Annotated in this window: 97 protein-coding genes and 1 other RNA gene (1 of these 98 cut by a window edge); 40 read left to right on the forward strand and 58 right to left on the reverse strand. The window is 67.6% G+C overall.

Annotated features, from left to right (window positions below):
• The 3 genes in view from QZ951_RS02845 to QZ951_RS02855 are tightly spaced (at most 6 nt apart) and all read right to left on the reverse strand, a layout consistent with a single transcriptional unit that may run on beyond the window.
• A protein-coding gene (locus QZ951_RS02845) for an Hpt domain-containing protein (protein ID WP_292998347.1) crosses the window boundary here: on the reverse strand, positions 1–4,776 show its 5' portion. It extends 1,989 nt beyond the left edge of the window; 4,776 of the gene's 6,765 nt are visible here — the first part of the coding sequence; it begins with the start codon at positions 4,774–4,776; its stop codon lies beyond the left edge, outside the window.
• A gap of 3 nt (positions 4,777–4,779) precedes the next feature.
• Positions 4,780–5,355 (reverse strand): chemotaxis protein CheW, encoded by a 576-nt coding sequence (locus QZ951_RS02850; RefSeq protein WP_292998349.1) that lies wholly within the window; start codon positions 5,353–5,355, stop codon positions 4,780–4,782.
• A gap of 6 nt (positions 5,356–5,361) precedes the next feature.
• Positions 5,362–5,724: a response regulator gene (locus tag QZ951_RS02855; RefSeq protein WP_292999043.1), complete on the reverse strand. Its 363-nt coding sequence runs from the start codon at positions 5,722–5,724 to the stop codon at positions 5,362–5,364.
• A gap of 396 nt (positions 5,725–6,120) precedes the next feature.
• Here QZ951_RS02855 and gshA point away from each other — a divergent pair, with 396 nt between their 5' ends.
• The 5 genes from gshA to QZ951_RS02880 all read left to right on the forward strand — a co-directional run bounded on the left by gshA (position 6,121) and on the right by QZ951_RS02880 (position 10,618).
• Positions 6,121–7,449 (forward strand): glutamate--cysteine ligase, encoded by a 1,329-nt coding sequence (gene gshA / locus QZ951_RS02860; protein WP_292998351.1) that lies wholly within the window; start codon positions 6,121–6,123, stop codon positions 7,447–7,449.
• A gap of 77 nt (positions 7,450–7,526) precedes the next feature.
• Positions 7,527–7,724, forward strand: coding sequence for a hypothetical protein (locus tag QZ951_RS02865; RefSeq protein WP_292998353.1), 198 nt, complete (start codon positions 7,527–7,529; stop codon positions 7,722–7,724).
• A gap of 31 nt (positions 7,725–7,755) precedes the next feature.
• Positions 7,756–8,448, forward strand: coding sequence for an acetoacetate decarboxylase family protein (locus QZ951_RS02870; protein ID WP_292998355.1), 693 nt, complete (start codon positions 7,756–7,758; stop codon positions 8,446–8,448).
• A gap of 83 nt (positions 8,449–8,531) precedes the next feature.
• Positions 8,532–9,422: a DMT family transporter gene (locus QZ951_RS02875; protein WP_292998357.1), complete on the forward strand. Its 891-nt coding sequence runs from the start codon at positions 8,532–8,534 to the stop codon at positions 9,420–9,422.
• Between the two features lie 161 nt (positions 9,423–9,583).
• A complete protein-coding gene (locus QZ951_RS02880; RefSeq protein ID WP_292998359.1) occupies positions 9,584–10,618 on the forward strand; it encodes a PHB depolymerase family esterase in 1,035 nt (344 codons plus the stop codon).
• Between the two features lie 82 nt (positions 10,619–10,700).
• On the opposite strand, the gene QZ951_RS02885 is transcribed toward QZ951_RS02880, so the two are convergent.
• The 6 genes from QZ951_RS02885 to QZ951_RS02910 all read right to left on the reverse strand — a co-directional run bounded on the left by QZ951_RS02885 (position 10,701) and on the right by QZ951_RS02910 (position 17,059).
• Positions 10,701–11,015 (reverse strand): chitin-binding domain-containing protein, encoded by a 315-nt coding sequence (locus QZ951_RS02885; RefSeq protein WP_292998361.1) that lies wholly within the window; start codon positions 11,013–11,015, stop codon positions 10,701–10,703.
• Between the two features lie 80 nt (positions 11,016–11,095).
• Positions 11,096–12,394, reverse strand: a complete 1,299-nt coding sequence (locus tag QZ951_RS02890) for an amidohydrolase family protein (RefSeq protein WP_292998363.1) — start codon at positions 12,392–12,394, stop codon at positions 11,096–11,098.
• Positions 12,395–12,408: 14 nt separating this feature from the next.
• Positions 12,409–13,827: an amidohydrolase gene (locus QZ951_RS02895; RefSeq protein WP_292998365.1), complete on the reverse strand. Its 1,419-nt coding sequence runs from the start codon at positions 13,825–13,827 to the stop codon at positions 12,409–12,411.
• 154 nt (positions 13,828–13,981) lie between these two features.
• The gene (locus tag QZ951_RS02900; RefSeq protein WP_292998367.1) at positions 13,982–14,398 is read right to left on the reverse strand and encodes a DUF1801 domain-containing protein; all 417 of its coding nucleotides are present in this window, start codon (positions 14,396–14,398) and stop codon (positions 13,982–13,984) included.
• Between the two features lie 126 nt (positions 14,399–14,524).
• The gene (locus QZ951_RS02905; RefSeq protein ID WP_292998369.1) at positions 14,525–15,529 is read right to left on the reverse strand and encodes a class 1 fructose-bisphosphatase; all 1,005 of its coding nucleotides are present in this window, start codon (positions 15,527–15,529) and stop codon (positions 14,525–14,527) included.
• Between the two features lie 210 nt (positions 15,530–15,739).
• Positions 15,740–17,059 carry a hypothetical protein gene (locus tag QZ951_RS02910; protein WP_292998371.1) on the reverse strand — a complete coding sequence of 440 codons (1,320 nt, stop codon included), beginning with the start codon at positions 17,057–17,059 and terminating at the stop codon, positions 15,740–15,742.
• 231 nt (positions 17,060–17,290) lie between these two features.
• Between QZ951_RS02910 and QZ951_RS02915 the strand changes: the two genes are divergently transcribed.
• Together QZ951_RS02915 and QZ951_RS02920 are read left to right on the forward strand one after the other, a co-directional pair.
• Positions 17,291–18,334: a hypothetical protein gene (locus QZ951_RS02915; protein ID WP_292998373.1), complete on the forward strand. Its 1,044-nt coding sequence runs from the start codon at positions 17,291–17,293 to the stop codon at positions 18,332–18,334.
• Positions 18,331–18,816 carry a hypothetical protein gene (locus QZ951_RS02920; protein ID WP_292998375.1) on the forward strand — a complete coding sequence of 162 codons (486 nt, stop codon included), beginning with the start codon at positions 18,331–18,333 and terminating at the stop codon, positions 18,814–18,816. Before QZ951_RS02915 ends, QZ951_RS02920 begins: the two co-directional genes overlap by 4 nt.
• 79 nt (positions 18,817–18,895) lie before the next feature.
• Here QZ951_RS02920 and QZ951_RS02925 read toward each other — a convergent pair whose 3' ends face one another.
• Complete coding sequence (locus QZ951_RS02925; RefSeq protein WP_292998377.1) at positions 18,896–19,594, reverse strand: SH3 domain-containing protein; 699 nt, start codon at positions 19,592–19,594, stop codon at positions 18,896–18,898.
• 430 nt (positions 19,595–20,024) lie between these two features.
• Here QZ951_RS02925 and QZ951_RS02930 point away from each other — a divergent pair, with 430 nt between their 5' ends.
• From QZ951_RS02930 to QZ951_RS02965, 8 genes are all read left to right on the forward strand, one after another.
• A complete protein-coding gene (locus tag QZ951_RS02930; protein ID WP_292998379.1) occupies positions 20,025–21,659 on the forward strand; it encodes a TldD/PmbA family protein in 1,635 nt (544 codons plus the stop codon).
• Positions 21,660–21,671: 12 nt separating this feature from the next.
• Positions 21,672–23,006, forward strand: a complete 1,335-nt coding sequence (locus tag QZ951_RS02935; RefSeq protein WP_292998381.1) for a TldD/PmbA family protein — start codon at positions 21,672–21,674, stop codon at positions 23,004–23,006.
• A gap of 18 nt (positions 23,007–23,024) precedes the next feature.
• Positions 23,025–23,696 carry a DUF4159 domain-containing protein gene (locus QZ951_RS02940; RefSeq protein WP_292998383.1) on the forward strand — a complete coding sequence of 224 codons (672 nt, stop codon included), beginning with the start codon at positions 23,025–23,027 and terminating at the stop codon, positions 23,694–23,696.
• Positions 23,697–23,845: 149 nt separating this feature from the next.
• Complete coding sequence (locus QZ951_RS02945; RefSeq protein ID WP_292998385.1) at positions 23,846–24,853, forward strand: MoxR family ATPase; 1,008 nt, start codon at positions 23,846–23,848, stop codon at positions 24,851–24,853.
• A gap of 38 nt (positions 24,854–24,891) precedes the next feature.
• Positions 24,892–25,767 (forward strand): DUF58 domain-containing protein, encoded by an 876-nt coding sequence (locus tag QZ951_RS02950; protein WP_292998387.1) that lies wholly within the window; start codon positions 24,892–24,894, stop codon positions 25,765–25,767.
• Positions 25,764–26,930: a BatA domain-containing protein gene (locus tag QZ951_RS02955; RefSeq protein WP_292998389.1), complete on the forward strand. Its 1,167-nt coding sequence runs from the start codon at positions 25,764–25,766 to the stop codon at positions 26,928–26,930. The genes QZ951_RS02950 and QZ951_RS02955 overlap by 4 nt, the downstream gene beginning before the upstream one ends.
• Positions 26,927–29,089 carry a DUF4175 family protein gene (locus tag QZ951_RS02960; protein ID WP_292998391.1) on the forward strand — a complete coding sequence of 721 codons (2,163 nt, stop codon included), beginning with the start codon at positions 26,927–26,929 and terminating at the stop codon, positions 29,087–29,089. The genes QZ951_RS02955 and QZ951_RS02960 overlap by 4 nt, the downstream gene beginning before the upstream one ends.
• Complete coding sequence (locus QZ951_RS02965; RefSeq protein WP_292998393.1) at positions 29,086–30,792, forward strand: hypothetical protein; 1,707 nt, start codon at positions 29,086–29,088, stop codon at positions 30,790–30,792. The genes QZ951_RS02960 and QZ951_RS02965 overlap by 4 nt, the downstream gene beginning before the upstream one ends.
• 3 nt (positions 30,793–30,795) lie before the next feature.
• On the opposite strand, the gene QZ951_RS02970 is transcribed toward QZ951_RS02965, so the two are convergent.
• The 4 genes from QZ951_RS02970 to QZ951_RS02985 form a co-directional block, all read right to left on the reverse strand.
• Entirely contained in the window at positions 30,796–32,439 is a 1,644-nt protein-coding gene (locus QZ951_RS02970; protein ID WP_292998395.1) for a SulP family inorganic anion transporter, read from the reverse strand.
• A 189-nt stretch (positions 32,440–32,628) separates the two neighbouring features.
• Complete coding sequence (locus QZ951_RS02975; protein WP_292998397.1) at positions 32,629–34,755, reverse strand: glycoside hydrolase family 9 protein; 2,127 nt, start codon at positions 34,753–34,755, stop codon at positions 32,629–32,631.
• 408 nt (positions 34,756–35,163) lie between these two features.
• Positions 35,164–36,495 carry a hypothetical protein gene (locus tag QZ951_RS02980; RefSeq protein WP_292998399.1) on the reverse strand — a complete coding sequence of 444 codons (1,332 nt, stop codon included), beginning with the start codon at positions 36,493–36,495 and terminating at the stop codon, positions 35,164–35,166.
• A gap of 193 nt (positions 36,496–36,688) precedes the next feature.
• Positions 36,689–38,536, reverse strand: a complete 1,848-nt coding sequence (locus QZ951_RS02985; protein ID WP_292998401.1) for a M14 family metallopeptidase — start codon at positions 38,534–38,536, stop codon at positions 36,689–36,691.
• A gap of 270 nt (positions 38,537–38,806) precedes the next feature.
• On the opposite strand from QZ951_RS02985, the gene QZ951_RS02990 reads away from it, so the two are divergent.
• Positions 38,807–39,469 (forward strand): hypothetical protein, encoded by a 663-nt coding sequence (locus QZ951_RS02990; protein ID WP_292998403.1) that lies wholly within the window; start codon positions 38,807–38,809, stop codon positions 39,467–39,469.
• 124 nt (positions 39,470–39,593) lie between these two features.
• Here QZ951_RS02990 and QZ951_RS02995 read toward each other — a convergent pair whose 3' ends face one another.
• Both QZ951_RS02995 and QZ951_RS03000 read right to left on the reverse strand, forming a co-directional pair.
• Complete coding sequence (locus tag QZ951_RS02995) at positions 39,594–41,738, reverse strand: 3-hydroxyacyl-CoA dehydrogenase NAD-binding domain-containing protein (protein ID WP_292998405.1); 2,145 nt, start codon at positions 41,736–41,738, stop codon at positions 39,594–39,596.
• Positions 41,739–41,857: 119 nt separating this feature from the next.
• Positions 41,858–43,063, reverse strand: a complete 1,206-nt coding sequence (locus QZ951_RS03000) for an acetyl-CoA C-acetyltransferase (protein WP_292998407.1) — start codon at positions 43,061–43,063, stop codon at positions 41,858–41,860.
• A 304-nt stretch (positions 43,064–43,367) separates the two neighbouring features.
• Between QZ951_RS03000 and QZ951_RS03005 the strand changes: the two genes are divergently transcribed.
• Positions 43,368–44,015, forward strand: a complete 648-nt coding sequence (locus QZ951_RS03005; RefSeq protein ID WP_292998409.1) for a TetR/AcrR family transcriptional regulator — start codon at positions 43,368–43,370, stop codon at positions 44,013–44,015.
• A 48-nt stretch (positions 44,016–44,063) separates the two neighbouring features.
• Here QZ951_RS03005 and QZ951_RS03010 read toward each other — a convergent pair whose 3' ends face one another.
• From QZ951_RS03010 to QZ951_RS03025, 4 genes are all read right to left on the reverse strand, one after another.
• A complete protein-coding gene (locus QZ951_RS03010) occupies positions 44,064–44,483 on the reverse strand; it encodes a VOC family protein (RefSeq protein WP_292998411.1) in 420 nt (139 codons plus the stop codon).
• A gap of 90 nt (positions 44,484–44,573) precedes the next feature.
• Positions 44,574–45,491 carry an alpha/beta fold hydrolase gene (locus QZ951_RS03015; RefSeq protein ID WP_292998413.1) on the reverse strand — a complete coding sequence of 306 codons (918 nt, stop codon included), beginning with the start codon at positions 45,489–45,491 and terminating at the stop codon, positions 44,574–44,576.
• Positions 45,492–45,531: 40 nt separating this feature from the next.
• Positions 45,532–46,191: a LysE family transporter gene (locus QZ951_RS03020; protein WP_292998415.1), complete on the reverse strand. Its 660-nt coding sequence runs from the start codon at positions 46,189–46,191 to the stop codon at positions 45,532–45,534.
• 34 nt (positions 46,192–46,225) lie between these two features.
• Positions 46,226–47,002: a glutathione S-transferase N-terminal domain-containing protein gene (locus tag QZ951_RS03025; protein WP_292998417.1), complete on the reverse strand. Its 777-nt coding sequence runs from the start codon at positions 47,000–47,002 to the stop codon at positions 46,226–46,228.
• Between the two features lie 180 nt (positions 47,003–47,182).
• Between QZ951_RS03025 and QZ951_RS03030 the strand changes: the two genes are divergently transcribed.
• The 4 genes from QZ951_RS03030 to QZ951_RS03045 all read left to right on the forward strand — a co-directional run bounded on the left by QZ951_RS03030 (position 47,183) and on the right by QZ951_RS03045 (position 50,865).
• Entirely contained in the window at positions 47,183–47,779 is a 597-nt protein-coding gene (locus QZ951_RS03030) for an RNA polymerase sigma factor (protein WP_366943789.1), read from the forward strand.
• Complete coding sequence (locus QZ951_RS03035; RefSeq protein WP_292998421.1) at positions 47,776–48,630, forward strand: hypothetical protein; 855 nt, start codon at positions 47,776–47,778, stop codon at positions 48,628–48,630. The genes QZ951_RS03030 and QZ951_RS03035 overlap by 4 nt, the downstream gene beginning before the upstream one ends.
• Before the next feature lie 22 nt (positions 48,631–48,652).
• Positions 48,653–49,873, forward strand: coding sequence for a DUF4097 family beta strand repeat-containing protein (locus tag QZ951_RS03040; RefSeq protein ID WP_292998423.1), 1,221 nt, complete (start codon positions 48,653–48,655; stop codon positions 49,871–49,873).
• A 62-nt stretch (positions 49,874–49,935) separates the two neighbouring features.
• On the forward strand, positions 49,936–50,865 hold the full coding sequence (locus QZ951_RS03045; protein WP_292998425.1) for a 5'-nucleotidase: 930 nt from the start codon (positions 49,936–49,938) through the stop codon (positions 50,863–50,865).
• A 16-nt stretch (positions 50,866–50,881) separates the two neighbouring features.
• On the opposite strand, the gene purH is transcribed toward QZ951_RS03045, so the two are convergent.
• The 9 genes from purH to cutA all read right to left on the reverse strand — a co-directional run bounded on the left by purH (position 50,882) and on the right by cutA (position 57,960).
• On the reverse strand, positions 50,882–52,444 hold the full coding sequence (purH, locus tag QZ951_RS03050) for a bifunctional phosphoribosylaminoimidazolecarboxamide formyltransferase/IMP cyclohydrolase (protein ID WP_292998427.1): 1,563 nt from the start codon (positions 52,442–52,444) through the stop codon (positions 50,882–50,884).
• Between the two features lie 64 nt (positions 52,445–52,508).
• The gene (locus QZ951_RS03055; protein WP_292998429.1) at positions 52,509–52,832 is read right to left on the reverse strand and encodes a helix-turn-helix domain-containing protein; all 324 of its coding nucleotides are present in this window, start codon (positions 52,830–52,832) and stop codon (positions 52,509–52,511) included.
• 143 nt (positions 52,833–52,975) lie between these two features.
• Complete coding sequence (prmA, locus tag QZ951_RS03060) at positions 52,976–53,854, reverse strand: 50S ribosomal protein L11 methyltransferase (protein WP_292998431.1); 879 nt, start codon at positions 53,852–53,854, stop codon at positions 52,976–52,978.
• Between the two features lie 13 nt (positions 53,855–53,867).
• The gene (gene accC, locus QZ951_RS03065) at positions 53,868–55,235 is read right to left on the reverse strand and encodes an acetyl-CoA carboxylase biotin carboxylase subunit (RefSeq protein ID WP_292998433.1); all 1,368 of its coding nucleotides are present in this window, start codon (positions 55,233–55,235) and stop codon (positions 53,868–53,870) included.
• Positions 55,236–55,327: 92 nt separating this feature from the next.
• Positions 55,328–55,822 (reverse strand): acetyl-CoA carboxylase biotin carboxyl carrier protein, encoded by a 495-nt coding sequence (accB, locus tag QZ951_RS03070; RefSeq protein ID WP_292998435.1) that lies wholly within the window; start codon positions 55,820–55,822, stop codon positions 55,328–55,330.
• Positions 55,823–55,842: 20 nt separating this feature from the next.
• Positions 55,843–56,298, reverse strand: coding sequence for a type II 3-dehydroquinate dehydratase (gene aroQ, locus QZ951_RS03075; RefSeq protein WP_292998437.1), 456 nt, complete (start codon positions 56,296–56,298; stop codon positions 55,843–55,845).
• A 208-nt stretch (positions 56,299–56,506) separates the two neighbouring features.
• The gene (locus tag QZ951_RS03080; protein ID WP_292998439.1) at positions 56,507–57,082 is read right to left on the reverse strand and encodes a TlpA disulfide reductase family protein; all 576 of its coding nucleotides are present in this window, start codon (positions 57,080–57,082) and stop codon (positions 56,507–56,509) included.
• A gap of 21 nt (positions 57,083–57,103) precedes the next feature.
• Entirely contained in the window at positions 57,104–57,586 is a 483-nt protein-coding gene (locus QZ951_RS03085) for a protein-disulfide reductase DsbD domain-containing protein (RefSeq protein ID WP_292998441.1), read from the reverse strand.
• Between the two features lie 32 nt (positions 57,587–57,618).
• On the reverse strand, positions 57,619–57,960 hold the full coding sequence (gene cutA / locus QZ951_RS03090) for a divalent-cation tolerance protein CutA (RefSeq protein WP_292998443.1): 342 nt from the start codon (positions 57,958–57,960) through the stop codon (positions 57,619–57,621).
• Between the two features lie 112 nt (positions 57,961–58,072).
• Between cutA and putA the strand changes: the two genes are divergently transcribed.
• The 3 genes from putA to QZ951_RS03105 all read left to right on the forward strand — a co-directional run bounded on the left by putA (position 58,073) and on the right by QZ951_RS03105 (position 62,756).
• Positions 58,073–61,246: a bifunctional proline dehydrogenase/L-glutamate gamma-semialdehyde dehydrogenase PutA gene (putA, locus tag QZ951_RS03095; RefSeq protein ID WP_292998445.1), complete on the forward strand. Its 3,174-nt coding sequence runs from the start codon at positions 58,073–58,075 to the stop codon at positions 61,244–61,246.
• A gap of 2 nt (positions 61,247–61,248) precedes the next feature.
• Positions 61,249–62,070: a fused MFS/spermidine synthase gene (locus QZ951_RS03100; RefSeq protein WP_292998447.1), complete on the forward strand. Its 822-nt coding sequence runs from the start codon at positions 61,249–61,251 to the stop codon at positions 62,068–62,070.
• 65 nt (positions 62,071–62,135) lie between these two features.
• On the forward strand, positions 62,136–62,756 hold the full coding sequence (locus tag QZ951_RS03105; RefSeq protein WP_292998449.1) for a glutathione S-transferase: 621 nt from the start codon (positions 62,136–62,138) through the stop codon (positions 62,754–62,756).
• Between the two features lie 55 nt (positions 62,757–62,811).
• On the opposite strand, the gene QZ951_RS03110 is transcribed toward QZ951_RS03105, so the two are convergent.
• Positions 62,812–64,263: an adenylate/guanylate cyclase domain-containing protein gene (locus QZ951_RS03110; RefSeq protein ID WP_292998451.1), complete on the reverse strand. Its 1,452-nt coding sequence runs from the start codon at positions 64,261–64,263 to the stop codon at positions 62,812–62,814.
• Positions 64,264–64,533: 270 nt separating this feature from the next.
• Between QZ951_RS03110 and QZ951_RS03115 the strand changes: the two genes are divergently transcribed.
• The 5 genes from QZ951_RS03115 (at position 64,534) to QZ951_RS03135 (ending at position 69,501) form a co-directional block, all read left to right on the forward strand.
• Positions 64,534–65,910: an MATE family efflux transporter gene (locus QZ951_RS03115; protein ID WP_292998453.1), complete on the forward strand. Its 1,377-nt coding sequence runs from the start codon at positions 64,534–64,536 to the stop codon at positions 65,908–65,910.
• A gap of 108 nt (positions 65,911–66,018) precedes the next feature.
• Positions 66,019–66,654 carry a peroxiredoxin gene (locus tag QZ951_RS03120; protein WP_292998455.1) on the forward strand — a complete coding sequence of 212 codons (636 nt, stop codon included), beginning with the start codon at positions 66,019–66,021 and terminating at the stop codon, positions 66,652–66,654.
• Positions 66,655–66,778: 124 nt separating this feature from the next.
• Positions 66,779–68,377, forward strand: a complete 1,599-nt coding sequence (locus QZ951_RS03125) for a tetratricopeptide repeat-containing sulfotransferase family protein (RefSeq protein WP_292998457.1) — start codon at positions 66,779–66,781, stop codon at positions 68,375–68,377.
• 108 nt (positions 68,378–68,485) lie between these two features.
• Positions 68,486–68,995 (forward strand): DUF4399 domain-containing protein, encoded by a 510-nt coding sequence (locus QZ951_RS03130; RefSeq protein WP_292998459.1) that lies wholly within the window; start codon positions 68,486–68,488, stop codon positions 68,993–68,995.
• Between the two features lie 158 nt (positions 68,996–69,153).
• A complete protein-coding gene (locus tag QZ951_RS03135; protein WP_366943790.1) occupies positions 69,154–69,501 on the forward strand; it encodes a hypothetical protein in 348 nt (115 codons plus the stop codon).
• A 61-nt stretch (positions 69,502–69,562) separates the two neighbouring features.
• Here the strand turns inward: QZ951_RS03135 and QZ951_RS03140 are convergent, their stop codons facing one another.
• On the reverse strand, positions 69,563–69,961 hold the full coding sequence (locus QZ951_RS03140) for a PIN domain-containing protein (RefSeq protein WP_292998463.1): 399 nt from the start codon (positions 69,959–69,961) through the stop codon (positions 69,563–69,565).
• 5 nt (positions 69,962–69,966) lie between these two features.
• The gene (locus tag QZ951_RS03145; protein WP_292998465.1) at positions 69,967–70,176 is read right to left on the reverse strand and encodes a type II toxin-antitoxin system VapB family antitoxin; all 210 of its coding nucleotides are present in this window, start codon (positions 70,174–70,176) and stop codon (positions 69,967–69,969) included.
• A gap of 95 nt (positions 70,177–70,271) precedes the next feature.
• Here QZ951_RS03145 and ilvD point away from each other — a divergent pair, with 95 nt between their 5' ends.
• Positions 70,272–71,954 (forward strand): dihydroxy-acid dehydratase, encoded by a 1,683-nt coding sequence (gene ilvD, locus QZ951_RS03150; RefSeq protein ID WP_292998467.1) that lies wholly within the window; start codon positions 70,272–70,274, stop codon positions 71,952–71,954.
• Positions 71,955–72,348: 394 nt separating this feature from the next.
• Here ilvD and QZ951_RS03155 read toward each other — a convergent pair whose 3' ends face one another.
• The 11 genes from QZ951_RS03155 to QZ951_RS03205 form a co-directional block, all read right to left on the reverse strand.
• Complete coding sequence (locus tag QZ951_RS03155; protein ID WP_292998469.1) at positions 72,349–72,783, reverse strand: response regulator; 435 nt, start codon at positions 72,781–72,783, stop codon at positions 72,349–72,351.
• On the reverse strand, positions 72,770–73,534 hold the full coding sequence (locus tag QZ951_RS03160) for a HAMP domain-containing sensor histidine kinase (RefSeq protein ID WP_292998471.1): 765 nt from the start codon (positions 73,532–73,534) through the stop codon (positions 72,770–72,772). Before QZ951_RS03160 ends, QZ951_RS03155 begins: the two co-directional genes overlap by 14 nt.
• Positions 73,525–74,445, reverse strand: coding sequence for a restriction endonuclease (locus QZ951_RS03165; protein ID WP_292998473.1), 921 nt, complete (start codon positions 74,443–74,445; stop codon positions 73,525–73,527). The genes QZ951_RS03160 and QZ951_RS03165 overlap by 10 nt, the downstream gene beginning before the upstream one ends.
• 451 nt (positions 74,446–74,896) lie before the next feature.
• The gene (locus tag QZ951_RS03170) at positions 74,897–76,279 is read right to left on the reverse strand and encodes a wax ester/triacylglycerol synthase family O-acyltransferase (protein WP_292998475.1); all 1,383 of its coding nucleotides are present in this window, start codon (positions 76,277–76,279) and stop codon (positions 74,897–74,899) included.
• Between the two features lie 221 nt (positions 76,280–76,500).
• Positions 76,501–77,406, reverse strand: coding sequence for a patatin-like phospholipase family protein (locus QZ951_RS03175; RefSeq protein WP_292998477.1), 906 nt, complete (start codon positions 77,404–77,406; stop codon positions 76,501–76,503).
• Positions 77,407–77,458: 52 nt separating this feature from the next.
• Entirely contained in the window at positions 77,459–78,196 is a 738-nt protein-coding gene (locus QZ951_RS03180) for a hypothetical protein (protein ID WP_292998479.1), read from the reverse strand.
• 62 nt (positions 78,197–78,258) lie between these two features.
• The gene (locus tag QZ951_RS03185; protein ID WP_292998481.1) at positions 78,259–79,503 is read right to left on the reverse strand and encodes an EAL domain-containing protein; all 1,245 of its coding nucleotides are present in this window, start codon (positions 79,501–79,503) and stop codon (positions 78,259–78,261) included.
• Positions 79,500–82,901, reverse strand: a complete 3,402-nt coding sequence (locus QZ951_RS03190; RefSeq protein WP_292998483.1) for a PAS domain-containing protein — start codon at positions 82,899–82,901, stop codon at positions 79,500–79,502. The genes QZ951_RS03185 and QZ951_RS03190 overlap by 4 nt, the downstream gene beginning before the upstream one ends.
• Before the next feature lie 270 nt (positions 82,902–83,171).
• Positions 83,172–83,981, reverse strand: a complete 810-nt coding sequence (locus QZ951_RS03195; RefSeq protein WP_292998485.1) for a TatD family hydrolase — start codon at positions 83,979–83,981, stop codon at positions 83,172–83,174.
• 369 nt (positions 83,982–84,350) lie between these two features.
• Entirely contained in the window at positions 84,351–86,162 is a 1,812-nt protein-coding gene (locus tag QZ951_RS03200; RefSeq protein ID WP_292998487.1) for an HTTM domain-containing protein, read from the reverse strand.
• 125 nt (positions 86,163–86,287) lie between these two features.
• The gene (locus QZ951_RS03205; RefSeq protein WP_292998489.1) at positions 86,288–87,004 is read right to left on the reverse strand and encodes a hypothetical protein; all 717 of its coding nucleotides are present in this window, start codon (positions 87,002–87,004) and stop codon (positions 86,288–86,290) included.
• 270 nt (positions 87,005–87,274) lie between these two features.
• Between QZ951_RS03205 and QZ951_RS03210 the strand changes: the two genes are divergently transcribed.
• From QZ951_RS03210 to QZ951_RS03235, 6 genes are all read left to right on the forward strand, one after another.
• Positions 87,275–87,940 (forward strand): alpha/beta fold hydrolase, encoded by a 666-nt coding sequence (locus QZ951_RS03210; protein WP_292998491.1) that lies wholly within the window; start codon positions 87,275–87,277, stop codon positions 87,938–87,940.
• 29 nt (positions 87,941–87,969) lie between these two features.
• On the forward strand, positions 87,970–88,413 hold the full coding sequence (locus QZ951_RS03215) for a TerB family tellurite resistance protein (RefSeq protein ID WP_292999045.1): 444 nt from the start codon (positions 87,970–87,972) through the stop codon (positions 88,411–88,413).
• A 12-nt stretch (positions 88,414–88,425) separates the two neighbouring features.
• Entirely contained in the window at positions 88,426–92,115 is a 3,690-nt protein-coding gene (locus QZ951_RS03220) for a response regulator (protein WP_292998493.1), read from the forward strand.
• Between the two features lie 186 nt (positions 92,116–92,301).
• Positions 92,302–93,135, forward strand: a complete 834-nt coding sequence (locus tag QZ951_RS03225) for a protein-glutamate O-methyltransferase CheR (RefSeq protein ID WP_292998495.1) — start codon at positions 92,302–92,304, stop codon at positions 93,133–93,135.
• A 31-nt stretch (positions 93,136–93,166) separates the two neighbouring features.
• A complete protein-coding gene (locus QZ951_RS03230; protein WP_292998497.1) occupies positions 93,167–93,745 on the forward strand; it encodes a chemotaxis protein CheB in 579 nt (192 codons plus the stop codon).
• Positions 93,742–94,785 (forward strand): diguanylate cyclase, encoded by a 1,044-nt coding sequence (locus QZ951_RS03235; protein WP_292998499.1) that lies wholly within the window; start codon positions 93,742–93,744, stop codon positions 94,783–94,785. The genes QZ951_RS03230 and QZ951_RS03235 overlap by 4 nt, the downstream gene beginning before the upstream one ends.
• Positions 94,786–94,795: 10 nt before the next feature.
• Here QZ951_RS03235 and metW read toward each other — a convergent pair whose 3' ends face one another.
• The 4 genes from metW to proC form a co-directional block, all read right to left on the reverse strand.
• The gene (gene metW, locus QZ951_RS03240) at positions 94,796–95,398 is read right to left on the reverse strand and encodes a methionine biosynthesis protein MetW (protein ID WP_292998501.1); all 603 of its coding nucleotides are present in this window, start codon (positions 95,396–95,398) and stop codon (positions 94,796–94,798) included.
• Between the two features lie 416 nt (positions 95,399–95,814).
• The gene (locus tag QZ951_RS03245; protein ID WP_292998503.1) at positions 95,815–96,993 is read right to left on the reverse strand and encodes a homoserine O-acetyltransferase; all 1,179 of its coding nucleotides are present in this window, start codon (positions 96,991–96,993) and stop codon (positions 95,815–95,817) included.
• A 1-nt stretch (position 96,994) separates the two neighbouring features.
• Positions 96,995–97,594 carry a YggT family protein gene (locus QZ951_RS03250; protein ID WP_292998505.1) on the reverse strand — a complete coding sequence of 200 codons (600 nt, stop codon included), beginning with the start codon at positions 97,592–97,594 and terminating at the stop codon, positions 96,995–96,997.
• A gap of 47 nt (positions 97,595–97,641) precedes the next feature.
• Positions 97,642–98,499: a pyrroline-5-carboxylate reductase gene (gene proC / locus QZ951_RS03255; protein ID WP_292998507.1), complete on the reverse strand. Its 858-nt coding sequence runs from the start codon at positions 98,497–98,499 to the stop codon at positions 97,642–97,644.
• Positions 98,500–98,794: 295 nt separating this feature from the next.
• Here proC and ilvA point away from each other — a divergent pair, with 295 nt between their 5' ends.
• On the forward strand, positions 98,795–100,315 hold the full coding sequence (ilvA, locus tag QZ951_RS03260) for a threonine ammonia-lyase, biosynthetic (RefSeq protein WP_292999047.1): 1,521 nt from the start codon (positions 98,795–98,797) through the stop codon (positions 100,313–100,315).
• A 24-nt stretch (positions 100,316–100,339) separates the two neighbouring features.
• On the opposite strand, the gene QZ951_RS03265 is transcribed toward ilvA, so the two are convergent.
• From QZ951_RS03265 to sohB, 8 genes are all read right to left on the reverse strand, one after another.
• Positions 100,340–100,858 (reverse strand): DUF6647 family protein, encoded by a 519-nt coding sequence (locus QZ951_RS03265; RefSeq protein WP_292998509.1) that lies wholly within the window; start codon positions 100,856–100,858, stop codon positions 100,340–100,342.
• An 87-nt stretch (positions 100,859–100,945) separates the two neighbouring features.
• Entirely contained in the window at positions 100,946–101,407 is a 462-nt protein-coding gene (locus QZ951_RS03270) for an EVE domain-containing protein (protein ID WP_292998511.1), read from the reverse strand.
• Positions 101,408–101,447: 40 nt separating this feature from the next.
• A complete protein-coding gene (locus QZ951_RS03275; RefSeq protein WP_292998513.1) occupies positions 101,448–102,047 on the reverse strand; it encodes a 5-formyltetrahydrofolate cyclo-ligase in 600 nt (199 codons plus the stop codon).
• A non-coding RNA gene (gene ssrS / locus QZ951_RS03280) (6S RNA) lies at positions 102,037–102,218 on the reverse strand. Before ssrS ends, QZ951_RS03275 begins: the two co-directional genes overlap by 11 nt.
• A gap of 109 nt (positions 102,219–102,327) precedes the next feature.
• On the reverse strand, positions 102,328–102,663 hold the full coding sequence (locus tag QZ951_RS03285) for a cell division protein ZapA (protein ID WP_292998515.1): 336 nt from the start codon (positions 102,661–102,663) through the stop codon (positions 102,328–102,330).
• Positions 102,664–102,670: 7 nt separating this feature from the next.
• Positions 102,671–102,865 carry a hypothetical protein gene (locus tag QZ951_RS03290; RefSeq protein WP_292998517.1) on the reverse strand — a complete coding sequence of 65 codons (195 nt, stop codon included), beginning with the start codon at positions 102,863–102,865 and terminating at the stop codon, positions 102,671–102,673.
• Between the two features lie 95 nt (positions 102,866–102,960).
• On the reverse strand, positions 102,961–104,418 hold the full coding sequence (locus QZ951_RS03295; protein WP_292998519.1) for a DegQ family serine endoprotease: 1,458 nt from the start codon (positions 104,416–104,418) through the stop codon (positions 102,961–102,963).
• Positions 104,419–104,535: 117 nt separating this feature from the next.
• Positions 104,536–105,612 carry a protease SohB gene (gene sohB / locus QZ951_RS03300; protein WP_292998521.1) on the reverse strand — a complete coding sequence of 359 codons (1,077 nt, stop codon included), beginning with the start codon at positions 105,610–105,612 and terminating at the stop codon, positions 104,536–104,538.
• A gap of 271 nt (positions 105,613–105,883) precedes the next feature.
• On the opposite strand from sohB, the gene QZ951_RS03305 reads away from it, so the two are divergent.
• Positions 105,884–106,897, forward strand: coding sequence for a thrombospondin type 3 repeat-containing protein (locus tag QZ951_RS03305; protein ID WP_292998523.1), 1,014 nt, complete (start codon positions 105,884–105,886; stop codon positions 106,895–106,897).
• 40 nt (positions 106,898–106,937) lie between these two features.
• On the opposite strand, the gene hemH is transcribed toward QZ951_RS03305, so the two are convergent.
• The 3 genes from hemH to QZ951_RS03320 form a co-directional block, all read right to left on the reverse strand.
• The gene (hemH, locus tag QZ951_RS03310) at positions 106,938–108,044 is read right to left on the reverse strand and encodes a ferrochelatase (protein WP_292998525.1); all 1,107 of its coding nucleotides are present in this window, start codon (positions 108,042–108,044) and stop codon (positions 106,938–106,940) included.
• 126 nt (positions 108,045–108,170) lie between these two features.
• Positions 108,171–109,844 (reverse strand): sodium:alanine symporter family protein, encoded by a 1,674-nt coding sequence (locus tag QZ951_RS03315; protein ID WP_292998527.1) that lies wholly within the window; start codon positions 109,842–109,844, stop codon positions 108,171–108,173.
• Positions 109,845–109,868: 24 nt separating this feature from the next.
• A complete protein-coding gene (locus tag QZ951_RS03320; protein WP_292998529.1) occupies positions 109,869–111,284 on the reverse strand; it encodes an amino acid permease in 1,416 nt (471 codons plus the stop codon).
• A gap of 310 nt (positions 111,285–111,594) precedes the next feature.
• Between QZ951_RS03320 and QZ951_RS03325 the strand changes: the two genes are divergently transcribed.
• Together QZ951_RS03325 and QZ951_RS03330 are read left to right on the forward strand one after the other, a co-directional pair.
• The gene (locus QZ951_RS03325) at positions 111,595–113,304 is read left to right on the forward strand and encodes a DUF1800 domain-containing protein (RefSeq protein ID WP_292998531.1); all 1,710 of its coding nucleotides are present in this window, start codon (positions 111,595–111,597) and stop codon (positions 113,302–113,304) included.
• Position 113,305: 1 nt separating this feature from the next.
• Positions 113,306–114,673, forward strand: coding sequence for a DUF1501 domain-containing protein (locus QZ951_RS03330; protein WP_292998533.1), 1,368 nt, complete (start codon positions 113,306–113,308; stop codon positions 114,671–114,673).
• Positions 114,674–115,092: the final 419 nt, after the last annotated feature.

Genomic DNA, 115,092 nt, shown 5'->3' on the forward strand with positions numbered 1-115,092 from the left:
TGCCGCGACGGCATCCGCGATCACCGCCGGCGGTGCTGCCGAGCTGGCGGCCAGCAGCTCCGCCTCGCCGCGCCGCAGCTGGTCCCCCATCTGCTGCAGGCTTTCAAGACCGCCGCGGAGCTGGGCGAACGTGTCGACATCCGGGAAATCGCCGGTGAGCGTCACCGCATTGACCCGCGATTCCAGCTCGTGCGCCCGGCTCGCCATCGATTCGATGCCGGCCATGCGCGCGCCGCCCTTCAGCGTGTGCAGTGCGCGCTGGAACACCCGCACCGATTCGCCGGCATCGCCGTTCTGCCAGCCCTCGAACGCGGCATCAAGCGTTTCGAGCAGTTCCGCCGCCTCTGCGGCAAAGATGTCGCCGATCTCCTCGTCGTAGGCGACCGCCGGGCTGGTTTCGAAATTGCGCGCCGCCGCTTCGAACGCGGGCTCGGGTGCCGCGGCGAGCGCGGCGATGTCCGGGCTGGTGAAGGCGGACGGTTCCGGCAGCGGCGCGGCTTCCGCGTCCGCGATCGGGGCATCCGCACCGATCGATTCGCGGGCCGGCTCGGCTTCCGGTGCTTCGACGGCTTCAAGCACCGGCTCGAATGCGGCCGGCGCGAGCGGTTCGCCGGCAACCTCGGCGACAGCTGCCGGCGGGTCCGCGGGCAGCGGCACCGGATCCGGCTCGATGAACGCCAGCGCCTCGACCAGCGACGGCGCGGCCATCGACAGATCGGTCGCCAGCAGGTCGATCGTCGGACGTTCGTCGAGCATTGCGTCCGGCAAGGCCTGCGGCAGCTGATCCGCGAACGCGAGCGGTTCGTCGATCACCGGATCGACGACCGGCTCGAGCACGGGCTCGATGACCGGCTCGATCAGGGGCTCAATCAGCGGCTCGATCAGCGGTTCGATCAGGGGTTCGATCAGGGCCGTCAGCGGCGCATCGGACGCGAACGGCGTGTCGGCAGCCGCAGGCGTCTCGAAGCTCGGCGGCAGCAGCGGTTCCAGGCTCAGGTCGAACACCGGCGGCGCGTCGCTTGCCGGCGCAATCGGTTCCAGCGGCGCGTCCTCTTGCAGAGCCGGTGCGGCCTCGGCGACCGTGGCCGCCGCATCGCTCGGCGCGGGCGACGGCTCGATCGCCGCGACGACGGCCGGCGGCGGCAGCAGCGCGGCGGCAATCGCGGCCAGGGTCGGAGCAGCCCATGGACGATCACCGGCGCGCAGCGCGTCGACCTGGTTCTGCAGGCCGTGGAGGCCGGCATCGAAGGCGCCGATCAGCTGCGCGGGCGTCAGCAGTTGCGGCTGTTCGATCAGCGATTCCAGCCGGTGCGCGACATCGCCGATGCCGGCGGCGCCGGCCATGCGGGCGCTGCCTTTCAAGGTGTGCAGGTCGCGGCGCAGCGCAGCCAGCCACGCGTCATCGAAGGCATCGCCAGCCCAGATCGGCACGCGCAGCGCCAGTTCGTCGAGCAGTTCCTGCGCTTCGCCAAGGAAGATGTCGGCCAGTTCGGCGTCGACCGGCTCCGCTGCCGCGGTTTCCCCGGTTTCGGGAACCGGCCGCGGCGCGTCCGCTTCGGGGACGGCCTCGGCCTCGGCATCCGGCTGGGCGTCCGGCTGGGCATCCGGCTGCAGGTCGTCGAAGTCGTCGAGCCGCAGATCGAAGGCGCTGTCCGGCGGCGTGTCGTGCAGCGGTGCCGGGGCGAGCGCTTCAGGACCCGCGAGGGCGGCGATCCGCGCCAGCGCGTCCGGCACCTGCGCCAGCGCGTCCGCGTGTTCGCCATCGCGGTATCGATCAAGCTGCTGGTACAGCGCTTCGACGATCTCCAGCAAGGCGCTGATGCCGACGCGGTCCGGCTGGGCCGGTGCCGCCTGATGCCAGGCTTCGAAATGACTGGCGAGTGCTGCGGCCAGCGGCTGCAGCGACGGGACGTTCGAGCGTTCGGCATCGGCGGCGAGGCGGGTGCAGCCCTCGAACAGCGCGAACGCGGTGTCGCGAGCGGCATCGGGCTCGGCCCAGACGCGCAGCCGGCCTTCGAGTGCCTGAAGCCGATCGAGCGCGGCCATCGCGAAGTCGCCGTCGACCACCGGCCATGCCGGTGCCGCAGGTGCGGTCGGCGCCGCCGCGTCGGCCCCGGACGCCGGATCAGACGCGGATCCAATCCGCGCCAGGCGCGCTTCCCAGGCATCGGCGGCATCGTCCGGCAGCAGTTCGTCGGCCGCGAAGCGGTCGACCCAGCCGAGCAGCGTCTGCACGACATCGGCCAGCAGCGGCAGGCCGGTCGCCGGCAGCGCGCGACCGTGCAGGCGCAGGTCGTTGCAGGCGTTCTCGACCAGCCCGGCGAGCCGGCTGATCGCCACCGCGTTGACCACGGCGGCACTGCCGCGCAGCGTGTGGAACGCGCGGATGACGTCGGCATCCAGTTCGAATTCGCCGTCGGCGAGATCGCGGCTTTCGAGCCACTGGCGCACTGCCGCCAGGCGTTCGCGCGCGTCGTCGCAGAACACCGCGCGCATGTCGACTTCCGGTGCCGGCTTGCCGCTGGCGAGCTGCCCGGCCAGCGCGATCAGCGAGGCCACGCCCGGATCTTCCGGCGCATCGGCGCCGGCCGCTTCGGCGCGGAAGCCGTCGATCAGGCCCGGCAGCAGCTTGATCGCGCGGGTGACGACGCCAACGATGTCGTCATCGGCGCTGCGTGCGCCTTCGAGGCAGCGGTTCAGCAGGTTCTCGATGGCCCAGCCGAAATCGCCGATGCGCAGCGCGCCGACCATGCGGCCGCTGCCCTTCAGGGTGTGGAAGGCGCGGCGCACGTGGCCCAGGGTGTCGCGGTTGCCCGGGTCGCGCCGGAACGATGGCAGCTGCCGTTCGAGTTCGGCCAGCACGTCCGCGGCTTCGTCGATGAAGATGTCGCGCATCTCCGGGTCAAGCCCGGCGCTGGCGCCTTCGTCGACGACCGCAGCGACCGGTTCGGCCACCGCCGGGATTTCAGCGGCGGCCGACGTTGCCGGATCAGCGCTTCCGGCGGCCTCGGCAGCCTCGGCAGCGCGGGTGAAATCGAGCCGCGCGATGTAGCGCGCCAGTTCGTCGACGATGCGGCCGGGGTTCGGCAAGCCGTCGCGCAGGGCTTCGAGATAGACCTCGACGCAGGACACGGCATCGGCGAAGCGATCCTGTTCGGCCGGATCGCCATGCGCTGCGCCGAGGCAGCCGCTGGCGACGTAGCGTTCGAGCCGGTCGATCTGCGCGCTGGCCGCCTCGTGGCCGAGCACGGCGAGTCCGGCGGCGACGGCGTGGAGATGGAGGGGCACGTCGGCCAGCGCGGCGCAGTCGTTGTCGCGCAGCCAGTGATCGACTTCGGTCTTGAGCTGCGCGAAGTCGATCAGCGATTCGCGCAGCAGCGCCTTGATGCTGTTGCGCAGGTCCTGCGCATGCGGCACTTCGGCTTCGATTTCGGCATAGGCCCGCGGCGGACCGCTGCTGCGGCCCAGCGTGCGGAACAGCGCTTCCTCGAGGCTGTGCTCGACTCTCAGGATGGCCGTGGCCACGTCCATCCAGGTGGCGGCGTTCAGCGGGTTCGCGGTGCCGCCGTCCTGCAGCACGCGGGCCTGATTCAGCAGCGCCTGCTGCGGCGCCGGCAGGCCGAGCGCGGACAGCGTGTTGGCGAGGCGGCGCAGACGGTCGGGCGTGGTCTCGAGGTGGCCGACGGCGCGGCCGCCGGTGCGGACGGCGAGATCGATGCTGTCCTTGATCTCGGCGAAATCGCGCCGGATCTCGGCATAGACGCGGTCGAGAATGCCGGAGCCGGGGCTGCGCAGCTTGCGCCGCAGTTCGTCCAGCCGCGACGGCGCCGGCAGGTGCTCGGCAAGGTCGAGCGCTTCGATCAGATCGCTGGCGCGGGCGATCGGGCGCGGCATCCGCGAGATCTGGAACAGCAGCAGCCAGGCGGTGTCGCCGGCCTGCGAGGCCGCCGCATGTTCGCCGGTGTCGGCCAGCAGCTTGAGCTGGCTGCCGGCGCGGCCGAGCAGGCGCTTGAGATCGAGCGAATCGCTGGCCGGAGCCGTGCTGCGCAGGCTGTCGGCGAGCACCGAGTAGCTGAGCCACAGGGTGCGCAGCTCGGGGTCATCGAGATGGCGGGCCACGCTGTCGGCGATGCGTGCCATGCGGTTCAGCGCCTCCGCCGGCGCGCTGCCGCGGAACCACTGCAGGAACGCCGACTGGAAGCCCGGCAGCTCGCGTCGTGCCAGGGCCTGCGCGGTGCCCAGATCGAACTCGCGCGGCGGAATCAGCGCGCTGCCGGTGGGCAGCCGCAGGCTCAGTCCTTCGCGCTGGGCCTGGCTCGCGAACAGCTCGGCTTCGGTGACCAGCGGCTGCTGGCGGGCGATGCGCAGCTCGTTCAGCGCCGGTTGCAGCAGCAGCGCGCGATCCTGCTCGCCGTGCGCCAGCAGGTCGATGTAGTCGGACAGCTGCAGCGTCGCGCCGGACAGCGCCGAGAACGCTTCGTCCTGCCGGCCGTCGAGACCGCGCAGCACCGCGAGCAGCGCCAGCATCTCGCGTGCGAACTGCTCGGCGCCGAAGCACTGCACCACGGCCAGCGTGCCGCGAACCTGGTTCAGTTCATGGGCGGCCGCATCGAGATGCGTGGCGCCATCCGCGCCTTCGCTTTCGAGATGGGCTTCGAGCGCCGCACGGGTCCGCACCAGGCTCAGTTCCAGCTCGCCACGCAGCCAGTGCAGGCCGTTCGCGAGCTGCGCGGCGCGCGGCGCGAACGTTGGCGGGGATTCACGCAGGCTGGCCATGGCTCAGGCTCCGGCCAGCACGAAGGCTTCGCTGCGCGACAGCTTGCGCAGCGAGATCGCCAGCCAGTCGCGGCCATCGCGCTGGAACGCGCCGATCCGCCATGGTTCCAGCGTCGGGTCGTCCGCGGCCATCGGGCTCTGGTCCTCCGGTGCGAACTGGCGATAGCCGGCCACTTCATCGACCAGAAAGCCGGCCGGCACGCCGTCGGCGTTCAGCACCAGCACGCGCTGGTTGCGGCTTTCGGTCACGGCGGGATGGCCGAGCCACTGGCCGAGGTCGGTCACCGGCAGCAGGCCGCCGCGAACGTTGGCGACGCCGAGCAGCCAGGGCTTCGCGCCGGGCACGCGCGTCAGGCGCGGGCGCGGGCTGATCTCGCGCACGTCCTCGCGCGGCGCCAGCAGCCAGCGATCGCGCAGGCGGAAGGCGAGGCCGGTCCAGGTGCCGCCGTCATCACGGGCGACGGCTTCGGTGCGGGTGCTGCGCAGGCTGCGTTCGATCGCCAGCAGCAGGTCGAACGGCTGCTCGCGCAGCGCCGACCATGCGGACGACAGATCGGAAGGGTCGACGCGGGCGTCCACGCGCGCTCAGCCGGCCTTGCGCGCCAGGTGGGCCTTCACCGCGCCGAGCAGTTCGTCCTTGGTGAACGGCTTGGTCAGGTATTCGTCGCTGCCGACGATGCGGCCGCGGGCGCGATCGAACAGGCCGTCCTTCGACGACAGCATGATCACCGGCGTGCCGGCATAGCGCGGATTGCTCTTGATCAGCGCGCAGGCCTGATAGCCGTCGAGGCGCGGCATCATGATGTCGATGAAGATCAGGTCCGGGTCCTGGTCGGCGACCTTGGCCAGCGCCTCGAAGCCGTCGGCAGCGGTGACCACGGTATAGCCTTCCTTCACCAGCAAGGCTTCGGCGGTGCGGCGGATGGTCTGGCTATCGTCGATCACCATGACCTTCACGGCTGCCAGCGTGTCTGTTGCCACCCTCGAACTCCCTGACTGGATCATCTGCGGATGCAACCGCCGGACCAGCACCGATCTGCCCCTTTCCAGGCAGACGGCACGCGGGCCGCGTCAACAAGACGCCACGTGTGGTCAAGCGGTACCGGCCCCGAGGCGCGGAAGCGCTGTCGATGGGCGCTGCCAACGGCCTTGAAAGCCCCGGAAAAGCGTTCGAACAGCGCCGATTTGTCGACGGTTTCGACGGACTGCAATGTCGGACTTGTAGCACACTCGTCCGGCCGTCCCCAATCCTGCCGACAACCGCGACAACAGGCCGGGCCGATCGGAGATTCGGTTACGCTACCGACCCCGCGCAGACCTCGCGCCCTGCTGGCAGATGCCGCCATGCCTAGTCTTTCCCATCACGCCGTTCCGAACCTGACCACGGCGCAGACGGCCCCGCTGCTGCGCTTCGAAAGCCTGCTGCTGGAACGCGCGGCGGAGATCGAGCGCTGGTTCCGCAGCCAGTGGCTGGTGACGCCGCCGCCGTTCTATTCGTCGGTGGACCTGCGCAACGCCGGCTTCAAGCTGGCCCCGGTCGATACCAACCTGTTCCCGGGCGGTTTCAACAACCTCAATCACGATTTCGACGCGCTGTGCGTGCAGGCGATCCAGTCCGCGCTCGATCGCGTCATGTCGAGCGCCTGCGACGTGCTGCTGGTGCCGGAAAACCACACCCGCAACCGCTTCTATCTGGAAAACGTCGCGACGCTGCAAGGACTGATCCAGAAGGCCGGCTACACCGTGCGCCTCGGCTCGCTGCGGGCCGACCTGCACGAGCCGGAGACGCTGACCCTGGATTCCGGCCGCACGCTGCATCTGGAGCCGATCCGGCGCGAGGGCGACAGCGTCTTCGTCGGCGATTTCCGGCCGTGCGTGGTGCTGCTGAACAACGACCTGTCGGCGGGCCGGCCGCCGGTGCTCGAACAGCTGGCGCAGCCGGTGATTCCGCCGCTCGGCGTCGGCTGGAGCACGCGCCTGAAGACGCAGCACTTCGCCATCTACCGCGAAGTGGCGGCCGAGTTCGGCAAGCTGCTCGGCATCGACCCGTGGTGGGTCGATCCGCTGTTCCGCAACTGCGGCCAGATCAACTTCAAGACCCGCGAAGGCGAGGACTGCCTCGCGTCGAACGTCGAACTGCTGCTGGAGGACATCGCCGAGAAGTACCGCGAGTACGGCGTGAAGGAAGAGCCGTTCGTGATCGTCAAGGCCGATGCCGGCACTTACGGCATGGGCGTGATGACGGTGAAGAGCGCGGACGAGATCCGCACGATGAACCGCGATGCCCGCAAGAAGATGGCCTCGGCCAAGGAAGGCAACGAGGTCACCGGCGCGATCATCCAGGAAGGCGTCTACACCTTCGAGCGCTGGGGCGACGCCCAGTCGACCGCCGAGCCGGTGGTCTACATGATCGACAAGCATGTCGTCGGCGGTTTCTATCGCGTGCACGGCGGCCGTTCGAACACCGAAAACCTGAACGCGCCGGGCGCGAGCTTCCAGCCGCTGGCGTTCGCCGACCCGTGCAACTGCCCGGATACCGCGCAGAACCCGGACGCCGTGCCGAACCGCTTCTACGCCTACGGCGTCGTCGCGCGCATGGCGATGGTGGCCGCGGCGCGCGAAACGGCGAATGCGCTGAAGCGCGAGAAGCAGCTGGCGGATGCCGAGGCCTGAGACCGGATTGACGCCGGCCTTGGGGTCGGCACCGGCGCGTCATTGAACGGTGCGCCGGTCATCCCCACGATTTCGGCATGATCAAGTTCGTGCTCTGGCTGCTGCTGTTCGTGCTGTGCTGGCCGCTCGCGCTGCTGGCGCTGATCCTGTACCCGCTGTTCTGGCTGATCAGCCTGCCGTTCCGGCTGGTCGGCATCGTGTTCGAAGGCCTGTTCGAATTCCTGCGCGCGATGCTGCTGCTGCCGTCGCGCCTGCTCGGCGGCCGGCCGCGCTGAATCCTTTCCGTCGTCACCTGAAGTTGCCCGCATGATCACGCTTGTCGCCGATGCCGATTTGCCGACCGTTCCGCTCGCGCCCGCCCCGTGGCAGCTGACCGGGCAGGGCTACATCCTGCTGGTGAAGCTGCCGAAGGAGGTGCTCGACGACCCGCGCCACGTGCCGGCCGAACTGCGCGGCACCCGCCGCGGCGGCTTCGCGATGGTGATGCTGGTGGATTACGAGCATTCCGCCGTCGGCCCGTACCGCGAACTGCTGTACATCCCGGGCACGTTCGCGTTCGGTGCGGCGCGCCATCGCTCGATCACCCGCATTTATGTGTCGAGCGTCGAATCGGTGGTCAACGGCCGCCGCAACTGGGGCATCCCGAAGGACGCCTGCGATTTCGACTTCCAGTACGGCCGTGACGGCGGCGAGGACCGCCTCAGCGCGTCGCTGAACGGCAAGACCTTCGCCCGCTTCAGCTTCCGCCCCGGTCGCGTCAAGCTGCCGTTCTCGACGTCGATGCTGCCGAAGTTCCTGCTGAACCTGGCGCAGCGCCATGCTGGCCAGCAGTTCGTCTACGCGCCGAGCGCCAAGGGCAGCATCGCCTTTGCCAAGGTCACCGACTGGGCGTTCGACAGCGCGCTGTTCCCGGATCTGGCACGCGGCAAGGTGCTGACCGCGGTCCGCGTGCCGCGCTTCACGATGGCTTTTCCGGTCTCGACCATCACGCCGGCCTGAACATCGACCGAGCCGATGATGGGGGTCAGACCCCCCATTGAAGCCTCGACCGATGACGCCGCTGCCGCACCTTCCCTGATCAGATGAACTTCGGCATCGGCGAATTCTTCTCCCTGGCGTGTGCGCTGGTCTGGGCGATCGCCGTGGTGCTGTTCAAGAAGTCGGGCGAGAGCATCGCGCCGTTCGCCTTGAATCTGTTCAAGAATTCGCTGGCGGCCGGGCTGCTCGGGCTGACCCTGCTGGTGCTGTCGCCGACCGTGCCATCGATGCCGCCACTGTCGCTGGCGCTGATCCTGCTGTCCGGCTTCCTCGGCATCTGTCTGGGCGACACGCTGTATCTCGGCGCGCTGAACACCATCGGTGCCAGTCGCATGGCGGTGGCGCAGACGCTGTTCTCGCCGTTCGTCATCGTGCTGTCGGCGATCTTCCTGCACGAGCGCCTGCACGGCCTGCAATGGGCCGGTGCTGCCTGCGTGCTCGGCGGCATCGTGCTGGTGACCTGGGTGCGCGATGCCGGTATCAGCACGCTCGATGCCCGGCGTCTGCGCCGCGGTGCGGCGGCCGGCGTGCTGTCAGTATTCCTGATGGCGGTCGGCATCGTCATGGCCAAGCCGATGCTGGCGCTGCACGATTTCCTGTGGGTGGTCTGGCTGCGCGTGGTCGGCGGTGTCGCCGGGCTGATCGTCACCGTGGCGTGGAAGCGCAATGCCGGCGACCTGCTGACGCAGTACCGGCGCGTGCGGCACTGGCCACAGATCGTCGCCGGCTCGTTCGCTGGCACCTATCTGTCGATGATGCTGTGGCTGGCCGGCTACAAGTACACCAGCGCTTCCGTCGCCGCCGTGCTGAACGAGACCGCTGCCGTGTTCATCGTGCTGCTGGCGGTGCTGTTTCTCGGCGAGAAGGTCGGCCGGCGGCAGGTGGCGGGTGTCACCTTGGCGATGCTCGGCGTTGGTCTGATGGTGCTGCGCTGACGGTCACACGGGCATTTGCGCGCCCAGTGACGCTTTTTTGGCGCAAATCCATAAATTTCAATCAGTTATCGATATAGCGCAACCGTTCGTCAAAACCGCTTGCAGGATGGGATCAACCTGCCGATGCTGTGCTCACACCAAAGCACCATCGGATGAAAGTCGTGAAAACATACTATTCGAATCAGATCCGGACCCGCCTCGTCGCCCCGCTCCGTCGCTCACTCCGTCGCTCGCTCAGCGCCGCAACGCTGGTCACCAGCCTCGTGCTGCCGGCCGTGGCCGCACCGGCGCCTGCACCGATCGTCACTGGCGTCATCGATCCGGTGAGCGGCTTCCAGACACTCAGCGGCACGCTGCGCCGCACCTATTCGGTGGTCAACGGCATCCCGGTGCCGATCAATCCGCAGACGACCGTGGCCAGCGCCAATCTGACGGTCGCCGGCGTCAGCCGCCGCTATCTCGTGATCAAGCCGACCAACGTCACCGCCAATGCGCCGGTGATGCTGTTCCTCCATGCCAACAGCGTGTCGCCGGAACTGATGGCGGCGCTGACCGAGGCGGCCGATTACGCGGCGACGCAGGGCTTCTGGGCGGTGTTTCCGGCGGCGGTCGGCGGCGTCTGGAAGGATGATCCGAGCACCAGCGGCAACGACGACGTGCGCTTCGTCTCGGCGCTGATCGACACGCTGGCAACGCAGGGCGCCGACGCCACCCGCGTCTACGCGGCCGGCTACTCGAACGGCGGCTTCATGGCCGATCGCCTCGCCTGCGAGCTGTCGGACAAGATCGCGGCGTTCGGCATGGCCGCGGCAAGCCTGCGCAATGGCGTGGCCAATGCCTGCGCACCGGTCAAGAAGCGCGCGAAGATCTACTTCCTCGGCACGGCCGATGGCGTCGTGCCGTATGCCGGTGTCGCCAACCTGAAGTCGGCCAGCGCGACGATGGCGTACTGGAGCGCGCAGCAGGGCTGCGCCGGCACCCTCGCCAACACGCTGCCGGATCGCGTGCTCGATGTGACCACGGTGCAGCAGACGCGCTATACCGGCTGTGTCGGCGGCGCCGAGAACCAGTTGTACACGATCACCGGCGGCGGTCATGCCTGGCCGGGCGGCCTGACCGCCAGTGTCGATATCACCACGATGGACGTCGACGCCACCGGCCTGATCTGGAAGTTCGCCAGCGCCTACCGTCGCTGAGCACAGCCGTTTCAACGACAAAACCCGCCGCCGGAACCGATCCGGCGGCGGGTTTTGCCTTGCCGCGTCTCTTCAGCGCGGCTTACTTCTTTTTCGTCAGCGGCTTGCGCGTGCAGTCCGGAAGCACTTCCGTGGTTTCCGCCGGGACGCAGGCCTTCGGGAAGGTCGGCTTGAAGATGTCGATGACCTGACCGTCCGGGCACTTCTTGATGTCGTCGATCTTCTTTTTCTTGCAGACGATGAAGCTGTGGCAACTGTTCGGGTTCAGGTATTCGCCGTCCGGTACCAGTTCGCAGAAGTCCTCCGGCGGCGGCGCGTTGGTTTCGACGGCCAGCGCGGTCAGCGCGGACATCGGCAGCAGCAGGGCCATCAAGGCAAGGCGGGCAGTCGGGCGCATCGGCAGCATCTCCAGATAGGGGGCGGGAACGCGCGAAGCATCGCCGAATCCGGCGGCATCGCGCAGCAAGAATTTCACATTTACTTTACATCCGCAGCCTTGATTCGCTGCAGATAGCGATCGCGCAGCAGGGTCTGGCGGCTGATCATCGGCATCGGGACGCCATCGATCCAGACCGCCGTCGCCGCCGTCGTCACTTCCAACGGGTCGCCGTCCCACAGCACGAGGTCGGCGATCTTGCCGGCTTCGATCGAGCCCAGCACGGTTGAAAGCCCAAGGATTTCAGCCGGTTGCAAGGTGATTGCAGCCAGCGCCTGATCCTTCGGATAGCCGCACGACACGGCGATGCCGGCGACCTGGCGCAGGTTGCGGGCGTTGTGCGTGCCCTTGTCGTCGCTGTCGACAAAGGCGAAGACGACCCCTGCCTTGCGCAGGATCAAGGCCGAATCCGGACGGGCATGCAGGCCCTCGAACTGAGCCGGCAGATTGCGCGTCGGGTCGATCAGCACCGGCACGCGCGCGGCGGCCAGTTCCTTTGCGACGAGATGGGCCTCGGTGGCGCCGCTGATGATCAGCCGCAGGCGGTAATCATCGGCCAGCTTGAGCGCCGCGAGGATGTCCGACGCCCGATGCGCCGTGATCACCAACGGCGTCTCGCCGGTCAGCACCGGCCGCAGCGCCTCGATGTCGAGCGCGCTGAGCTGCGCGTCATTCGACAGCCCGCTGCCGAGCCGCAGGCCGTTGCTCTTCGCTTCCTCCAGCGCCTCGCGGAACGCGGCGATGCTCGACGTGCGGCTGGTGCCGGCGATGCCCTTGGCCTGCTCGCCGAGCACGGCGAACATCGCCGCGCGCGGCCGCACGACGAAGGCACCCGGTTCGGCCAGCGCGCCGGCCAGCGAGATGATGGCGCCCTGCCCGGCGAACAGCCCGCCGCCCTTGCCGGTTTCCGGCGCGGTGAGGGTCCGGGTCACGCCTTCGATGCGATTGACCGGCAGCAGGGCCGAGCGCGGATTCAGGGCATCGGTCACATCCAGCGCCGCGGTGTAGCGGGACTGGCGGGAAGCGACGTCGTTGGTCTCGTCGACCGCGTCGATCTCCTTCAGGCCGAGTTCGCTGCGGGCAACGAAGATGCCCGGCGTCAGCACCTTGCCGCTGCCGTCGATGATCGCAGCACCCTCCGGAATCGCGACATCGGCGCCGACCGCCTCGATCCGGCCGTTGCGGATCAGCACCGTGCCGCGCTCGATGGTGCCGGCGCCGGCCACCGTCATCACCTGGGCGTTGCGGATCGCCGTGACCGCCGCGCTGGCGGCGCCGGCGCCGGCCAGCAGGGCGGCGGCGATCAGGTTCAGCGTCAGCTGCCGCGTACGGCTTTTCATCGGTTCAGTCCGTGTCATGGTGCGTCTCCGGCGGTGGCGGCCACGTCGTCGACATCGGCCCCGAGCAGGAAATCGCTGTCCGGTGTCGCCGGCGGATGGGCGCGATCAAGACGCAGCGCGCCGTCGATCCAGACCAGATCGGCGCGGGTGTAGACCGAGAACGGATTGCCGCTCCACAGCACGACGTCGGCCTGCTTGCCGACCTCGATCGTGCCGACCTGATCGAGCACGCCGATGGCCTTCGCCGGGTTGCGGGTCAGCCAGGCGATCGCGTGTTCCTCGGGGATCGTCAGGCCTGCGCGACGGCCTGCGGCCATCGCCTTCGCCGCTTCCTGATTGAGCCGCTGAATACCGTTGGGATCGTCGGAATGGACGATCGCGCAGCCCGGCCCGGCCTTGGCCTTCGCATGATCGACGAATGCGATGTTCTCGCGGATCGCATCCCAGGCTTCGAGCTTGAAGCCCCACCAGTCGGCCCACAGCGCGCCGCAGGTCTGGGCCTCGGCCAGCTCGTTGGCGATCTTGTAGGCCTCCACCGCGTGATGGAACGCGGCGATCCTGAAGCCGAACTCCTTGGCGACATCGAGCATCGTCACCATCTGGTCGGCGCGGTAGCAATGGACCTGCACGGTGATGTTGCCGCGCAGCACATCGGCCAGCGTGTCCAGTGCCAGATCGCGGTCCGGCGGCGTGCCGTTCGGCTCCTTGTTCCAGGCATCCCACTTCGCGCGGTACGCCGTGGCCTTGATGAACGCCGCCCGATAGCCCGCGACATTGCCCATGCCGGTGGACGGCGCGCGGCCACCATCGCGGCCGTAGACCCGCTTCGGATTCTCGCCGCAGGCCATCTTCACCGAGCGCTTGGCGCCCGGAAACAGCATCGCCTGATAGGTCGTGGCCGGCACGTTCTTGACCACCACACCGCGGCCGCCGATCAGGTTGGCCGAACCCGGCAGGATCTCCATCGAGGTGATGCCGCCGGCGCGCGCGGTCTGGAAGCCCGGGTCCTGCGGCCAGATCGAATGCTCGGCCCAGACGTCCGGCGTGGTCGGCGCGGTGGCTTCGTTGCCGTCGCTGGTGGCCCAGACCCCGGGCGACGGATAGACGCCGAGATGCGAATGCACGTCGATGATGCCGGGCGTCAGGGTCCGGCCCTTGGCCTCGATCACGGTGGCATCGCCGGCCGCCAGCGCCTTGCCGACGGCCTTGATCCTGCCGTCGGCCAGCAGCACGTCGGTATCGTCGAGACGGGTGTCGAGCCCGGTCAGCACGGTGGCGCCGCGAATCAGCACCGGGCCGGAGGTCGGCACGGTGTAGGTCGACGGAAACGGATCCGCGACCGGTGCGGCCGATGATTTCTGGCCGCTGCCGCAGGCTGCCAGCAGGGTCACGGACGCGACGGTCAGCGCCGTCGCGATGGAGGTGCGGATCATGCGGATTCCCTGTGTGATGGCCTTGGGCCCGTCGGAGTGCGCGACTCGCCAGTGAACGAGGGCGGCAGCGCTATTTTTGTTGGAGCTTAGCAGCCCGATGCCGCTTGTCGCGCCCCCGGCGTTACCCCGCGGCCCATGCCCCGCGCCCGCCGGCTCAGCCGTGACGCGCACGCTGCTCCGCGACGGCCGCGGTGACCAGATCGGTCAGCACGGCGAGATCGACATCGGCCAGCCGCTTCACGTACAGGCAGCCGCTGCCGGTCTTGTGCCGGCCAAGCCGCGCCAGACGCTCGGGCTGCGCCAGCGCTTCCTTGGACAGATAGACCGTGATGTCGGCCTTGCGCGAGGCGAAGCCGACGAGGCAGGCATCGCCTTCGCGGCCGCTGTCGTACCGGTAGCGATAGCGCCCGAAGCCGACGATCGCCGTGCCCCACATCTCCGCCGGCAGGCCGGTGGCTTTCGTGATCAGCGCCGACAGCGCCCGGCAGTCGGCTCGTCGCCCGTCATCGGCGATGGCGGCCAGGTAGTCGTCGACGCTTGCGGCAGTCGGCTGGGTCTTGTTCGCGGGCATGGCGAGTTCCGGGCGTGGCGTGTCCGCCGATGATCGGGCGGACGCGCCGCACTTGCCAAGCCTGGTGACCCGCGTGAATCAGGCGGACGCCGGGTGATCCGCCCGCCCGCAGCGCCCGCCGCCGCCTCAGCCTTCGAGGTGATAGCCGGTGACGCGCGCCACCTCGTTCTTCGAGCCGAGGATCACCGGCACGCGCTGGTGCAGCTTCTGCGGCTTGAGATCGAGGATGCGCTCGCGGCCGGTGGTGGCCGCGCCGCCGGCCTGCTCGACGATCATCGCCATCGGGTTCGCCTCGTACAGCAGGCGCAGCTTGCCGCCCTTGTCCTTGGTCTTGGAATCCAGCGGATACATGAAGACGCCGCCGCGAGTGACGATGCGATGCACGTCGGCGACCATCGACGCCACCCAGCGCATGTTGTAGTCCTTGCCCAGCGGACCGTCCTTGCCTTCGAGCATCTCGTCGACATAGCGCTTGACCGGCGCTTCCCAGAAGCGCGCGTTCGAGGCGTTGATCGCGAACTCCTTGGTGTCGGCCGGAATCTGGATGTCGCGCGCGGTCATGCGGAAGCTGCCGAGCTCGCGGTCGAGCGTGAACGCATGCGTGCCGTTGCCGAGCGTCAGCACGAGGATCGCCGACGGGCCGTAGACGCAGTAGCCGGCCGCCACCTGGGTAGTGCCCGGCTGCAGGAAGGCGTCGTCCTCGGCGCCGGTCATGCCTTCCGGGCAGCGCAGCACCGAGAAGATGGTGCCGACGGAGACGTTGACATCGATGTTGCTGCTGCCGTCGAGCGGATCGAACAGCAGCAGGTAGCCGCCCTTCGGAAACTCGTTCGGAATCGCGTGCGGATGGTCCATTTCCTCCGACGCCAGACCGGCCAGGTGGCCGCCCCATTCGTTGGCTTCGAGCAGAATCTCGTTCGACAGCACGTCGAGCTTCTTCTGCGCTTCGCCCTGGATGTTGCCGGTGCCGGCATCCCCGAGCACGCCGCCGAGGTCGCCCTTGCCGACGGCGATGGCGATGGTCTTGCAGGCGCGGGCCACCACTTCGATCAGCAGGCGCAGGTCGGCGCCGATCTGCGCCTTGGCGCGCTGCTCTTCGATCAGGTAGCGGGTGAGGGAGATACCGTTCATGGGCTTGGGGGCGTGCTCTGGGGCTGGATGGGGGTTCGGGCGGTCGGGCCGGCGGTCGGCGCACGAACCGCCGGCAGCGGCGAGGCTGCGCGGCAGCCGCAACGTCGCTGCAACGAACAGACCGACAGTTTACCCGGCACCCACCGTCGACCGGACGCTGCGGCCGTGGGCAAGGCGTGCTAGCGCTGGGCTCGACGCGACTGCCGCCGGTCAGGCCGGGCGATCCGGAAAGGTCTGCTCCGGCTTCAGGGCACTCCAGACATTGTCGATGTTGACGCTGCCGACCTCCCAAAGGGATCGTTTTTGATTGAACTTCGCGAACTTGGGGAACTGGTGGTCGCCAGTGCCCGGGTGCTTGCGGTAGGCCACGGTGACTTCGCCATATCGCATGATCTTGCCGAGCACGAGTGACTGGTAGTTGATCGCGGCGGTCTGACGCGCCTGAAGGATGCCGGGCGTCGTTGGCCAGGTCTGCTTGGTTTTCGGAGAAATGGCCTCGAGGATTCTTTCCTTCCCGCGAACCACGCCTTCCGGCAATGGCTCGACCCTGGTCCACTTCGATTTCGCTTCCTTCGGTTTCACGGCAGCTTCGACTCGGTCGCGGAACGCTTGCGGCAGCAGCGGCTGATTGAACAGTTGTGCCTGTTGCAATCGGCTTCTCAGATCTTCGCGGTCGCTGCGCGACAGATTGAGAGGCTTCAGTGCATCTTCGAAGCGCGGCACCGTCAGCTTGCACTCGAAGGTGTCCTTCGGCACGCCCTCCACGTTGGCAAGCTCGTCGTTGACACTGATGTCGGTCGTGCTGATCAACGAGTACTTGAACTTCGGCAGGTTCGTGCGTTCAGACACCCCGACCTTGATGAATGCCACCGCCATGTCGTGCTCGGCAGCGAGCTTGATCCGGGTCATTTCGCTGCGAATCTGTCTCACCCGGGTGTAGAAGCCTTCGTGCGATCGCGCCGAGGCCTTGGCCAGTGTGTTGATGTTCTGAAAGACGGCCTGATCAAGCGCGGGAGACAGCGGCATGAAGACATAGAGCTGGCCGTCCTCGGGTGTCTTGTATTGCTGTTTGCTGATGTCGACCAAGGGGTTCAGCAGCAAGGCGCTGAGGTCGTGATAACCGAGTTCGGTCTTGCGGCTGGGCGCGCCATCGTCCGGCACGAATACCTTCGGATTCATCCGGGCCTGAATCGAGGCATTGGTCTTCACGATGGGCGTTCCGAAGGTGTTCGAGGCGCCCCAGTCTTCGTCCTTTGCATGGCGCAGTTTCGGCGCCATCGGCCGGGTCTGCGCCTGTATCGGCGTGTTCATCTCGGACGTGCCTTTGACGATCAGGCGCTGCTCCTTGTAAGCGTCGGCGAGCGTGTCCTGCTTCGCCCATTCCTGATGGGCGTCCCACCATGCGTCGACCTGGTCGATCAAGGTCTCCCAATCGCCATCGAATCCCCCGACACTGTAGCGACGCACGTCTTCCTGCTTGAAATGCTGCAGGACGACTTTACCCAACTGTTCACACTTCTCGTGGTTCATGGCGACTCCTGTCACGCGCAGCCGAAATTCAATGCGACCGTAGCAATTGCATCGCGTGTCGCCAGCGTCAAAGCGCACATTTCGCGGGCCAATCCGGATACGGATCACAGTCCGGAATCGTCACGCTTGCACCATGGGGAGGCTGGTTTCCGGATGGTGCATTCCGTACTCGCTGTCGGCTACGCTTGACCCTATTGCGGGCGTTTGGATGCGCTACCGAACCGATTCCGGGTGGACGGTGGCCGCGTCGGACGACGGGAGGCGAACGTCATGGCAAATTTCTGCAAAAGCGGGCCGCTGGGTCTGAGCGAGCGGATCGGCATCTCGGGCTTGGGCGCTGGCGGGGGGCTGTCGCCCCGCCTCGTTGCGCTGTCGACACCGATGTCGACGGGCCTGCAGGCGTGTCGGGTGACGCCGCTCCGGTCGATCCTGTCCCTGGCATCACCGCTGGGACTCGATGGCGGGATGTGCCTGCGTCAGCCCCTGTCGAAACCGGGTCCGTCATCACCGGCTGCCGTTCCGACCTCGGCGGTCCTGGTGCCGACTGCGACTGCTGCTGCGGCTGCGGCGACGCGGCTGATCACGATTGCCGTGCTGCAGGCCGCGGAGGCCAAGCCGACCGATGACTACTACGCGTCGATCGTGAACATCATGAACGACTACGCCGAGGCCTACAGCGTCAACACGAAGTTGCGTGTGGCGCATTTCCTCGCGCAGATCGGCCACGAAAGCGGCTTCCGCATCATCGAAGAAAACGGCAACTACAGCGCCAAGCGCATGCGCGAGATTTTCGGCTGCAAGGGTGGTCCGAAGAACTACGACAAGGCCAAGGATGAATGCGTCAAGGATCGGCTGCGGGACAAGCTGTGGACCGAGGAAGCCACCTACGCCAAGAACGCCAAGAACCTGCTCGGCTATGTTTACGCCTCTCGCGGTGGCAACGGCGACGAGGCCTCAGGGGACGGCTACAAGTTTCGCGGTCGCGGCATGATCCAGCTGACGTTCAAGAACAACTACAAGGCATTCACCACGGCGCACAACGCCAAGGTACCCGCTGATCAACGTGATTTCGTCGCCGCCCCGGAACTGCTGATCACCGAATTGAAGTATGGCGTGGAATCGGCGTTCTATTTCTGGGATGCCAACAGCATCAACGCACTGGCAGATACCGATGACATCAACAAAGTGACGATGGCGGTCAATGGTGGCCTCAATGGCCTCGCCGACCGCCAGGCCCGTCTCACTCAGATCAAGAAGGCGTTGAACATCAAATGAACAGACATTGGCTGCTGAGTGGAATCCTCGCGTGCTGGCTGCCGGCAGGCTGCGCCGATGGCGCGCGCGCGCCGTTGCAGGCGAATGCACTTTGCGAGATCGGTGAAACGGTGGCCTTCTCCTGCCATCTCGGCAAGAAGCAGGTGTCGCTGTGCCAAGCGGCCAATGCCGGCAAGGCTTGGCGCTATCGCTACGGCACGCCGGCGAAGATCGAACTCGCCTTCCCGGAGGCCGAGACTGGCGATGCGGCACTATTTTCGGCATCGGAAAAGCCGACCAACGGCGGCGCCAACAGCGTCGTCAGCTTTGCCCGCGGCGGCTACGAATACCGTGTCTTCAGCCGGGTGGCAAAGGGTGAAGACGGCGAGCCGACGTTCGAGGACGGGCTGGAAGTGGTCAAGGACGGCAAGCTCGTGTCGCATCGGGTTTGCGATGACGGCGGCGAGGGCTTTCGGGTCGACGTCAGCGCCTTGATTCGATAGCGCCGCTCAACTGCCGCGTGCTCTCGATCGGGCCGACGATCTGAAGCGCGATGCGCGAGCAGCCCGCGCCCCGGGCGAACTAGTCGCCGTCGCAACGGGTTTCCTGAATGCCGCACAGCCGGTTCAGCCAGGCTCTGAAGCGCCCAGCCGGCAGGCCGGCCCTCGCCTCGGGTGCGGTGACGACCAGCGGCCGGAAGTCGGCCGGCAGGGCAGCGTCGGCGAACTCGACCAACGCCCACTCGTCGCGGCACGCGATCAATGCGCCGGCCGCGACCATCGCATCGCCGTCGAAGCTGCCGTCGTCGCCGAGGCGCAGCACTGCCTGCGAGGTCGCGTCCGGCTGCAGATAGCCGTGCCCGGCCTGAGACTTCACGGTGAGCTGGCGGCCACTGACCCAGCCGCTGCCGGCAAACACCGGCCGCGCCGGCAGGCCGGTCAGTTCCGGGTTGTCACGCGCGTCCTCGATCCGGAACCAGCCATTGGCATGGCCGGTGATCGTGAGCTCGGTTCGAACGGGATAGCCCTCGAGCACGGTGCTGGCGACCACCGGCGGCAGGGTGCCGAGGATCCTGCCGCGCGTGCTCGGCTCGCTGCGGACGTTGAGCCCGGCCGGGTCGGTGTCGCGCACGAATGCGTCGAGCCTGCAAGCGCCGGGTGTGGCACCCGCGAGCGACGGCGCGACAGGGGCAAGCACGCGAGACCGCGAGCGTGCATCGGCCGCCAGCGCGGCGGCTGGCGGAACGAGCAGCAGGGCGAGCAGTCTGGCGCAGGCATTCATGACGTCATCTGTTTCGCATGGACACAGGCGGTCGTTGGTGGGCCCGATGACGCGCCCGCGGCCAGCCTAGCCGACCGGTGGGCCACTGCCCATTGGCTTGGGAGCGGTCACCGCGTGGTTGGGCTGGCGCAAGCCGTCGTCCGGCGACCGACCCGCCGACATCGGCAGACCGGCTTGCGTGGCCCCGTACCCGGCCCCATCCCGCATCGGTAAAGCAAGGTAAAGCGCCGCGGGTTCGAAGCGGCGACGACGGGTCGGCCGATCGTCCCGGCATGCATCGTGCCGATCAAAACCTTTTCAAACCCTTTTTGCGCGGCCTCGATCCAACCCCTTTGACCTGAGCGCGCCAGTGTCGGATAACAGCCGGCACGCGGCGCGATCAGCTGTCGAGTCTCGGCAGGATCAGGCCCACCCAATCGGAGCGGGAACAATGGATAGACGTGATTTCATCAAGGCGGCGGGCGCCGGTGTCGGCGCGCTGTTGCTGCCGGTGTATGGCAATGCGGTGGCAGCCGAGGTGCTGACCACCAAGCTGGACGTGGCCTTCAAGAAGAAGCTGGCCGACATCGCGCTGAATGCCGCGACCAAGGCCGGCGCGTCGTACTGCGACGTGCGCATCGGCCGCTACCTGCGGCAGTTCGTGATCACCCGCGAGACCAAGGTCGAGAACGTGGTGAACACCGAGTCGACCGGCGTCGGCGTCCGCGTGATCGTCAACGGCACCTGGGGCTTCGCGGCCAGCAGCGGCCTGTCCGACGATGCCGTGGCCAAGGCCGCGCAGCAGGCGGCGGCGATTGCCAAGGCCAATTCCAAGTTCCAGTCGACCCCGGTGCAGCTCGCGCCGAACAAGGGCGTCGGCGAAGTCAGCTGGGCCACGCCGATCAAGAAGAATTCGATGGAAGTGCCGATCAAGGACAAGGTCGACCTGCTGCTCGGCGTGAACGACGCGGCCCTCAAGGCCGGTGCCGACTACATCCGTTCGACCCTGTTCCTGGTCAACGAGCAGAAGTATTTCGCCTCGACCGACGGTTCCTACATCGATCAGGACGTGCACCGCATCTGGTCGCCGTTCACGGTCACGGCCATCGACAAGAAGAGCGGCAAGTTCCGCGAGCGCGATGGCTTCTCGGAGCCGTCCGGCCTCGGCTTCGAGTATCTCGACGGCAAGCCGGAGCATCGCGTGGCGCTGCCGGGCGGTGCCGTGCAGTACACCAGCTCGTACAACATGAAGGAAGACGCGATCGCCGCCGCCAAGCAGGCGCGGGCGAAGCTCAAGGCGCGCTCGGTCAAGCCGGGCAAGTACGACCTCGTGCTCGATCCGTCGCACCTGTGGCTGACGATCCACGAATCGGTTGGCCATCCGCTGGAACTCGACCGCGCGCTCGGCTACGAGGCGAACTTCGCCGGCACCAGCTTCGCGACGATCGACAAGTGGAAGTCGAAGAGCTTCAAGTACGGCTCGGACATCGTGACGCTGTTCGCCGACAAGACCCAGCCGGGCACGCTCGGCGCGGTCGGCTACGACGACGAGGGCGTCAAGACCAAGCGCTGGGATCTGGTCAAGGACGGCGTGTTCGTCAACTACCAGGCGATCCGCGACCAGGTGCACATCATCGGCGAGAAGGAATCGCAGGGCTGCTGCTATGCCGATTCCTGGGCCAACGTGCAGTTCCAGCGCATGGCCAATGTCTCGCTGGCGCCGGGCAAGACCAAGCTGAGCCCGGCCGACATGGTCAAGGGTGTCGAGAACGGCATCTACATCGTCGGCAACGGTTCGTTCTCGATCGATCAGCAGCGCTACAACGCGCAGTTCGGCGGGCAGCTGTTCTACGAGATCAAGGACGGCAAGATCACCGAGCAGATCGAGGACGTGGCGTACCAGATCCGCACGCCGGAGTTCTGGAATGCCTGCTCGGCGATCTGCGACGAAAGCGACTACCGCTTCGGCGGCTCGTTCTTCGATGGCAAGGGTCAGCCGCCGCAGATCTCCGCGGTCTCGCACGGTTCCAGCACCGCGCGCTTCAACGGCATCAATGTCATCAACACCGCGCGCAGCCTCGGTTAAGGGAATCCAGTCATGACGATCTTCAACGAAGAAGAAGCAAAGGCCATCCTGACCAAGGTGGTGAAGCTGTCGAAGGCGAACGAGTGCACGGCGTCGCTCGAAGGCTCGGTCGAAGGCAACATCCGCTACGCACTGAACAGCGTATCGACCAGCGGCATCATCAGCAACACCGAACTGGCCGTGCAGGTCGCGTTCGGCAAGAAGGTGGGCACGGCGACGATCAACCAGTTCGACGACGACTCGCTGCTGCGCGTCGTGCGGCGCGCCGAGGAACTGGCCAAGCTGGCGCCGGACAATCCGGAGTTCGTGCCGGCGATCGGCAAGCAGGCCTACAAGGCCACCGACACGTTCGTCGAAAAGACCGCGAACATGACCGCCGAGCAGCGCGCGCAGATCGCCAACGACTGCATCGCGCCGTCGAAGGCGGCGAAGTGCGTGGCCGCCGGCTTCTTCACCGACGGCAACCGCTTCTCGGCCACGGCGAACTCGAACGGCAACTTCGGCTACCAGCGCAGCACCACGGCCGATTTCACCTGCACCGTGCGCACCGAGGACGGCCGCGGTTCGGGCTGGGTGGCGAGCAACGTCGCCGACATCTCGCAGTTCGATGCCAAGAGCACGATCCAGACCGCGATCATGAAGGCCACGAAGTCGGCCGACGCGAAAGCGCTGGAGCCGGGCAAGTACACGGTCATCCTGGAACCGGCGGCGACGGCCGGCCTGCTCGGCTTCATGCTGCGCGGCTTCGATGCCCGCGAGTCCGACGAAGGCCGCAGCTTCCTGACCAAGAAGGGTGGTGGCAATCGGCTCGGCGAACAGGTGTTCGACGAGCGCGTGACCCTATACTCGGACCCCGCCGAGCCGGGGGCTGCCGTGCTGCCGTGGGATGGCGAAGGTCTGGCGCGCGAGCGCGTGCCGATCATCACCAAGGGCAAGGTCGAGTATCTGCAGTACTCACGCTACTGGGCCAAGCTCAAGGGCAAGAAGGCGATCGGCGAGCCGGCGAACCTGATCATGGTCGGCGGCGACAAGTCGACGATGGATCTGGTCAAGACCACGAAGAAGGGCATCCTCGTGACTCGCACGTGGTACATCCGCATGGTCGATCCGCAGACCGTGCTGCTGACCGGCCTGACCCGCGACGGCACGTTCTACATCGAGGACGGCGAGATCAAGTATCCGATCAAGAACTTCCGCTTCAACGAGTCGCCGGTGATCATGCTCAACAACGTCGAGGAGATCGGCAGGCCGATCCGCATCGGCTCCGACGAGAGTTCGCTGACGATGATGATCCCGCCGCTGAAGATCCGGGACTTCACGTTCACCTCGTTGTCCGACGCGGTCTGAAGCCGAGCCCCGCACACGATGCCGCCAACGCCGCCCGCCACGCCCGCAGCCAGTTCAGCAGGTTCGACGGGCGGCGTCCACGACTTCTGGTTCACCCGGCTGCAGTACGACTCGGGTGACTGGGATGTCGATCAGCGGATGCCGTCGAACATCGTCGACACGCTGCTGCAGTACACGACGCTGCGCGTGGACCCGGAGGAGCGGATCATTCCGCTCGCCGATCCGCGGATGCTGACCGCGCCGTTCGTCTATCTGTCCGGCCACAAGCTGGTGGAGTTCAACCCGGACGAGCGGCGCAACTTCGAGCGCTATGTGAAGAACGGCGGCTTCGTCTTCGTCGACGACTGCAATCACGATGTCGACGGCCTGTTCTCGAAGAGCTTCGAGCGCGAGATCGCGTCGATTTTCGGCAAGGACGCGCTGCAGAAGCTGCCGAAGACGCATCCGATCTATTCGAGCTTCTTCACCTTCGACGGCCCGCCGCCGACCAGCATCGAGCTGAACGGCTGGGGCGACGACCTGGTGCACGACTATCTGAAGGGCATCACCGTCAACGGTCGTCTGGGCCTGCTGTACAGCAACAAGGACTATGGCTGCGAGTGGGATTTCGACTGGCGCAACAAGCGCTTCAATGCCGAAGACGTCACGAAGTTCGCCGTGAACATCGTCATGTACGCGCTGAGCGCCTGAGCACGGCTGCAGACGCGACGAGGGTCCGAACCACGCCGCGCCAGACCGGCCACAGCCTGCGTGGCATCGCGTCGCCGCCTCGTCGTCGCGCCCTTGAGTCACGCAGCCATCAACGTTTGATCCTGAATCGACCTTTCGAGCGGAACCGCATGCACGACGCCACTCCACCGCCCCTGAACGAAGCCGCCATCACGGCACAACTCGCCAAGCTTGCCGAGGTTCGCACCGCGATCGCCCGCAGCATCGTCGGGCAGGACACCGTGGTCGAGCAGCTGCTGATCGGCCTGCTTGCCGGCGGACACTGTCTGCTCGAGGGCGTGCCGGGTCTCGGCAAGACCCTGCTGGTGCGCTCGCTGGGCGCTGCGCTGAAGCTCGAGTTCCGACGCATCCAGTTCACGCCGGACCTGATGCCGAGCGACATCCTCGGCACCGAAATCCTCGAGGAGGATCACGGCACCGGCAAGCGTCACTTCAAGTTCCAGAAAGGCCCGGTGTTCACCAATCTGCTGCTCGCGGACGAGCTGAACCGCACGCCGCCGAAGACGCAGGCCGCGCTGCTCGAAGCGATGCAGGAACACACCGTGTCGTACGCCGGCACGACCTGGGCGCTGCCCGAGCCGTTCTTCGTGCTGGCCACGCAGAACCCGCTGGAGCAGGCCGGCACCTATCCACTGCCGGAAGCGCAGCTCGACCGCTTCCTGCTGCACGTTCGCGTCGATTACCCGACCGAGGCCGAGGAGCAGATGATCCTGAGCCAGACCACCGGCGCACCGAGCGCGAAGGTCGACGCCGTGATCGGCGGCGACGATGTCATCGCGCTGCAGAAGCTGACGCGCGAGGTGCACCTGGGTGCCGATGTGCTGACCTGGATCACGCGCCTCGTGCGCGCCACGCGCCCTCAGGACACGCCGGTGGCCGAGGTGCGCGAATGGATTCGCTGGGGCGCCGGCCCGCGCGCCGGTCAGGCGCTGGTGCTTGCGGCCAAGGCCCGTGCGCTGCTGCACGGCCGCTTCGCCGCGACGCGCGACGATGTGGCCGCGCTCGCCGCGCCGGTGCTGCGGCATCGTCTGCTGCTGAGCTTTGCCGCTGAGGCCGAGGCCCGCTCGAGCGACGACGTGGTCGCCGTGCTGCTGAAAGCGGTGCCGTTCCCGTCGTGATGCCGGCGCTTGTCCGCGTGACGCGAGAGGCCTGATCGATGCTGCTGGCGCCTGAACTGCGCGCGCGGCTGAAAGGCCTGCGCCTGGCCACGCGGCTGACGCCGACCGGGCAGGGCATCGGCCAGCACGCGAGCAACAGCCGCGGTGCCGGGCTGGAGTTCGCGCAGTACCGCGCCTACGAGCCGGGCGACGAGCCGCGCAGCATCGACTGGAAACTGTTCGCCCGGTCCGATCGCTACTTCGTGCGCGATGCCACGCGTGACAGCCCGCTGAACGCCTGCGTGCTGATCGATGCAAGCGCCTCGATGGCACAGGCCGATCGCGCGCGTCCGGCCTACGGCAAGCTCGATGCGGCGCGGACGATCGCCGCGTGCATCGGCGACATCGCCCTGCAGCAGGGCGATCGGTTCGGCTTCACCGCGATCGGCGGCGACGGCGTCACCGGCGTGCCCGCCGGCAATACCTTGCGCCATCGCGATCGCTTCCAGCTCGGCCTGCAGGCGCTGCGCGCACAGGGCCGGGTGCCTGCGCGCGACGGCCTGCGGCTGCTGTGGGAGCGCATTCCGGCGGCATCGCTGGTGGTGCTGCTCAGCGATGGCTTCGACGACGACGTGGTCGAGGTGGCCGAGCGTCTCGCGCGCACGCAGCGCGACGTGATTTCGATCCAGCTGATCACGGCGGACGAGCGTGACTTCCCGTTCGACGGCGGCCATCTGTTCGAGGACGTCGAGGCCGGCGTCGAGCGGCTGGTCGATGCCAGCGGCGTGCGCAGCGATTTCCTCGCGCGCTTCGCTGCCGCGCGCCAGACACTCGCGCGGCGCTATGCCGCCAGCGGCATCCGTCATGTCGAGCATTTTCTGGATCAATCACCGGCGCAGGTGTTGCGCACGCTGTTCGGGCCGCGCCGGCGATGATCGACCTGCTGGCGCCTGTCGCCCTGACTGCGCTCGCGGCGCTCGCGATTCCGCTGCTGATCCACCTGATCCGCCGCTCCGAGCGCCAGCGCACGCCGTTCGCGGCCCTGCGCTGGGTGGCCGACCGCACCCGCCCGCGCCAGCGCCTGCATCTGCATGATCGGCTGTTGCTGATGCTGCGCCTGCTGCTGCTTGCGGTGCTTGCGCTGCTGCTGGCGCAGCCGGTCTGGCGGGAGCTGGGCGCCGATGACGCAAAAGTCATCGCCGTGCTGCCGAGCGTCTCCGCCGCTGCGGCCCGTGCGGCGGTCGATGCGCCGACGGCGGACTGGCGCTGGCTCGCTGCGGGGTTTCCGGCGCTGGCGACGGACGAGCCGGTCGAGCCGTCGTCCGATGCCGGCATCGGTCTGCTGCGGCAGCTCGATGCCGAGCTGCCGCCGAAGATCGCGTTGACGGTGGTCGTGCCGGCGGAACTGTCAGGGCTGGATGCCGAACGCCTGCGGCTTGATCGCGAGGTCGACTGGAAGATCGTTGCGGGCGCTGCCTCCGCCCCCGCGGGCGACTCGCCGACACGCACCGCATTGACGATCGCCGTGCGTCATGGCGCGGACGCGACTGACGCGCTGAAGGTCGTGCGAGCGCTCGCGCAAGCCTGGCAGACCGCGGATGCCAGCCTGTCCGGTCGCCTGTCGCTCGATGTCGCCGACGCCGACGCCGCAGTTCCCGCGGAAGCGGCTGTGCTGATCTGGCTCGTGCCGGGCATATCGCCAACGCTTGATGCCTGGCTCGCCGGTGGCGGCACGGCGTTCGTGTCGCCGAGCGAACTCGGTGGCGATCCGGTCTGGCTCGACGAACAGTCCGGCGAGCCGGTACTGCGCGAACGGCTGATCGGGACGGGCCGCGCCGTGTCGCTGGTCACGCCGTTGCGCCCGGACAAGACTCCCGCCCTGCGTGATCCGATGTTTCCGAAAGCTCTGGCGCGGCTGCTGCTGCCGATGCCGACCGCGCCGGATCGCGCGCCTGCCGCGGCCGTGGCGCCGGTGCGGCGCGATCAGCCGGCACCGGCACCTGCCACACCGCTCGATGCAGGGCTGGCGCTGGCCGCTGCGGTCCTGCTGCTGGCCGAGCGCCTGCGGGCCACGCGCCGTCGTCGGGTGCTCGCATGAACGTGCCGCTGTCGTCCGTTCTGCCGACCCTGCGCACGCAGGCACGGCGTCATGCCGTGCTGCGCGCGCTGGCGGTCGCAGCACCGCCCGGCATCGCGCTGGCGGCGCTGACGGCGCTTGGCATCGCCCTGCCGATGACATCGCTGCTCGGCGTCCTCGTGCTGGTCACCGCACTGGCGCTGGGCTGGCGCGACGCGCGCAGGCTCGATGCGCGTTGGCTCGCGCGCAGGCTCGACGCAAGTTTTCGGGAGTTCGACGACAGCGCGGCTCTGATCGTGTCGCCACCGGATGCACCGACGCCGCTGCAGGCGCTGCAGCAGGCCCGGCTCGAACGGCGGCTTGCGGCGACGTTCGCGGCACAGGGACTTCCGGACTTTCGTGCGCCGCTGCCTCGGGCCGCCATCGCGCGGTCGGCCGCTGTGTCGCTGCTGCTGGTGCTGCTGGTGCTGCTGGTGCTGGCGGCGCAGCGCGGGTTGTTTGACCGTGGCGACGCAGCGTCCATCGCGTCCGGCCCGGCAGCCAGCGCCGGCGCGATCGAACTGGCCGATGCCCGGGTCCGCGTGACGCCGCCGGCCTATACCGGGCTGTCGGCGACGACCGAATCCTCGGCCGACATCAAGGCCCCTCTCGGCAGTGCGCTGGCCTGGTCGCTGCGCTTCAGCGGCGAGCCGCGGACCGCCGCGCTGCGCCTGTCCGATGGCCGCGTGCTGCCGCTGACGAAGCAGGGCGAGCGCTGGACGGCGACCGACACCCTGCAGCAGTCGGCCTTGTATCGCATCGCGTTCAATGACGTTGAGCCGGCGGCCGGCGTGCGGGCGTATCGGCTCGATGCCGTGCCGGACCAGGCCCCGGAAATCACCGTGCGCCTGCCGGAGAAGACGCTGACGCTGCTCGATGCCGCGCCGAAGGAATGGCCGCTCGATATCGAAGCGCGCGACGATTACGCGCTCGGCGCCGCGGTGCTGACGATCACGCTGGCGCAGGGCTCGGGCGAGCAGGTCAAGGTCACCGAGCAGACGCGCGTGCTCGACGGTGGCAGCGCGCGGCGCGAGCGCCGCTATCGCACGACGATCGATGTCGCGGCCCTCGGCTATGCGCAGGGCGATGACCTGATCGTGCGGCTCAGTGTTTCCGACAATCACGCGCCGGAGCCGAATGTCGCGAGCACGGCGAGCTACATCCTGCGCTGGCCGCAGCGCCGCGCGACCGACACCGCCGGTCTCGATGGCCCGGTGCAGAAGGTGCTGCCCGCGTATTTCCGCAGCCAGCGCCAGATCATCATCGATACCGAAGCGCTGATCGCGGCGCGGCCGACCTTGGCCGCCTCGGCATTCGAGGAGACTTCCGACACGCTGGGCGTCGATCAGAAAGTGCTGCGATTGCGCTACGGCCAGTTCCTTGGCGAAGGCTTCGAAAGCGCGGCGGAACGCGCGCCGGCAGAAGCCGCTGCCGCGACCGGCGCCGATGCCCCGGCCGAGTCGCTGAAGCAGATTCCCGGCGAGGCGGAAGCCCCCGAAGCATCGCGCAACGGGCTGGGTCAGGCCGAGGACGTGCTGCACGAGTTCGGCCACGCGCATGACATCGACGAGGCCGCGACCCTGCTCGATCCAGAGACGCGACGCCTGCTGAAACGGGCGCTGGACGAGATGTGGCAGGCCGAGCTGAACCTGCGGCAGGCCAAGCCGGTGGATGCCTTGCCGTACGAATACAAGGCGCTCGACTACATCAAGCAGGTGCAGCAGGCCGAGCGCATCTACCTGCAGCGCGCCGGGCTGGAACTGCCGCAGGCCGATCTCTCGCGGCGACTGACCGGCGAGCGCAAGGACTTGAGTGACCGCCGCATCGTGCTGCCGACGGCCGCCGCCGATGGCTCGCCGGTGCCGGCGATCGTCGCCGCGCTCGATGCAGGCACGCGGCCGGATCTGTCGACCTTGAATGCCTGGCTGGCGGCGCATCCCGACGCGACGCCGGACGCACTTGGCGTGCTGGCCGCCGCCGACCAAGTGCAGCGTGAGCCGGACTGCGGCCGCTGCCGCGCCGACCTGAAAGCGCGGCTGTGGCCGCTGCTGCCGGTGCCGCCAACCGCGCTGAAGGCCCGACGCACGCCGGATGCGGCCGGCAGCGCCTGGCTCGACGCGATCGGAAGCGTGCCGCGATGACGAGCGAACTGACGCCGATGCATCTGAGCCTCGCCGTGCTGGCACTGGCTGCGGTCGCGGGCGCCGCTCGCGCGTGGCGGCGGGAAGTCGCCCGCAGGCATGGCGTGCTGCGCGCCGGCCTGTCGGTCGCGCTGGTGGCAGCGCTGGCCCTCGCGCTGTTTCCGCCGCGCGTGTCGCGGCCGGCCGATACGGTGACGGTGCTGACGCCCGGTGCGACCGCGGCCGATCTGAAGGCGCTGCCGTGGTTTGCGACGGCCGTGGCGTTGCCGGGTGCAATGGCGCCGAAGACGATCGAGACGGCGCCCGATCTGGCGACGGCGCTGCGCCGTCATCCCGAGGCCCGCACGGTCGACGTGCGCGGCAACGGCCTGCCGCCGCGTGACCAGCCGGTGGCGGCAATGCTGCCGCTGCGCTTCATGCCCGGCGCCGAGCGCGGGCTGGTGGCGCTGAACGCGCCGGCGCGCGCCTTGCTCGGCACGCAGTGGCGGCTCGATGGCCGTGCGCTGCTGCCGGCGGTGCGGGTCGAGCTGCGCGACCCGTCCGGCGCGGTCGTCGATCAGGTGACGCTCGGCGTGGACGGCGCGTTCCGGCTGTCGGCGCTCGCACGAGCCACCGGCGAAGCGCGCTACGAACTGCGCGCGTTCGATGCCGCGCAGGGGCTGGTCGAGGCCGCATCGATCCCGTTGCTGATCGAGCCCGGCGAAGGCCTGCGCGCGATCGTCCGCGCCGGCGCGCCGGATCCGGAACTCAAGTACTGGCGACGCTGGGCGAGCGACGCCGGCATCGCCGTTGCAGTGTCCGCTGGCGTCAGCGACGGCCTGAGCCTGCGCGACGGCGATGCCGCGCTGACCGCCTCCGCGCTGGCCGAAAGCGATCTGGTGATCGTCGATGAACGCGCCTGGCTGGCGCTGCTGCCGGCCGAGAAGTCGGCACTGCTGGCTGCGGTACGCGACGGTCTGGGCCTGCTGCTGCGGGTGGCGGGACCGCTGGAGCCCGGCGTCGCGGCCGACTGGCAGGCACTGGGGCTCGTGACCGAAAACCTCGACACGCCGAGTACCGTGACCCTCGACCGTCGCACCGGCCTGCGCGCGCGCGAAACGTTTACGGCCGCTCCGGTCACGATCACGGCCACGGGCTGGGAGCGACTGCTCGAGGACGATCGCGGCGCGCCGCTGGCGCAGTGGCGCAGCGAGGGGCGCGGGCGGATCGGCGTCTGGACGCTGCTCGACAGCTATCGCCTCGTGCTGCTCGGCGAGCCCGCGCGTTACGGCAGTCTGTGGCAGACCGCACTGGCGACCATCACGCGGCCACGCGCGCCGGAAGCCGAGGCTGCGCTGCCGGCGACCGGATGGATCGATGAGCGCAGCGTGCTGTGCGGGCTGGGCGACCGCGCGGCGGTGCTGGCGCCGAGCGGTGCCTTGATCACGCTGCTGCCGCGCGTCGATCGCTGCGCGGCGTTCTGGCCCGGCGAATCCGGCTGGCATCGCATTCAAAGCGGTGCCGAGTCTCGTCCGTTCTACGTGCGGGCGGCCGACGATGCGCCGGGCCTGCGCGCGGCGCGCGACCGCGCCGCGACCCGGCGGCTGGTCGGCCGGACGGCGGATGATGTGGCCCTGCGCGACGTGCCGCTGCCGCGCTGGCCGTTCGCGCTGCTGTTCCTGCTGCTGGCGTCGGCGCTGTGGTGGCGCGAGCGTCCGCGCTGAGCGTCAGATCGCTGCGCTGATGCTGGCGGCCAGCGCCTGGTCGACGTCCCGGAAGTAGCCATGCGGCGCGCCGCGCCGCACAAGGCCGGCACGCACCAGCTTGCCGAGCACGCGGCGGTTGGCTTCGCACAGCAGCACGCGCTGGCCACGGCGTTCGAGCAGCATGATCGTGCCGGCCAGCGCGTCGATGCCGGTGATGTCCATGAACGGCACCTGGTGCAGGCGGATGACGATGGCACGGGCGTCGCCGAGATCGCGCGTCGCCCGTTCCAGCGCATCGACCGCGCCGAAGAACAGCGGGCCCTCGATCGTGCAGATCTCGATCGCGCTGCCGGCGGGTTCGACGCCGGCGGCGATGAGCGCCGCGTCGCGTTTCGCCGCATCGAGGCGGCTGACCGTGACCGATGACGACATGCGGCGCAGGAAGTTCAGCATCGCGAGGATCACGCCGATGTTCACCGCGATGACGAGGTCGGCGAAGATCGTCAGCGCGAAGGTGATCAGCAGCACGGCGACGTCGGCCCGTGGCGCCGTGGCGATCATCTGCCGCACGCGGTGCAGCTCGCTCATGTTCCAGGCCACGCCGAACAGGATCGCGGCCAGTGCGCACAGCGGGATGGTGGCGGCGAGCGGCGCGAGGAACACGAGGATCGCCAGCAGCACCATGGCGCTGGTGACGCCGGCGATCGGGCTGGTGCCGCCATTGCGGATGTTGGTGGCGGTGCGGGCGATCGCGCCAGTCGCGGCAAAACCGCCGAACAGCGGCGTCAGCAGGTTCGCCAGGCCTTGCCCGATCAGCTCCTGATTGGCGTTGTGCCGGGTGCCGGTCATGTTGTCGGCCACGACGGCGGACAGCAGCGATTCCAGCGCGCCGAGCAGCGCGATCGAGAACGCCGCCGGCAGCAGTTCGAGCAGCCGCGGCACCGTGATCGCCGGTGGCGCGAAGGCCGGCAGGCCGCTCGGAATCGCACCATAGGCTTCGCCGACGGTGGTGATCGATTCGAACTGGAAGATCGCCTGCACGATGGTCGCAGCCGCCATCGCGAACAGCGGGCCCGGAATGCGCTTCAGGCCCGGAATCCTCGGGCCGGCGAACAGCAGCACGAGGCTGCCGGTGGCCATCAACGTGGTCGGCAGATCGGCCTGCGGCAGCTCGCGCAGCAGCGCGACGAAGCGTTCGTGGAAATGCTCGCCGGTGACGTTCGGCAGCCCGAAATACTGCGGCCACTGACCGACGAAGATGACGATGCCGATGCCGGCGGTGAAGCCGAGGATCACCGGGCTCGGGATGTAGCGCATGACGACGCCGAGCCGGGCCGCGCCGAATGCGACGAGGATCGCGCCGGCCATCAGGGTCGCCAGCAGCAGGCCGTCGACGCCATGGCGCGCGGTGACGCCGGCGAGGATTACGACGAAGGCACCGGTCGGGCCGGCAATCTGCACGCGAGTGCCGCCGAACAGCGCGACGACCAGACCGGCGATCACCGCGGTGTACAGGCCCTGCTCGGGCTTGACGCCCGAGGCGATCGCGAACGCCATCGACAGCGGCAGCGAGACGATGCCGACCACGAGCCCGGCGAGCAGGTTCGGCAGCCACTGCTCCCGACGCAGCAGGCCGGCGCGGGCGGCTTCGGCAATCGCGATCATCGTCGTTCCGGCCGTCGTGGTGGAGAACGACGCGAGCCTAGCGGAAGCCCGCCGCAGCGTGCGTGCAGTGGCGAACAGGGGTCGTGATCGCTCGCATCGAAGGTCGTGCGTGCATCGACCGACAGCAGGAAGCCGCCGCCATCCGATCGGGGATGACGGCGGCCGGTGCGCGACCGTTGGTGGCGCGGCTTATTGCGCGAAGCTCGACACCAGTTTCACGTAGGCCGACTGGTAGTAGATGCCGGGTTCGGTGATGACGTACGAGCGTTCGTTGACGTTGTTCCATTCGAGGAACGACTTCTGCGCCGGCTGGCCGGTTGGCGGCGTCAGGTAGCTCGGCACGTCGTAGCCGGCACCGGCGTTCGGGCCGGCCGGAATGTAGCCCGGTGCCGGACCGCAGCTGGAGCTGCGCACGTCATCCCACTTCGGATCGCCGTCGTGGAACCACTCGTGATAGACCGTGTTCAGCGAGTGCGTGGGGCCCAGACGGTTGACGTTGCTGAGGTAGACCATCTGGAACGGATTGACGCCGTGGAAGTAGTGCAGCGTGTCCAGCGCCCGGGCGTTGTACGGCGCGACATCGGTGACGGCGATGCCGTACGCCGCCACTTCGCGGTTCGCATTGCCGTAGTTGCCGCGCACCATGTTGCTGCCCCAGTGGTACTGCGGGCTGTGCAGGAAGGCGCGGTACAGGTCGTCGTTCGGATTGACGCCGTAGACCTGATAGCCGTTGCGGGCATCGTTCAGCTTGTCGTTGCGGATGGTCGACTTCAGCGTGGCGTCGGCATTCGGCAAGGTCGTGTAGTGCAGCAGCGCGCCGCCCTGTTCCGGCAGGTAGCGCGACCAGCCGATGTCGTTGTACGGCCGCATCGCGCGATAGCTCGACTTCACGCGGTCGTGATACTTCGCGTCGCTGGTCAGCGCGTAGAGATAGACCGCCGCCACCGTCTGCAGGTTGTCCTGATCGGCCACCGGCAGGTCGGCGTCGCCGAACAGCACGGTCTGGCTGTCGCACGCGGTCTGCTTGGTTGGCGTGGCGACATAGCGGTCGTAGGCGGCAATCGCGCGGGCCTTGAGATCCGCCGCTTCGGTGGCCAGTGCCGGAAAGCGGGCGTAGACCAGCGAGGCATGGGCGAACATGCCGGCGACGGCGATCGTCGACGAGGTGCAGGCCGGCACGTAGTAGCGCGGCTGCAGGTCGGAACTCGGCGGCGTCGCCGCGTGAATGGTGATCTGCCCGACCTTCAGCAGCGCGCTGCCGTCCGGGTTCTGCATCCGCTTGAGCCAGTCCACTTCCCACTTCACTTCATCGACGACGTCGGGCACGCCGTTGCCGGATTCCGGGATGCTGAAGTCGTCGGTGAACACCGCCGGATTCTCCTCGTACGCCGCAAGCAGCTGATGCACCGGCGACACGGCGTAGGTCACGTACTTGTTGGTGTCGCCGGCATCGAACCAGCCGCCGCGCAGGTCGCGGACCTTGGCGCTGTTGGCCTGGTCGGTGACGTCGCGGGCCTGACTGTCCTGATTGGTGCCGAGAAAGGCGGCGCCATCGGTCCAGCAGGCTTCGGCATATGGCGTGACCTTGGCCAGCCCGCTGCGCTGGTAGTAGTACATCCGCAGCGAGGCCTTCAGCGCGTCCCGGTACACGGTCTGGGCAATGCGGAACGTCGGCGACCGGACCTGACGGTCGGCATCGAGGATGTAGTAGCTGCCGGCGGTGGTGACGCTGGAGAAATCGAACCACCAGCCGGAGTCGCCCGCCAGCGGATCGATCGCGCCGTTGTTCCAGACCGTCGGCGTGCCACTGAACACCGCGACGTTGTCGGTGCTGCGCACCACGCGGTAGTTGGCGCCGGCGGTGAAGCGGCGATTGCTGTCGTAGCCGGTCTGCGGATTGCGGATGACGGCGACCTTCGGATCGTTCGGCCGGTAGCCGAACTGGTCGATCACCAGATGCTCGTCGACCGGCGCCACGCTGACCGGTGGCGGGGTTGGCGGCGGCGGTGGCGGCGGCGTCGCGGTGACGGTGAACTTGGCCGTGGAACCGGATGAGAACTGCGGGTTGGCGACCTTGATCGTCGCGGTGACGGCACCGGTTGGAACCGTCAGCCGGATCGTGGTCGAGTTGATCACCGAGAAAGTGGCAGGCCGGGTGCCGACCCAGGCCTTGTTGACCTCCGAGAAGCGGACGCCGGAAACGGTGACCACCGTGCCGACCGGGCCGGACGTCGGCGTGAAGCCGGAAATGTACGGCTTCGGCAGCGCGGCCTGCACTTGCAGGCTGGCACCGAGCAGCACGAAGCCGGCCGTCACGGCGGCCAGGCCGGAACCGACGGCGCGGACGGCCGGGGACGCGGCACTTGAGTTCGAAAGGGGTGTTGGGGATGACATGCAGGACGCTCCGCGTTCGTCGCCGTGGGTGGACGTTCGCTGCGGCTTTCTCGGGAATTCGGGTGCCGTCAGCGAGCGACTGGCGGCTAGCCTCGCGGCAGCAGGTCTGCGGGTGCGTGCGTGACCGACAAGCGCGGTCGTCTGTCCCATTGGGTGGTTTTGACGACTTGCAAAAGCCTAAAAGACAGTTCGCCCGATTCGGGTCGCGCGCAAAAAAATGCCGGACCGTCGCCAGTCCGGCAGCGGGACCTGCGTCCCGATCTGAGCCTCGGTCAGCCGTGGCTATGCGCCGGATCGGCCGCTCTTCTTGGTGTTCGAGGCGGAATCGGCTCAGCGCGCCTGGCAGGCGGCGAGGATGGCGGCGCTGCCGCTGCCGGCCACGGCATCGAAGGTGGCGGCGTCGCAGTAGCTGACTTCCGGCGCGTAGCGGCCGAGGGTCTGGCTGACCGGCGCATCCGGGTTGGCCACCGCCAGCGCATAGTTGCCTTCGAAATCCGGCCGCGACAGCAGCTGCCGCAGCACGATCAGTTCGCTGCGCGTCGGTCCCCATTCGAGCCAGTTGACCTTGTAGGCCGCGGTGGCACGGCTGGGACGATTGGCGGCCGGCGAGATCACGAACAGGTCGAAGCCATCGTCCTGCGTCACGATCTCGCGATCGGCCAGACAATGCACGACGGCCGAGCTGCCGAGCTCGTAGTGGCACAGCGACCAGTAGCGCGTTTCCTCGGCCCCGGTGATCGCCGGCGGCAGCAGTGGCGTCTTCATCCGCCGGGAGCGGATCACCACGACCTGGCCGTGGGTCAGCGAGCTGGCCGCGCGCAGGTAGTTGGCGTCACCGTTCGGATACAGCACCGAGTCCTGCGTCTGCGAAATCGGCACGAACTGGATGTTGCGGCCGGGAAAGACCGCCGGATTGATCGTGCGGGTGGTGGTCGATGCGGTGCGGATGCGCTCGCACTGCGCCTGATCCGGCGTGTTGTCGAAATCGACTTCGCCGCCATCGGGGCCGGAATAGATGATTCGCGGCAGCGGCGTGTTGCCGAGGAAATCGGTATCCGGGTTCGGCAGGTAGATGCGGTAGACCACCTGCTTGGCCACGCGTGTCGGGCTGATCCGGTTCGATGGCGCGCCCACGTACAGCGTGTTCGGCGCGCGATCCTCGGGCCGCGCCGGCGGTGCTTCGTAGCGCAGGCGAACGGTGTAGCGGCCGCCGTAGCGGCCATCCTGCGGCAAGGCGGCGATGTTGGCGCCGCTGGTGGCGCCATCGAGCGCGATCAGTCGGCCATCGGCCAGCGCATCGATGTAGTTGCCGGCGCGGGCGCCGTCGTACGACTGCAGCGAGAAATAGCGAACCTGGGCGTAGCTGCCTTCGATGCGGATCGACGCACCGTCAGGCAGCGACAGCGGGATCTGGGCGATCGCGTACGAGGCGTTGGAATCCAGAAATCCGGTGTTGCGCTCCTGCGCCGTGTTCGTCTGGTACGGGCAGCCGACTCGCAGCGCGCCGGGCGACGTCGGATTGAGGTCGCCGAGCTGGGCCAGCCGCGGGAATGCCGGCGGATTCGGCCGCAGCTGCGCCTGTGCGGGCAGGCTCCAGATCGGGCCGGTCAAGGTCAGGACGAGGGGCAGCAGGGATCGTCGCAGCAGGCAGCGCAAGGGCATGGCGGGTTTCCGAAGGCAGGGCAGAGAGATGAGGCGGTTCGTTCGAATTCGGGCGGCCGTCGGTGCTGTCGAACCCGCGCGATGCGCGGCGGGGTCCGGACCGTGCAACGGATACGGGACATGCCGTGATTCCGTTGCGCTTCGCCCGTCAGCGGCGTGCCTGCGCCGACGAACGGCGAACGGTCTGCGGCGGTCAGGGCGACTCGGCTGAGCGATAGACCGGCAGCAGGTTCAAACGTTCATCCCAGGCCGGATGCCGGCGATAGAAGAAATCGAGCCGCGCGGCCGGGCTGGCGGCGAACGCCGCGTCGTCCTTCAGTCGCTGCTCGAACGCGGCCTTCAGCGCCGGATCGGCTGCCAGCTGCTCGCGCGCGACGGCTTCGGCGACGTAGGGCTCCATGTATTCCTTCTGTTCGAACGCCGTCGCGAAGCGGCCCCACGCCGCCAGTGAGTCCGGTGCCGCGGGTTCCAGCAGATCGATCACCAGCCGGGCCAGCGGCTGGGCGATCGGCACGAACAGCGAGCCGGCGGGCAGGGCGCGCCGCTCGGCCTTCCATGCGCCGGTCACGGTGAATCGGGTGTGGCCTTCGAAGGTGTCCCGGCTGCGGGTGACCGTGTCGGCGCGAAAGGTTTCCAGCGCGGCATCCGGCCGGGCCGTGGCCAGCCGGGTGTAGCGAATGCCGTGCGCGCGCAGGGTCGCGGCGACCGTCTCGGCCCAGCCTGCCGGAATCCAGTAGCCGCCGCGCGGGGCTTCGACGAAGACGCTGGGGCGCACGTCGTCGCGCAGCGGCACGGTCCAGACTTCCGGCCGGGTTTCGTCGTAGCGGGTGACCATGCCGCCCGACACGTCCGACGGCGTCCGGGTGTAGGCGTAACCGCGGAACGCGATCATCCGCGCCTGCTCGCTCGCTTCCCAGCCGATCGGCACGCGGGTGCCGCCGAGCTGCGCGGCGCGGGCGTCGGCGCGGCGGGCCTCGTCGAGCCAGTCCTGGCCGTGATCGGCGGCCTGCTCGACCAGCGACACGATGGTGTTGCGCGTCGCCCGGACCCGCGCGGGGTAGTCCTTCCACGAATGGGTCTCGACCAGGATGCCGAGGCGGTTGCGTTCCGCGATGTAGGCCTGCGAGAAGCGCGGCGGCGCCACGCCATCCTCGAAACCGGAAGCCGGATCGTCCTCGCTGACGAACGAGGGATAGAACGGCAGCGGCAGCGAGCCGGCGCGCGTCAGCGCGGCGATGCTGTCGGCGCGCAGCTGCCGGCCGAAGCGCTGCAGCGCCGTGTCACCGGCGTTGACCGGCTCGACGTTGAACGAGATGTCGTGCTCGAACTGCGCCCCGTCGGTGACGTGCAGATCGGCATACAGGATCGGGTCCCAGCGATTGATCAGCCGCAGCATCGCCTGCATTTCCGGCGCATCAGCCTTCATGTAGTCGCGGTTCAGGTTCAGGTTGCTCGCGGTCACGCGCCAGCCGCTCTCGGCCGGTCCGCGCTGGTTCGGCCGGTTCCAGGCCTTGAACCGCTCGTGGCCGTCGACGTTGAACACCGGCACGAACAGCAGCACGACCTTGTCGAGCGCACCGCTTGCCGCGCTGCCGTCGAGCAGTTCGCGCAGGGCGAGGAAGCCGGCGTCCTTGCCGTCGATCTCTCCGGCATGGATGCCGCCCTGGATCAGCACCACCGGCAGCCGACGCCGTGTGGCGTCGGCGGCGCTTCGCGCGCCGCTGCGAGTCGCGACCAGCAGCTTCATCGGCCGGCCTTCCGGCGTGATGCCGAAATCCTCGCAGCGCACGGCGGCCGGGTAGGCCTTCGCGAAGTCGCGGCACAGGGTGATCACTTCGTCGTAGCGCCCGGTCTGCTGATAGCCGGAGCGTTCGGCGACGGTCGACAGGCGCGGCGTCACCGCCTGCGCGACCGGCGTCTGCCCGACCGCCAGGGCCAGGGCCAGCGCCCAGGTGAACGCGGCGCGCGGCCGCAGTCGCGTGCGGCCGAGGCAACGGAGCAGACGGCCGCCGACGCGGCGGACGGTGATTTCAGGATGCATGGATTTTCCTTTTCCGATCGCGATTCCGGACAGCGATCAAGTTGAATGGAATCGATTGCCGAGACTGAGCCAGATCATGCGTGGACGCCGGACGCAGTGATAAATTCGTTGCGCTGCAACAAGGATCGTAGCGCGCCCGTCCCTGACACGGCATAGCCACTTCATGAATCCTGCTGATGTTGCTGCACCCCCGGAGCCTCGCCTCCGTCCTGCACGTTCTGCCCGGGCGTCGGCTCGATGGACCCGCCTCCGGTGACGATACGGCCCCGCTTGTCCGTCATCGTCTCCGCCGGCTGCAGCGACTGGGTGCCGGCCGGCCTGCTGGCCCAGCTGTGCAGCCTGCCGCTGGATGTCGAAATCGTGCTGGCCCATGCCCGCAAGCGCGCGCTGCAGACGCCGCCCGGCTGGCCCCCCGAACGCAGCCTGCGCCAGTGCGCGGCGGAACCGGAACTGGCGGCCCAGATGAATGCCGGCGCCCGCATTGCTGGCGGCGAGTGGCTGTGGTTCCTGCCGGCCGACACCCGGCTGACGGCATCGGCCGTCGCTGCCGCGTATCGGCTGATCGGCCGGCGCGAGCCGGTGCTGGGCTGGTTCGATCTGCAGTACATCGGCAGCCATTCGCCGATGTTGCCGTTGCTGGCCAGCGCCGCCAACCTGTGGGCGCGGCTCACCCGGCGGCCCCCGCTGCCGCAGGGCTACTGCCTGCCGGCAGCGCAGTTCGAGGCGCTGGGCGCGTTTCCGGAGCAGCCGTTCACCGCCCTGCACAAGAGCTTCATCCGCGCCGCACGCGCGACCGGGCTCGCCGTGCGTCGGACCGGCGGCGTGCTGCAGACCAGTGCCGTGCCGCTGCGCCCGTGGCTCGGCGCAAAGACGCGGTTGACGGCACCGGTTCGCAGCGCGGCTCGGCGGTCGGACGATCCACCGCTTCAGTGACTCGCGACGTGGTCCGGCATCGGGGCCACGCGCGGCTCGAGCCGGGGCCATGAAAAAAGGCGCGACGGTCGATGACCGTCGCGCCTCTGGCTTCAGCACCCAAGCCCGGATGCCGGGCTGAGCGTTACTCGAAGCGCTTGCCTTCCGCCGCCATCTTCACCAGCAGCGCCGCCGGCTTGAAGCGCGGGCCGTACTTGGAGGCCAGCACTTCGGCACGGGCCACGAACTTGGCCACGCCGTAGGCGTTGATGAACTGCAGCGCGCCGCCCTGATGCGGTGCGAAGCCCCAGCCGAAGATCGAGCCGATGTTGGTATCGGCCACGGTCATGACGACGTTCTCTTCGAAGCAGCGGGCCGCTTCGTTGGCCTGCGCGAACATCATCCGGTCGATCATCTCCTGCTGGCTGAGCTGCTCGGTCGCCAGCGGGAACGCCTGGGCCAGACCCGGCCACAGCTTCTTCTCGCCCTTGGTGCCGGCTTCCGGATAGTCGTAGAAACCCTTGCCGGCCTTCTTGCCCGGGCGATCCAGCTCCTTGACCATCTTCAGCACGACCGGCTCGCTGGCCGACGGCACGTAGGTCTTGCCTTCTTCGGCGTAGTCCTTCTTCGTCTGCTCCATGACGTGCAGCGACAGGCTCATCGACACCTCGTCCTGCAGCGCCAGCGGGCCGACCGGCATGCCGGCCTTCAGGCCCGCCATCTCGATCGAGCGCGGATGCTGGCCTTCCGCCAGCAGCGCCAGACCTTCGTTGACGTAGGTCGCGAACGAGCGGCTGGTATAGAAGCCGCGCGAATCGTTGACCACGATCGGCGTCTTCTTGATCTGCTGGACGTAGTCGAAGCCCTTGGCCAGCGTTTCCTTGCTGGTCTTCTCGCCCATGATGATCTCGACCAGCGGCATCTTGTCGACCGGCGAGAAGAAGTGCAGGCCGATGAAGTGCTCGGCCTTCGAGTGCGCCTTGGCCAGACCGGTGATCGGCAGGGTCGAGGTGTTCGACGCGAACACGACGTCGGCGCCGACGACCGCTTCGGTCTTCTTCGTCACATCGGCCTTGATCGCACGATCCTCGAACACCGCTTCGATCACCAGATCACAGCCGGCGAGGTCGGCGTAGTCGGTCGTCGCCTTGATCCGGTCGAGGAACACGCCCTTGCCGGCCGGCGTTTCGCGGCCCTTCTTGATCGCCTTGTCGAGCAGGCCGGCCGAATAGGCCTTGCCGCGCTCGGCGGCTTCGAGTGTGGAGTCGAGCAGCACGCACTCGATGCCGACCTTGGCCGACACGTAGGCGATGCCGGCACCCATCATGCCGGCGCCGAGAATGCCGAGCTTGGTGACCTTGGACTTCGCGATGCCTTCCGGACGCGACTTGCCCTTGTTGATCGAGTTCAGCTGGAACCACAGCGTGCCGATCATGTTCTTCGAAACCTGGCTGACCACCAGGTTCGCGAAGTAGCGCGATTCGATGCGGCAGCCGGATTCGAAGTCGACAATGCCGCCTTCGTAGACGCAGCTCATGATGTTGGTGACCGCCGGGTAGTTGCCCTGCGACTTCGCGGTCGCCATCGACGGCGCGATCGCCAGCATCTGCACGACGGCCGGATGGCGCGAGTCACCGCCCGGCCACTTGAACTTCTTGTCGTCCCACGGCTGCACCGGCTTCGGGTTGGCGAGGCACCAGCTCTTGGCCTTGGCCAGCAGGTCGGCGCTGTCGCTGGCGAGTTCGTTGATGATGCCCTGCTGCTTCGCGGCTTCGGCGTTCAGCTCCTTGCCTTCGAGCATCAAGGGCAGCGATGCCTGGATGCCGATCATGCGCGGCAGGCGCTGCGTGCCGCCGCCGCCCGGCAGCAGGCCGAGCTTGACTTCCGGCAGGCCGAACTTGGCCTTCGGATCGGCGATCGCGACGCGGTAGTGCGTGGCCAGCGCCATTTCCAGGCCGCCGCCGAGCGCGGTGCCGTTGAGGGCCGCGACGACCGGGCGGCCGAGCAGTTCCATCCGGCGCAGGATCTTCTTGAACGCCTCGGCGGCGTCGTACGCCAGCTTCGGATCGGTCATCAGGAACACGCCGTCGATGTCGGCGCCGGCGAGGAATTCCTTCTTGCCGGAGGTCACGATCAGGCCCTTGATGCCGGCATCGGCTTCAACCTTCGCGATGGCATCGGCGAACGGACCCATCAGGGCGTCGCTCAGCACGTTCATCGGCCGGTCGGCCAGGTTCATCGTCAGGGTGGCGATGCCGTCGGCATCGACCGTCAGTTGGACTGCACTCATTTGTTCTTCTCGTAAGGCGTGAGGGGTGAGGCGTGAGGCGAAAAAGCGGGAAAGCAGGGCGGTGGCTGTTGCCGGTTACGCCTCACGCCTCTCCCCTGTCGCCTCACGAAAGCGAAGCGTCACACTCGTTCGATGACCGTGGCGATGCCCATGCCGGCGCCGACGCACAGGCTGGCCAGACCGAACTGCTTGTCCTGGCGCTCCATTTCGTCGAGCAGGGTGGCGAGGATGATGCAGCCGGTGGCGCCCAGCGGATGGCCCATGGCGATCGAGCCGCCGTTGACGTTGACCCGGTCCATGTCGATGTCGAGCGCGCGTACCGCCTTCATCACCACCGAGGCGAACGCTTCGTTGATCTCGAACAGATCGATGTCCTTCGCGGTCAGGCCGGCCTTCTTCAGCGCCTTCTGCGCGGCCGGCGCGATGCCGGTCAGCATGATCGTCGGCTCCGAGCCGATCACCGCCACCGAGCGGATCTTGGCGCGCGGCTTCAGGCCCATCGACGCACCCTTCTCGCCGGAGCCGATCAGCATCAGCGCGGCACCGTCGACGATGCCGGACGAGTTGCCGGCGTGGTGCACGTGGTTGATCTTCTCGATCGTCGTGTACTTGCGCAGCGCCGTCGCGTCGAAGCCCATCAGGCCCATCTGCTCGAAGCTCGCCTTCAGTTCGCCGAGCTTTTCGACGGTGGTCGAGCCGCGCACGGTCTCGTCGTGATCCAGCACGACCATGCCGTTGAGGTCGCGCACCGGCACCACGGTCTTGGCGAAGCGGCCGTCGGCCCAGGCCTTGGCGGCCTTCTGCTGCGAACGCACGGCGAAGGCGTCGACATCGTGGCGGCTGAAGCCTTCGAGCGAGGCGATCAGGTCGGCACCGATGCCCTGCGGCGCGAAGCCGAGCTGCTCGTTGATGCGCGGGTCCATCGCCCAGGCGCCGCCGTCCGAGCCCATCGGCCAGCGCGACATGCTTTCCACGCCGCCGGCGACGACCAGATCTTCCTGGCCGGACTGCACCTTCATCGCCGCGAGGTTCACCGATTCCAGACCCGAGGCGCAGAAGCGGCTCTGGGTCACGCCCGGCACGTTCTGGGCCCAGCCGGCATACAGCACCGCGGTGCGGGCGATGTCCGCGCCCTGCTCGCCGACCGGCGTCACGCAGCCGATGACGACGTCATCGACCTGCGAGGTGTCGAGGCTGTTGCGCGTCTCGAGGGCGTTGAACAGGTTGCCGAGCAGATGCACCGGCGTCACCTCGTGCAGGCTGCCGTCCTTCTTGCCCTTGCCGCGCGGGGTGCGCACGGCATCGAAAATATAGGCTTCGTTCATCAGGGTAATCTCTTGTGTTGGCCTTGCGATGGCGGTGTCTGAAGGAGGCTGCTTGATCGCTGTGCTGGCGCTGTCAGCACACCAGTTGCAGCGATCGGTAATCTTGCTTACAGTTTGCCCGGCTGGCGGCAGGATTACCGTTCAAGTCCGCGAAAACCCGCGAAACGCTTGAATTGACGGCAAGTCCGGTCTGCCAAACGCGACGAGAATAATTATTGCGCTGCACTGCGTCAAACCGGGACCGGTGTTTCGGAGTGCCGCAAAGGCAATGACGTAACCGCTGTTACCTCACGGGATCACGACGATGGGTTTGAAAGCTGGAATCGGGACCGCCGAATCACCTCGGGATGCCGGCCTTACCGCCGATCGCACCGCGCTGGATCCGGACACGCGCGCACGGATCGAGCAGGCCGTGCTCGACATCTTCTCGGAGCGGGAATTCCACCGGGTGGGCCTGATCGAAGTCGCCCGCGGAGCCAATGTCAGCCTGCAGACAATCTACAAGTACTACGGCAGCAAAGAAGCCCTCCTTTTTTCCTGCCTCGATGCCTGGCTGGGGCGGCTCGCGGCGCGGATGATCGATCACCTGCAGGGCATCGAGGACTTCAAGGAGAAGTTCCGGAAGGTGTTCTGGGTCACGCTCGATTTCTTCGAGAAGAACCCGAAGGTGGCGCAGCTGATCATGTCGTCGGTGTACGTCAACACCTGGCGCAAGCAGGACAACTACCAGAACCCGCTGCTGTTCAGCACCTTCATCCGCGTGCTCGGCGAAGGCCGCGCCAAGGGCGTGCTGAACGACGCCGTCGACGAGAAGATCCTGCTCGACTACATCTTCGGGATCATTGCCCGGCTGGTGCAGATGTACATCCACCGCGGCCAGAAGGAGCCGCTGACGCAGCAGGCGAACGTGCTGTTCGACATGCTGTGGCGCGCGATCGCTAAGCCGGTCTGATCCGGCCCGAGGCGGCGGGCGACGCGCGAACGGTTCAGGCCCAGCGGTTCAGGTCCAGGGATCGTACGAACCGAAGTGCCAGACATGGCCTTCGGGATCGCGGCACGAGAACGCCCGGCCGCCGTAGTGCACGTCCTGCAGGGCCAGGGTGATCACGGCACCGGCGGCCACGGCGCGGTCATGCGCGGCGTCGACGTTCTCGACATAGACGCACACAGCCTGCGTGCCGATGCCGCCGGCGGCGCGCACGCTCTGCATCATCCCCGGGTGGTTCAAGATTTCCGCCGAGCCCAGCATCACCATGCCGTTGCCGAAAGTCAGTTGCGCATGGGCGATGGTGTTCGGCGCATCGCCCGGCACCACCAGATGCGGTGCGAAGCCGAAGGCCCGTTCGAGCCAGGCGATGGCGGCCGGGGCGTCGTGATACAGCAGCGACGGGGTCAGGGTCGGATACGGGCGGGCAGCCATGGCGCAGTCCTCGTCGGCGTGTTCCGGCGAGGATAGCGCCGACGCGCATCGGATTCGACCGCGCCGGTCGCCGGCAGCGCCGTCTATGCGTCAGGCCGGCTTCAGCGTGCTGACGAAGAACGCGGTCTGGTCGCGCACCACGTCATTGAAGGTCGGCGGCACGTAGATGTCGAAGTGGCCGACCGGATAGCGCTTGACCGTGACCTTGTCCGGCGCGCGCTTCGCCGCCGCTTCCATCGCCGACGGTGGCACCACGACATCGCCGGTGGCGATGCAGAACAGCGCCGGGCACGGCAGCTTCGGCGTCGACAGGCCCGGCCGGTACGTGGCCAGGGTCAGCGCCCAGCTCGTGGTGATCCGGTTCTGCCAGTCCGGTGGCGTGATCCGGCTGTAGCCGCTGAGCGAATCCGCCGTGGTCAGCACGCCGGGGGCACCCGGCGCGGCGATCACCGGCAGGGTCACGCGGCCGCGCCCGAGCGTGGCGGACGCCAGATCGCGCAGGCCGCTCGCGGTCAGCTTCAGCACCGGCACCGGCCCCAGTTCGCGCAGCAGATGGAACAGCGACGCGAGGCCATCCATCAGCGCGCCCTGCGAGCTGACCGCGGCGATCCGGCCATCGGCCACCGCCGCGGCCACCGAATGGGCGCCGGAGAACGAACTGCCCCAGGTCGCGATGCGATCCGGATCGATGCCCGGCAGGCGGCGGGCGTGGGCGATGGCCGCCGCCCAGTCCTGCAGCTGGCGCGAGACCGACACCCACTGCCGGGGCTGGCCATCGCTGTTGCCGAAGCCGCGGTAGTCGAACACCAGCACGGCGAGACCGGCTTCGGCGAAGTGCCGCGCGAACGGTTCGAGCCCGGCCGCGCGCGTGCCGCCGAGGCCATGGGCCATGACGATGCACGGCAGGCCGCGGTCGTTGGCCAATGCCGTGTCGGACGGCCGGAAGTGCCCGGCGCGCAGCGTGGTGCCGTGGCTCGGGAACTCGATTTCAGTCAGCGTGATCGTCATCGGCGGGGTTCCGGTTCTGTTGCGGAAATGAAGGCCTGCGCTACAGCAGGGATTGAGCAACCGACCACAGCATGCCGCCGCCGAGCGCGATCAGGATCGCGCCCATCGCGCGGTCGATCCAGTGGGCGCTGCGCAGCAGCCGCGTGCGGATGCGCGGATGCCCAAGCGTCCACGCGACGAAGCTGAACCACAGGCCGGTGGTGACGATCATCCACGCGCCGAGGCCGAGCTTCAGCGCCGTCGGCGTGCTGCCGGTGATCACGGCCGAGCACAGGGCGACGAAGAACAGCATCGCCTTGACGTTCAGCAGATTGGTGAACAGGCCGATCGAGAAATCGCGGGCGGCGGCCTTGCCCGGCTCGGCCATCGGCGGCGGTGCGTCGGGATCGGCCGGCTGTGCCCGGATCGCGCCCCAGCCGATCCACAGCAACAGGCTGCCGCCGATCAGCTTCAGCACCGTCAGCAGCGGCGGAAAGGCCTCGATCGCCCAGCCGAGTCCGAACATGCCGTAGGCGACGTGGAAGGTGATGCCGCAGGCAATGCCGAGGGCCGTGCGCACGCCGGCCGCGCGGCCGTGGGCGAGCGTCTGGCGCGTGACGATCGCCAGATCCGGCCCCGGGCTCATCACCGCGAGCGCGTGGGTCGTGGCGATGGTCACGAACAGCGAGACCGGCGTTGCGGCCAGTGTCAGCGCGGTCATCGCCGGGCCTGATCGACGGGAAGCGAACCCATGCTCACGCCGCGTAGGTGCGATCGAGATAGGCCAGGATCTCGGCCGATTCGAACATCGCGACACCGGTGTTGGCATCGATCAGGTACGGCACCTGCACCCGGCCTTCGCGTTCGAGCAGGCGCAGGCGGTTGCGGCCTTCGACCGGCAGATCCGGGAAATACTTCGTGCGGATCCACGGCGGGCCGATGTCTTCCCAGCGGGCCTTGGCCGTGTTGCGCAGGATGTACGGCAGCTCCAGCTCGCTCAGCCGTTCCCGGACGAGGCGCGAATACGGGCTCGACTCGAAGCTGAACAGTTCCAGCGGCTGCGCCGGCGCCTTCGACGGCGCTGCCTTGGCACCGCGCAGGCTCGGCACGGCGCGGAAGGTCGTGGTCAGGAACGAGGCGGCGACGGCACCGCTGCGGCGCAGTCCGCGCGGCGCGCGAATCTGGCCCCCGTAGGTTTCGGCGACGTAATCGACGATGTCGGCCGATTCGTACAGCTGCCGCCCCGTGTTCGGATCGACCAGGAATGGAAACATCGCCTTTCCGCCCAGCGCCTTCGCTTCCGGCCGGAAGCGGGTGCCGCCCTGCGGGCACGGCAGGATCAGGACATCGAGGTCCATCTCGGTCAGCGCCTCGCGCACGAAGCGGCAATACGGGCTGGCCTCGAACTCGTACAGCTTCAGCAGCTGGTCCGGCTGCCGCGTGGTCGGACGGAACGACAGGCTGCCGCGCCAGCCGCGGGCGCTGGAGGCAAAAATCGACGCGGCAACTTTCAGCTGATGGACGACGGACATAACGATCCCTGGGTGAAGGCGGAAACACCGGTGCGGCGCCGGCGCGATGAGCGGTGCGCCGGCCCGGAACAGCGGCCGTATTATCGGGATTGCGCGGCGGTTGCGCGCGGGACCGCTTCAAACCCCCGGTGGTTCCCGCGCATCACAAGGCCGATGACTACCGCAATCCTCAATCTGACGATGGAAGCCGCCGTGACGGTTACCGCGCCCCTGCCGCAAGCCGAGCCCGAGGATCACGCGCTGGTGCGGCTCGCCGCGGCCGGTGACGCTGCCGCGTTCGAACGCCTGTACCGGGCCAATGTCGATCGCGTCTACGGCCTGTGCCTGCGCCTGTGCCACGGCGATTCCGCGCGCGCCGAGCAGTCGACGCAGGACGCCTTCGTGCGCGCCTGGGAGAAGCTCGGCAGCTTCCGCGGCGAAAGCCGTTTCAGCACCTGGATGCATCGGCTGACGGTCAACGTCGTGCTCGGCGAGCACCGCCTGCTGAAGCGCTGGGTGACGTTCGAGGACGATGTCCAGCCGCAGGCCGGCGACGGCTCCGACGGCAGCGACGGCCTCGATCCGGTGGAACCGGTGCGTCAGGAAGACATCGGCACGCGCATCGATCTCGAACGGGCGCTGGCCAAGCTGCCGAAGGGCGCCCGCACGGTGCTGATGCTGCACGATGTCGAGGGGTATCAGCACGATGAGATCAGCGCGCTGACCGGCATCGCGGTCGGCACCTCGAAAGCCCAGCTGTTCCGTGCCCGGCGCCTGCTGCAGGCGATGCTGTCATGAGCGCCCACGATTCCCGCGGCGCCGACGGCGCCTCGCCGGCTGTGCCGGTGTCGACCGCCACCGCGCTGTCCGCGCTGCGGCAGGATGCAACGCCGAGCCGCGACCTGTGGCCGGAGATTTCAGCGCGGATCACGGCCCGCATCGCTGCGCCGGTCGAGCGGGTCGATGCCGCCGATCAGGCCGATGCCGGCGCGATCGAACTGCCGGCAGCGCTTGGCGCGGCCCTGCGCGAGCTGCAGCAGCCGGTCCGTGCCGAGCGCGATCTGTGGGCCGGCATTTCCGCCCGCCTGAGCGATCCGGCCGCGACCGATGCGATCGAACTGCCGCCGGTGCTGGCGCAGGCACTGCGCGGGCAACGGCAGGATCACGCGCCGCCCCGCGACCTCTGGCAAGGCATCGAGCAGCGCATCCAGCGCCGCCGGGATCGCCGGATCCGCGCGCCGTGGATTTCGGCTGCCGCGCTCGCTGCCTCGCTGGTGCTCGGGCTGAGCCTGATGCTGCGGCAGGCGCCGGTCGTGCTGCCAGCGCCGGATGCCGCAGGCACCACCGCTGCCGGCACGGCGTCGGCACGCGCACCGCTGCGGCCATCGCCGGAAGTGCTGGCGGCGACGCTGGCCAATGGCAGCAGCGACCGCGACGGCCAGGGTGAACTGCGCCGCGCCGCCTATCGTCCGATGTCGTCGGAAACCCGTGCGCTGATGCGCGCGAACTTGAAGATCGTCAAGAACGCCGAAACCCAGCTGAAGCGTGCGCTGGCGGACGATCCCGACGATGCCGCCTATCTCGAAAGCCTGCTCGATGCCGCCCGCGAGCAGAAGGGCGAGCTGCACGCCGCGCTCGAACAGCCTTGATGCATCCGGAGTCCTGAACGCCATGAACCTTGAATCCCTCCGCGCGCCCTGGTTGCGCCGCAGCCTGCCGGCGCTGTTCCTCGGCACCGCCGTGTTTGCCGCGTCGGCCGATGTCAGCGAGCGCCCCGCGCCGCCGGCCGCCCGGGCACCGCTGGCGCCGATTGCGCCGATTGCGCCCGTGGCACCGCCGGCACCGATCGGGCCGCTGGCGTCGGAACTGGCCGGGCTGGGTCCGCACGAATTCGGCCATCTGATGGACAGCCTGCGCAGCCTCGAATCGCTGTCGTCGCTGCGCGAACTGGAACGGCTGTCCGAGCTGACCACGATGATCGATGTCGAAGGCATCGAGGAAGCGATGCAGTCGGCCATGGGCGACGCCGATGTCACCATCAGCCGCTTCGCGCTGAATCATGGTGGCGACGCCAGTGGCCCGGAGATCAACGAGACCCGTCCGCTGAAGTCGAACGGCCGGGTCAGCGTCAACAACGTTTCCGGCATCGTGCAGGTCGCGGTCTGGGACCGGAACGAGGTCAGCATCGGCGGCCGCCTGGGCACCGCGCAGGACCGGCTGGAAATCGCCGGCGACAGCAACGAGTTGAACGTGCTGGTGCGCCTGCCGCGCGGCAGCCGCAGCGGCAGCGACACCGTGCTGGAACTGCGCGTGCCGATGAACGCCCGGGTCGAGCTTGAAACGGTCAGCGCCGATGTCGTGGTCAGCGGCACCAAGGGCCCGGTCAAGGTCAACACCGTCAGCGGCGACATCGCGCTGAGCCTCGCCTCCAGCGAAGTGGCGGTGCAGACCGTCAGCGGCGACCTGAAGCTGAAGGCCCCGTCGGCGCGCAGCACGCGCGTCAACAGCATCAGCGGCGACGTGCGGCTGGAAGGCATGAGCGGCGCGCTGTCGCTGGAAACGGTATCGGGCAGCGTCGATCTGCAGCGCGGCGGGCGGTTCTCGGAAATCCGGCTGAAGTCGATCAGCGGCGACATGAATCTCGATGTCGGCCTGACCGAGGATGCGAAGGTCAGCGGCCAGACCTTGTCCGGCGAGATCACGATGATCGTGCCGCAGGCCCAGACCGGCACCGCGCTGCTGAAGAGCTTCAGCGGCGATGCCCACTGCGAGGGTGCCAAGACCGTCGAGAATCACGGCGGCAAGAAGCGTCAGTACGTGTGGGGCGATGGTCATGGCGCGCAGATCGAGCTGTCGAGCTTCAGCGGCGACATCCGCGTCGAGCGCAAGTAAGGCCGTCGGGCGGGGCTGATCGGCTACGATCGCGGCGGTGCCCGACCGCCGCTCGCCTGCCGATGCCCTACGACCTGTCATCCCGTCTCGTCATCGGGCTTGCGTCCAGCGCGCTGTTCGAGCTGAGCGAATCCGACCGCGTGTTCCGCGAGGCGGGCGAGGCGGTCTATCGCCAGCATCAGCTGGATCACCGCGCCGACATCCTGAAGCCCGGGGTCGCGTTCCCGTTCATCAAGCGTCTGCTGTCGCTCAACGCGTTGCGGCCGGGCGATCCGCTGGTCGAAGTGATCCTGCTGTCGAAGAACGATCCGGACACCGGCCTGCGGGTGATGGATTCGATCGCCGCACATGGCCTCGCGATCAGCCGCGCCGTGTTCCTGCAGGGGCGTTCGCCGCATCGCTACATCGAGCCGCTGCGCATCAGCCTGTTCCTGTCGGCCGACGAGGCCGACGTGCGCGATGCCAACGCGGCCGGCCACGCCGCCGGGCAGGTGCTGCAGTCGAGCTTCGTCGACGCGGCCGATGACGACGAACTGCGGATCGCGTTCGATTTCGACGGTGTGCTGGCCGACGACCAGTCGGAAGCCGTGTTCCAGCGCGATGGCCTCGCCAGCTTCCACGACCATGAGCGGCGCCACGCCGCCACGCCGGTGAACCCCGGGCCGCTGGCGCCGTTCCTGCGCAAGCTGCGCCAGATCCAGGCGCTGGAGGAACAGCAGGCGCTCGCCGATCGCGACTACCTGCGCAAGCTGCGGGTCTCGATCGTCACCGCGCGCGATGCGCCGTCACACGAGCGCGTGATCACGACGATGCGCGACTGGGGCGTGACCGTGAACGAAGCCTTTTTCCTCGGCGGCATTGAGAAGCGCGCGGTGCTGTCGGTGCTGAAGCCGCATATCTTCTTCGACGATCAGCAGCACCACCTGACACCGGCCGCTGCCGATCTGCCGTGCGTGCACATCCCGTTCGGGATGCTGAACCGGCCGCGCTGACGGCGGCCGCCGGCCTTTAGTGCCGGAAGTGGCGCACGCCGGTGAACACCATCGCCATGCCGGCGTCGTCGGCGGCGGCAATGACCTCGCTGTCGCGCATCGAGCCGCCCGGCTGGATCACCGCGACGATGCCGGCCTTGGCGGCAGCATCGATGCCGTCGCGGAACGGGAAGAAGGCGTCGCTGGCCATCACCGAGCCTTCGACCACGAGCTGCTCGTCGGCCGCCTTGATGCCGGCGATTTTCGCCGAGTACACCCGGCTCATCTGGCCGGCGCCGACGCCGATGGTCTGGCGATTCTTCGCGTAGACGATGGCGTTGGACTTCACGAACTTGGCGACCTTCCACGCGAAGATCAGGTCATGCATCTCGGCTTCCGTCGGCGCGCGCTTCGTCACGACCTTCAGCTCGGCCTCGGTGATCATGCGGTGGTCGGCGGTCTGGATCAGCAGGCCGGAGCCGACGCGCTTGGTGTCGTGCGTGTTGCGGCCGCTGCCTTCCGGAATCTCGAGCACGCGGACATTGGTCTTGGCCTTCAGCACCTCGAGCGCATCCGGCGTGTAGCCGTAGGCCAGCAGCACTTCGACGAACTGGCGGCCGACGATGCTCGCCGCGGTCGCGCCATCGACCACGCGGTTGAACGCGATGATGCCGCCGAAGGCCGAGGTCGGGTCGGTCTGGTACGCCAGCGCGTAGGCCTGGGCGATGCCGTCGAGGCTGACCGCGACGCCGCAGGGATTCGCGTGCTTGACGATGACGCAGGCCGGCTTGACGAAGCTGCGCACGCATTCCCACGCGGCATCGGCATCGGCGATGTTGTTGTACGACAGCTCCTTGCCCTGCAGCTGGCGGAACGTCGCGAGCGTGCCCGGCGCCGGCCGCAGGTCGCGGTAGAACGCGGCCTGCTGATGCGGGTTCTCGCCGTAGCGCAGGTCCATCACCTTCTCGAAGCAGCCGTTCGACTGCGCCGGAAACTCCGAGCGGCTGCCGTCCGGCTGGATTGCCGACAGATAGCTGCTGATCGCTGCGTCGTACGCGGCCACGCCATTGAATGCGGTCACCGCCAGCTTGAAGCGGGTGGCGCGGGTGATGCCGCCTTCGCGATCGAGTTCGGCCAGCAGCTCGGCGTACTGCGCGGCCTGCGTGACGACGGCGACATCGGCGTGGTTCTTCGCTGCCGAGCGCAGCATCGCCGGGCCGCCGATGTCGATGTTCTCGATCGCCTCGTCGAACGTGTGGTCGGGCTTGGCGACGGTCGCTTCGAACGGGTAGAGGTTCAGCACCAGGATGTCGATCGGCGCGATGCCATGCTCGGCCATCACCGCATCATCGAGCCCGCGCCGGCCGAGCAAGCCGCCGTGGATCTTCGGGTGCAGGGTCTTGACCCGGCCGTCCATCATTTCCGGGAAGCCGGTGTGGGCCGAGACTTCGGTCACGGTCACGCCCTTGTCGCGCAGCAGCTTGAAGGTGCCGCCGGTCGATAGCAGTTCGATGCCGCGCGCTGCAAGGGCTTGCGCCAGTTCGACGATGCCGGACTTGTCGGAGACGGACAGCAGGGCACGGCGCGGAATCAGCAGCATTGCGGAAGAACCTTCGAGAGCGAAGCGGCCGCGGAGGCCGCGGGGAAAATCGGCGCGGCCGGCGTCAGCGCGCGCTGATGTTGTACTGCATGAGCTTCTTGCGCAGCGTGGCGCGGTTCAGGCCCAACAGCTCGGCGGCGCGCGACTGGTTGCCTTCGCAGTAATCGAGGGTCGCGCGCAGCAGCGGCGGTTCCACCTGTTCGAGCACAGTGTCGTACAGATTCAGCGTTTTCGGCGCGTGGCCGTTCAGCGTCTTGAAGTATTCGTCCATGCACTCGGCCACCGAGTGACACAGCGGCTTCGGCGCCGGCTGCGCGAGTGCGATCACCGGGTCGGAAGCGGCTTCGGACACGACCTGCTCGGCGGCGGGAGTATTTTTGAAGGACATGGCGCTCGGCCGACGAACGATGTCATCGTTCGTTCACAAAGGGGACGCGGATGATACCGGCTGCCTTTTCGCCTCGGTAGTCCCGGCAGCGCATCCAATGGTGTCGCAGCGCACGTCGAGCGCCCGCCAACCGCGCCGCGGACTCAGCGCACGCGGGTGCCGGCGATGCGGTTCCAGCCGTCGCGGCGACCGTCTTCCTCGAAGTCAAACCAAGGCGAATACGCGGCCCGGACTTCCTCGGCCTGCCGTTCGAGCAGGCCGGCGAGCACCACCCGTCCGCCGAGCTTGGTCGCGCCTGCGAGCATCGGCGCCAAGTCGATCAACGGTCGCGCGAGGATATTCGCCAACACGATGTCCACAGCTTCATCCACAGGCTTGTCCACAGTCTCCGCAACGAGGCGATCGGACACGGCATTGCTGCCGGCGTTGTCGAGCGTGGCCGTGATCGCCTGCGGGTCGATGTCGATGGCCTTGGCATGGCGCGCACCGAGCTTCAGCGCGGCAATCGCCAGCACGCCGGAGCCGCAGCCGTAATCGAGCACGGTCTTGCCGGCGATGTCGTTCAGCGACAGCCAGTCGAGGCACATCGCGGTCGACGGATGGGTGCCGGTGCCGAAGGCGAGGCCCGGATCCAGGTGCACGATCACGGCGTCCGGCGCGGAGACTTCGCAGCCGGTCGGGCAGATCCACAGGCGCTCGCCGAACTGCATCGCTTCGGCATGGTCGAGCCAGGCGCGCACCCAGTCGCGATCCTCGACCGTCAGCACCTCGGTGGTTGCCGAGTCGCCATCGGGCAATTGCTCGGCCAGCGCGGCGCGCACGGTATCGAGATCGGTGCCGGCCGCGAACAGCCCCTTGGTGATCGTGGCCGGCCACAGCGGCGTTTCGCCCGGCAGCGGTTCCAGCACCGGCACGTCGGCGGCGTCGAGCATCGTCACCGATACCGCGCCGCAGCCGAGCAGGATCTCTTCGGCGAATTCCGGGTGATGACTCGCGACGGCCAGCTCGATCCAGGTCGACATCAGCGGACGCGGCTCAATGCGCGTCGCCGGTGCCGCCCGCCGCCTTGTCGAGCATCGACGCGAGGTAGTGGATGTGATGCGTGCCGGCGCAGAACACCGGATCGTTCAGGATCATCTGCTGCAGCGGGATGTTGGTCGAAATGCCTTCGACGATCATCTCGTCGAGTGCCGTGCGCATGCGCGCGATCGCGCTTTCGCGGGTCGGGCCGTGGACGATCAGCTTGCCGATCATCGAGTCGTAGTTCGGCGGCACGCGGTAGCCGGCGTAGACGTGGCTGTCCATGCGCACGCCGGGGCCGCCGGGCACGTGCCACTTCTTGACCTCGCCCGGGCTCGGGGTGAACTTGAACGGATCCTCGGCGTTGATGCGGCACTCGATCGCGTGGCCGCTGATGCGGATGTCTTCCTGCTTGAACGGCAGCGGCTCGCCGGCCGCGACCTTGATCTGCTGCACGATCAGATCGACGCCGGTGATCAGCTCGGTCACCGGATGCTCGACCTGGATGCGGGTGTTCATCTCGATGAAGTAGAAGCGGCCGTTCTCGTACAGGAACTCCATCGTGCCGGCGCCGCGGTAGCCGATGCGCTTGCAGGCATCGGTGCACAGCTTGCCGATCTCCGCCCGCTGCGCCGGCGTGATGCCGGGTGCGGTCGCTTCCTCGATGACCTTCTGGTTGCGGCGCTGCATCGAGCAGTCGCGCTCGCCCAGGAATACGGCGTTGCCGTGCTCGTCGGCCAGCACCTGAATCTCGATGTGACGCGGCACTTCGAGATACTTCTCGAGGAACACCGAGCCGTCCTTGAACGCCTGCAGCGCTTCCTGACGGGCGATCTTGATCGAGCCGATCAGATCGTCCGGCTTGCGCACCACGTGCATGCCGCGACCGCCGCCACCGAACGCCGCCTTGATCAGCACCGGGTAGCCGACCTTGTCGGCGATCGCCAGGCACTCGGCCTCGTCGTCCGGCAGGATGCCGTCGGAGCCGGGCACGCAGGGCACGCCGGCGGCGATCATCTCGGCCTTGGCAGTGGTCTTGCCGCCCATCAGGCGGATCGTTTCCGAACGCGGGCCGATGAACACGAAGCCGGACTTCTCGACGCTTTCGGCGAAGTCGGCGTTCTCGCTGAGGAAGCCGTAGCCCGGGTGGATCGCGTCGGCCTGCGTCACTTCGGCGGCGGAGATGATCGCCGCCATGTTCAGGTAGCTGCTGGTGGCCGCGGCCGGACCGATGCAGACGGTCTCGTCGGCCAGCCGGACATGCTTCAGGTCGCGGTCGGCCGTGGAATGCACGGCGACCGTCTTGATGCCGAGCTCGCGGCAGGCGCGCAGGATGCGCAGCGCAATTTCGCCTCGGTTGGCGATCAGGATTTTATTGAACATGGAGGTTCTTCTATTGAACAGTCCGGGCCAAGGACGGCCCGGTCTTGGACAGGATGTCCCCGCTCCCGGTCTTGAACAGGACGTTCAGGCCTTCACTCGATGATGAACATCGGCTGGTCGAATTCGACCGGCTTCTCGTTGTCCACCAGCACCTCGACGACCACGCCGGACTTGTCCGACTCGATCTGGTTCAGCATCTTCATCGCTTCGATGATGCACAGCGTCTGGCCGGCCTTGACCGTCTGGCCGACTTCGACGAACGGCTTCGCGCCCGGCGACGGCGTGCGATAGAACGTGCCGACCATCGGCGCCTTGATCACGTGGCGGGTTTCGGCCGCTTTCGGTTCGGCGGCGACCGGTGCCGGTGCCGGCGCGGCGGCCGGCGGCAGCTCGGCGCGCGGGCCGGATGGCTGCGGCGGCGCCAGCGGGGCCTGCGGTGCCGCGTAGAACTGCGGTGCCGGCTGCATCATGCCGCCGGTGGGATAACGCGAGATGCGAACCGATTCCTCGCCTTCCTTGACTTCCAGTTCAGCGATGCCGGATTCCTCGACGAGGTCGATCAGCGTCTTGATCTTGCGTAGATCCATGGAAAACTTGCTCCCCATTTTCAAGGTTGTTTGGGTGACAGGGTCAGCCGCGCGTGCACGGCCTGCAGCGCGTAGTCGTAACCAGCCGGGCCGAGACCCACGATGACGCCGACGGCGATATCGGAAAAATACGAGTGATGACGGAATCCGTCGCGCGCGTGCACGTTCGACAGATGCACCTCGATCAGCGGAATCGCCACGCCGAGCACGGCGTCGCGCAGCGCAATCGAGGTATGGGTATAGGCGCCGAGGTTGGCGATGATGAACGCGGTGCCGTCGCTGCGCGCGGCGTGGATGCGATCGATCAACGCGCCTTCGTGGTTGCTCTGGAAGCAGGCCAGTTCATGGCCCAGCGCTGCCGCCTGTTCGATGAGCCGGTGCTCGATGTCGGCGAGGCTGGCCGACCCATAGATCGCCGGCTCGCGGGTGCCGAGCAGGTTCAGGTTGGGGCCGTTCAGCAGCAGCAGTCGACTCACACGACGCGCTCGTCAAGACAGGTCGCCGGATTCTGCACGATCGGATCGCGCCATACAAATGACAGCGGCGGGTAGTCGTCAACTTGAACGAAGTTAACATCCGTTCCGTTCGGGATCGAGACAGATCGGGCCAAACGGTGAGCGCCGGCCGGGTGCTGTGGACGCCCTTCGGCGGTGCCCGAGAGCGACCGGTCGGCGCCGTACCGTCCTACTTCGGCAGGTGCTTCTCGATCAGCGCCACCAGTTCCACTTCCGAGTATTCGCCGAGCTGGCGCTCCAGCACCTTGCCGTCCGGGCCGATCACGACCGAAAACGGCAGGCCGCCCTGATCGTTGCCGAGCTTGGACATCAGATCGAGCATGTCTTCCGGCTCGCCGACGGCGACCGGGTAGGTGAACTTGAGGCCGGGCGCGGCGCGCTTCACTTCCTCGAGGTCATCGACCGCCGGACCCACCAGCTGGAAGCCTTTCGCGCCGTAACGGGTCTGCATCGCGCTCAGCACCGGAATCTCGTGCAGGCACGGCGTGCACCAGGTGGCCCAGAAGTTGACGATGACCAGCTTGCCCTTGAAGTCGTCGAGCGTGTACGCCTTGCCGTCGAGATCGGTCAGCTGGATGCCGGCCGGCACCGCTTCGTTCGGGGCTGCCGGCTGGGCGCCGATCACCGGGCTGTCGCCGGCGCCACCACCCGCACCGGCACCCGGGCGCAGCAGGTAGATGCCGGCACCGGCAGCGACGGCCACGGCGCAGGCGGCCGCGATCAGCAGAGTGTTCTTCGTGGACATGCGGCTCTCAAACGGGGGAATTCACGGGGCGGCGATGACATCGACGACGCGAGTCACCGGCGGATAACAGACACCGGCCTCGGCACAGCCCTGCCAGCGCACCTTCAGCTGCGTGGGCGCTGCGGCACCGCGGGCGAGCGGCAGCACGGCTTCGACCTGGGTCTTGTAGATCTCGACATCGCCGAAGTGTTCGTCGTGCTTCGACTCGCCCTTCGGCAGCTTCAGTGCGGCCAGGGCGGCTGCGCCGGCGCCTTCCCCGACGACGACCGGCTCGACGTGGAAGCGCTGCCGATACAGATAGTAGCCGGGCTCGATCGCCCAATTCAGGTGAATGCCATCGGCGCTGCGGATGGCGGAGACCAGCTTGAACGCCTGATCGGCCGACAGCAGGTCGTCCGCGCCGTTGACCTTGCGGCCGAAGTCGAGGGCGGCGGCCGGCGCGCTGGCCATTAGCGCCAGCGCCAGTCCGGACAGCGGCAGCAGCAACGAGCGAAGTCGATTCATGGCAAGCGGGGCATCCGGGAAATTCGGCAGCGTCAGTGCACGGAATCCGCCAGCCAGCGCAGATACGGCGGCAGACCGCGGGCAACAGAGACCGCCAGCACTTCCGGAAGTTCGTACGGATGGCGCGCCAGCACCTCGGCCTGCAACGCGTCGTAGCGGTCGGCGGTGGTCTTGGCGATCAGCAAGGTCTCGCCGGCCGATTCGACCGCGCCCTGCCAGCGGTACACCGAGCGCAGGCCCGGCAGCAGGTTGACGCAGGCGGCCACGCGCGCCTCGACCAGCGCCGTCGCCAGCGCCTCGGCATCGGCGGGCGGGCAGGTGATCAGCACCAGCAGCGCGGCATCGCTGACGGTCGGGGCGGCGGATTCAGACAAGGCAGGGTGCGCGTTTGGGCAGGCATTCGAGACAGGCGCGGCAGCATAATGCCGGCATCGAATGCCGCGCCAATCCTGCGGCCACCTGTTCCGCGCAGCCCGAGTCCGCCCCATGAACGCGCCCGAAATCCTGACTCCGTTCGTTTTCGATGCTCCGCCGCCGGCGCGCAGTGCGCTGCGGGCCGCGATTGCCGAGCTCTACCTCGCGGATGAAACCGCCATCGTCAACCGCCTGCTGGCGATTGCCGAACTGCCGCCGGAGCGCGCCGCGCAGGCGGTGACCACGGCGGCGGACTGGGTGCGCCGCGTGCGCAAGCTGAAGGACACGCAAAGCGCACTCGACGCGTTCATGCGCGAATACGATCTGTCGAGCGACGAAGGCGTGCTGCTGATGTGCCTCGCCGAAGCGCTGCTGCGCATTCCGGATGACGAGACGGCCGAGAAGCTCATCGCCGACAAGCTCGCCGATGCCGACTGGGAAACGCATCTCGGCAACAGCGAGTCGCTGTTCGTCAACGCCAGCACCTGGGGCCTGATGCTGACCGGCCGCATCGTCCGCGCGCCGGCCGATACCGCCGGCTCGTTCAAGGCCGCGTGGTCGCGTCTGGTCAACCGCTCGACCGAGCCGGTGGTGCGCCTCGCCATCCGCTCGGCGATGCGGATGATGGGCAGCCAGTTCGTCATGGGCCGCACTATTGCCGAAGCGCTGGATGCCGCGCAGGGCAAGGATCAGCGCGCCTATCGCCATTCCTACGACATGCTCGGCGAAGCCGCGCTGACCGCGCACGATGCCGAGCGCTATCTCGCCGCGTATGCCGCAGCGATCGCGGCGATCGGCGCGTCGTCGGCGGTGCGCGGCAACACCGGCGGGGTCGAATCGCGGCCGAGCATCTCGGTCAAGCTGTCGGCGCTGCATCCGCGCTACGAATACGCCAAGCGCAGCCGCGTGATCGCCGAACTGGCGCCGCGCCTGCTGACGCTGGCGCAGGCCGCGAAGGCGGCGAGCATCGGCCTGTGCATCGATGCCGAGGAGGCCGATCGCCAGGCGCTCGGGCTCGACCTGTTCGAGATCGTCTACCGCGATCCGTCGCTGGCCGGCTGGGAAGGCTTCGGCCTTGCCGTGCAGGGCTTCCAGAAGCGCGCGATCGCCGTGATCGAATGGCTGGAAAGCGTGGCGCGCGAGGTCGGCCGTCGTGTGCCGGTGCGGCTGGTCAAGGGCGCGTACTGGGATACCGAGATCAAGCGCGCGCAGGAAGCCGGCCTGCCGGGCTATCCGGTGTTCACGCGCAAGGCCAATACCGATGTCGCATTCCTCGCCTGCGCCCGACGCTTGCTGGCCGCGCGCGATGTCTTCTATCCGCAGCTCGCCACGCACAACGCCCACACCGTGGCCGCGGTGCGCACCTACGCTGGCAACGATCTGGGCTACGAGTTCCAGCGCCTGCACGGCATGGGCGAAGCGCTGTACGACGTGGTGCGCGAGGACTGCGCGATTCCGTGCCGCGTCTACGCGCCGGTCGGCAGCCATGCCGATCTGCTGCCGTATCTCGTGCGCCGGCTGCTGGAGAACGGCGCGAACACCTCGTTCGTCAACCGCATCTTCGACGAGAACATGCCGCCGGAGCAGCTGGTGGCCGATCCGGTCGCCACGGTCCGGGCGCTGGCGGTCAAGCCGAACCCGGGTCTGCCGCTGCCGGCCGAGCTGTTCGGTGCGACGCGGCGCAATTCCGCCGGCCTGAATCTGGCCGACGAGACCGTCGCCGCCGCGTTCTCGCGCGATCTGCGCGCCGCCGAGCCGCTGCCGCGCGCCGCATCGCTGTGCTATGACGGCTTCGCGACCACCGGCCCGGTGCTGGCGCTGAGCAATCCGGCCGATCGCCGCGAACGGGTCGGCGAATGGCTGGCGTTTGATCCGGCGCGGGTGCCGGATGTCGTCGCCGCCGCCGTCGGCTCGTTCGAGCGCTGGAACGAGACGCCGGTCGAAAGCCGTGCGGCGATGCTCGAGCGCGCGGCCGATCGCCTCGAAGCGGCGCGTCCGGCATTCACCCGCCTGCTGGTCGCCGAAGCCGGCAAGTCGCTGCCGGATGCGCTGGCCGAAGTGCGCGAAGCGGTCGATTTCCTGCGCTATTACGCCGCCGCCGCGCGTCGCGTGCTGGCCCATGCCGAGCCGCTGCCGGGGCCGACCGGCGAGTACAACGAGCTGCAGCTGCATGGCCGTGGCGTCTTTGTCTGCATCAGCCCGTGGAATTTCCCGCTGGCGATCTTCACCGGCCAGATTGCCGCGGCACTGGTCGCCGGCAATCCGGTGATCGCCAAGCCGGCCGAACAGACGCCGCTGATCGCGATCGCGATGGCGCAGCTGCTGCGCGAGGCCGGCGTGCCGAGCTACGTGTTCCAGTGCCTGCTCGGCGATGGCGCGCTCGGGGCGGCGCTGGTTGCCGCACCGGAAGTGGCGGGGGTGGCGTTCACCGGGTCGAGCGCCACGGCGCGGGCGATCAATCGCACGCTGGCGGCGCGTCCGGGCGCGATCGCGACCCTGATCGCCGAAACCGGCGGCCAGAACGTGATGATCGCGGATTCGTCGTCGCTGCCGGAGCAGGTGGTGAAGGACGCGCTGGCCTCGGCGTTCTACTCGGCCGGGCAACGCTGCTCGGCGCTGCGCGTGCTGTATCTGCAGGACGACATCGCCGACAAGACGCTGGAGATGCTCAAGGGCGCGATGCGGGAAATGCGTATCGGCAACCCGGCGCAGCTCGCGACCGATGTCGGTCCGGTGATCGACGACGCCGCGCGCATGAAGCTCGAAGCCCATGCCGATGCGATGATCGCCGGCGGCCGTCTGATCGAGCGTCTGAGTCTGCCGGAAGCCTGTGCCCACGGCAGTTTTGTGGCGCCGATGGCGGTCGAGATCAGCGGTGTCGAAGCCTTGAGCGAGGAGCACTTCGGGCCGATCCTGCATGTCGCGCGCTTCTCGTCGCGCCGGATCGACGCCGTGGTCGATGCCATCAATGCCTCGGGGTACGGCCTGACCCTGGGCATTCACAGCCGCATCGAAAGCACCTGGCGGCGCATCCAGTCGCGGGCGCGGGTCGGCAATGTCTACATCAACCGCAGCATGACCGGCGCCGTGGTCGGCGTGCAGCCGTTCGGTGGCGAAGGCCTGTCCGGCACCGGGCCCAAGGCCGGCGGTCCGCACTACCTGCTGCGCTTCGTCACCGAACGGACCTTGACCATCAACACGGCGGCGGTCGGCGGCAACGCGCGGCTGCTGTCGGCCTCGGGTTGAGCATGTCGCCGCGCGTGGTCGTGCCGGTCGAGGATCACGAGACCGCGCGCATCGGCATTCGCGAGCCGTCGGTGACCGATGACGGCGTCAGCCGCCGCCTGTACTTCGGGCCGGACTACATCCAGAGCGAGATGCTGGTGGATGACCCGTACGCGCTGAATCTGGCGTACACGCAGAAGATGATGGCGGCGCTGCTGTTCGTGCCGAAGCCGAAGCACATCGTCATCGTCGGCCTCGGTGGCGGCTCGCTGACCAAGTTCTGCCATCGGCAGCTGCCGAAGACCCGGGTCACGACGATCGAGATCGATGCCCGCGTCATCGCGCTGGCACCGGCGTTCGAGGTGCCGGTCGACGATCCGCGGCTGCAGATCGTCCATGCCGATGCCTGCGACTGGTTTGCCCGCGACGACCGCGAGCGCGTCGATCTGGTGATGCTCGATGGCTACACCGACGGCGGCATCGCCAGCGGCTTCGGCGATCCGCAGTTCTACCGCAACATCCGCGCACGGCTGCGGCCGGACGGCCTGCTGGCCGCGAACATTCTGGTCACGCCGGAAACGCTGCGCCAGTACAAGCAGACCATCGCCGACGTCTTCGACGACCACCTGCTGATCCAGCGCGTGGTGCCGGACGGCAACCAGGTGATCTTCGCGTTCAACCAGTGGTCGTCGACGCCGGACTGGGCCGCGATCGGGCGCGAAGCGAAGAAGCTGGCGCTGCGTCACGGGCTCGATTTCCCGGCCTTTGCCCGCAACCTGCGCCGCGCCCACGAGCGCCGCGCGCAGGACCAGCAGTTGGCCGACGACAACCTCGCGCTGATCTGAGACGCGCCCGCGGCGTCGGCGCAGCGCCGGCCGGTCACGACGTTCCGAAACCTGGAGCAATCCCGATGAAACTGTTCTATTCCGCCGCCTCGCCGTATGCGCGCAAGGTGCGGGTTCTGGCGCACGAGCTCGGCCTGCACGACCGCATCGAGGCGATCGCGACCACCGTGTCGCCGGTCGAGGTCAATGCCGACATCGCCGGCCGCAATCCGCTGGCGAAGCTGCCGACACTCGAACTCGACGACGGCAGCACGCTGTACGACAGCCGCGTGATCGTCCAGTACCTGCTGAGTCTCGCGCCGCAGGCCGCAGGCGCCCCGTCCGATCGCTGGGGCCTGCTGCGCCGTGAGGCACTGGCCGACGGCATTCTCGATGCCGCGCTGCTGGCGCGCTACGAGGAAGCGCTGCGACCCGCCGAGTTCCGCTGGCCGGCATGGCAGGCGCAGCAGGAAGCGAAAGTGCTGCGCGGCATCGCCCAGTGCGAGGCCGAAGTCGACGCGCTGACCAGCGCGCTGCGTGATGCGGCGAGCATCGGTCCGCGGGTCGATGTCATCGCCATCGGCTGCATGCTCGGCTATCTGGATCTGCGCTTCGCCCGGCTCGAATGGCGCCGTCAGGCGCCTCGGCTCGCCGCGTTCGACGCGGCATTCGCCCAGCGGCCGTCGATGCTCGCCACCCGCAGCTGAATAATGGGGGTCAGATACACATTAATCGCGGCGCGCAGGCCGGGAGGCGTGGCGATCAGTCGTGATCGCCGCCGTCGGCGCCGCGCCGGCGCTTGCGCAGGCCGCGCAGCCGTTCGCGCAGGCCGGGCGCTTCGCCGTCGTCGCTTTCCGGCGGTTCCACCGCGTACAGCGGCCACTTGCTCGGCACGCCCTTCAAGGTGTGCACGCCGCGCTCGGTGAAGTCGTAGCGGGCGCCGATCAGCACGTCGCGCACGGTGCGTGACACCAGCACTTCGCCGGCCTCGGCATGGCCGAGCACGCGGGCGCCGATGTGCACGGCCATGCCGCCGATGCGGCCTTCCTCGCGCAGTTCGACTTCGCCGATGTGCAGCCCGGTGCGGATCTCGAGCTTCAGCGTTTCCAGCGCCGGGTGCAGGTCCAGCGCGCAGTCGATGGCATGCCGCGGCGACGCGAACATCGCCAGCGTGCCGTCGCCGGCCTCGTCGACCAGACGGCCGTGATGACGATCGATGGTCTCGCGCACCAGGCGGTCGTGGGCATCGAGCCGCTCGCGCCAGACGGCGTCGCCGAGCTTGGCCAGCCATTGCGTGGAGTCGACGATGTCGGTGAACAGCAGCGTCGCCAGCGCCCGTTCCGGCGCGTGATCGGGCCGCCGGCCGGTGACGAATTCCTCGATCTTCGCGAGGATCTCGTCGACCCCTTCCCAGATCATGTCGGCGTCGGCACCGGGCACTTCGAGATAGCGGGCGCCATCGATGTGGTCGGCGATGTAACGGCTCTGGCGCGCCGGGAACAGCTGCTGGCCGGCGCGGCCAAAGACCAGCGTCGGCACGGTGATCGTCGGCAGCAGGTGGCGGGCATCGAGCACGGCCGAGATCTGCAGGTTCTCGATCACGGCGCGCGGGCTGGCCATGGCGCGCTGCAGTTTCGCGTACCAGCGCAGCGCGGCGGGATTGTCGGCCTGGCTCGGGTCCCACGCGGCGGCGAACTCGGTGCGGCCCCAGCCCTGCGCGACCATCTGCACCATCGCTTCGCCGACTTCCGGCGGATGACCCTGCGGATAGTCCGGGCGCTGCAGGAAGCAGGCGCTGGTGAACACGAAGATCAGGCCGGACACGCGGTCCGGATGGCGATGGACGAACTCCAGCAGCAGCGGGCCGGCGTCGATCGAGCCGAGCAGGATCGGCTTGGCCGACCCGGCGGCATCGAGCACGGCGAGCAGATCCTCGATCCAGTGATCGACCATCGTGCCGCCGTCGAGCGGCCGGGCATCGGACAGGCCGCAGCCGCGGCGATCGAAGCGGATCACGCGGCAGAAGCCGGCCATGCGGCCGAGCAGGCGCTCGACGGCAGGCTCCTCGGCAAAGATGTCGAGGTGGCTCCAGACGCCGGTGGTGAAGACCAGATCGCGCGGCGCGCGGGCATCGGAGGCCGATGTCGGGCCAAGCAGCTGGTAGGCCACGCGGTCGTCGCCGAGCGCGGCGAACTGGGTTTCGGGCAGATCCAAGAGGGATGGGCGAAAGCGGGGACGTGATCATGATGCACCGCGCCCGCGACCCTGTCTTGACCGGACCGCGACCGGGCGCGCGCACCGCCGCGGACGGCCGACCTGCCCGGACGGACGGTGGAAGCGTCATCTTCCGAAGCGCACAATGTGCGGCCCCGATGGTACCGGCCCGAAGTCTGCGGCCCGCCCAGCCTCGCAGCCGCCAGTCGCCCGCTCGCCGCGGGTTCGCGCGGTGCGAGGGATCACCTCAAGTCTTTTCGGATGTCCCCCATGTTTCGCCTGTTCACACCCGCCGTTCGTGCCGAAGCCGCGGCCAACCTGCGTCTGGCGCTGCCGCTGATCGCGGCCCAGATCGCCGCCGTCGGCATGGGCACGGTCGATACCATCTATGCCGGGCAGGTCGGTCCGCAGGCGCTGGCGGCGGTCGCGGTCGCGGTCAACATCTACAACCTGTTCCTGATCTTCTTCATGGGCCTGCTGATGGCCTGCTCGCCGATCACGGCCCAGCTCTACGGCGCGCAGCGGCCGGCCGCCGAGATCGGCAGCTTCCTGCATCGCTCGCGGCGTTTCGCGCTGGGTGTGGGCATCAGCTGGACGGTGCTGCTGAATCTGGTCGGTCCGTCGATGCTGCGGGCGCTGGACTTGTCCGACGCGACCACCGACGACGCGATCCGTTTCCTGCGCTGGTTCTCCGGCGCCGGCCTGATGACCTCGCTGTGGTTCGCGCTGCGCTTCGCCGCCGAAGGCCTCGGGCAGGTGCGGCCGATCGTCATTGCCGGGCTGACCGGCCTCGGCGCCAACGCGCTGTTCGGCTGGCTATTCGTGTTCGGGCATTTCGGCCTGCCGGCGCTCGGCATCAACGGCCTAGGGCTCGCCTCGACTCTCGCCACGGCGCTGATGACCGGCGTGCTCGCCTGGCAATACCGCCGGGTGCCGGAACTGCGCGGCTTTCTCGCGGCCGGCGCGGCCCAGCCGTCCGGCAACGAGGGCGGGCGCGACATCCTGAAGCTCGGCCTGCCGATCGCGGCGATCGTCTCGGCCGAAGGCGGCCTGTTCGTGCTGACCGCGCTGCTGATGGCGCGCTTCGGCGAGGCGGTGGTGGCCGCGTATCAGGTGGCGATCAACTTCGCGTCGCTGGCGTTCATGATTCCGCTCGGCGTCGGCATGGCGACGACGGTGCGCGTCGGGCAGGCCGCCGGGGCCGGCGATTTCGCCGCCGCGCGCTTTCGCGGCATCGTCGGGTCGCTGCTCGGCGGGCTCAATTCGGCCTCGAACGCGGCGATCATGGTGATCTTCACCGGCGTGATCATCGGCTTCTACACGCAGGATGCGACGATCGCCGCGCAGGCCAGCGGCTTCCTGTGGCTGGCTGCCGCGTTCCAGCTGTTCGACGGTCTGCAGGCCACGGCCAATGGCGCGCTGCGCGGCATCAAGGACACGCGGATTCCGATGCTGCTGACGCTCCTCTCGTACTGGGGCATCGGCATGCCGGTCGCGTGGTGGCTGGCGTTCCACCTCGGCCACGGTCCGGACGGACTGTGGTGGGGCCTGACCGCCGGTCTCGGCATGGCGGCGCTGGGGCTGTCGCTACGGTTCGACCGGAAATCGTCCAAGCTCAGAAATAAAGCGGCTATGGCCGGCGCTTGATCGTTCGCGCGGCGAGCGCATGATGTGGGTCCGTTCCCGCCCAAGGCGGCCCCACCCGCAACCCCGACAAGCGGCCGCAACAAGCGGCCCTGAACAGGAGAGACGACCATGACCCTGCGACTCGGCGACATCGCCCCGGATTTCACCGCCGTCACCACCGAAGGCAGCATCCACTTCCACGAATGGCTCGGCAGCTCGTGGGGCGTGCTGTTCAGCCACCCGAAGAACTACACGCCGGTCTGCACCACCGAACTCGGCTACACCGCGAAGCTGAAGCCGGAGTTCGACAAGCGCAACGTCAAGGCGATCGGGCTGTCGGTCGACAAGCTCGAAGACCATCACGGCTGGAGCAAGGACATCGAGGAAACGCAGGGCGCGGCCCTGAACTTCCCGCTGATCGCCGATGCCGACAAGAAGGTCTCGGACCTGTACGACATGATCCATCCGAACGCCTCCGACACCTTCACGGTGCGCAGCGTGTTCGTGATCGATCCGAACAAGAAGGTCCGGCTGATCCTGACCTACCCGGCGTCGACCGGCCGCAACTTCGACGAGATCCTGCGGGTGATCGACAGCCTGCAGCTGACCGACCGGCACAAGGTCGCGACCCCGGTGAACTGGAAGCACGGCGAAGACGTGATCATCGTGCCGGCGCTGAAGAACGAGGACGCCGCCAAGCTCTTTCCGGATGGCTGGAAGACGGTCAAGCCGTACCTGCGCGTGGTGCCGCAGCCCAAGGGCTGAGCGGGCACCTCACCGGGCGCTGCGCCATGGACGGCCGCAGCGCCGGGCCTGCAACCGGTGATCCGGCGCTCGCCGGCGGCTTCGCTATCATCGGCGGCCTGACCGCCCCGATGAGTGGACCGCCGTGCGAGACGTGGTGAAAGACGAGCAGACCGTTGCCAGCATTTCGGCCTCCGTGCAGCAGGGCGATCTCGGTGCGGCGTTCGCCGCTGCCGAGGCCGCGCTGGCGGATGGGCTGGAGCACCCGCTGCCGTACCGGCTGCGCGGCATCCGGGCGGAAGGCGAGGGCCGGCTGATCGAGGCCGTGCAGGCCTTCGACATCGCCCGTCAGATGGAGCCGGCGCATGCGCCGACACTCGGCGCGCTCGGGCTGTGCCTCGCCCGCGTCGGCCAGCTCGATGCCGCCAAGGCGATCCTGCACGACGCGCTGGCGCTGGAGCCGGACTATGCCGATGCCCATTTCGCGCTGGGCTGGGCGCTGGAAAACCAGAACGACGCGGATGCTGCCGTTGCCGCCTACGAGCAGGCCGTGCGCCACGCGCCGACGCACATCGCCGCGCACGCCAATGCCGCCGTGCTCGCGGCGCGTCGCGGCGAGATCGACAAGGCGCGCTCCCTGGCCAATGCCGCGCTGGCGCTGGAATCGCGCGATGCCACCGCCGTGGTGGCACTGGCCACGGCCGATCTGGCCGAGCGCAAGGGCGCGGACGCCGAAGCGCGCATCCGCAAGCGGCTGGGGTCCAGCGCCCGCATGCCGCCGTCGACACAGGCGACCCTGCAGGGACTGCTCGGCGACAGCCTGCATCAGCAGCAACAGCCGGCGGCCGCGTTCGATGCCTGGTTGCTCGCCAACGTCCAACTGCGAATGATGCACGGCGTTCGCTTCGGGCCCGGTCGCCTCGAGCCGGGGGCGGACCTCGTGCAGCGGCTGGCCGGCGCCTTCAGCGAAGCGCAGCGCGCCCGCTGGCAGCGGGCCATTCCGCCACCGCCGCCGGTGGCATCCCCGGTTGCGCGGCACAGCTTCGTGGTCGGCTTCCCGCGTTCCGGCGCGACGCTGGTTGCGCAAGTGCTCGGCAGCCATCCCGCCGTGACCCTGCTGGACGGCTGGGAAACGCTGGCCGAGCCCGCCCACGAATACCTCTCCAGCGATGACGGTCTGACCCGCCTCGCGCGCCTGACCGACGATCAGCTTGCCGCCGAGCGCGACGCCTACTGGCAGCGCGTGCAGGCCAAGGTGCCGACGCTGACCGGCGAGGTCTTTCTCGACAAGCTGCCGATCAATCTCCTCGCGCTGCCGATCATCGACAAGCTGTTCCCGGACGCCCGCATCCTCCTCGTGCGACGTGACCCGCGCGATGTCGTGCTGAGCTGCTTCCGCCACCCATTCGGCATCAACCCGACCACCTGGGAATTCCTCGCGCTGGAATCCACCGCGAAGTTCTATGCGCAGGTCATGGCGCTGACCGAGCGCTATCTCGACCTGCTCGGCCTCACGGTGCAGATCCAGCGCTATGAGGATCTGATCGATGATGTCGACACCGCCAGCCAGTCGCTGTGCCGCTTCCTCGGCCTTGAATGGACGCCGGCATTGCGGGATGTCGCCGCGCCGTCGAAGCAGCGTGCCGCCGGCAGCGGCCAGTGGCGTGCGTATGCCCAGCAGCTGGCCCCGGTGCTACCGATCCTGCAGCCGTGGATCGCAAAATTCGGCTATCCAGCGGACTGACGAATTCCCCAGACGGGCGCCGTCCGTTCAGCGCGCCGTCATTCTCGACCCGCTTCAATATGCCGGCTGTTCCGCTCAAACCCATACCCTGACTCACAAGGACCGACCATGCGTACCGTTGCTCTCGTGCTGACCACCGCTGCCGTGCTGATCACCGGCTCTGCCGCCGCCGACTGGAAGTCGGACCTGAAGAACGCCGCCAAGCAGCAGGCGGGTGCGAAGGTCGAGCAGACGCTGGGCCTCGCCAACCCGGCGCCGGCCGGTGCTGCCGCCTACTTCATCAACCTGAAGACCGGCGCCACGGTGACCAGCCCATTCCTCGTGCAGTTCGGCCTGAAGGCAGCGGGGGTGTCGCCAGCCGGCCTGCAGAGCGTCGACACGGGTCACTTCCATCTGCTGATCGATGACGTGGTCTACGACGCCACCTTGGCGCTGCCGCTCGACAACCCGAAGATCCTCCACTTCGACAAGGGCCAGACCGAAACCAACCTGAGCCTGACGCCGGGCACGCACACCATCCAGTTGCTGTACGCGGACTGGAAGCAGCAGGCGTTCAACCCGAGCGTGCAGTCGGAGAAGATCACCGTGACGGTCTCGGGCACGCCAGCGAAGAAGTAAGGCGCTCGCGCAAGATGCATCGGCAGCGGCAGGACTCAGCGTCCTCGCCGTTGCCGCAGGTCTCATTACCCACCACGTAATTGAGGCGCTTATCCGTCACCCGTATCGTGCCGTCATCGGCCTGAGGGTCAGGCCGCAATCGGAGCGTGAACGTGACGATGTTTCGAGTGTTTCTGGTCGGCGTGCTGGTCATCCTCGTGAGCTACACCGGCCTCGTGATCGCCGATCACGGCTGGGGCCTGATCCCGATCTTCTTCGGCGACATGGCGAAGCTGGCGTGGCCCGGCCAGTTCAATCTCGACTTCATGTTCATGCTGTCGCTGTCGGCGATCTGGGTCGCGTGGCGGCACCAATTCAGCGGTCCGGGCCTCGGCCTGAGCCTGCTGGCGCTGACCGGCGGCAGCCTGTTCCTCAGCCTCTATCTGCTGGTGCTGACCGGCCAGACCCGCGGCAACGTTCGCGAAGTGCTGCTCGGCAAGGCGCGCGCAGCCGCCTTGCCGCACTAGCCTGATCTTTCCACGCGCCAGCGGCATAAACCTCAGGCGTCGGCATTTCCGCAGCCGCGGCTCAGATCAACCGGAGTCTCGGCTCGACCTTGGCGATGGTTTCAAAGTCGATGTCGTCATGCAGCAGCGTCAAGTCAAAGTCGAGTGCGATCTGCGCGATCATGCAGTCGTTCGAGCTGCGCGGCGTGAAGCCCTGCCAGCGGCAGCGCGCATAGAGCAGGGCAGCCGCGGCGCAGGTCTGCACCGGATCGACTGGCACGTAGCAGCGCTCCAGCGCCAGACGATGACGCGTGCGCTCGAAGCTGTCGGCGTCACGCACGCCCTGCAGCACTTCCTGAAGAATCACCGGGGCCAACCCCAGTACGACGCCGCTCTGCGCCATCTCGCGCAGCAGCAGGCCTTTCGGCCCGGGTTGGCGACGCTGGGCGTCTATCCAGACCGAGGTATCGACGAGGTACATGCTGCCTAGCGGGCCTCGCCAGCGCGAGCGGCCTTGTGGTCGTAGTCGGGATCGATCACGTCCGAACCAAAGAACTCCATGATCCGCGCCGTGCGCTCGCGCGCGGCCACGTATTCACTCAAGGCCAGATGCACGACATCGCGCTTGGTCTTCGCCCGCGAAAGCTTCATGGCCTTCCGAACAAGCTTTTCGTCAAGAACGATGTTGGTGCGCATGAGGATGATCCCAAGCCAATATACACATGACTATACACCACTGCTGGTGTATTCTCGCCGCGCTCCGCATCCCGCAGCGACCTGGATTGAACGCCATGACCGAACCCCTGAACAAGCGCAGCCAGGCGATCACCGCCGGCCTGAACCGCAGCCCGAACCGCGCGATGCTGCGCGCCGTCGGCTTCAAGGATGGGGATTTCGAAAAGCCGATCGTCGGTGTCGCCAGTGGCCACTCGACGATGAACCCCTGCAACGCCGGCATCGGCGGCCTGGCCGCCCGCGCGGACGCTGCGTTGAAGGCGGCCGGCGCGATGCCGCAGATCTTCGGCTTCCCGACCGTTACCGACGGCATCGGCATGGGCACCGAAAGCATGAAGTACTCGCTGGTATCGCGCGAAGTGATCGCCGATGCCATCGAAACCTCCGTGCAGGGCCAGAGCATGGACGGCGTGCTCGCCATCGGCGGCTGCGACAAGAACATGCCGGGCGCGATGATCGGCATGCTGCGCGTCAACGCCCCGGCGATCTTCTGCTACGGCGGCACGATCAAGCCGGGCGAGTGGAAGGGCATTCCGCTGACCATCGTCTCCGCGTTTGAAGCGGTCGGTGCCTACGGCGCCGGCAAGATGAGCAAGGAAGACCTCGACGGCATCGAAAAGAACGCCTGCCCGAGCTTCGGCGCCTGCGGCGGCATGTACACCGCCAACACCATGTCCAGCGCGATCGAGGCCATCGGCCTGTCGCTGCCGTACTCGTCCACCGAAGCCAACCCGGACCCGGAAAAGGGCGATTCGGTCGCCCGCTCGGCCGCTGCCCTGGTCGACGCGATCAAGCGGGACCTGAAGCCGCGCGACATCGTCACCCGCAAGAGCATCGAGAACGCCATCGCTGTGGTCATGGCCACCGGTGGCTCCACTAACGCCGTGCTGCACTTCCTGGCGATCGCCAATGCCGCGCAGGTGGAGTGGACGATCGACGACTACGAGCGCGTGCGCCGCCGCACCCCGGTGCTGTGCGACCTGAAGCCGAGCGGCAAGTACGTCGCCACCGATCTTCATAAAGCTGGTGGGATTCCGCAGGTGATGAAGATCCTGCTCGATGCCGGCCTCTTGCACGGCGACTGCATCACCATCACCGGCCAGACCATTGCCGAAGTGCTGAAGGATGTGCCGTCAGTCCCGCGCGGCGATCAGGACGTGATCCGCACGATCGACAAGGCGCTGTACAAGGAAGGCCACCTCGCGATCCTGAAGGGCAACCTCGCCCCGGAAGGCTGTGTCGCCAAGATCACCGGCCTCAAGAACCCGGTCATCACCGGCCCGGCCCGCGTATACGACTCCGAAGAACTGGCGATGGCCGCGATCATGGCCGACCAGATCAACCACGGCGACGTGCTGGTGATCCGCTACGAAGGCCCGAAGGGCGGCCCCGGCATGCGTGAAATGCTCACCCCCACTTCGGCACTGATCGGCAAGGGCTTCGGCGAAACCGTCGGCCTGATCACCGATGGCCGTTTCAGCGGCGGCACCTGGGGCATGGTCGTCGGCCACGTGGCCCCGGAAGCCTACGTCGGCGGCCTGATCGGCCTCGTCCATGAAGGCGACTCGATCACCATCGACGCCCACCAGCAGCTGCTGCAGCTGAATGTCGACGATGCCGAAATCGCCAAGCGCCGCGCCGTGTGGAAGCAGCCGGCGCCGAAGTACACGAAGGGCCTGCTGGCGAAGTACGCGAAGCTGGTGTCGACGGCGAGTTTGGGGGCGGTTACGGACGCTTGAGGTTTGCGGAACTACTGCTAACTGTAACGACAAGGGGCCGTCACCGGCCCCTTGTTCGTTCAGGACATTGCAGCGGCGGAGCGGGTGGCTACATTGTGCCAGTTTCTGCCGTTCGCGAGCGGCCGCTATCGGGAACGCTCTACATCAGCCGCGGATTTGTCTTAGCTAAGCGGAGGCAGATATGTCGGCCGGATGCACCCGTTGGGCATTACTATCCGCCGCCGCTGAAGAATGCATCTGCGTCGGCTACCCTGCCAAGTTCGCTTTCACAGCTACGCGAGAGGGCGATGGCAAGCTCCACAACTTGGCGGCCTGCCGAGTCTTTGGTTTCCGCCGCGAACTCTCATCGTTTCATACTGTCGATTCCGTTTCCGCGGGGAAGGCCAATGAACGGCTAAGTATTTTTTGAGGGTGCTTCAGCAAGTGACTTATTGATGACCGCCTTGATGACTCTGATACGTCCTTTGAGCACATAACGACAATAAAGTTTGTCCAGCTCTGCGGCTAGTGCTTCGTCGTCGTGGACTGTATAGGCAATTACGGAGTGTGCGCCGTACATCAAGTTCCTCGCCTTCTGTGCGACAAGCAGCCCTGGATACTTCATCACGGTCGGTGTAGTACTGGCCAATAATGACGGCGACGCCGGAATGTTCATATCAACGATGAGCAAACGAAATTCGCCGTTAGCCAGTACAGTCAAAGCCTCATCCGCCGTTGCTGCATAAACCTGCGCAAGACCCAGGTGCTCAAAAAAATCCGTTAGCCAAGTGGAGTATTCTCTCTCGTCATCGACGATAAGGACTTTCGTGCTCGTCTTACCCTTCGACATAAATGCCCTTCTCTTCCAAATTGAATGAGGGGAACCGAATGCGAAATGTCGTCTCTCGGCTCTGCGATGAATATTCAGCTTCGATCTTTGCGTCAAAGCCGGCTTCTAGAAGTTCCTTGCAAATAAAAAGTCCAATCCCGGATCCGCTGGCTTTGACAGACCTAGCGCCAATCCCTCTAAAACCTCGTTCGAAGATTTTTGCTCTCTCATTGAAGTCAAACCCAGGACCGAGATTTTTCACTTCGAGAATAAGATTTCCTGTCTTCTTCTGCTCATGGACGCTTACTGTGATCGCGGTGTTCTTGTCACCATACTTAACGGCGTTGTCCAAAAGGTTGGTGAACACTTGGCGCAGAAGATCGGGATGTCCCTTAACCCAGTATTGGGTTGAGTCAAGGAGTTGTATCTCCATGCCCTTCTCCTGCTTAGCAAGTTCCTGAAAGAAAGCTATTGCGTCAATAGTTTCTCTCGGTATAAGAGATTTCTTCGACAGCTCCCGCAAGCTTTGACGGCCAGCTTTTGTGCTCAAATTTGATAAGAACGCAAGATTTCTAACGAGCTCGATCGTATTAATTAGTTGAGCTGCTGCGGCGCGTAAACGTTGGTCGCGCTTCGCACTAGCCACGTGGCCTTCGACGATGTTGTCGAGCGTTCCTACAACACCATTGAGTGGGTTGATTATCTGGTGGGTAAAGTTAGCGATGAGTTCTGAATAAATGTCAATCTCAGACCTGCTTTCATTTATGGCCATCGCTGCTGCACCTCGATTACATTACCTAAGATTTTAAATTCGACATTGCAATACAGATTTAGCAACTGCGATGCCTCGATATACGTTCCAACCGAGGCCCAATCAGCGCGCCCTGGCGTATCGATTTCCAGTTTTACTTCCGCCCCGCCACTACTCGTAAGGGTGATGCCTTTAGGAAGGGCGACGAAGTTAAGAAGAGCGAGTAGTGCTCGTAAAGAGGCCGGATTAGCTTTGGCATGGCTCCCCGACGTCACCTTTACCCAGTCATACAAATCGTCATCATTAATAATCCTCGTAGTTAGACTGGCACCGTGGTCTATTACGGCCGACAATTCTGCTATCGCCGCAGAGAACTCAAGTGATCTGGGAATGCGTATGCCAAGCCCTTCGATGTCTCCACAAGCTGCTTGCGAGGCTTTCGCCCCAATAGCAAGCAATCGTTTGATACTGGGACCCCCCATGCTGGAAGGCGCAATCAGGCCATGTTTCACGCCTATGTCTGGGTAAATTGCGATGAAGCTCTCTAAGTCAGAAACATCCCAGTAGCGAATTGCCGGGCGCTCACGTCTAAAGTTATACCGATCTACCTCGTCCTTGCATTTTGGAGAGAGATAATTCGACGTGCACATCAGCAAAAAGTCTGCTTTGTGATTGGACGCGTAACTTAGCTTTGGAAAAACCGTTGGCCAGTCAACGGAATTCGAATACTTTTTGCACTCGATATACCAACGCTCTGGTAGTACGCGGCCGCTCATATCCGTTATAAAGTAATCACCCTCTATATCGCGGCCACCATCTGCGCCAGGGGTGCGCCACGTAGCATTTCTCAAGCCTCTCTGGAGCATGAGATCGTATATAAAATGCTCAAAGCCGGCGGGTGTAAGCCCATTAATTTTGTCTTTTATCGACACGACATTTTCACCGAATTGGTATGGCAGATAGCAAAGTTATTCGGGATAACTTTTGCTACCGAGCATCTCGAAATCAACTCTCTTTCAGAAATCAGATCCGGCGCAAAATTGCCCGTGTACAGAACTTAATCTAAGGAAGCCGTTAGCTCCAAATTCTTGGGGATCGGAGTAGGCCACATCGCAGGGCCCAACTGCCCGGCTTGGGCTGTGATCCCGTGCGACCCGATGAGCTACTCAGATGGTTCCTTGCCGCTAAAAAATAGCAAAACCACCTGGCCGGTTACCAACCTGTGGGGCATCAGTTTCGCTGTATTGACGAGAGAACCTGACGAATGAGTCCGATCATAAGCGCAACGCGAGAACAGGCGCAGTAACTCGGTTCCGATAGGCCGCTTTGAGGCACTGGCATTGGCGCCCGCGACTTCCGCTTCGGGCTGATTGCGGTCCCTCACTAAGAGGTGAGAAACCCCCGTAGCTCGTCAAGTGCCTCCCCCGTATAAACCGCAATCCGCTGCATATGCGGCAAGGTATCGCGGCAGCCGGTGAAGCCGAAGTTCATCGTGCCGGCGTATGACAGGCAGGTGATGTTCAGCGCGCCGCCGTGTGCGATCAGCGACACCGGGTAGGTCGCTTCCAGCTTTGCGCCATTCCAGTACAGCGGCCGGTCCGGGCCGGGGACGTTGGAGATGGTGATGTTGAATACTGGCTTCGCGCGGCCGCCGAGGCCGGTCAGCAGCTGCAGCGTGTACGGACCCATGATCATCATCGTGTACTGGGTCAGCGCGGATTTCGGCATCGCCTGCAGGTGTTCCTTGGCGCGGGCCGTGGACGCCTTGATCGCCGCGAGCCGTGCCATGGGATCGGCGATGTCGGTGGCCAGTGTCGCCATGATGAAGCTGATCGCGTTGCCGGTGGATTGGTCATCGGCTGGCCGCACGTTCACCGGAATGCCGGCGGTCAGCGGCGCTTTCGGCAACTGGTCCAGTTCACCGAGGAAGCGGCGCAGCGCGGTGGCGCACAGGTACAGCACGATGTCGTTCAGCGAGCAGTCGGCCTTCGCGGCCAGGCTTTTGAGTTCGGCAAGGTCGTACTGCTGGGTTGCGAAGCGGCGGGCCTGATTGACCCGGCCATTGAGCACGGACTTTGGCCCGGTGAACGGGCCGACCAGCGCATCGCCCGGCGTCTTCTTGGCGCGGCGCAGGCGGCGGAGTGCCGAGATCAGCGACGAGGCGGATTTCACCTTGGCGCCGAACTGTTCCTTGACCACCTGCATCGGATTGGCGGCGGGTGCCGTCGGCAGCTTTTCGCGCCGGGTCTTTTCCGGCGGCGGCACGCGCCACGGCGCGACCATGTTGCGTTCGTTCGGGTCCGGCGAGAACACGCGCGACATCATCCGCGCGCCGGACACGCCATCGACCAGCGAGTGATGCATCTTCGTGTACAGCGCCACACGATTGCCTTCCAGGCCTTCGATCATCGTGCACTCCCACAGCGGGCGGCTCAGATCGAGCTGGGTGGAGTGCAGCAGCGATACCAGCACGCCGAGTTCGCGCTCGCCGCCGGGGCGCGGCACCGACAGATGCCGGAAGTGGTAATCCATGTCGACGTTGTCGTCCTCGATCCACACCGGCAGCGCACGGCCCCCGCGCAGCTTGAGGTTCCACGGCTCCTGCAGCTCCTTCGAGGCCTTGGCGCGGGCGACGAGGTCCAGCACGAAGCCCTCGGGTGCGTCGGCCGGCAGCGAAAAGATCTGCAGTTGCGCGACATGCATCGGCGTGTCGCGAGACTCCACTTGCAGCCACGAGGCATCGAGTGGGTTGAGCTTTTTCGTCATCGCGGCGTTCTCCTCGGCGTGTTCTGGGTATGACCGAACTGTAGCGGGCCGAAGGGACCCGCGTGAGGATTTTCCAGCCGTCCGGCCGGGTGCGATTCGCAGGCTAGGGGGCGGCCTGGAAAACGGCTTTTCGTGCCCTCGGCGCACGAAAGCACGGCCGCGCACGCGATGGAACGACGGTGGACGCGCTGCGCGGTTCCACGCGCCGCATCGAAACGGCCTTACCGGGTCTTGGCCGCGATCGCGGCGCGGATCGCCGGCACGGCGGCCAGCGCGGCGCGTTCGCCGGCAAGGATCGCGCGCTGCTTGGACTCGAAGTCGGCGGCCTTGATGCCGTGGACGTCGGGGGCGATGACGACGTCGGCGGATGGCAGCTCGGCGCGGCGCAGGCTCGATCCCATGATGTCGAAGGCCTTCAGCACGGTGCCGAGGGTGGAGTCCTCGCGCGCTTCCTCGACCGGGGCGGAGACGTCCACGGCGATGACGACATCGGCCCCGAGGTCGCGGGCGAAGCGCACCGGGACCGGGCTGACGGTGCCGCCGTCGACGTATTCGTCGTTGTCGATGACGGTGGGCTGGAACACGCCGGGGATCGATGACGAGGCGCGCACCGCCAGGCCGACATCGCCGGTCTGGAACACCACGGCTTCGCCGGTGCGGAGCTTCGCGGCAACGGCGGCGAAGCGGCGCGGCAGTTGCTGGATCTTGCGGCGGCCGACGCGCTCGTTGACGAAGTTCTGCAGCTTCTCGCCTTTCAGCAGGCCACGGCTGAAGAACTGCCAGTCCGCGAACGCGGCGCGTTCGAGATCGAAGGTCATTTCCTGCAGCTGGAAGCCGTTCAGGCCGGACGCGTACAGCGCGCCGACGACGCTGCCGGCGCTGGTGCCGATGATCAGATCGACCGGAATGCCCTGCGATTCCAGCATCTTGACCACGCCGACATGGGCGAAGCCGCGCGCCGCACCGCCCCCGAGCGCGAGCGCCACCTTCGGCGGGATCGGCGCCGGCGGCGGCAGCACCGGTGGCGGCGGGGCGATCTCGACCGGCTTGGCCGGGGTGCCGGAACAGGCGGCAAGGAGACCAGCGGCGGCAACGACAGCGGCAAGCAGGCGGCGACGAGCGAGCATCGAAAGAATCCGTTCGGGAAAGCAGGGTGGGGCGCGGCAGTGTAGGGCCGCGTCAGGCGCGCGGCGATGGCTGCGCGGCGGCGAGTTCGGCGAACGTGAACAGCACCGGGCACACCGGCGATTCCGAGGCCCCGGCCAGCGGCAGCGGGAACGCGGTCAGGAAGTACTCGCCTTCCGGCACGGCGCGCAGGTCCAGACACTCGAACACGGCGGCGCGCGGCAGCAGGCGGCGGTGGATCGGCCGGGCGCGCGAGCCGGGCTGGAAATCGGTCGATTTCCACGACGTGAGATAGGCATTGAAGTCGGGGTTCGCCAGCAGCCAGTCGGCGGCGTCCTCGGTCAGGGTCAGCGCATGCGCCGGATCGTGCTGGCCGTTCGCGGCTTCCGGCAGCGCGGCCACGGTCAGGATCAGCTTGTCCGGCGCCTGATCGCGGCCGGTCGCGCGCACGATCTCGGCGCGCAGCATCGCGGCATCGACCGCGCAGTGCCGGGTGCCGCCGGGAGCGTCGCGCCAGATCGGCGCGGCCAGCTTCAGCAGCAGCACCCGTCCGTAGAGATTGGCGAGGCGATCCGGCGCGAAATAGGCGCCGACATCGGCGCCGTCCTCGAGGATGTGCGACGGCGCATCGACGTGCGGCAGGCTGTGCGGCGCCAGCCGGTGGGCGCCGTAGCGCACCGGCGGATGCGCCGGGTTGCACAGGTCATAGACCGGTTCGACGGTGTACGGCGCGCCCTCGGCCCACAGGCCGGGCGCATCGGGACGGATCAGCGGAGACAGGACGTAGGGCATGCGCCAGTGTCCGGTGTCTGGCCGCGCGTTTCCAGCGCCGTGCTGCGGCGATGCCTCCCGCCTCAGGCTTCGAGCGCCACCCGCCATTCCTCGACCAGCGCGCCGCGCCGCTGCGGCCAGTCGACCAGCCAGGCCAGCACGCGTTCCGGCGCGATCGGCCGGCTGAACAGATAGCCCTGACCGCGTTCGCAGCCCATCCAGCGCAACTGCCGCACCAGTTCCGGCTGTTCGATGCCTTCGCCGCAGGTCGACAGGCCGAGCTGCTGCGCCAGCCGCAGGCTCGATTCGACGGCCGCGCGGGCGACGCGGTCATCGAGCATCCGGGCGGTGAAGCCGCGATCGATCTTCAGTTCCGACAGCGGCAGCTCCGACAACTGCTGCAGCGACGAATAGCCGGTGCCGAAGTCGTCGATCGACAGCCGGAAGCCCTTGATCCGCAGCCGCGTGATGTTCTCGAGCACCACCGCCGAGCCGTTGGCGGCGTTCGATTCGGTCAGCTCGAAGGTGATGGTCTTCGGGTCCAGCCCGCGATCGAGCACGGCGCTGGTCAGGCACGCGGCGAAATCGAGCGTGGTCAGCACGCCGGGGCTCAGGTTGACCGACAGCGACAGCGTCAGGCCGACGTCGCGCCAGCCGCGCTGGGCATCGAGCGCGCCGGCCAGCACGGCATCGGTCAGCCGCGCCATCAGCGGCGTGTTCTCGATCTGCGGCAGGAAGCGGCCCGGCGCGATCACGCCGTCGCGCGGGTGCAGCCAGCGTACCAGCGCTTCGAAGCCGGTGACGTGACCCTCGTTCAGTTCGATCTGCGGCTCGAAGTACGGCACGAACTGGCCGGCATCGAGTCCGGCAGCGATCTCGTCCACCGTGTAGTCGGCGCGCGGCGTGCTCGGCGTGCCGCGCGGATGCGGGCTGGCCACGGCGTCCGGAATCGCGGCAACGGCGGTGCGCAGCGCGTCGATCGACACCGGCTTCGGCAGGATCGTCAGCAGCGCGCGGCCACCCAGGCGGGACAGGGTGCCAACGCTGGCGAGGATCTGGGCATCGAGCGCGCTGACCAGCGCCACCGGCGGCGGCGCCGGCAGTTCGCCGATGCGCCGCGTCAGCTCCATGCCATCGACGCCGGGCATGTCGAGATCGGTGATCACGAGGTCGAACCGCGCACCGTTCTCGATCAGTTCCAGCGCTTCGAGCCCGCCGCTGGCGGCCACGACTTCGCGCACCGGCAGCGCGGCGAGCATCCGGCCGAGCAGCAGGCGCTGCATCGGATGGTCGTCGACGATCAGCACGCGGCAGTCGGACGGGTTCATGCGGGGCTCCGGGACAGCAGGGCGGATCGGGTCTCGTCCGCCAGCGTGTTCAGCGCTGGCCACAGCGGCGGCAGCGCGGCCAGTGATTCCGCGCGCAGCCGGCCTTGCCAGTGTTCGACGGCCGCGCACAGCGCCGGCACGCAGGCCGATTTCGCTGCACCGAGCAGCCGGTGCAGGTCGCGCCGCAGGCTGGCCTCGTCGGCGGCGTCGAGATCGGCCTTCAGCGCCGACAGCTCGGCCGGAAGGCCGGCGGCGAAGGCGGCCCGCAGATCGTCGGCCAGTGCCGCGTCGCCGCCGGTCAGTGCCAGCAGGGCGGGGCGATCGACCAGCGGCGGTGTCGGGTTCGGCGCAGGCTCCGGCAGCGGCTCCGCCGGCAAGGCGGGCGCGCCGTCGAGCCATTTCGCCAGCTTGTTGCGCAGCGCGTCGAGCGACAGCGGCTTGCCGATCCAGCCGTTCATGCCGGCGGCGAGACAGGTCTCGACGATGCCGGCATAGACGTCGGCGGTGCAGGCGATGATCGGGATCGGCCGCAGCTGTCGGGCGCGTTCCTCGGCACGGATGATCCGCGACAGGTCGAAGCCGTCCATCTGCGGCATGTGGCAGTCGGTCAGCAGCAGCGCAACGCCGCCCTGCCGCCACAGCGCCAGCGCCTCGTGACCGTTCGCCGCGAACTGCGCCGGGTAGCCGAGGTGCTTGAGCTGCTGCTCGATCAGGATGCGGTTGACGGCGTGATCTTCCGCCACCAGCACCATCGGCCGGGTCGGCGCCGCCCGCATCGGGTGCTGCGGAATCGTCGCGGCGGGGCTGGCCTCGGCCCGCGGTTCGTCGAGGCTCGGCAGGCTCAGGTCGAGGGTCAGCGTGGTGCCCTGACCCGGCGTGCTGTCGAGGTTCAGGCTGCCGCTCATGCGCTCGGCCAGACCGCGGGCGATCGACAGGCCGAGCCCGCTGCCGCCGAAACGGCGCGCGGTTTCATGATCGGCCTGGATGAACGGCCGGAACAGGCGCTGCTGCACCGGCAGCGGAATGCCGATGCCGGTATCGCGCACGGTGATCCGCACGGCCCGCAGCGCCGGCTGGCGGCTTTCGGCCGTGCCCTCGATCGGGCTGACGGTGCAGCTGACCGACCCGCGCGCCGTGAACTTGATGGCGTTGCTGAGCAGGTTGTCGAGGATCTGGCGCAGGCGCAGGGCGTCGACGCTGACCAGCTTCGGCACGCCGGGCACGATCTGCAGGTTCAGCGGCAGGCCCTTGGCGCGGGCCGCCTCGCTCCAGAACTCGACGACACGGTGCAGTTCCTCGTGCAGCCGCGTCGGTTCGCTGCGGATTTCGAGCGCGCCGCGCTCCATCCGCGAGAAATCGAGCAGATCGTCGATCAGCCGCAGCAGCGACTTGCCGGAGCTTTCGACCAGCTTCAGGTTGTCCGCCTGCGCGGGCGGCAGCGCGCCGGGCGACGGCGCCAGCTTCATCATCTCGATCAGGCCGAGGATGCCGTTCAAAGGCGTGCGAATCTCGTGGCTGATGGTGGCGAGGAAGTTCGACTTGGCGCGGTTCGCGGCATCGGCGCCGTCGCGGGCCTCGCGCAGTTCCTGCTCGGCGCGCTTGCGCTCGGTGACGTCGAACACGAAGCCGTTCCAGACCACGCCGCGACCGGTGTCGGCACCGCGGCTGAAGCTGGCCTCGTGCCAGCGCGGGGCGTTGTCGGCATCGCGCATGCGGAACGCGAGCTGCACGTTGTTCGAGGACTCGCGGCAGCGCTGCAGCGCGGCGATCAGCTTGCGCCGGTCGGCCGGATGCACGCGCTTCAGGAACAGCTTCGGCATCGCCGTCAGCAGGTCCGGCGAGGTGCCGGTCATCCGCTGCACGCCGCGGCTGACGAAGCTGAAATGCGGCAGGCGGCCGTGGGCATCGAACTCGAACTGGAACACCACGGCGGGCAGGCCGTTGGTGATGTCGCGCAGCCTTTCTTCGGCTGCAATCGCTTGCATCGACACGCGCAGAAGATCGCTGCTGCGACCGGCGCGCTCGCGCTCGCTGCGCACCGCCTTGATCATCACCGCCAGCGTGCTGGTCAGCGGCCGGATCAGCTCCATCACGCCGTCATCGAACCCGGCCTCGCGATTGCCGAGGCCGACCATGCCGATCAGCCGCTCGCCGTCGTGGATCGGCACGCCGGCGTAGCTGTTCAGCGCCGGATGGCCGCTCGGCAGGCCGCCGGACGATTCGTGCTCCGCCGGGCGATTGGCGATCACCAGTTCGCCGGTGCGCAGGGTGCGGCCGAACAGCGAGTTCAGGTTGCGGAATTCCAGCCCATCGCGGTGATGGCGCTCGTACAGCGCCTGCATTTCGGCATTCCACGCGATGTTGGTCAGCGTGAAGGTCTTGAGATACGGGTTGCCTTCCGGGTCGTGCAGCACTTCGCCGATGAAGCCGTATTCGGCCTCGCCGAATTCGAGCAGGGTGCGCAGCAGCGAATCGCCCTGCTGGCGCAGATCGGGGTTCGCGATGAAGCGCTGCTGCACCTCGACCACGGCATTGATCAGCGCCGTGCTGCGCGCCAGCGCCAGCTCGTCGCGCTTTCGCTGGCTGATGTCGGCCAGCACGCCGGCCACGCGCAGCGGCGCGCCCACGGCATCGAAAGCCACAACCCGGCCGCGCGCCAGCATCCAGCGCGGGCTGCCATCGATGGCGATCAGCCGGTGTTCGACATTCAGCAGGTCCGATTCGCCGCGGCGCAGCCGTTCGATCTGCGCGCGCACTGCGGGCAGGTCGTCGGCGTGGACGCGGGTCAGCCAGCTGTCGACCGTATGCGACTGCAGGTCGCTCTGGAGGCCGGCGAATTCGCTCCAGAAATCGCCGAATTCCACGCGGTTGCTGTCGAGGTGCCAGTCCCAGTACAGCTGGCCGCCGGCGTTCAGCGCCAGCCGCAGGCGCCGCTCGTTTTCCTCGATCGCCTGCTGCTGCGCGTGCCGCGCGGAGATGTCGATGTGGACGCCGGCGATCGAGCGCAGGCGGCCGTCGGCGGTACGCGCGCCGGGCTGGCCGAGCGAATGCACCCACAGCGGGCTGCCGTCGCGCTTGAGCAGGCGGAATTCCTGGTCGAAGCACGGCGTGCGGCCGGCCACGACGGCATCGATCGCGACGACGACGCGGGCGCGGTCTTCCCAGTGGATCAGATGCTTCCAGTGGCCCGGCGTCTTCGGCATCCGCGCCGGATCGAAACCCAGTTGCGCGCACCAGCCGGCGCTGAGCCAGCCGCAGTCCGCCGCCAGATCCAGTTCCCAGCTGCCGACACCCGGCCCTTCGACCGGCAGATCGTCGAGCGCCAGCCGCTCGCCACGCAGGCCGAAGGCGGCGCGGCGCGGCGGAAGCGGAGCATCGAAAGGCAGGGACGACGGCACGAAGGCACTCGGCGGAAAGCGATTTGCAGCGATCCTGCAAGCCGTGTGCGCGCATGGTCGCTGCCGCGATTTCTGAAAGTGCCGCCGACCGGCGGCACGGCGAAGGCACCTGACCGGTCGGTTTGGCCGGCCTGCGGCGCGCGGTGCCGCTCGCTGGCGATGGGATCGCGGCCCGAACCGGGCCCGATCGGCGCCGGAATGACGGGTGATCGCGGGCGGCGCGGTCAGTGATCGACAACCGCTATCGGCAATGTCGCTTTTGTGGCGCTGTCAGCCTGCCGGGCCGAGCCGGAAGAAGCGCCGGGCGTTGTCGCGGGTGCGCAGCGCCACCTGCGCCGGCGGCTCGCCGCGGGCGGCGGCCACGGCCTCGCAGACGGCGGGCAGGTAGGCCGGCTCGTTGCGCCGGTCCTTCGGCTTCGGGCGCAGGGTGCGCGGCAGCAGGTACGGCGCATCGGTCTCGATCAGCAGCCGATCGGCCGGGATCAGGCGCGCAACGTCGTTCAGATGGCTGCCGCGGCGCTCGTCGCAGATCCAGCCGGTGAGGCCGATGTGGCAGTCCAGCGCGAGATAGTCGGCGCAGGCCTCGGCGGTGTCGGTGAAGCAGTGGACGACGGCATCGACGAGCGCGGCGCGATGCTCGCGCAGGATCGCCGCGAAATCGTCGTGCGCGTCCCGCTGGTGCAGGAACACCGGCTTGCCGGCGGCGATCGCGCCTTCCAGCTGCGCGACGAACGCCGCGCGCTGCGCCGGGCGCGGCGACAGGTCGCGGAAGTAGTCCAGCCCGCATTCGCCGAGTGCGACGACTTCTGTCGCCCGCGCCAGCTCGGCGATGCGGCCGGCGAGCGTCGGCGACCAGTCCGCGGCGTGATGCGGATGCAGGCCCGCGGTCGCGTACAGGCGCGGACGGCCGTCGGCAGGCGGCATCCGGGCAAAGCCGAGCGCCTGCTCGTTGCTCGCCGCGCACGAGCCGGTGACGACGATCGTCTCGACGCCCGCCGCCTGCGCGCGGGCCAGCATCGCGTCGAAATCCGCCGCGAAGCTTTCGTGGGCGAGATTCGCGCCGATGTCGACCAGCGCCATCGTCACGAATCTCCGAGGGCGGGCCAGAGGCGCCGCCCGTTCGCCGGGCACGGACTGCCACTGGCAGTCCGTGAAACCCCCGGCTCACTCGCGCCGATGTCGACCAGCGCCATCGTCACGAATCTCCGAGGGCGGGCCACAGGCGCCGCCCGTTCGCCGGGCGCGGACTGCCACTGGCAGTCCGTGAAACCCCCGGCTCACTCGCGCCGATGTCGACCAGCGCCATCGTCACGAATCTCCGAGGGCGGGCCGGAGGCACCGCCCGTTCGCCGGGCACGGACTGCCACTGGCAGTCCGCGAAACCCCCGGCTCACTCGCGCCGATGTCGATCCATCCAGCCATCGCCGTGCGGTGCCCGTCAGCGGCCGATCACGGCGCCGGCGGCGGCGCGACGAAGCAGCCGTGGCGCCACAGCACGAACTGCTCGACCGTCGGCGTTTCGCCGTACGGCACCGATTTCTCGAGCATGTAGATGATCTTGAAGGTATCGAGCTGCTCGCCGCCGGCATGCCGCGTGTTCCAGCTGCGGCACAGGTAGCGGCCGTAGTACAGACGGTTGTCGGCGAACGACGCGGCCCAGATCCGCTCCAGATACTTGTGCCAGCGGATGTTCTTCCACTCGTGCGTGATGTAGCGCGGCTTGTCGTAGCTGACGGCGCCACGCTCCGGGTGCAGCAGGTCGATCTCGCTGCCGTCCTTGAGCTGCGCCGGAATGACGAACCAGCCGTCCTCGCGCGACGGGAACGGCGCGAACATGTCCCAGTACTGATCGAGCCGGACTGCGCGCAGCGGCGGCGTCAGCGCGGCATACAGCGGTTCCGGCAGGACCTTGATCGTGCACAGGTTCCAGATCATCAGCACGATCAGCGCGAGGCCGGCGACGATCTGCGCGATGAGGCCGGTCTCGAACGGCCGCTCGTGGAACGGCAGCAGACGGGCGCTCAGCTGCCCGAAATCGCCGCGATTGCGGCCGACGAAGTTGTAGACGGCATTGCCCGGCGCCACCGCCCAGCGGCCGGACACCAGCCAGCCGAACGGCGCGAACACCGGCGAGCGGCGCAGCAGGATCACGAACGCCGGCCACTTCAGGTAGGCCTTGTCGTCGTGATCGATGATCACCCACGAGAAGTTGTCCTCGAGCAGCTTCTTCGCCCGCGGCGTGTCCTGCGCCGGCGCGATCTCGGCCCGTGGCAGCACCAGCAGCGTCTTCAGGATCAGCACACTCTTCAGGCAGAAGCCGCAGTCGCGGTCGTAGTAGATGCGCAGCGGGTGCGGACCGCGCCTTGCGGCGCGGCGCTCGCCGGCGCGGGCCGCGGCATCCCACAGCCAGCCGCCGGCAAACGTCGTCAGCGAGGTCAGGCTGATGTACGGGAACGGCCCGAGTTCCAGACAGAAGATGAAGCCGATGTGCATCAGCATCAGCATCGCCATCACCGCGAAGCGCAGGCTGCGGCTGAACACCGGCACGAACACCAGCAGCGGCCCGAGCAGTTCCAGCCAGTAGACGTAGTGCGTCAGCGCCGTGGTCAGCGGCGGGAAGGTCTTCAGCCACTGGCCGAGCGGTGTCGCGTAGCCGTCGATCGCCAATGCGTAGTCGACCGCGGTGCCGTTGTGCCAGTCGGCGCCGTTCTTGAGGATGGCACTGAAGAAGTAGACCGACATCACCTGCAGCAGCAGGCCGGCCGAGGCCCACGAGCGATGCAGGGTGTCGACCGGCGGCGGACGGCTCGACAACGCCGCGTCGACGCTGGCCCGTGCCGCCGCCGGCAGGAAGATCGCCCAGAACAGCAGGCAGGTGATCAGGATGTCGCCGCCGAGCAGCACCAGCGGATTGCGGTTCAGCAGGCTGCTGTGCAACAGGAACGCGACGAGCAGCGCGGTGCGCGTGCGCCAGCCGAAGACGATCAGCAGGGCCGCGATCATCTCGATCACGAACAGCGTCAGCGCGAACCAGGTTTCGCCGTTGGCGGTGTGGATCGTCGTGCGCCACAGGCCGTTGACCGCGACCAGCCAGTCGCGCGGCAGCACGCCGAGGTCGGTGTAGAACGCCTGCAGGTCGACCAGCCGCCAGCACAGGTCGACGAACAGCACCGTGCCGAGCATCACGCGGAACAGCGCCAGCGTGCGCAGGTCGATGCCGAAGATCGCATCCAGACGGGGTTTCAGCCAGGGCGGAATCATCCAGCGGGTCTCGGGGCAGGGCGTGGCGGGAACGGGAAACGGCGGAAACAAAAAGGGAGCCTTGCGGCTCCCTCAGATTGTCGCAGGCGATCGGCTGATCGCAAGAAACTGGTCAACGCGTGATGTCAGCGCTTCGGCGCGGCCTGCAGGTCGCCCATCTGGCCGGTGCCGCCATCGAGCCAGTTCAGGCGCTCGACATCGCGATCGGCGGCGATGCGGTCGCCGGTGCCGGCGTAACCGGTCGCGCCACCCGTGGCACCGCCGGCGAGACCGCCCAGCAGGCCGCCCGAGGCACCCCCGAGCAGGCCGCCGCTGTTGCCGCCGAGCAGGCCGCCGCTGCCGCCGCCGAGCAGGCCACCGCTGGAACCGGTGGTGGTGCCGGTGTCGACGCGCGGGCTTTCGTCGTTGCGGGCGACTTCGAAGATCAGGTAGCCGACGCCGGCGGCACCCGCGATCATCAGGCCGAGGTCGAAGAAGGTCAGGCCGCTGCCTTCGCCGCCGCCGACGCTGCCGTCCTCGTTCTGGCGCAGGGGCACCAGACGGCCGGCGAACGGAACGCCGCCGAACGAGGCGATGCGGTTGCCGCGGTTGTCGAAATCGAACGCGGCCAGCGGCGGCAGATCGCCACCGTTGTCGGCGCGCAGCCGGTTGTCATAGGACATGCGCAGGCCGTAGTGCAGCGGCGCGCGCAGCGCCTTGCTCGGCTGCGGATGCCCGAAATCGACGCTGATGTAGGCGTTGGCCTGCGGGCGCGTGTCGAGGTTGCTGCTCGGGCCGGCCAGTGCGGTCCAGGTCCCTGCCAGCGCGATGGCGGCGCCGGTGACGACTGCGAGTTTCCGCATTACATCCCCCAGTGAGTCGATAAGATTTCTTGGTTTGCGGCCCGTTTCGAGCCGAGTTTCCGGTGCGGCTGGCAGGCGATGATCCAGCGCTGCTTCAGCCGGTGAGCACCAGCGCCGGAACTATAGGTTCGCCTCGGGGCACTGGCAAGTGAAGTCCCGGCTCGCCCCCGCCGGCCGAAGCGCTGGAAATGCCGCGGAACATCGCCCGGAAACGCGCGCTGGTGCCCCCGGAATTCGACCGCGGCCGCAGGCCATCCTAGACTCGCAGCCATGTTTGCCATCCCTGAAAACGCCCTGAAAAGCGGCGGCAGCGCCGAGTTGATGTTCAAGGGCCCCGCCGGTCGTCTGGAGGGGCTGATCGCGACGCCGAAGGTCGAGCCGATCGGCACCTGCGTCGTCTGCCATCCGCACCCGCTGTTCGGCGGCACCATGGGCAACAAGGTCGTCTGGACCGTGGCCAATGCCGCGCTGAAGGCCGGCCTGCGTGTGGCGCGCTTCAATTTCCGCGGGGTCGGGCGCAGCGAAGGCCTGTTCGACGACGGCCTGGGCGAAACCGAGGACGCGCTGGCCGTGGCCGAGGCGATCCGCGCGACCGCGCCGAACCTGCCGCTGGTCCTTGGCGGGTTCTCGTTCGGCGGCCACGTCGCGCTGCGCGCCGCCAGTCGCACGCCGACCCGAGCGCTGGTGACGATCGCCCCGCCGATGGGCCGCTACCTGAAGTCCGACGCGGCGCCGGCCCATCCGCATTGCCCGTGGTTTGCCGCGCACAGCGCCGATGACGATGTCGTGGCCTACGACGAAACCGTGGCCGCGTTCGCAACCTACGACCCGCCGCCCCAGTTCCAGCATTTCGATGGCGCCGGTCACTTCTTCCACGGCCGCCTCGGCGAGCTGCAGGACGCCGTCCTGCGCTTCCTGTCGCCGCTGCCGGCGTAAGCCCATTTCCACTGGAGTCTCCCTTGGCTGTGCTGAACCGTCTGCGTGAACTGCTGGCACCGGCTGCGCCCTCGAACGCGGCGCCAAGCCCGGCGCTGGCCACCGCGCTGCTGCTGATCGAACTGTCGCGCGCCGATTTCGAGTTCTCCGAAGTCGAGATCAACCGCATCCGCGACCTGCTGGCCGGGCGCTTCGGGCTCGACGGGGCCGCCGTCGACGGCCTGATTGCCGATGCCCAGCGCAAGTCGCGCGATTCGGTGTCGCTGCACGACTACGTGCAGACGCTGAACCGCACACTCGATGCCGACGGCAAACGCGAGCTGATGCAGATGCTGTGGCAGGTGGCCTGGGCCGACGGCCGCATCGACAAGTACGAGGAGCACCTGCTGCGTCGGCTGATGGACCTGCTGTACATCCCGATGTCGGACTACGTGCTCGCCCGCGAGCAAGCGGCGACGTCGGCCCGAGCGTAGGGCGCCATCGTCATGACCACGCCTCCACCCGTGCCCGCTCCGGACCGGCATCCGCGCGCCGTGCGCCGCTGGCGGCTGGCCGACTGGCCGCTTGCGACCAAGCTCGGCATCGGCTTCGGCCTGATCATGCTGCTGCTGACGATCAACGCGCTGACCTTCTTCGCGATCCAGGAACGTCAGGAGTCCGAGCGCGAGTGGACCGAGCACACCTATCAGGTCATCGAGGCGCTGCAGCAGCTCGAGAACGGCACCGTCAACATGCAGAACGGCCTGCGCGGCTATCAACTGACGCGCGATGCCGAATATCTCGTGCCGTATCACGCCGGCGCCGATGCCGCCCGCCGCGCGATCGCGACCGTGCGCGGGCTGGTCGTCGACAACATGGCGCAGACGCAGCGGATCGATGACATCGAACGGCGGATCAAGGCCTGGCAGCTCGAGATCGCCGAGCCGACGCGAACGCTGATCGAAAGCGGCAGCGGCACCGCCGAGTCGGTGGAATACACGGTCAGGGGCAAGAGCTACCGCGAAGCGCTGCGCGCGCTGCTGACCGAGGCGACCGAGACCGAACGCCGGCTGCTGGCGCAGCGCAGGGCGCAGCTGACCGGCACGGCCGACCTGACCCGGCAGCTGACCTTGCTGCTGCTGCTGCTCGCGATGCTGCTGACGATCTACGCGATCCGCCGCACGCGCACGCGGATCGCCGAGCCGATCGCGGCGCTGACCACGCTGATGTCGCGGCTGGCGAATCACGACGACGACATCGACGTGCCGCATCAGTCGCGCGGCGACGAGATCGGCAACATCGCGCGGGCGCTCGAAGTGTTCAAGGCGATGGCGGTCGAGATCCGGACCCAGAACTGGGTCAAGACCGAAGTCGGCGACATTGCCTCGGATCTGCAGGAAGTGCGCAGCGCGGCCGAGTTCGCCCGCGTGCTCAGCGCCGCGCTGGCACCAAAGCTCGGCTGCGGCTTCGTTGCGCTGTATGGCTACGAGGGCGAGCGGCAGACGCTGGAACTGCTCGGCGGCTTCGCGCTGTCCGGCGACATGCCGCGCCGCATCGCGGTCGAGGCCGGCGGCGGGCTGCTGGGCGAATGCGCGCGCAGCCACCGGACGCTGGTCGTCGACAAGCTGCCGCCGGATTACGTGCGGATCGGCTCCGGTGCGGGCTCGGCGGTGCCGACGTCGGTGCTGCTGCAGCCGCTGCTGGTGCAGAACCAGTTGCATGGCGTGCTCGAACTGGCATCGTTCGATCCCTTTACCGTGCGCGAGCAGCAACTGCTCGACGAGCTGATGCCGATCGTCGCGCTGTCGTTCGACAACCTGCGCCGCGCCTTGCGCACGCAGGATCTGCTGGTCGAGACCCAGACCCAGTCGGAAGAGCTGCAAGCCTCCGAGGAATCGCTGCGCGTGCAGCAGGAAGAGCTGCGTGCGATCAACGATTCGCTCGAAAGCAAGACGCGGATGCTCGAAGAGCAGTCGGCCCGTCTGCGGGTTTCGGAAGAAGAACTGAAGCTGCAGGCGGAAGAGCTGCGCGTCACCAACGAATCGCTGACCAATCATTCGGCGACCTTGCGCGAGCAGAAGCTGATCCTCGAGGAACTGCAGCGCGAGACGCAGGAAAAGGCCGATGCCCTGGCACGCGCCAGCCAGTACAAGAGCGAGTTCCTCGCAAACATGTCGCACGAGCTGCGAACGCCGCTGAACAGCCTGCTGATCCTGTCGCGCAGCCTCAGCGACAACGAGGAAGGCCATCTGGCGCCGGACGAGGTCGAATCGGCCAAGGTCATTCACGAAAGCGGCAGCAAGCTGCTGCAGCTGATCAACGACATCCTCGACCTGTCGAAGGTCGAGGCCGGCAAGCTCGAAGTGATGGTCGACGAGTTGCAGGTGACCGCGTTCTCGCAAAGCCTGAGCCGCAACTTCCGCCATGTTGCGCGGGAACGCGAGCTGAGCTTCGAGATCACCGTTGCCGATGACGCGCCCGCCGTCATCCGCACCGACGCCGCGCGGCTCGAGCAGATCGCCAACAACCTGCTGGGCAATGCCTTCAAGTTCACCAAGCAGGGTGGCGTAACCGTCACCATCGGACGGCCGGCGCTGGGCCAGCGCCTGCCGCCGGGGCTGGGCCGCGAGCAGGCCCTGTCGATCGCCGTCAGCGACACCGGCATCGGCATTCCGGCCGACAAGTTCCACAAGATGTTCCAGACCTTCCAGCAGGTGGATGCCGGCACCAGCCGGCAGTTCGGCGGCACCGGGCTCGGCCTGTCGATCGCGCGCGGCATGGCGCGGCGGCTGGGCGGCGATATCCAGATGCAGAGCACGTTCGGCGAAGGCAGCACGTTCACCATCGTGCTGCCGGTCGAAGCGCCGACCGAGCTGCGCTCGCCGCTCGACGATTTCCGCCGGCCGTCGCCATCGGCCATGGACCGGTCGACTGCGACCGACGACAGCGAGACACCAGCAGCGCAGACGGTGACGGTATCGCCATCGATCGGCCTGATGCCGACGCCGACGATCACCGATGACCGCGAACTGATCACCGAAGGCGACACGGTGATCCTGATCGTCGAGGACGATCCGGCCTTCGCCCGCATCCTGGCCGAGCTGATCCGCCGCCGCGGCTATCGCGTGCTGGCTGCCGGCGACGGCGAGTCCGGACTCAAGCTCGCCAAGGAATTCCGTCCCGCTGGCGTGCTGCTCGACGTGATGCTGCCGGGCATGGACGGCTGGGCCGTGCTCGATCGCCTGAAGGCCGACGACACGCTGAAGGAACTGCCGGTGCACTTCATCTCCGCCAACGACGAAGCCGCGCGCGGGCTCGAAGCCGGTGCCATCGGCTTTCTGACCAAGCCGGTGTCGAAGGCGGCGCTGCTGCAGGCCTTCGACCGCCTGCTGCACCCCGGTCAGGAACAGGTGCGGCGCGTGCTGCTGATCGATGACGATGCGGCATCGCGCCATGCGATGCGCAGCCTGCTGAACGAGGCCGGTGTCGAGCTGGTCGATGCCGGCAGCGGCGAGGAGGGGCTCGAACAGCTGGGCAAGAGCCGCTTCGACTGCATCGTGCTCGACCTCGGCCTGCCCGGCATGAGCGGCAACGAGTTTCTCGAAGTGGCGTCGCGCAGCGGGCCGCTGCCGCCGGTGGTGATCCACTCCGGCCGCGAGCTGTCACGCGAGGAGAGCCTGGCCCTGCGCCAGTACACCGACAGCATCGTGATCAAGGGCGCGCGCTCGCCGGAACGGCTGCTCGATGAAGTCAGCCTGTTCCTGCACAGCCTGAAGCCGGCCGCGCCGTTGCCGGTGCGCGAGATCGATGCCCGTCTGAACGGCCGCACCGTGCTGATCGTCAACGACGACATGCGCAACATCTTCGCGCTGTCGAAGATGCTGCGCGCGCGCGGCCTCAAGGTGCTGATGGCGCAGGACGGGCGCAAGGCGCTGAAGCAGCTCGAGGACAACGACGACGTCAACCTGGTGCTGATGGACATCATGATGCCGGGCATGGACGGCTACGACACGATGCGGGCGATTCGCGCGCAGCCGAAGCACCGCAAGCTGCCGATGATCGCGCTGACCGCGAAGGCCATGCGAGGCGACCGCGAGAAGTGTCTGGAGGCTGGGGCCAGCGACTATCTGTCGAAGCCGATCGACATCGACAAGCTGCTGTCGATGATGCGGGTCTGGATGAGCCACCATGCATAGCGAGCGCTGCTCGCGATGGTGGCGAATGCCCGGCCAGGGAAGGCCGGGCCGGCCTCTCCGCACAAGGCCGCGGTCGCGCCAGCGATGGCGGAACTCCGCCAGTCGAATTGACCAGCGCGGCTCCTCATGGCGGCGAACGCACGGCCACGGATGCCGACCCTCGCTGCACATCATCGTGAACCGCCATTGAACCGCCCCGACCCCGATGACGTCGAGCTGGAGCTGTTCATCCGCGGACTGCAGCTTCGGCATGGCTACGACTTCAGCCAGTACGCGCGCGCGTCGCTGAAGCGCCGTGTCCAGGCGCTGGCGATCGCGACCGGCAGCCGCACGATCGGCGAGCTGACCAGCCGTGTGGTTCGCGACGACGTGCTGCTGCCGACCGTGGTCAGCGCGATGTCGGTGCCGGTGTCGGAAATGTTTCGCGATCCACCGGTGTTTCGCGCCCTGCGGGCGGAGGTGCTGCCGATCCTCGCGTCGTATCCGCACATCAACATCTGGCAGGCCGGCTGCGCTCGCGGTGAAGAGGTCTACACGCTGGCAATCCTGCTCGAAGAGGCGGGTCTGTACGATCGCTGCCAGATCTTCGCGACCGATTTCAACGACGCGGCGCTGGCGCAGGCGCAGGAAGGGATCTTCCCGGTGACCGAGGCGCGGCAGTACGCGGAGAACTACCTCGCCGCCGGCGGCGCGCATACGCTGAACCACTACTGCCACGCGAAGTACGACCACATCAAGTTCGATTCGGCGCTGCGCAGGAACGTGACCTTCGCCAATCACAACCTCGTGGCCGATGGCGTGTTCTGCGAAGCGCATCTGATCCTGTGTCGCAACGTGCTGATCTACTTCACCAACCCGTTGCAGGATCGGGTGCTCGGCCTGTTTCGCAACACGCTGGTCCGCGGCGGCTTCCTGTGTCTCGGCAGCAAGGAGTCGATCGATTATTCCGAGAACGCGCGCGAATTCGTCGCGCTGAATCGCCGGGCGCGGATCTACCGGCTGGGCGCGCCGTCGGCATGAGGTCGCTCACGTTCCCCGCGCCGCCCGCAGCATGAACGACCGCGGTCGTTCGAGCGCCGTCGTCATCGGCTGCTCGACCGGCGGGCTGAAGGCGCTGCGCAGCCTGCTCGGCGCACTGCGCGCCGACCTCGCCGCGCCGGTCATCGTGGTCTGTCATCGTGGCAGCACGGATGATCGCGAGCATCTGGTGGAACTGCTGGCGCAGGCCGCGCCGATGCCGGTGCAGGAGCCGGACGAACGCAGCAGGGTCCGCCCGAACGTCGTCCACCTCGCGCCTTCCGGCTACCATCTGCTGATCGAAGCGGACGAGACGTTCATGCTGTCGGTCGATGCCCGCGTCAACTTCTCGCGGCCGGCAATCGACGTGCTGTTCGAGTCGGCCGCGGCGGTCTATCGCGAGCGGCTGCTGGCCGCGGTGCTGACCGGCGCCAACGACGACGGTGCCATCGGTCTGAAGGCGGTGCGCGCTCGCGGCGGTCATGCGCTGGTGCAATCGCCGGAAGAAGCGGAAGCCGATCGCATGCCGCGCGCGGCGCTGCAGGTGGCCGGTGCCGATGCGGTGCTGACCTTGGCCGGAATCGCTGACAGGATCAACCAACGCTGCCCATGACCACGATCGATTCACCGGCATCCGCACCGTCGCCGCCACCGCCGCCGAAGATCCTGATCGTCGACGATCACGCGCCGAACCGGCTGGCACTGCGCCGCCTGCTGGCCAAGGCCGGGGCCGAACTGATCGAGGCTGGCTCCGGCAACGATGCGCTTGCGGCCTGCCTTGATCATCGTTTCGCGCTGATCCTGCTCGACGTCAACATGCCGGAGATGGATGGCTTCGAAGTGGCCAACCTGCTCAGCGAAGACGAGATGAGCCGCGACACGCCGATCATCTTCATCAGCGCCGCCTACGATGATCTGCATCGCCTGAAGGGCTACGGCAGCGGCGCCGTCGACTACATCGCCAAGCCGGTCAACGACGTGATCCTGCGCTCGAAGGTCGCGGTGTTCCTCGACCTGTATCAGCGCAAGGTGGAGCTGCAGCATGCGCTCGATCAGGTGTCGCGCCACGCCGAAGCGCTCGAGCGCGAGATCGAGCTGCGCCGTGCCGTGGAACAGCAGGCCTGGCATCGCGCGTCGCATGACGCCCTGACCGATCTGCCGAACCGCATGCTGTTCATGGATCGACTCGAGAACGCGATCGAACGTGGCCGCCGCCATCAGCGTGCGTTCGCGCTCGGCTACATCGACATCGACGGCTTCAAGCCCGTCAACGACACCTACGGCCATCAGGCCGGCGACGAACTGCTGAAGGAAATCGCCAACCGGCTGCGCTCGCAGATCCGGCTCGAAGACACCGCCTCACGCCTCGGCGGCGACGAGTTCGCGGTGATCCTCGAAGACGTGATCGATACCGAAGCCACGGCGCTGCGGCTGTGCGAAGGCATTTGCGGCGACCTGCGCCGGCCGTACCGGCTGATGACGCCGCAGGGCGAGCTGCTGATCGAGGTCGGCGCCAGCGTCGGCATCGCGATCTATCCGGATCACGCCGACGCCTGCGATCCGCTGATCCTGGCGGCCGATCAGGCCATGTACCGCGCCAAGCGCAGCGGCAAGAATCGCTGCGAAATGGCGCGCGGAGCCAGCGCCGGCTGAGTCGGCCGACTCAGCCCGGTCGGCGCAGCTTGTACAGCGCGATTTCGCAGAACAGGTTCGGCGCGATGCGGATGCTGGTGCCGGCGCGATGGCTGCGGTCCAGCAGCGCCCGTTCCAGCACCTGCCACTGCGAGCGTCGGCACAGCGCCTCGAAATCGGCCAGCGTGCACAGATGGATGTTCTCGGTGTCGTACCACTGCGCCGGCAGCGCCGGTGTCTGCGGCATGTGGCCGCCGAGCAGCGCCCGACGCACGCGCCAGTGGCCGAAGTTCGGGAAGGTGACGATCACCTCGCGCCCGACCCGCAGCATCTCGGTCAGCACCAGATCGGGCCGTACCAGGGCCTGCAGCGCCTGCGTCATCACCACGTAGTCGAACGAGCTGTCGGTGAACTCGGTCAGGCCGTCGTCGACATCGGCCTGGATCACGTTGATGCCGCCGGCGATGCAGGCGGCGACATTGTCATCGTTGATCTCCAGCCCGTAGCCGCGCACCTGCCGGGTTTCTGCCAGATGCGCGAGCAGCGCGCCATCGCCGCAGCCGAGGTCGAGGATGCGCGAACCGGGGGCGATCCAGTCGCTGATCAAGGCCAGATCCGGACGCAGGGCCGTCATGGCTGCTCCCCGCTGACGGACGCCTGACTGGATCGCCTGCCGCCGACTCGGCTTGGCGAGCCGCGGCGTTGCCGCTGTCGCAGGCCTCGCGACGGCATCCATTCGCTGATCAAGGCCAGATCCGGACGCAAGGTTGTCATGGCTGCTCCCCGCTGACGGACGCCTGACTGGATCGCCTGCCGCCGACTCGGCTTGGCGAACCGCGGCGTTGCCGCTGTCGCAGGCCTCGCGACTGCATCCATTCGCTGATCAAGGCCAGATCCGGACGCAGGGCCGTCATGGCTGCTCCCCGCTGACGGACGCCTGACTGGATCGCCTGCCGCCGACTCGGCTTGGCGAGCCGCGGCGTTGCCGCTGTCGCAGGCCTCGCGACGGCATCCATTCGCTGATCAAGGCCAGATCCGGACGCACGGGGCTCATGCGCCGACCTCGTCGGCCACGCGCGACAGGTAGTTGCCGAGCACGGCGTGGTACTGCGGGATCGGCATGAGGAAATCGTCGTGACCGAGCTGCGAGTCGATGCGGGCGTAGGCGACATCGCGACCGGCGGCGATCAGGGCGTTGACGATCTCGCGCGAGCGCGCTGGCGAGAAGCGCCAGTCGACCGAGAAGCTGACGACCAGGAACTTCGCTGTGGCCTGCCGGAATGCCTGCGCCAGGTCGTCGCCGAATTCGCGCGCGGGGTCGAAGTAGTCCAGCGCCTTGGTCATCAGCAGGTAGGTGTTGCCGTCGAAGCGGTCGACGAAGCTGTTGCCCTGATGGCGCAGATAGCTTTCGACTTCGAACTCGACGTCGTAGTTGAAGTTGTACTGGCCATCGCCGTCGCGCAGGATGCGGCCGAAGCGGGCGCGCATCGCGGTGTCGGACAGGTAGGTGATGTGGCCGAGCATGCGTGCGAGCTTGAGTCCGCGCACCGGCTTGGTGCCGGCTTCGATGTAGCGCCCGCCGTGGAAGTCCGGATCGGACAGGATCGCCTGCCGCGCGATCTCGTTGAACGCGATGTTCTGCGCGGAAATGCGAGGCGCGGCAGCAATCACCAGCGCGTGGCGCACCCGGCTCGGGAAGTCGATCGTCCATTGCATCACCTGCATGCCGCCGAGGCTGCCGCCGATGACGGCGGCCCAGGTCTGGATGCCGAGATGATCGGCCAGCATCGCCTGCGACTGCACCCAGTCGCGCACGGTGACGATCGGGAACTCGGGGCCCCACAGCGCGCCGGTGTCGGGGTTCACGGTCGTGGGGCCGGTCGAACCGCGACAGCCGCCGAGGTTGTTCAGGCAGACGACATGAAAGCGGTTGGTGTCGATCGGTTTGCCCGGACCGATCGCCGAATCCCACCAGCCCGGCTTGCGGTCGTCCGGGGAATGGAAGCCGGCAGCATGGTGATCGCCCGACAGCGCGTGGCAGATCAGCACGGCATTGCTGCGCTCGGCATTCAGCTCGCCGTAGGTTTCGATCATCAGCTCGAAGCCGGCCAGCGTCCGGCCCGAGGCCAGCACCAGCGGCGTGTCGATCCGCAGCTTGCGCGGCACGACGATGCCCAGCGAAGCCCCGGCATACGGCAGCACGGCCGAACCCGTCACGGTGCCGGTCATGTCAGAAGTACAGACCGAGCACGGCGCTCAGCTGCGTCAGCACGGCCTGGAACACCACCATCACCGGAATCGGCGACAGGTCGAGCCCGGCCACCAGCGGAATGACGCGCCGCACCGGCTTCAGCACCGGTTCGGTCAGGCTCCACAGCACGTTCGCCGCAGGGTTCGACACGCCCGGACCGACCCAGCTCAGGATCGTCACCACCAGCAGGCTCAGCATGTAGATCTTCAACGCGAGGCTGACCACCTTGAGCAGTGCCAGCCACAGCATCTGCAGCGTTTCGAGGCTCTGCCCGTACAGGCTGCCGACGATCAGGATGTCGAGCACGGCGACGGCCGCCAGCACCAGCAACGCCGGCGTGTCGACATTGCGGATGCGCGGCACGAAGCGCGCGAGCGGAATCGTGATCGGCTGCGTCAGCTTCCAGATCAGCTGCGAGATCGGGTTGTAGAAGTTCGCACGCACCAGCTGCAGCATCACGCGCAGCAGGAACACGCAGATCACCAGATCGAGCAGGGTGGTGAACAGGCTGTAGAAGATGTTGATGATGACGCGTGCTCCGGTTCTGGGGGCCGTCGGCTGGCCGTTGCCGGCCGGCATCGGTCAGGTCGTGATCGGTTCGCGATCGCGGCCCGACCCGGTCGTGATCAAGGGGACGCCGCGGCGGCGAGTTCATCGCCAAGCTCGCGGCCGCGCCGGTTGGCCGCCACCAGCGCCGTGCCGAGAATGCGGCGGAATCCGTCGGCTTCAAGGCTTTCGAGTGCGGCCTGCGTCGTTCCGCCCTTCGAGGTCACCTGCGCGCGCAGGGTTGCGACATCGGTACCCGTACCTTCCGCCATCTTCGCGGCGCCGATGAAGGTCTGCAGCGCCAGCGCCTGCGCATCGTCTGGGGTCAGCCCGAGGGCGATGCCGGCTTCCGCCATCGCTTCGGTCAGCAGGAAGAAATAGGCCGGGCCGCTGCCGGATACCGCAGTGACCGCGTCCATCAGCGCTTCCGAAGCGACCCAGCAGACCTTGCCGGCCGCACCGAGCACGGTTTCCGCCTGCGCTTTCGCGCGCGACGTGGCGCCGGCCGAGGCATGCAGGCCGGTGATGCCGGCGCCGAACAGCGCCGGCGTGTTCGGCATCGTGCGGATGATCGCGCCGTGCCAGTCGCCCTGGCCGAGCAGCGTGTGCAGCGTGGCGATGCGGACGCCGGCGCAGATCGAGATCAGCGTGGCCGCCGGTGCCAGCCGCAGGCCCTGCACCGCGCTCGCCACCTGCTGCGGCTTGGTCGCCAGCACGACGATGTCGGCGCCGTGCACGGCGGCGGCGTTGTCGGCGGCGATCACGACGCCGAAGCGGGCCTTCAGCGCGGCGGCGCGTTCGCCATCCGGCTCGGACACGCGGATCGTCGTGGCCGGCTGGCCGGCCGCGATCAGGCCGCCGATCAGGCTGGCCGCCATGTTGCCGCCGCCGATGAAGGCGATCTGGTCGAAGGCGGCGGGAGCGGGGGCTGGGGTCATCGGAGCGGTCACGGGCGCGAAGCGATCGGGGCAGGCGTGCCGGGGGCGGCGGGAGCGGACGGTATGATACGCGCCCCGAAACCGCGACCGCTGCGCCGCTCGCGCGCAGGCCCGCCCCAGCGACGACGATCGAACCGTGACCGATTCCAGCCCGCCCGCCTCCGCCAAGCCCGCTTCGAAGCCCGCGGCCAAGACCGCCACGCGGGCGGCCCGCCAGCAGCCCGGCAAGCCGTCCGCGCACGGCACGGCGCAGTCCGCTGGCAAGCCGTCGGCGAAGTCCAGCGAACGTGATCGCCTGCTCGCCGACTACCGCGCCCGGATCGAGCGCGCCCGGGTCTACGACGTGGCGATCGTGTCGGCACTCGAACCGGCGCCGAAGCTGTCGGCCCGGCTGGCAAACCGTGTGCTGCTGAAGCGCGAGGACACGCAGTCGGTCCGCTCGTTCAAGCTGCGCGGCGCCTACAACCGCATCGTGCAACTGCCGGAGGCGCTGCGCGCGCGCGGCGTGATCTGCGCGTCTGCCGGCAACCACGCGCAGGGCGTGGCGCTGTCGGCCCGGCGGCTCGGCATTCCGGCGTGGATCGTGATGCCGCGGACCACGCCGTCGGTCAAGGTCGATTCGGTGCGCGCGCTCGGCGGCAAGATCGTACTGCATGGCGATGCCTTCGACGACGCCGCGGCCCACGCCGCCGAGCTGGCCGAAAGCAAGGGCCTGACCATGATCCCGCCGTACGACGATGCCGATGTCATCGCCGGGCAAGGCACCGTGGCGAAGGAAATCCTCGAGCAGATCGGCCCGGATGGTGCGCTGGATGCCGTGTTCGTCTGCACCGGCGGCGGTGGCCTGCTGGCCGGTGTCGCGGCCTGGATCAAGGCGGTGCGGCCGGGGGTGCAGGTGATCAGCGTCGAGCCGGACGATTCCGATTGCATGGCGCAGGCGCTGGAAGCGGGCCGGCGCGTGAAGCTGCCGCAGGTCGGCCTGTTCGCCGATGGCGTGGCCGTGCGGCAGGCGGGTGCCGAGCCGTTTCGCGTCTGCCGCGAAACCGTCGATGCCTGCCTGCGGGTCTCGGTCGACGAGATCTGTGCCGCGATACGCGATGTCTTCGCCGAAAACCGCTCGCTGCCGGAACCGGCGGGCGCGCTGGCGGTGGCCGGCATCAAGAAGTGGGTGGCGCAGACCGGTGCCACCGGCAAGACGCTGGTGGCGACCATCAGCGGTGCCAACCTGAACTTCGACCGCCTGCGCCATATCGCCGAGCGCGCGGAACTGGGTGATGGCCGCGAAACGCTGCTCGCGGTGACGATTCCGGAACGGCCCGGCAGCTTCAAGCGCTTCCTGAAGCAGTTGGGCCGTCGGCCGATCACCGAGTTCAACTACCGCTACGCCAGCGAGCGCGAAGCGCACGTCTTCGCCGGCGTGCACTTCGACGATCACGGCGCGCGCACTGCGGCGATCGAGGCGCTGCGCGCCGATGGCTATCAGGTTGCCGACCTGACCGACGACGAGATGGCCAAGGTCCATGTCCGCTACATGGTCGGCGGCCGTGCGCAGGGCATCGTCGACGAGCGCCTGTACCGCTTCGAGTTTCCGGAACGTCCGGGCGCGCTGGCCGATTTCCTGTCCGCTGTCGGCAGCCGCTGGAACATCTCGCTGTTCCACTACCGCAACCACGGTGCCGCCTACGGCCGCGTGCTGTGCGGCCTGCAGGTGCCGAAGAAGGAACGCGCCGAGTGCCGCCGAACGCTCGATGCGCTCGGCTACGAGTATCACGACGAAAGCGAGAATCCGGCGTACAAGCTGTTCATCGGCGGCTGAGGCGCGCCCGCGGCCGCGCGCTTGCTACGGCAGCGGCCCGAGCATCAGCTCAGGGTCCTTGTGCTGGGTCAGCGTGTCCGGTGCGGCCATCGCGTCGCGCGGGAACAGCGTGCCGGTGTCTTCGGCGCACTGGGTGTACGCCAGCATTTCACCGAAGCGCAGGAACTGGCCCTCGCGCTTGAGGTAGGCGTTCTGCGCGCGATAGGCCTCGCCTTCGGTCTTCAGCGTGGTCGGGCAGTCCTTGAAGATGTCGTCGCCGCGCGCCTTCCACTGCATGACGTGCACGAGTTCGTGCAGCAGGAACGAGTTGTCGGCCGGGTCTTCGAGATCGAGCGAATCCCGGATCATGATCTCGTAGGACTCGGTCTCGAACGTCGCGGCGATGCCGGTGCAGCCTTTCGGCTCGTCCGGGCAAATGGCGCGGGCGATGGTGTCGACCGAGACCACGCGGACCGGCGGCAGGGCATCCACCGGGATCTCCGGATAGCCCGACAGCCGGGCGGCGGCAGCGACCAGAAACGACAGCAGTTCGGCGTTCGGCATGCGGCACTCCCATGGGCTGCGCCCGGGACAGGCAGGGCGCTGGCGCTTCGGGCGGGCTGGCGATGACGGCCGGTGCAGGGCTCCGCGCTATTCGAGCGAGAGTATGTAGTCCCAGTGTTCCGGACGCACGGGGATGATCGACAGGCGGTTGCCCTTCATCAGCAGCTGGAAGCCCGGCAGACGATCTTCCTGAGCCTTCAGTTCCGCCAGCGAAATGGTGCGCTTGAGCTTGCGCTGGTACTTCACGTCGACCAGCAGCCAGCGCGGTTCTTCGGGCTTGGCGGTTGGGTCGTAGTGCTCGTGATCGGCGATGAACTGCGTCGGGTCCGGGTAGGCGGTCGAGGCGATCGTGGCCAGGCCGACAATGCCGGGAATCTCGCAGTTCGAGTGATAGAAGAACACGCCGTCGCCGACCGTCATGCCATCGCGCATGAAGTTGCGCGCCTGGTAGTTGCGCACGCCGTCCCAGGCTTCGGTTTTCTTCGGACGGGACTTCAGATCGTCGATCGAGAAGCAGTCCGGTTCGGACTTCATCAGCCAGTAGTTCATCGCGGGCAAAAGGGCGTCGAAGGGCTTGGGTTGCAGGAATTCAGGACTTCGGGAAGCGGCGCAGGCCGTGCTCGGTGACGACGGCGTCGAGCCGGATGTCGAAGCGTTCCATCGGAAGCTCGTCGACCTGCTGCGCGGCGTAAGCGTAGCCGATGCGCTGTGGCCGATGGCCGATGCGCGGGCCGGCCAGAGCCCGGTCGTAATAGCCGCCGCCATTGCCGAGCCGGCCGCCGGCGGCATCGAAGCCGAGCAGCGGCACGAGGATCACGTCGAAGGCTTTCGCGCCGCGCAGATGCCGCCGCGTCACCGGTTCGGGCAGCCGCAGCGAACCACGGCAGCGCACCGGCGAGTGGGTTGTGATCGGCACGAAGCGCATGCGCCAGTCGCGCAAGGTCAGCGGGACGGCGACACGATGGCCGGCACGCGCGAGTGCCGAACGCAGCGGCTCCGTCGAGAGTTCGGAGTGCACCGACAGGTAGATCGCGATCCGGCAGCGCGGCGGCAGCGCTTGCAGCAGGTGCCGCGCGGCATGGCGCGCGGCACTGGCACGGTCTGCAGGGGCAATGCGGCTGCGACGTTGGCGCAGCTCGCGACGCAGCGCGGACTTGCGCGCTGCGGTATCAAGAAGGGTGTCTCCCACCTGTGCCGTCATCCGTTCTGACCTTGAGACGGAGGTCTCAAGTGGGGGCCGGACAATGTATTCGGGCTTCCCGCTGCAAGGCGGGCCTGCACTCCCTACGCTGTTGAGGCTCCCTTTGCATTGCAATTAGGCTCAAGGGTTTCAAACAGACGTCGAACACTGCAGGAGACACGTCCAAACATTAGCACGAAAGGCGCGTTTGCAAGGGCTTTCGTGATGATTTGTTCAACCTGCGGCGACGGCCGTTCGGCGGCTGGAGCCGGTGTTGCGCAACACGGATTCAGTCGGCCTGGTTCAGCGTCTGGTCGATGTCGGCCGACATCTGCGTGATCTTGTCGATGCTGTCCTGATCCGGCCGCACCAGCGCCGGGTTGCCTTTCAGGGTCAGCAGCTCGCGGGCGAGGTTCAAGGCGGTCATCACCGCGATGCGCTCGGCACCGAGCGCCTTGCCGCGACGGCGGATCGCCGTCATCCGCTCGTTCAGATAGTCGGCGGATGCGACCAGCCCCTCGTGTTCCTCGGCCGGGCAGGTCACGGTGTACTCACGCGCCATGATCCGCACGGTGACGGTCAACGGCTCCGGCTTCGTGTCCGTCTTGTCGGGGGCATTGCTCATGCGCGGCTCATCCGTTCGGGTCCGATTCGAGCTGGCGAATGCGCTCGACCACACCTTCGATCCGCCGCTTCAGTTCGGCGTTCAGCGCCAGCAGGCGATCACGCTCCTGCAGCGCCCGCTTCTTTTCCAGACGTTCCTGCCGGTAGGCCGCGATCAGGCGCTGCACTCTTTCTTCGAGCTGGACGACTTCGGTCTGGAGCATGGCGAGCGGAGGAACGTGGCGCAAAAAGTATAACGCGGGCGTCCCTTTCGGAACGCCCGCGTCATCGGCACGGGAAAACGGTGCCGCTGCCCGGTTTATTCGACCACGAGGTAGAACGCGCCGCTGCCGCGCAGCACCTGCAGCAACAGCTGACCATCCTTCTGCGAGGCCAGTCGCTCGAACTCGGCGACGGTCGGCGTCGGGAAGCGGTTGACGCTCAGGATCACGTCATTCGGACGCAGGCCATTCTTCGCCGCCACGGAACGCGGATCGACGTTCGACACCAGCACGCCCTTGACGCCAGCGGCACGCGCCGCTTCGGCAGCCGGGCCGGCCAGCGCGCCGAACGTTGCGCCCTTCAGCGCCGGATGCAGGTTGTCCGCCGCGGCCTTGGCTTCGTCGACGTTCTTGCCGACGACCACGGTGACCTCCTTCGGCTTGCCGTCGCGGAAGATCTTCAGGTTGACCTTGTCGCCGATCTTCAGCAGGCCGACGAGATAGCGCAGCTGCGCGAAGTCCTTGATCGGCTTGCCGTTGGCTTCGACCACGACGTCGCCATCCTGCAGGCCGGCCTTCGAGGCCGGGGAGTCCGGCACGATCTTGCCGATCAGCGCGCCCTTGCCATCCGGAATCTTGAACGCCTTGATCAGCTCCGGCGTCAGTTCCTGACCGCCCTGGATGCCGATGCGGCCACGAACCACCGCGCCGTTCTCGATCAGCTGCGCCATCACGCTCTTGACCAGATTGGTCGGAATCGCGAAGCCGATGCCGATGTTGCCGCCCGAGCGCGACAGGATCTGGCTGTTGATGCCGACCAGTTCGCCCTTCAGGTTGATCAGCGCGCCGCCGGAGTTGCCCGGGTTGATCGAGGCATCGGTCTGGATGAAGTCTTCATAGCCTTCGCCGAGGCCCTGGCGACCGAGGCCGGAGACGATGCCCGAGGTCACCGTCTGGCGCAGGCCGAACGGCGAGCCGATGGCAACGACGAAATCGCCGACTTCGAGCTTGTCGGAATCGGCGATGCTCAGCGCCGTCAGGTTCTTCGTCTCGATCTTCAGCACGGCGAGGTCGGTGGCCGGATCGGTGCCGACCAGCTTCGCCGGAATCTCGCGGTCATCGTTCAGGCGAACCATGATCTTTTCGGCATCGGCGACGACGTGATTGTTGGTGATCACGTAGCCCTTGGCGGCATCGACGATGACGCCGGAACCGATCGCCTGCGGCGCTTCGCGTGGCTGCTGCTGCTGCGGTCCCTGGCCGTCCGGCACGTCGAAGAAGCGACGGAAGAACGGGTCATTCAGCAGCGGGTTCTGCTGCTGTTCCGGCTGCGCCTTGCCGACGACGGCGATGTTGACGACGGCCGGCAGCACCGGCTTCAGCATCGGTGCCAGCGACGGCACCTGACCCTGCACGGCCTGCGCGAGCAGCGGCGCGGGAATGTCGGCCTGGGACGGCGCGGGGGCAATCGTCGTGAGGCTCAGCGTCGCCATCGTGGCGAGCAGACCGGCGGCAGTCGCGACGCCGGCCGTTTTCATGAACGAGCGTATGTTCATCTGGGTGGTGTCCTGGAGGGTGTGTTTGTTGTCGTTCGGTGTGAACGTGGCGGTACGACCATGCGCCGCGCCGCAAGTTTCACCGGTGCTTCACATCGGTACGCAATCTCGACAGCGTCAGCGAGACCCGCTCCAGCGCGATGCATCAAGCGCCGAAAGGGTTTGAACGCGCCCCGCCGGGCCCCACTTGCCGGACACGCCAAGGCGGGCGAGGCGGGTCAGCGTGCCGATCAGCTGCTCGCGCAGGCCGCGCTTGACGCGGTAGCGCACTTCGAACACTTCGCGCGTCTTGACCGCTTCCAGCAGCAGATCGTCACTGGTCTGGATGCGATCGATCAGGCCCAGTTCCAGCGCCTGCAGGCCGTACCAGTGCTCGCCGGTGGCGACTTTCTCGATCACCAGCGACTTCCGGTTGTCGGACACGAAGTTCTTGAACAGCTGGTGGATTTCTTCCAGCTCCTGCTTGAACTTGGCGCGCGCGGCGTCGGTGTTCTCGCCGAACATGGTCAGCGTGCGCTTGTATTCGCCGGCGGTGTGCAGTTCGACATCGATCGCGTTCTTGTCGAGCAGACGATGGAAGTTCGGCATCTGCGCGACGACGCCGATCGAGCCGACGACCGCGAACGGCGCGGCAACGATCTCGTCGGCGACGCAGGCCATCATGTAGCCGCCGCTGGCTGCGACCTTGTCGATGGCGATCTGCAGGCGGAAGCCGCGATCGCGGATGCGCTTGAGCTGCGACGCCGCCAGACCGTACGAATGGACGATGCCGCCGCCGCTTTCCAGCCGCACCAGCACCGCGTCATCGGGGCGGGCCACCTGCAGCAGCGCGCTGACTTCCTCGCGCAGTGCCGCGACCTGCGAGGCTTCGATGTCGCCATCGAAATCGAGCACGAACAGGCGTGGCTTGACCGGTTCCTCGCCCGCTTTCGCCGCCTTGCGCCTGGCCTTTTCCTCGGCCTTGCGCTTCTTCTCTTCGGCCTTGTGCTCGAACTCGTCCATCAGGTCGAGATTCAGAACGTCCGCCATGTTGCGATAGCGTTCGTTCAGATGCTTGACCTCCAGCCGCTCGCCGACCGGCCCTCGGCCTTCGCGCACGAGGTTGGCGATCAGCACGATCAACGCGCCGATGGCCAGCAGCCAGGTCAGCGTCTTGGCCAGATACAGGCCGTATTGCAGCAGCAGGTCTTGCATGGATGCGTCTTGTCGTTCGGGTGGCGGCCGGGAGGCCGGTGCTGCGGCAATCGGAGGATGAGCTTCGGCAGCGACGGCTGGCTCGCGGGCGCGATCGCCGCGCGAACCGCCGCCTGCGTGGCGCTGGATGCAAGGTCATGGGGACGGCGGCGCGGGATTCAATGCAGCGCCGGAACGGCGGCCACGCCGTTCCTGCCGCCAAGCGGGCGATTCGGTTACATTCGCGAAAAGCGTGGTACTTCGAACGCCACTTCCCTGCCGGATCGTCTGAATGAAGCAGCCTCTGGGGTCGTCCGGCGCCGTCTGGACCCGAAGCCGAGCCGCGGTCCTGGTCGGACTCATCGCCGGATCGATGGCCGCGGGTGCCAAGCCGGTTCTGGTGGTCGACGGCGATGCCGACGGTGTTTCCGACGAGCACGACGACTGCCCGTACAGCCTGCCCGGTGAGCCGGTCGACGGCCACGGCTGCGGCATTGCCGGCGATGCCGACGCCGATGGCGTTTCCGATGCTGCCGACCTCTGCCCGTACACCGACGAGCGCGCGGTGGTCGACAGCGACGGCTGCGCGCTGGACGATGATTTCGACGGCATCGCGAACGGGCTGGACCTGTGCCCGACGACGGCACTCGGCGAACGGGTTGATCGCCGCGGTTGCGAACCGGGGTCGACCGTGCCGGGCAAGCCTGCGAATCGTTCGACCGCTCAAGCTTCGCCGCGCACGGCCACGCCGCCGTCCAGTGCGCCCGTTGCCCGCCCGGTCACGCCTGCGCCGAAGCCGGCTCCGGCGCAGCTTCAGGCTCCGGCAGCTGCGCCGACGGTGGCCAGAGTGCCTTCCGCGCCGCCAGCGCCCGCACCGTCGTCAGCGCCGGCACCAGCATCGTCGTCAGCACCCGCATCGTCGTCAGCACCCGCAATCGAGGCATCGACCCCCGCGCCGCAGCCGCATGTGCCGGGCGCGGTCGAGGTTGCCGAGTCACTGGCGGAGATCGGATTCGACGCGCACTCCGCCACGCTGACCGCCGCCGCGCGTGGCCGGGTACTGGCGCTGGCGGCCGAGGTGCAGCCGCGGCTGGCGAGCATGCCGGGCACGATGCTGCGGCTGGCCGGGCACTACCACATCGAGGAGAAGTCGATCCTCGAAGGGCTGCGCAGTGCCGCGATTCGCGATGCACTGGTCGCCGCCGGCATCCCGGCGTCGCGCATCCGCATCGATGCCGTCAGCGATGCCCGCCGTCGCGATGGCAGCGGCCGCCGGGTCAGCGTGCAGTTCCTGATGACGCGCTGACAGGGTCGCCGCGGCGCCCCAGCAGCGCCGGCGACGGATCTCAGCCGGCGGCGCGGCCGTAGAACGCGTTTTCGAGCGCAGCCGCGCGGGCGACGCGGATGTTTCCTTCCTCGGCTGCCGGCACCGGCATCAGCCAGCCGGCGAGATGGGCGTCGAGCATCGTGCCGATCGCGTCGATGTGCTCGTCGTGATCGTTCAGCGCCTCGATGTAGCGGAACGTCTGGCCGCCGGCCTGATGGAATTCCTCGCCGTAGCCGATCGAGATTTCCTCCAGTGTTTCCAGGCAGTCGGCCGAGAAGCCGGGGCAGATCACGTCGAGCGACTTGACGCCGCGACCGGCCAGCGCACGGATCGTCTGATCGGTGTACGGCTGCACCCACGGCGCCTTGCCGAAGCGGCTCTGGAAGCTGATCGAATAGGCATCCTTCGGCAGTTCCAGCGCTTCCGCGAGCAGGCGGCCGGTCTTCTGGCACTGGCAGTAATACGGGTCGCCATTGGTCACGTAATGCTGCGGCACACCGTGAAACGACATCAGCAGGTGTTCGCTGCGGCCGTGCGTGGCCCAGTTGCGGCGCACGCTGCTGGCGAGTGCGGCGATGTAGGCCGGGTGATCGTGGTACGCGCTGATCGTGCGCAGTTCCGGCATCCAGCGGCGCTTGCGCGTTTCCTCGAACACCGCATCGAAGCAGGCGGCCGTGGTCGAGCCGGAATAGTGCGGATACAGCGGCATCAGCACGATGCGGCGCACGCCCTGCGCTTCGAGATCGCTGATCGCATTCTCGACGCTCGGATTGCCGTAGGTCATCGCCAGTGCCACCGGCACGTCCTGACCGTAGCGCTTCGCCAGTTCCAGCCTCAGCTTCGCCGCCTGCCGCTTCGAATGCACCAGCAGCGGCGAGCCCTCTTCCATCCACACCGAGCCGTAGGCATGGACCAGCCGCTTCGGACGGAACGGGATGATGAACAGGTACAGGATCGGCAGCCACAGCAGGCGCGGCAGTTCGACCACACGCGGGTCGCCGAGGAACTGCGCGAGATAGCGACGGATCGCCGGCCCGGTCGGCGCGTCCGGCGAGCCGAGATTCATCAGCAGCACGCCGGTCTTGCCAGCCGCGCGATGCGCGGTATCGATGTGGGTCTTGCTCATGCAGTCCAGGCGGGGTCGGGCAGCGCGCCGGTCGGCACGTGAAGACGCACAGTGTAGTCGCTGCCCGCGCCGTTCAAGTGCCGGCGCCGGGGCACACGCGGCCCGCAGCGCCGGTGTCGCCGCCGGTCAGCGCCGGATCGAGCCGTCCGCCAGCCGACGGAAATAGCTGTGGTAGGCCGCCATCGCCCGACTGCCGAGGATCAGCAGCAGCGGCAGATTGATCAGGTACATGAAGCCCAGGCCGACGGTCGAGATCGCGTCGAGCTGGCCGGAGGTCTTGATGAAGCCGAACGTCGCCACCGCGGCCGCCACGCACCACAGCACGCGGTACGGCTGCACCGACGCCTGGCCGAACAGGTAGATCACGCCCTGCTCGCCGTAGTAGCCGTACGAAATGATGCAGGACAGGCCGAACACCCAGACCGCGATCGTGATCAGCCAGCGGCCGAGGCCCGGATGCACGCTGTCGAAACCCTTGGCCACCAGCGTGGAGCCGCGATAGTCGGCGTAGACGCCGCCGTCGAGCACGGTCGGGGCGACGGCTGCCGCCACCGGGGTCCAGTCGATGGCCTTGGCATCGTCGCCGAGCACGCCGTACAGGCGCTGACGGGCGCCGCCTGCTTCGACCATCACGAACACCGGCGCTCCGGATTTCCAGGCTTCCTGCGTCGGGCCGGACTGATCCGGAATCGTCGCCAGATCCGGCGCCCAGCTGCCCTGCGCGGTCTGCACCATCGCCGGCGGGGTCGACCAGACGGCGGCGGGCGCACGGTTCCAGATGCCGGTCGACAGCACGACGAGGCCGGTCACGGTGCAGACGAAGATGGTGTCGATGAACGGCTCGAGCCCGGCCACCACGCCTTCGGTCACCGGCTCCGGCGTCTTGACCGCGGCATGGGCGATCGGCGCGGTGCCCAGGCCGGCTTCGGACGAGAACAGTGCGCGCTTCATGCCCCACATGAACGCGGTGCCGAGCGTGCCGCCGGCAAACGCGCCGACGCCGTCGGTATGCGAGAACGCGCCTTCGAAGATCAGGCCGAACAGCGTCGGCAGCTGCTCGTAGTTGTGCAGGATCACGTACAGACCCGCGATCACGTAGACGCCGCACTTGAACGGCACCAAGGTCTTGGTGACGTTGCCGATGCGCTGGATGCCGCCGAGGATGACGATGCCGGCCAGCGTCGCGAGGATCACGCCGGTGATCCAGGTCGGCACGCCGAAGTACTCGCGGGTGGTGTCGGCCACGCTCCAGGTCTGGAACATGTTGCCGCCGGTGAAGGCGAACAGCAGCAGCGACACGCAGAACGCGCCGCCGATGAAGCGCCCGAACGGCTTCAGGCCCGGCCGGCCCATCTTGTCGAACAGCTCGCCGAGGCCGTTGCGGGCGACGTACATCGCGCCGCCGTGCGGATTGCCCGGCTCGGAGGTATCGCGATACAGCAGCGACAGCGTCACTTCGCTGGTCTTCAGCGCCATGCCGACGAGACCGACGACCCACATCCAGAACATCGCGCCCGGGCCGCCGAAATCGACCGCGATCGCCATGCCGGCGATGGCGCCCAGGCCGACCGTGCCCGACATCGCCGCCGTCAGCGCCTGAAAGTGCGTCAGCGCGCCTTCGCCGTGCGAGGTGTCGATGCCCTCGCCGGCGACCAGCGCGATGCCGTGCGTCAGCGACTGGTACTGGCAGAACTTGGTCCAGACCGAGAACAGCAGGCCGATCAGCAGCAGCGCCATCAGCATCGGCGCCGACAGCAGGGTGTTGTTGATGGCGTCGACGACCGCCCAGAACGCTTCCATGTCAGGGTTCCCCGCGAACGGTGATCAGCGGGCGAGCTTGCTGTGGCTTCTGGAGTAGCCGAAGTAGATCAGCTGGCCGATCACCAGCCAGATCGCGAACGCGGTCCAGGTCGTCTGGCCGAGGCGGGTCATCAGGTAGCCGCAGGACAGCACGCCGAGCACCGGCAGCAGCGGGCCGAACGGGGCTTTGAACGGACGCTTCAGGTCCGGCCGGGTGCGGCGCAGCACCAGCACGCCGATGCAGGCGATGACGAACGCGCCGAGCGTGCCGATGTTGGCGGTATCGGCCAGTTCGCCGAGCGGCACGAAGCCGCCGAGGATGATCATGATGATGCCGGCCGAGATGATCGAGCCGACCGGGGTCTTGGTTTCCGGATGCAGCGTCGCGAAGAACGGCGGCAGCAGGCCGTCGCGCGAGATCGCGAACAGCACGCGGGTCAGGCCGTAGAACATCACCAGCATCACGGTGGTCAGGCCGGCGATGGCACCGATCGAGATCAGGCCGGCGGCGGTCTTCTGGCCGATCTGCAGCAGCGAGTAGGCGACCGGCGAGCCGACGTTCAGATCGGTGTACGGCACGATGCCGGTCAGCAGGCCGGACACCACGATGTAGAGAATGGTGCAGGCGCCGAGCGAGCCGAGGATGCCGATCGGCAGGTCGCGCGACGGCTTCTTGGTTTCTTCGGCTGCGGTCGACACGGCATCGAAGCCCAGGTACGCGAAGAAGATCTTCGAGGCGCCGTCGAACACGCCGCCCCAGCCGAAGTGCTTGGTGCCGTCGGCGTCGACCACTTCCGCCGGAATGAAGGGGTGCCAGAGCGTCGGATCGACGTGGAACACGGCCACGCCGATGAACAGGAAGATGGTGGCGAGCTTCACCGCGACGATGATCGCGTTCAGCACCGCGCCGACCTTCGCACCCTTCGCCAGCACGAAGCCGAGCGTGGCGATGATCAGCACCGCCGGCAGATTCACGAACGAGCCGGCGTGCTGCTTGTCGAGAAAACTGTGCGTCAGCGCCGCAGGCAGATGGAAGTCGATCGACTGCAGGCCGGTGTTCAGGTACTCCGACCAGCCGGCCGACACCGCCGGCACCGCCACCGCATATTCGAGCACCAGCATCCAGCCGATGATCCACGCCGGCCATTCGCCCAGGCCCGCGTAGCCGTAGCCATAGGCGCTGCCCGCACCACCGATCGACGACGACAGCTCCGCGTACGACAGCGCGGCGAACGTGCAGGCGAGGCCGGCGACGACGAACGACAGCACCACGGCCGGGCCGGCGTTGACCGCGGCGGCCTTGCCGGTCAGCACGAAGATGCCGGTGCCGATGATCGCGCCGATGCCGAGCATGACCAGATCGAACGCGTTCAGGCTGCGCTTCAGACCGGTGTTTTTTTCCAGATCGGTCTCGATCGCTTTGGTACGGAACAGGCTCATCAGGTCAGGCTCCCCTTGGATTTCTGGATCAGCGGCGTGGTGCCGCTGTCATATGCGGGAAGTATGCCGACCGAGGGAGGTTTCGGTAAGCCTTGCCGGAGATGGCGGCAAAACGGCTTTTTCCGGTGTCATCGACGGTGCGTGGTGATCTCGCGAACGGTCTCAGCAGGGGCCTGATCGGAATCAATCGCGATGGACATCGCGAGCGCCCGGTGGCCGAACATCCTGCCGTCGCTACCGACCGGCCGTTGAACCCCGGAAAGCGACGGCGATGGCCGACATTGGTGCGGGTGCCATCCGGGGTTGAGCCATGTCGCTGAAATCGATCGCCGCAGGATGGGGACTTGCAGCGTGCATGCTCGCCGGATGTGGCGGCGGCACGGGTGCCGAACCGGCTGCAGGCACGGCACCGGCAGCGCCAGCTCCGGCACCATCGCCAGCGCCAACACCGACACCGCCCCCGCCGACCGCCCAGACCACGCCGGCGGACGCCGCTCGCCTGCTCGAACAGGCCACGTTCGGCCCGACCGACGCCGCCATCACCCAGGTGCAGGCCGGCAGCATCGCCGGCTGGATCGATCAGCAGCTGGCCACGCCGGCCACCGGCTATGCCGGCTATCCGGTGATCGATGCGAGCGTCAGCGTCGGCTGCCCGACCGGATCGCCCGCGACCTGCAACCGCGACCACTACTCGCTGTTCCTGCTGCAGAACCAGTTCTTCCGCAACGCGCTGACCGGGCCGGATCAACTGCGCCAGCGGGTCGCGTTCGCGCTGTCGCAGATCTTCGTCGTGTCCGGCGTCGATGTCGGCACCGCTTATGCGATGGCGGCGTACCAGCAGATCCTGCTCGACGGCGCGTTCGGCAGCTATCGGCAACTGCTCGGTCGGGTGACTCTGAGCCCGGCGATGGGTCGCTATCTCGACATGGTCAACAACGACCGGCCCAATCCCTCCCGCGGCATCGAGCCGAACGAGAACTACGCCCGCGAAGTGCTGCAGCTGTTCTCGCTGGGCACGGTCGAACTGAACGCCGACGGCACGCCGCGCCTCGACGGTCAGGGCCGCAGCATCCCGGCCTACGATCAGGACACGGTGGAAGGCTTTGCGCATGCCTTCACCGGCTGGACCTATCCGACCCTTCCTGGTGCCACTGCGCGCTGGACCAACCCGGTCCATTACGCCGGCGACATGGAGCCGATCGCCGCGCATCACGATCCCGAGGCCAAGCGCCTGCTCGGCGGTGTCAGCCTGCCGGCCGGGCAGACGCCGGAGAAGGATCTGGGGGATGCGCTCGACAACATTGCCGCGCACCCGAACGTCGGCCCGTTCATCGGCAAGCAGTTGATCCAGCATCTGGTGACCAGCAATCCGACGCCGGCCTATGTCGCCCGCATCAGCGCGGTGTTCGCCAACGATGGCGCCGGGCGGCGCGGCAATCTCGGTGCGGTGGTGCGCGCCATCCTGCTCGATCCGGAAGCGCGCGGTGACGCCAAGACGGCGGCCAGCTACGGCAAGCTGCGCGAGCCGGCCCTGCTGATCACCGGCGCCTTGCGCGGCATCGGCGGCAGCAGCGACGGCGTCTACCTGCGCGACCGCAGCAATGCCATGGCGCAGAACATCTATCAGGCGCCGTCCGTGTTCAATTTCTATCCGCCGGACTACCCGGTTCAGGGCACGACGCTGGTTGGCCCGGGTTTCGGCGTGTTCAGTGCCAGCACCGCGTTCACGCGCAGCAACTTCCTGAACAGCCTGCTCGCCGGGCCGCAGCGCCCGGACACCACGGTGCCGAACGCCATCGGCAGCCAGCTCGATCTGAGCGCGTGGCAGGCGCTGGCAACCGACAGCAACGCCTTGCTCGATCGCATCGACCGCGTGCTGTTCCACGGCGCGATGTCGGCGACCACGCGCAACACCATCCTCGCCGCCGTCGACACGATACCCGCCAGCGATCCCGCCACCCGCAGCCGCGCTGCGCTCTATCTCGCGTTGTCGTCGATGCAGTACCAGGTGGAGCAATGACATGAACACGGCATTCGATCCTTCCCGCCGGCGATTTGTCGGTGGCCTCGGGTCCGGCTTGCTCGCGGGCGCGTTGCCGAGTTTCCCGGCGCTGGCCCAGACCAGCGGCGATTACAAGGCGCTGGTCTGCGTGTTCCTGTTCGGCGGCAACGACGGCAACAACATGATCGTGCCGACGGACACGGCCGGCTTCGCGCGCTACGCCGGCATCCGTGGCGACAACACCGCCGGCAGTGGCGCCATCGGCCTGCCGCAGTCGCAGTTGCTGGCCTTGCCGCCGGCATCCGGCACCGCCCAGTTCGGCGCCCACCCGGAATTCACCGAACTGCAGCAGGTCTGGAACGCGGGCGATCTCGCCGTGCTGTTCAACGTCGGGCCGCTGGCGCAGCCGTTGACGAAGGCGGAGTACGCAACCGCCAGGCTTCGCCCGGACAACCTGTTCTCGCATGCCGACCAGCAGGCGCAGTGGCAGTCGGCCGTCAGCCAGGGTCTGTCGCGCAGCGGCTGGGGCGGACGGATGGCGGACGTCGTGCGCAACCGCAACCCCGGCGCGTCGGTGCCGCCGCTGATCTCGCTCGTGGGGCGCGATCTTTTCACCGTCGGCAACAACACGGCGGCCTTGTCGGTGCCGCAGAACGGCAACTTCGGGCTGAGCAGTTTCGGCGGCAGCGCCAACGCCGCGGTCGCCAACGCCCTGCAGCAACTGCTGGCGGCGGATCGCGGCAACAGTCTGGTGGCATCGGCACAGGACACCGTGACCGCCGCCATTGCCAGCAGCGCCGTGCTGAACCCGGTGCTGGGCGGGAATTCGTCGGCGATCAACAGCCTGTTCGCCGGTCAGAGCAACTCGGTTTCGCGTCAACTGCTGCAGGTGGCGCGCATGATCGAGGCACGCAGCACGCTCGCCGTCACCCGCCAGATTTTCTACGTGACGCTCGGCGGCTTCGACACGCACAACGGTCAGATTGCGACCCAGGCCAACCTGTTCGGTCAGCTGAGCCCGGCCCTGAAGTCATTTCAGGATGCGATGGCGCAACTCGGCGTCGCCGATCAGGTGACGACCTTCACCTTGTCCGATTTCGGCCGCACCCTGAAACCGGCGTCCGGCGGCGGCAGCGATCATGCCTGGGGCAACCACCAACTGATCATGGGCGGCGCGGTACGCGGCCGCACGTTCTACGGTCAGTTCCCGGAGCACAGCCTCGGCGGGCCGAACGACATCAGCAGCGAAGGCCGCTGGCTGCCGACGACCTCGGTCGACCAGTACGGCGCCACGCTGGCGCGCTGGTTTGGCGTCGCCGATGCCGATCTCGCCACGGTGTTTCCGAATCTCCGGAACTTCGGCACTTCGAATCTCGGGTTCCTGTAGTGCGGGCTGTGCACGACCACGGCCGTCTGCCCCCGATGGATCGCCGAGTCATCCCGCGCGGCTGACGCAGGCTGTGTCGGCCGAGATCCGGTCATCGGCATTCAGGCAATGACAGCAGGCCCGAAGCGAGCGCTCGAACGTCAGGCTGGTGTGCGTGCGTTGTGGAACGGAACGCGCGTTTTGGCGCGGCTACGGTCCGGTGGCGTTGTTTGCCGCTGTGCAACGTCCACCCAGACCCGAACTCGCAAGCGAATGAATCATCCGACTGAGCTTTTGCAGGCTGCGCCGCTGCGTTTCCCGGATGCTGCTGCGCTCCGAATGCCGGCCATCGGCCGATCGCGCGCGCCGCAAGTCTCGTCCGTGCGCCACGGGCTTGTCGCCACGGCCTGCGGCATGGGGCTGTCCGTCGATACTCCGAT

The organism is Nevskia sp. (genome assembly GCF_021732705.1).
Classification (GTDB): domain Bacteria; phylum Pseudomonadota; class Gammaproteobacteria; order Nevskiales; family Nevskiaceae; genus Nevskia.

Excerpts from the sequence above, each read along its gene's own strand:
- QZ951_RS03055 (WP_292998429.1), bottom strand. The coding sequence starts at position 52,832 with ATGTCCTTCAAAAATACTCCCGCCGCCGAGCAGGTCGTGTCCGAAGCC.
- QZ951_RS03325 (WP_292998531.1), top strand. The coding sequence starts at position 111,595 with ATGTCGCTGAAATCGATCGCCGCAGGATGGGGACTTGCAGCGTGCATG.
- QZ951_RS03105 (WP_292998449.1), top strand. The coding sequence starts at position 62,136 with ATGAAACTGTTCTATTCCGCCGCCTCGCCGTATGCGCGCAAGGTGCGG.
- QZ951_RS03210 (WP_292998491.1), top strand. The coding sequence starts at position 87,275 with ATGTTTGCCATCCCTGAAAACGCCCTGAAAAGCGGCGGCAGCGCCGAG.
- QZ951_RS03295 (WP_292998519.1), bottom strand. The coding sequence starts at position 104,418 with ATGAACATACGCTCGTTCATGAAAACGGCCGGCGTCGCGACTGCCGCC.
- QZ951_RS02865 (WP_292998353.1), top strand. The coding sequence starts at position 7,527 with ATGATCAAGTTCGTGCTCTGGCTGCTGCTGTTCGTGCTGTGCTGGCCG.
- QZ951_RS03035 (WP_292998421.1), top strand. The coding sequence starts at position 47,776 with ATGAGCGCCCACGATTCCCGCGGCGCCGACGGCGCCTCGCCGGCTGTG.
- QZ951_RS03000 (WP_292998407.1), bottom strand. The coding sequence starts at position 43,063 with ATGAACGAAGCCTATATTTTCGATGCCGTGCGCACCCCGCGCGGCAAG.
- QZ951_RS02930 (WP_292998379.1), top strand. The coding sequence starts at position 20,025 with ATGGATAGACGTGATTTCATCAAGGCGGCGGGCGCCGGTGTCGGCGCG.
- putA (WP_292998445.1), top strand. The coding sequence starts at position 58,073 with ATGAACGCGCCCGAAATCCTGACTCCGTTCGTTTTCGATGCTCCGCCG.
- QZ951_RS02955 (WP_292998389.1), top strand. The coding sequence starts at position 25,764 with ATGATCGACCTGCTGGCGCCTGTCGCCCTGACTGCGCTCGCGGCGCTC.
- QZ951_RS03290 (WP_292998517.1), bottom strand. The coding sequence starts at position 102,865 with ATGCTCCAGACCGAAGTCGTCCAGCTCGAAGAAAGAGTGCAGCGCCTG.
- QZ951_RS03160 (WP_292998471.1), bottom strand. The coding sequence starts at position 73,534 with ATGGCCATAAATGAAAGCAGGTCTGAGATTGACATTTATTCAGAACTC.
- QZ951_RS02870 (WP_292998355.1), top strand. The coding sequence starts at position 7,756 with ATGATCACGCTTGTCGCCGATGCCGATTTGCCGACCGTTCCGCTCGCG.
- QZ951_RS03010 (WP_292998411.1), bottom strand. The coding sequence starts at position 44,483 with ATGGCTGCCCGCCCGTATCCGACCCTGACCCCGTCGCTGCTGTATCAC.
- QZ951_RS02970 (WP_292998395.1), bottom strand. The coding sequence starts at position 32,439 with ATGATCGCGATTGCCGAAGCCGCCCGCGCCGGCCTGCTGCGTCGGGAG.
- QZ951_RS03175 (WP_292998477.1), bottom strand. The coding sequence starts at position 77,406 with ATGCTCGCTCGTCGCCGCCTGCTTGCCGCTGTCGTTGCCGCCGCTGGT.
- QZ951_RS03185 (WP_292998481.1), bottom strand. The coding sequence starts at position 79,503 with ATGAACCCGTCCGACTGCCGCGTGCTGATCGTCGACGACCATCCGATG.
- QZ951_RS03100 (WP_292998447.1), top strand. The coding sequence starts at position 61,249 with ATGTCGCCGCGCGTGGTCGTGCCGGTCGAGGATCACGAGACCGCGCGC.
- hemH (WP_292998525.1), bottom strand. The coding sequence starts at position 108,044 with ATGAGCAAGACCCACATCGATACCGCGCATCGCGCGGCTGGCAAGACC.
- QZ951_RS02910 (WP_292998371.1), bottom strand. The coding sequence starts at position 17,059 with ATGAACCACGAGAAGTGTGAACAGTTGGGTAAAGTCGTCCTGCAGCAT.
- QZ951_RS03235 (WP_292998499.1), top strand. The coding sequence starts at position 93,742 with ATGACCACGATCGATTCACCGGCATCCGCACCGTCGCCGCCACCGCCG.
- QZ951_RS03005 (WP_292998409.1), top strand. The coding sequence starts at position 43,368 with ATGGGTTTGAAAGCTGGAATCGGGACCGCCGAATCACCTCGGGATGCC.
- QZ951_RS03020 (WP_292998415.1), bottom strand. The coding sequence starts at position 46,191 with ATGACCGCGCTGACACTGGCCGCAACGCCGGTCTCGCTGTTCGTGACC.
- QZ951_RS03130 (WP_292998459.1), top strand. The coding sequence starts at position 68,486 with ATGCGTACCGTTGCTCTCGTGCTGACCACCGCTGCCGTGCTGATCACC.
- QZ951_RS02995 (WP_292998405.1), bottom strand. The coding sequence starts at position 41,738 with ATGAGTGCAGTCCAACTGACGGTCGATGCCGACGGCATCGCCACCCTG.
- QZ951_RS02935 (WP_292998381.1), top strand. The coding sequence starts at position 21,672 with ATGACGATCTTCAACGAAGAAGAAGCAAAGGCCATCCTGACCAAGGTG.
- QZ951_RS03195 (WP_292998485.1), bottom strand. The coding sequence starts at position 83,981 with ATGGCGCTGGTCGACATCGGCGCGAATCTCGCCCACGAAAGCTTCGCG.
- QZ951_RS02940 (WP_292998383.1), top strand. The coding sequence starts at position 23,025 with ATGCCGCCAACGCCGCCCGCCACGCCCGCAGCCAGTTCAGCAGGTTCG.
- QZ951_RS02960 (WP_292998391.1), top strand. The coding sequence starts at position 26,927 with ATGAACGTGCCGCTGTCGTCCGTTCTGCCGACCCTGCGCACGCAGGCA.
- QZ951_RS03085 (WP_292998441.1), bottom strand. The coding sequence starts at position 57,586 with ATGAATCGACTTCGCTCGTTGCTGCTGCCGCTGTCCGGACTGGCGCTG.
- prmA (WP_292998431.1), bottom strand. The coding sequence starts at position 53,854 with ATGTCGACCTGGATCGAGCTGGCCGTCGCGAGTCATCACCCGGAATTC.
- QZ951_RS02895 (WP_292998365.1), bottom strand. The coding sequence starts at position 13,827 with ATGATCCGCACCTCCATCGCGACGGCGCTGACCGTCGCGTCCGTGACC.
- QZ951_RS02965 (WP_292998393.1), top strand. The coding sequence starts at position 29,086 with ATGACGAGCGAACTGACGCCGATGCATCTGAGCCTCGCCGTGCTGGCA.
- QZ951_RS03285 (WP_292998515.1), bottom strand. The coding sequence starts at position 102,663 with ATGAGCAATGCCCCCGACAAGACGGACACGAAGCCGGAGCCGTTGACC.
- QZ951_RS02985 (WP_292998401.1), bottom strand. The coding sequence starts at position 38,536 with ATGCATCCTGAAATCACCGTCCGCCGCGTCGGCGGCCGTCTGCTCCGT.
- QZ951_RS02855 (WP_292999043.1), bottom strand. The coding sequence starts at position 5,724 with ATGGTGATCGACGATAGCCAGACCATCCGCCGCACCGCCGAAGCCTTG.
- QZ951_RS03330 (WP_292998533.1), top strand. The coding sequence starts at position 113,306 with ATGAACACGGCATTCGATCCTTCCCGCCGGCGATTTGTCGGTGGCCTC.
- ilvD (WP_292998467.1), top strand. The coding sequence starts at position 70,272 with ATGACCGAACCCCTGAACAAGCGCAGCCAGGCGATCACCGCCGGCCTG.
- QZ951_RS03120 (WP_292998455.1), top strand. The coding sequence starts at position 66,019 with ATGACCCTGCGACTCGGCGACATCGCCCCGGATTTCACCGCCGTCACC.
- QZ951_RS03045 (WP_292998425.1), top strand. The coding sequence starts at position 49,936 with ATGCCCTACGACCTGTCATCCCGTCTCGTCATCGGGCTTGCGTCCAGC.
- QZ951_RS03170 (WP_292998475.1), bottom strand. The coding sequence starts at position 76,279 with ATGACGAAAAAGCTCAACCCACTCGATGCCTCGTGGCTGCAAGTGGAG.
- accB (WP_292998435.1), bottom strand. The coding sequence starts at position 55,822 with ATGGATCTACGCAAGATCAAGACGCTGATCGACCTCGTCGAGGAATCC.
- QZ951_RS03320 (WP_292998529.1), bottom strand. The coding sequence starts at position 111,284 with ATGAGCCTGTTCCGTACCAAAGCGATCGAGACCGATCTGGAAAAAAAC.
- QZ951_RS03080 (WP_292998439.1), bottom strand. The coding sequence starts at position 57,082 with ATGTCCACGAAGAACACTCTGCTGATCGCGGCCGCCTGCGCCGTGGCC.
- QZ951_RS03205 (WP_292998489.1), bottom strand. The coding sequence starts at position 87,004 with ATGCGGAAACTCGCAGTCGTCACCGGCGCCGCCATCGCGCTGGCAGGG.
- QZ951_RS03305 (WP_292998523.1), top strand. The coding sequence starts at position 105,884 with ATGAAGCAGCCTCTGGGGTCGTCCGGCGCCGTCTGGACCCGAAGCCGA.
- QZ951_RS03230 (WP_292998497.1), top strand. The coding sequence starts at position 93,167 with ATGAACGACCGCGGTCGTTCGAGCGCCGTCGTCATCGGCTGCTCGACC.
- QZ951_RS03140 (WP_292998463.1), bottom strand. The coding sequence starts at position 69,961 with ATGTACCTCGTCGATACCTCGGTCTGGATAGACGCCCAGCGTCGCCAA.
- accC (WP_292998433.1), bottom strand. The coding sequence starts at position 55,235 with ATGTTCAATAAAATCCTGATCGCCAACCGAGGCGAAATTGCGCTGCGC.
- QZ951_RS02925 (WP_292998377.1), bottom strand. The coding sequence starts at position 19,594 with ATGAATGCCTGCGCCAGACTGCTCGCCCTGCTGCTCGTTCCGCCAGCC.
- QZ951_RS03135 (WP_366943790.1), top strand. The coding sequence starts at position 69,154 with ATGTTTCGAGTGTTTCTGGTCGGCGTGCTGGTCATCCTCGTGAGCTAC.
- purH (WP_292998427.1), bottom strand. The coding sequence starts at position 52,444 with ATGCTGCTGATTCCGCGCCGTGCCCTGCTGTCCGTCTCCGACAAGTCC.
- QZ951_RS03220 (WP_292998493.1), top strand. The coding sequence starts at position 88,426 with ATGACCACGCCTCCACCCGTGCCCGCTCCGGACCGGCATCCGCGCGCC.
- QZ951_RS03025 (WP_292998417.1), bottom strand. The coding sequence starts at position 47,002 with ATGTCCGTCGTCCATCAGCTGAAAGTTGCCGCGTCGATTTTTGCCTCC.
- QZ951_RS03115 (WP_292998453.1), top strand. The coding sequence starts at position 64,534 with ATGTTTCGCCTGTTCACACCCGCCGTTCGTGCCGAAGCCGCGGCCAAC.
- QZ951_RS02885 (WP_292998361.1), bottom strand. The coding sequence starts at position 11,015 with ATGCGCCCGACTGCCCGCCTTGCCTTGATGGCCCTGCTGCTGCCGATG.
- QZ951_RS02920 (WP_292998375.1), top strand. The coding sequence starts at position 18,331 with ATGAACAGACATTGGCTGCTGAGTGGAATCCTCGCGTGCTGGCTGCCG.
- sohB (WP_292998521.1), bottom strand. The coding sequence starts at position 105,612 with ATGCAAGACCTGCTGCTGCAATACGGCCTGTATCTGGCCAAGACGCTG.
- metW (WP_292998501.1), bottom strand. The coding sequence starts at position 95,398 with ATGACGGCCCTGCGTCCGGATCTGGCCTTGATCAGCGACTGGATCGCC.
- QZ951_RS02890 (WP_292998363.1), bottom strand. The coding sequence starts at position 12,394 with ATGAAAAGCCGTACGCGGCAGCTGACGCTGAACCTGATCGCCGCCGCC.
- QZ951_RS03040 (WP_292998423.1), top strand. The coding sequence starts at position 48,653 with ATGAACCTTGAATCCCTCCGCGCGCCCTGGTTGCGCCGCAGCCTGCCG.
- QZ951_RS03250 (WP_292998505.1), bottom strand. The coding sequence starts at position 97,594 with ATGCCGGCCGGCAACGGCCAGCCGACGGCCCCCAGAACCGGAGCACGC.
- QZ951_RS03245 (WP_292998503.1), bottom strand. The coding sequence starts at position 96,993 with ATGACCGGCACCGTGACGGGTTCGGCCGTGCTGCCGTATGCCGGGGCT.
- QZ951_RS03315 (WP_292998527.1), bottom strand. The coding sequence starts at position 109,844 with ATGGAAGCGTTCTGGGCGGTCGTCGACGCCATCAACAACACCCTGCTG.
- QZ951_RS03145 (WP_292998465.1), bottom strand. The coding sequence starts at position 70,176 with ATGCGCACCAACATCGTTCTTGACGAAAAGCTTGTTCGGAAGGCCATG.
- gshA (WP_292998351.1), top strand. The coding sequence starts at position 6,121 with ATGCCTAGTCTTTCCCATCACGCCGTTCCGAACCTGACCACGGCGCAG.
- QZ951_RS02950 (WP_292998387.1), top strand. The coding sequence starts at position 24,892 with ATGCTGCTGGCGCCTGAACTGCGCGCGCGGCTGAAAGGCCTGCGCCTG.
- QZ951_RS02980 (WP_292998399.1), bottom strand. The coding sequence starts at position 36,495 with ATGCCCTTGCGCTGCCTGCTGCGACGATCCCTGCTGCCCCTCGTCCTG.
- QZ951_RS02875 (WP_292998357.1), top strand. The coding sequence starts at position 8,532 with ATGAACTTCGGCATCGGCGAATTCTTCTCCCTGGCGTGTGCGCTGGTC.
- QZ951_RS03155 (WP_292998469.1), bottom strand. The coding sequence starts at position 72,783 with ATGTCGAAGGGTAAGACGAGCACGAAAGTCCTTATCGTCGATGACGAG.
- QZ951_RS03015 (WP_292998413.1), bottom strand. The coding sequence starts at position 45,491 with ATGACGATCACGCTGACTGAAATCGAGTTCCCGAGCCACGGCACCACG.
- QZ951_RS03200 (WP_292998487.1), bottom strand. The coding sequence starts at position 86,162 with ATGATTCCGCCCTGGCTGAAACCCCGTCTGGATGCGATCTTCGGCATC.
- proC (WP_292998507.1), bottom strand. The coding sequence starts at position 98,499 with ATGACCCCAGCCCCCGCTCCCGCCGCCTTCGACCAGATCGCCTTCATC.
- QZ951_RS02945 (WP_292998385.1), top strand. The coding sequence starts at position 23,846 with ATGCACGACGCCACTCCACCGCCCCTGAACGAAGCCGCCATCACGGCA.
- QZ951_RS02905 (WP_292998369.1), bottom strand. The coding sequence starts at position 15,529 with ATGAACGGTATCTCCCTCACCCGCTACCTGATCGAAGAGCAGCGCGCC.
- QZ951_RS03030 (WP_366943789.1), top strand. The coding sequence starts at position 47,183 with ATGGAAGCCGCCGTGACGGTTACCGCGCCCCTGCCGCAAGCCGAGCCC.
- QZ951_RS03180 (WP_292998479.1), bottom strand. The coding sequence starts at position 78,196 with ATGCCCTACGTCCTGTCTCCGCTGATCCGTCCCGATGCGCCCGGCCTG.
- QZ951_RS03270 (WP_292998511.1), bottom strand. The coding sequence starts at position 101,407 with ATGAACTACTGGCTGATGAAGTCCGAACCGGACTGCTTCTCGATCGAC.
- QZ951_RS03265 (WP_292998509.1), bottom strand. The coding sequence starts at position 100,858 with ATGCCGAACGCCGAACTGCTGTCGTTTCTGGTCGCTGCCGCCGCCCGG.
- QZ951_RS02900 (WP_292998367.1), bottom strand. The coding sequence starts at position 14,398 with ATGCCCGCGAACAAGACCCAGCCGACTGCCGCAAGCGTCGACGACTAC.